The sequence below is a fragment of the Arthrobacter sp. 10L430 genome (genome assembly GCF_056395245.1).
The window spans coordinates 1-82,647 of record NZ_JBFTJD010000021.1; the positions used below are offsets into that span (position 1 = coordinate 1).

Annotated in this window: 71 protein-coding genes and 2 pseudogenes; 31 read left to right on the plus strand and 42 right to left on the minus strand. The window is 66.6% G+C overall.

All coding sequences use genetic code 11. From position 1 onward, the window contains the following. The 8 genes and pseudogenes from AC1DDG_RS16345 to AC1DDG_RS16380 form a co-directional block, all read right to left on the minus strand. Nucleotides 1–689, minus strand: a 689-nt coding sequence (locus AC1DDG_RS16345; RefSeq protein ID WP_476876911.1) for an ABC transporter substrate-binding protein, incomplete at its 3' end; no start/stop codon positions are given. 166 nt (nt 690–855) lie between these two features. Continuing rightward, a pseudogene (locus tag AC1DDG_RS16350) lies at nt 856–2,178 on the minus strand (aminotransferase class III-fold pyridoxal phosphate-dependent enzyme); the annotation flags it as partial. Between the two features lie 88 nt (nt 2,179–2,266). Further along, nucleotides 2,267–3,433 (minus strand): RtcB family protein, encoded by a 1,167-nt coding sequence (locus AC1DDG_RS16355; RefSeq protein ID WP_476876850.1) that lies wholly within the window; start codon nt 3,431–3,433, stop codon nt 2,267–2,269. 221 nt (nt 3,434–3,654) lie between these two features. Beyond that, nucleotides 3,655–5,076, minus strand: a complete 1,422-nt coding sequence (locus AC1DDG_RS16360; protein ID WP_476876851.1) for a sulfate adenylyltransferase subunit 1 — start codon at nt 5,074–5,076, stop codon at nt 3,655–3,657. Further along, nucleotides 5,076–6,023 (minus strand): sulfate adenylyltransferase subunit CysD, encoded by a 948-nt coding sequence (gene cysD / locus AC1DDG_RS16365; protein WP_476876852.1) that lies wholly within the window; start codon nt 6,021–6,023, stop codon nt 5,076–5,078. The genes AC1DDG_RS16360 and cysD overlap by 1 nt, the downstream gene beginning before the upstream one ends. Beyond that, complete coding sequence (locus AC1DDG_RS16370) at nt 6,020–6,730, minus strand: phosphoadenylyl-sulfate reductase (RefSeq protein ID WP_476876853.1); 711 nt, start codon at nt 6,728–6,730, stop codon at nt 6,020–6,022. The genes cysD and AC1DDG_RS16370 overlap by 4 nt, the downstream gene beginning before the upstream one ends. Continuing rightward, the gene (locus AC1DDG_RS16375) at nt 6,727–8,466 is read right to left on the minus strand and encodes a nitrite/sulfite reductase (RefSeq protein ID WP_476876854.1); all 1,740 of its coding nucleotides are present in this window, start codon (nt 8,464–8,466) and stop codon (nt 6,727–6,729) included. Before AC1DDG_RS16375 ends, AC1DDG_RS16370 begins: the two co-directional genes overlap by 4 nt. Before the next feature lie 192 nt (nt 8,467–8,658). Continuing rightward, the gene (locus AC1DDG_RS16380) at nt 8,659–9,423 is read right to left on the minus strand and encodes a sirohydrochlorin chelatase (RefSeq protein ID WP_476876855.1); all 765 of its coding nucleotides are present in this window, start codon (nt 9,421–9,423) and stop codon (nt 8,659–8,661) included. Nucleotides 9,424–9,483: 60 nt separating this feature from the next. On the opposite strand from AC1DDG_RS16380, the gene AC1DDG_RS16385 reads away from it, so the two are divergent. Together AC1DDG_RS16385 and AC1DDG_RS16390 are read left to right on the plus strand one after the other, a co-directional pair. Further along, nucleotides 9,484–10,155, plus strand: coding sequence for a trimeric intracellular cation channel family protein (locus AC1DDG_RS16385; protein ID WP_230121221.1), 672 nt, complete (start codon nt 9,484–9,486; stop codon nt 10,153–10,155). Nucleotides 10,156–10,169: 14 nt separating this feature from the next. After that, a complete protein-coding gene (locus AC1DDG_RS16390; RefSeq protein ID WP_230121220.1) occupies nt 10,170–10,592 on the plus strand; it encodes a hypothetical protein in 423 nt (140 codons plus the stop codon). A gap of 167 nt (nt 10,593–10,759) precedes the next feature. Here the strand turns inward: AC1DDG_RS16390 and AC1DDG_RS16395 are convergent, their stop codons facing one another. From AC1DDG_RS16395 to AC1DDG_RS16415, 5 genes and pseudogenes are all read right to left on the minus strand, one after another. Continuing rightward, entirely contained in the window at nt 10,760–11,107 is a 348-nt protein-coding gene (locus tag AC1DDG_RS16395) for an endonuclease domain-containing protein (protein ID WP_476876856.1), read from the minus strand. 410 nt (nt 11,108–11,517) lie between these two features. Beyond that, nucleotides 11,518–11,601 (minus strand): annotated as a pseudogene (locus AC1DDG_RS16400) (hypothetical protein); the annotation flags it as partial. A gap of 383 nt (nt 11,602–11,984) precedes the next feature. Beyond that, nucleotides 11,985–13,085 (minus strand): polyprenyl synthetase family protein, encoded by a 1,101-nt coding sequence (locus AC1DDG_RS16405; protein WP_476876857.1) that lies wholly within the window; start codon nt 13,083–13,085, stop codon nt 11,985–11,987. A 9-nt stretch (nt 13,086–13,094) separates the two neighbouring features. Further along, complete coding sequence (locus AC1DDG_RS16410; RefSeq protein ID WP_476876858.1) at nt 13,095–14,441, minus strand: geranylgeranyl reductase family protein; 1,347 nt, start codon at nt 14,439–14,441, stop codon at nt 13,095–13,097. 4 nt (nt 14,442–14,445) lie between these two features. Continuing rightward, a complete protein-coding gene (locus AC1DDG_RS16415; protein WP_476876859.1) occupies nt 14,446–15,222 on the minus strand; it encodes a demethylmenaquinone methyltransferase in 777 nt (258 codons plus the stop codon). Between the two features lie 91 nt (nt 15,223–15,313). Here AC1DDG_RS16415 and AC1DDG_RS16420 point away from each other — a divergent pair, with 91 nt between their 5' ends. The 4 genes from AC1DDG_RS16420 (at nt 15,314) to AC1DDG_RS16435 (ending at nt 19,455) form a co-directional block, all read left to right on the plus strand. Further along, on the plus strand, nt 15,314–16,714 hold the full coding sequence (locus AC1DDG_RS16420; RefSeq protein ID WP_476876860.1) for an isochorismate synthase: 1,401 nt from the start codon (nt 15,314–15,316) through the stop codon (nt 16,712–16,714). Between the two features lie 222 nt (nt 16,715–16,936). After that, nucleotides 16,937–17,746 carry an ABC transporter substrate-binding protein gene (locus tag AC1DDG_RS16425; RefSeq protein WP_476876861.1) on the plus strand — a complete coding sequence of 270 codons (810 nt, stop codon included), beginning with the start codon at nt 16,937–16,939 and terminating at the stop codon, nt 17,744–17,746. A gap of 102 nt (nt 17,747–17,848) precedes the next feature. After that, nucleotides 17,849–18,640: an amino acid ABC transporter permease gene (locus tag AC1DDG_RS16430; protein ID WP_230121213.1), complete on the plus strand. Its 792-nt coding sequence runs from the start codon at nt 17,849–17,851 to the stop codon at nt 18,638–18,640. Between the two features lie 11 nt (nt 18,641–18,651). Beyond that, nucleotides 18,652–19,455, plus strand: coding sequence for an amino acid ABC transporter ATP-binding protein (locus tag AC1DDG_RS16435; protein ID WP_230121212.1), 804 nt, complete (start codon nt 18,652–18,654; stop codon nt 19,453–19,455). Nucleotides 19,456–19,538: 83 nt separating this feature from the next. Here the strand turns inward: AC1DDG_RS16435 and AC1DDG_RS16440 are convergent, their stop codons facing one another. The 8 genes from AC1DDG_RS16440 to AC1DDG_RS16475 all read right to left on the minus strand — a co-directional run bounded on the left by AC1DDG_RS16440 (nt 19,539) and on the right by AC1DDG_RS16475 (nt 32,495). Next, a complete protein-coding gene (locus tag AC1DDG_RS16440) occupies nt 19,539–20,507 on the minus strand; it encodes a hypothetical protein (protein WP_476876862.1) in 969 nt (322 codons plus the stop codon). A gap of 170 nt (nt 20,508–20,677) precedes the next feature. Beyond that, the gene (menD, locus tag AC1DDG_RS16445; protein ID WP_476876912.1) at nt 20,678–22,357 is read right to left on the minus strand and encodes a 2-succinyl-5-enolpyruvyl-6-hydroxy-3-cyclohexene-1-carboxylic-acid synthase; all 1,680 of its coding nucleotides are present in this window, start codon (nt 22,355–22,357) and stop codon (nt 20,678–20,680) included. A gap of 444 nt (nt 22,358–22,801) precedes the next feature. Beyond that, nucleotides 22,802–24,895, minus strand: coding sequence for a PhoX family protein (locus tag AC1DDG_RS16450; protein ID WP_476876863.1), 2,094 nt, complete (start codon nt 24,893–24,895; stop codon nt 22,802–22,804). Between the two features lie 153 nt (nt 24,896–25,048). Next, complete coding sequence (locus tag AC1DDG_RS16455) at nt 25,049–27,160, minus strand: copper-translocating P-type ATPase (RefSeq protein WP_476876864.1); 2,112 nt, start codon at nt 27,158–27,160, stop codon at nt 25,049–25,051. A 146-nt stretch (nt 27,161–27,306) separates the two neighbouring features. After that, nucleotides 27,307–28,284 carry an o-succinylbenzoate synthase gene (locus AC1DDG_RS16460; RefSeq protein WP_476876913.1) on the minus strand — a complete coding sequence of 326 codons (978 nt, stop codon included), beginning with the start codon at nt 28,282–28,284 and terminating at the stop codon, nt 27,307–27,309. A 158-nt stretch (nt 28,285–28,442) separates the two neighbouring features. Then, nucleotides 28,443–29,099 (minus strand): class I SAM-dependent methyltransferase, encoded by a 657-nt coding sequence (locus tag AC1DDG_RS16465; protein ID WP_476876865.1) that lies wholly within the window; start codon nt 29,097–29,099, stop codon nt 28,443–28,445. A 398-nt stretch (nt 29,100–29,497) separates the two neighbouring features. After that, nucleotides 29,498–30,922, minus strand: a complete 1,425-nt coding sequence (locus AC1DDG_RS16470) for a sensor histidine kinase (RefSeq protein ID WP_476876866.1) — start codon at nt 30,920–30,922, stop codon at nt 29,498–29,500. Continuing rightward, nucleotides 30,915–32,495, minus strand: coding sequence for a BTAD domain-containing putative transcriptional regulator (locus AC1DDG_RS16475; RefSeq protein ID WP_476876867.1), 1,581 nt, complete (start codon nt 32,493–32,495; stop codon nt 30,915–30,917). Before AC1DDG_RS16475 ends, AC1DDG_RS16470 begins: the two co-directional genes overlap by 8 nt. A 536-nt stretch (nt 32,496–33,031) precedes the next feature. On the opposite strand from AC1DDG_RS16475, the gene AC1DDG_RS16480 reads away from it, so the two are divergent. The 4 genes from AC1DDG_RS16480 to AC1DDG_RS16495 all read left to right on the plus strand — a co-directional run bounded on the left by AC1DDG_RS16480 (nt 33,032) and on the right by AC1DDG_RS16495 (nt 36,473). Continuing rightward, the gene (locus tag AC1DDG_RS16480; protein WP_476876868.1) at nt 33,032–34,732 is read left to right on the plus strand and encodes a sensor histidine kinase; all 1,701 of its coding nucleotides are present in this window, start codon (nt 33,032–33,034) and stop codon (nt 34,730–34,732) included. After that, nucleotides 34,729–35,553, plus strand: a complete 825-nt coding sequence (locus AC1DDG_RS16485; RefSeq protein ID WP_476876869.1) for a response regulator transcription factor — start codon at nt 34,729–34,731, stop codon at nt 35,551–35,553. The genes AC1DDG_RS16480 and AC1DDG_RS16485 overlap by 4 nt, the downstream gene beginning before the upstream one ends. A 106-nt stretch (nt 35,554–35,659) precedes the next feature. Beyond that, nucleotides 35,660–36,103: a hypothetical protein gene (locus AC1DDG_RS16490; protein WP_476876870.1), complete on the plus strand. Its 444-nt coding sequence runs from the start codon at nt 35,660–35,662 to the stop codon at nt 36,101–36,103. A gap of 109 nt (nt 36,104–36,212) precedes the next feature. Then, nucleotides 36,213–36,473 carry a hypothetical protein gene (locus AC1DDG_RS16495; RefSeq protein ID WP_476876871.1) on the plus strand — a complete coding sequence of 87 codons (261 nt, stop codon included), beginning with the start codon at nt 36,213–36,215 and terminating at the stop codon, nt 36,471–36,473. Between the two features lie 158 nt (nt 36,474–36,631). On the opposite strand, the gene AC1DDG_RS16500 is transcribed toward AC1DDG_RS16495, so the two are convergent. Then, nucleotides 36,632–37,027, minus strand: coding sequence for a hypothetical protein (locus tag AC1DDG_RS16500; RefSeq protein WP_230118965.1), 396 nt, complete (start codon nt 37,025–37,027; stop codon nt 36,632–36,634). A 103-nt stretch (nt 37,028–37,130) separates the two neighbouring features. Here AC1DDG_RS16500 and AC1DDG_RS16505 point away from each other — a divergent pair, with 103 nt between their 5' ends. Continuing rightward, a complete protein-coding gene (locus tag AC1DDG_RS16505) occupies nt 37,131–38,054 on the plus strand; it encodes a phosphatase PAP2 family protein (protein ID WP_476876872.1) in 924 nt (307 codons plus the stop codon). A gap of 91 nt (nt 38,055–38,145) precedes the next feature. Here AC1DDG_RS16505 and AC1DDG_RS16510 read toward each other — a convergent pair whose 3' ends face one another. Continuing rightward, nucleotides 38,146–38,688 (minus strand): DoxX family membrane protein, encoded by a 543-nt coding sequence (locus AC1DDG_RS16510; RefSeq protein WP_476876873.1) that lies wholly within the window; start codon nt 38,686–38,688, stop codon nt 38,146–38,148. Nucleotides 38,689–39,136: 448 nt separating this feature from the next. Here AC1DDG_RS16510 and AC1DDG_RS16515 point away from each other — a divergent pair, with 448 nt between their 5' ends. From AC1DDG_RS16515 to AC1DDG_RS16530, 4 genes are all read left to right on the plus strand, one after another. Beyond that, on the plus strand, nt 39,137–39,943 hold the full coding sequence (locus AC1DDG_RS16515; RefSeq protein WP_476876874.1) for a D-glucuronyl C5-epimerase family protein: 807 nt from the start codon (nt 39,137–39,139) through the stop codon (nt 39,941–39,943). A gap of 172 nt (nt 39,944–40,115) precedes the next feature. After that, nucleotides 40,116–40,979 carry a class I SAM-dependent methyltransferase gene (locus AC1DDG_RS16520; RefSeq protein WP_476876875.1) on the plus strand — a complete coding sequence of 288 codons (864 nt, stop codon included), beginning with the start codon at nt 40,116–40,118 and terminating at the stop codon, nt 40,977–40,979. Continuing rightward, nucleotides 40,976–42,169: an aminotransferase class I/II-fold pyridoxal phosphate-dependent enzyme gene (locus AC1DDG_RS16525; protein WP_476876876.1), complete on the plus strand. Its 1,194-nt coding sequence runs from the start codon at nt 40,976–40,978 to the stop codon at nt 42,167–42,169. Before AC1DDG_RS16520 ends, AC1DDG_RS16525 begins: the two co-directional genes overlap by 4 nt. A 7-nt stretch (nt 42,170–42,176) precedes the next feature. Further along, nucleotides 42,177–42,803: a dihydrofolate reductase family protein gene (locus AC1DDG_RS16530; protein ID WP_476876877.1), complete on the plus strand. Its 627-nt coding sequence runs from the start codon at nt 42,177–42,179 to the stop codon at nt 42,801–42,803. 30 nt (nt 42,804–42,833) lie between these two features. Here AC1DDG_RS16530 and AC1DDG_RS16535 read toward each other — a convergent pair whose 3' ends face one another. Then, nucleotides 42,834–44,048 (minus strand): MFS transporter, encoded by a 1,215-nt coding sequence (locus AC1DDG_RS16535; RefSeq protein WP_476876878.1) that lies wholly within the window; start codon nt 44,046–44,048, stop codon nt 42,834–42,836. 198 nt (nt 44,049–44,246) lie between these two features. Here AC1DDG_RS16535 and glgX point away from each other — a divergent pair, with 198 nt between their 5' ends. From glgX to AC1DDG_RS16555, 4 genes are all read left to right on the plus strand, one after another. Beyond that, entirely contained in the window at nt 44,247–46,499 is a 2,253-nt protein-coding gene (gene glgX / locus AC1DDG_RS16540) for a glycogen debranching protein GlgX (protein WP_476876879.1), read from the plus strand. Between the two features lie 185 nt (nt 46,500–46,684). Next, on the plus strand, nt 46,685–46,918 hold the full coding sequence (locus tag AC1DDG_RS16545; protein ID WP_476876880.1) for a hypothetical protein: 234 nt from the start codon (nt 46,685–46,687) through the stop codon (nt 46,916–46,918). 276 nt (nt 46,919–47,194) lie between these two features. Then, nucleotides 47,195–48,088 carry a hypothetical protein gene (locus AC1DDG_RS16550; protein ID WP_476876881.1) on the plus strand — a complete coding sequence of 298 codons (894 nt, stop codon included), beginning with the start codon at nt 47,195–47,197 and terminating at the stop codon, nt 48,086–48,088. A gap of 21 nt (nt 48,089–48,109) precedes the next feature. Continuing rightward, complete coding sequence (locus tag AC1DDG_RS16555) at nt 48,110–48,796, plus strand: class F sortase (RefSeq protein ID WP_476876882.1); 687 nt, start codon at nt 48,110–48,112, stop codon at nt 48,794–48,796. A 183-nt stretch (nt 48,797–48,979) separates the two neighbouring features. Here AC1DDG_RS16555 and AC1DDG_RS16560 read toward each other — a convergent pair whose 3' ends face one another. From AC1DDG_RS16560 to AC1DDG_RS16575, 4 genes are all read right to left on the minus strand, one after another. Then, a complete protein-coding gene (locus AC1DDG_RS16560) occupies nt 48,980–50,176 on the minus strand; it encodes a type II toxin-antitoxin system HipA family toxin (RefSeq protein ID WP_476876883.1) in 1,197 nt (398 codons plus the stop codon). After that, the gene (locus tag AC1DDG_RS16565) at nt 50,176–50,373 is read right to left on the minus strand and encodes a helix-turn-helix transcriptional regulator (protein ID WP_476876884.1); all 198 of its coding nucleotides are present in this window, start codon (nt 50,371–50,373) and stop codon (nt 50,176–50,178) included. The genes AC1DDG_RS16560 and AC1DDG_RS16565 overlap by 1 nt, the downstream gene beginning before the upstream one ends. 523 nt (nt 50,374–50,896) lie before the next feature. After that, entirely contained in the window at nt 50,897–51,745 is an 849-nt protein-coding gene (locus tag AC1DDG_RS16570; RefSeq protein ID WP_476876885.1) for a phosphatidylinositol-specific phospholipase C/glycerophosphodiester phosphodiesterase family protein, read from the minus strand. A gap of 309 nt (nt 51,746–52,054) precedes the next feature. Beyond that, on the minus strand, nt 52,055–54,037 hold the full coding sequence (locus AC1DDG_RS16575; RefSeq protein ID WP_476876886.1) for an APC family permease: 1,983 nt from the start codon (nt 54,035–54,037) through the stop codon (nt 52,055–52,057). A 354-nt stretch (nt 54,038–54,391) separates the two neighbouring features. Here AC1DDG_RS16575 and AC1DDG_RS16580 point away from each other — a divergent pair, with 354 nt between their 5' ends. Both AC1DDG_RS16580 and AC1DDG_RS16585 read left to right on the plus strand, forming a co-directional pair. After that, nucleotides 54,392–55,822, plus strand: a complete 1,431-nt coding sequence (locus tag AC1DDG_RS16580; RefSeq protein ID WP_476876887.1) for a TrkH family potassium uptake protein — start codon at nt 54,392–54,394, stop codon at nt 55,820–55,822. After that, complete coding sequence (locus tag AC1DDG_RS16585; protein WP_230118951.1) at nt 55,815–56,507, plus strand: potassium channel family protein; 693 nt, start codon at nt 55,815–55,817, stop codon at nt 56,505–56,507. Before AC1DDG_RS16580 ends, AC1DDG_RS16585 begins: the two co-directional genes overlap by 8 nt. Nucleotides 56,508–56,513: 6 nt before the next feature. Here AC1DDG_RS16585 and AC1DDG_RS16590 read toward each other — a convergent pair whose 3' ends face one another. After that, entirely contained in the window at nt 56,514–56,906 is a 393-nt protein-coding gene (locus tag AC1DDG_RS16590) for a hypothetical protein (protein WP_476876888.1), read from the minus strand. Nucleotides 56,907–57,256: 350 nt separating this feature from the next. Further along, on the minus strand, nt 57,257–59,155 hold the full coding sequence (locus AC1DDG_RS16595) for an O-antigen ligase family protein (protein WP_476876889.1): 1,899 nt from the start codon (nt 59,153–59,155) through the stop codon (nt 57,257–57,259). A 234-nt stretch (nt 59,156–59,389) separates the two neighbouring features. On the opposite strand from AC1DDG_RS16595, the gene AC1DDG_RS16600 reads away from it, so the two are divergent. The 5 genes from AC1DDG_RS16600 (at nt 59,390) to AC1DDG_RS16620 (ending at nt 67,048) form a co-directional block, all read left to right on the plus strand. Then, nucleotides 59,390–64,087 carry a beta strand repeat-containing protein gene (locus AC1DDG_RS16600; protein ID WP_476876890.1) on the plus strand — a complete coding sequence of 1,566 codons (4,698 nt, stop codon included), beginning with the start codon at nt 59,390–59,392 and terminating at the stop codon, nt 64,085–64,087. Between the two features lie 233 nt (nt 64,088–64,320). Continuing rightward, nucleotides 64,321–64,497 carry a CsbD family protein gene (locus tag AC1DDG_RS16605; RefSeq protein ID WP_476876891.1) on the plus strand — a complete coding sequence of 59 codons (177 nt, stop codon included), beginning with the start codon at nt 64,321–64,323 and terminating at the stop codon, nt 64,495–64,497. A gap of 223 nt (nt 64,498–64,720) precedes the next feature. Then, nucleotides 64,721–65,530, plus strand: coding sequence for a hypothetical protein (locus AC1DDG_RS16610; protein ID WP_476876892.1), 810 nt, complete (start codon nt 64,721–64,723; stop codon nt 65,528–65,530). A 144-nt stretch (nt 65,531–65,674) separates the two neighbouring features. Continuing rightward, a complete protein-coding gene (locus AC1DDG_RS16615; protein ID WP_476876893.1) occupies nt 65,675–66,313 on the plus strand; it encodes a hypothetical protein in 639 nt (212 codons plus the stop codon). A 3-nt stretch (nt 66,314–66,316) separates the two neighbouring features. Beyond that, nucleotides 66,317–67,048 (plus strand): sortase domain-containing protein, encoded by a 732-nt coding sequence (locus AC1DDG_RS16620; protein ID WP_476876894.1) that lies wholly within the window; start codon nt 66,317–66,319, stop codon nt 67,046–67,048. A 36-nt stretch (nt 67,049–67,084) separates the two neighbouring features. Here AC1DDG_RS16620 and AC1DDG_RS16625 read toward each other — a convergent pair whose 3' ends face one another. After that, entirely contained in the window at nt 67,085–67,906 is an 822-nt protein-coding gene (locus AC1DDG_RS16625; protein WP_476876895.1) for a sulfurtransferase, read from the minus strand. Between the two features lie 213 nt (nt 67,907–68,119). On the opposite strand from AC1DDG_RS16625, the gene AC1DDG_RS16630 reads away from it, so the two are divergent. Beyond that, nucleotides 68,120–69,346 carry a glycoside hydrolase family 3 N-terminal domain-containing protein gene (locus AC1DDG_RS16630; protein WP_476876896.1) on the plus strand — a complete coding sequence of 409 codons (1,227 nt, stop codon included), beginning with the start codon at nt 68,120–68,122 and terminating at the stop codon, nt 69,344–69,346. On the opposite strand, the gene AC1DDG_RS16635 is transcribed toward AC1DDG_RS16630, so the two are convergent. Continuing rightward, nucleotides 69,300–69,749 (minus strand): Hpt domain-containing protein, encoded by a 450-nt coding sequence (locus AC1DDG_RS16635; protein ID WP_476876897.1) that lies wholly within the window; start codon nt 69,747–69,749, stop codon nt 69,300–69,302. The two genes, AC1DDG_RS16630 and AC1DDG_RS16635, sit on opposite strands and share 47 nt — an antisense overlap. A 291-nt stretch (nt 69,750–70,040) precedes the next feature. Between AC1DDG_RS16635 and AC1DDG_RS16640 the strand changes: the two genes are divergently transcribed. Then, complete coding sequence (locus AC1DDG_RS16640) at nt 70,041–70,415, plus strand: response regulator transcription factor (protein WP_476876898.1); 375 nt, start codon at nt 70,041–70,043, stop codon at nt 70,413–70,415. Nucleotides 70,416–70,494: 79 nt separating this feature from the next. Here AC1DDG_RS16640 and AC1DDG_RS16645 read toward each other — a convergent pair whose 3' ends face one another. The 6 genes from AC1DDG_RS16645 to AC1DDG_RS16670 form a co-directional block, all read right to left on the minus strand. Beyond that, nucleotides 70,495–71,169, minus strand: coding sequence for a DUF1345 domain-containing protein (locus AC1DDG_RS16645; protein WP_476876899.1), 675 nt, complete (start codon nt 71,167–71,169; stop codon nt 70,495–70,497). 7 nt (nt 71,170–71,176) lie between these two features. Then, nucleotides 71,177–72,097, minus strand: coding sequence for a cytochrome c oxidase assembly protein (locus AC1DDG_RS16650; RefSeq protein WP_476876900.1), 921 nt, complete (start codon nt 72,095–72,097; stop codon nt 71,177–71,179). Between the two features lie 2 nt (nt 72,098–72,099). Beyond that, nucleotides 72,100–72,984 carry a COG4705 family protein gene (locus tag AC1DDG_RS16655; RefSeq protein WP_476876901.1) on the minus strand — a complete coding sequence of 295 codons (885 nt, stop codon included), beginning with the start codon at nt 72,982–72,984 and terminating at the stop codon, nt 72,100–72,102. After that, entirely contained in the window at nt 72,981–73,685 is a 705-nt protein-coding gene (locus tag AC1DDG_RS16660) for a DedA family protein (protein ID WP_476876902.1), read from the minus strand. The genes AC1DDG_RS16655 and AC1DDG_RS16660 overlap by 4 nt, the downstream gene beginning before the upstream one ends. A gap of 99 nt (nt 73,686–73,784) precedes the next feature. After that, entirely contained in the window at nt 73,785–73,991 is a 207-nt protein-coding gene (locus tag AC1DDG_RS16665; protein ID WP_230118937.1) for a hypothetical protein, read from the minus strand. Between the two features lie 179 nt (nt 73,992–74,170). Further along, nucleotides 74,171–76,396 carry a S8 family serine peptidase gene (locus AC1DDG_RS16670; RefSeq protein WP_476876903.1) on the minus strand — a complete coding sequence of 742 codons (2,226 nt, stop codon included), beginning with the start codon at nt 76,394–76,396 and terminating at the stop codon, nt 74,171–74,173. A gap of 274 nt (nt 76,397–76,670) precedes the next feature. On the opposite strand from AC1DDG_RS16670, the gene AC1DDG_RS16675 reads away from it, so the two are divergent. After that, nucleotides 76,671–77,180: a GNAT family N-acetyltransferase gene (locus AC1DDG_RS16675; protein WP_476876904.1), complete on the plus strand. Its 510-nt coding sequence runs from the start codon at nt 76,671–76,673 to the stop codon at nt 77,178–77,180. Nucleotides 77,181–77,231: 51 nt separating this feature from the next. Here AC1DDG_RS16675 and AC1DDG_RS16680 read toward each other — a convergent pair whose 3' ends face one another. After that, nucleotides 77,232–78,605: a S1C family serine protease gene (locus AC1DDG_RS16680; protein WP_476876905.1), complete on the minus strand. Its 1,374-nt coding sequence runs from the start codon at nt 78,603–78,605 to the stop codon at nt 77,232–77,234. Nucleotides 78,606–78,746: 141 nt separating this feature from the next. On the opposite strand from AC1DDG_RS16680, the gene AC1DDG_RS16685 reads away from it, so the two are divergent. Both AC1DDG_RS16685 and AC1DDG_RS16690 read left to right on the plus strand, forming a co-directional pair. Beyond that, the gene (locus tag AC1DDG_RS16685) at nt 78,747–79,274 is read left to right on the plus strand and encodes an AAA family ATPase (RefSeq protein WP_476876906.1); all 528 of its coding nucleotides are present in this window, start codon (nt 78,747–78,749) and stop codon (nt 79,272–79,274) included. A 44-nt stretch (nt 79,275–79,318) separates the two neighbouring features. Beyond that, on the plus strand, nt 79,319–79,771 hold the full coding sequence (locus AC1DDG_RS16690; RefSeq protein ID WP_476876907.1) for a hypothetical protein: 453 nt from the start codon (nt 79,319–79,321) through the stop codon (nt 79,769–79,771). 20 nt (nt 79,772–79,791) lie between these two features. On the opposite strand, the gene AC1DDG_RS16695 is transcribed toward AC1DDG_RS16690, so the two are convergent. From AC1DDG_RS16695 to AC1DDG_RS16705, 3 genes are all read right to left on the minus strand, one after another. Then, nucleotides 79,792–80,424, minus strand: a complete 633-nt coding sequence (locus AC1DDG_RS16695; RefSeq protein WP_476876908.1) for a signal peptidase I — start codon at nt 80,422–80,424, stop codon at nt 79,792–79,794. A gap of 142 nt (nt 80,425–80,566) precedes the next feature. Next, nucleotides 80,567–81,103, minus strand: a complete 537-nt coding sequence (locus AC1DDG_RS16700; RefSeq protein ID WP_476876909.1) for a hypothetical protein — start codon at nt 81,101–81,103, stop codon at nt 80,567–80,569. Nucleotides 81,104–81,120: 17 nt separating this feature from the next. Continuing rightward, on the minus strand, nt 81,121–82,158 hold the full coding sequence (locus AC1DDG_RS16705; protein ID WP_476876910.1) for an alkaline phosphatase family protein: 1,038 nt from the start codon (nt 82,156–82,158) through the stop codon (nt 81,121–81,123). Nucleotides 82,159–82,647: the final 489 nt, after the last annotated feature.

An 82,647-nucleotide genomic window follows, 5' to 3' on the forward strand; every position in this document is an offset into this window, starting at 1 on the left:
TGGAGCACCAGGCGGGAGGCCCACGGCTCCGGCAGCCACGCGCCGTCGAGCTTTCCGTCCTGGAACAGCTTCAGCGTCTGGGCGTTCTCGGTGGGATTGATTTTGACGTCCCCGCCGCCGTCGGTGTTGGTCTTGAAACCCTGCTTGCCGAGCCAGGCGCGCAGCGCCACGTCCTGGGTGCCGCCCAGCTGCGGCGATGCCAGCGTCTTTCCCTTCAGGTCAGCGGGCGTCTTGATCCCGGGCTTGACCACCAGCTGCGCGCCGCCGGAGGCTGCCCCGGCGATGATGCTGATGGATTCGCCCTTGCTCTTGACGAACGAGTTGATGGCCGGGTTCGGGCCGATGTAGGTCGCGTCGATGGCACCGGCGTTGAGCGCCTCGATGGCCGCGGGGCCGGCGTTGAACACCTGCGTGGACAGCTTGGTGCTGCCCAGGTTGTCCTTGATAAAGCCCTCATTGACGCCCACCAGGGCCGCGGCGTGCGTGATGTTGCCGAAGTAACCGAGCTTGAGCTCACGGGCGGGCCCACTGGGGGCCGCTGACGCAGCCGACGCGTTGGAATCCCGCGATACGGCAGAGGCAACAATGGCGCCCACACTGATCAGCAGGACCAAACCAAGGGCCAGGGCAATCTCCAGGGCACGCCTGCGCTGGGGCCCCTGGCTCTCGCCGGCCTCAATGCGGGTCATGCCCGGCCTGGAACTAGTCATGAATTCACCATAGGGAGTGTCATAAACAGGGTTCAATGGGCCGGAAACGGGGGGTCACGCGCGTTCATCTAGCGTCACATTCGGACGGGGGCCAGCCTTCGCACCTGACCACCCTCCGGTGCCCGTCCTTTCGGTGGACCCAGGCTTAAGACAGATAGCTGTCGGCCGCAGCCAGAGCGTCGTCCAGGATGGCGAGGCCCGCGGCGGCGTCGGAGTCGTTCACGTTAAGGGGAGGAGCGACATTGACGCGGCTGCCCATAGTCAGCGGCAACAGACCCCGATCCAGGCACGCCTTGACGAAGGAGACCATCGGCGCGTTCGCCGCGCCAGTGGCTCCTGTCGGCACGAGCGGCTCTTTGGTCAGCCGGTCGCGGACGAGTTCGACGGTCCAGAGGCCGCCGATGCCGCGAACATCCCCGACAGACTCATGCTTCGCCGCAAGCTCACGGAGTCCTGGCCCAAGGACGTCCGCGCCGAGGCGTGCTGCTGCAGCGATGGTGCCCTCCTCGTGCATCGCGTTGATGGCGCCGACGGCTGCTGCGCAGGCGAGTAGGTGGCCGCTGTACGTCATGCCCGCGGGGTAGGGGCGTTTGGTGAACATCTCGTAGATCGCGTCGCCGACCAGCACGCCGCCCAGCGGCACGTACCCGGAGTTCACTCCCTTCGCGAACGCCATCAGGTCGGGTGCCACGCCATCGTGGTCGACGCCGAACCAGGCTCCCGTGCGGCCGAAGCCGACCATCACCTCGTCCGCGATGTAGACGATGCCGTGGCGGTCGCACAGGTTGCGGACCCCACGCAGGTAACCGGTTGGCGGCACGATGACGCCCGAGCTGCCGATCACAGATTCCAGGACCAGCCCGGCGATCGTCGAGGGGCCCTCCAGGAGGATCAGCTGCTCGAGATGGGCGAGCGCCCGCTCGGACTCTTCCTCCGGGGTCCTCGACCCGAACGCCGACCGGTACAGGAAAGGACCGAAGAAGTGGACGGCACCCGCCGCCCCGGTGTCCGAGGCCCAGCGGCGCGGGTCGCCGGTGAGGTGGATCGATGCAGCCGTTGAGCCATGGTAGGAGCGGTAGGCGGCGAGCACCTTCGGTCGTCCCGTGTAAAGGCGCGCCATTCGAACCGCATGCTCGATGGCCTCTGTTCCGCCGGTGGTGAACAGCACGTGCCCGAGGCCCTCCGGCGCGACCTCCACAATCAGCCGCGCCGCTTCGCTCCGGACGTCGGACGCGTGGCTGGGTGCAAGCGTGCACAGACGGTCGGCTTGCTCCTTGATCGCAGCGACGATTCGCGGATGTTGGTGACCGAGGTTGGTGAACACCAGTTGCGAGCTGAAATCCAGGTAGCGCCGTCCATTGGCGTCGACGACGTAGCTCCCGGAGCCACCGACAAACGTAGGCACGGCGCGCGGCCCCTGCACCGCCCAGGGGTGGAAGACCAGTTCGTCGAGATTCATGACATCCTCCGTTGCTTCAGTGCCGGAATGTTCACCCCTACTGCTTCACCTTGGCACCGCCTTGAAGCAGCGTCCAGAGCACCCCGACGGTGCAGGTTCAGTCCCCCTTGACGTTGACCAACTGCCGCAGCTTGTGCCTTACCTTGACGAGATCCGCGGAGTCGCGCATGACCTGGTCTATCGGCTTGTAGGCCGCCGGGATCTCGTCGATAAATGCCTCGGTGGCGCGGAATTCAATCCCGTGCATGGCCTCCTTCAGTTCCGCCAGGGTGAAGGTCTTGCGCGCCGCATTCCGGGAGTATTCGCGGCCGGCGCCGTGCGGCGAGGAATTCAGCGACACGGGGTTGCCCAGGCCTTCCACGACATAGGAGGCAGTACCCATGGAGCCCGGGATCAGGCCCGGGTCCCCCGCCTCCGCCTTGATGGCCCCTTTGCGCGACACCCAGACGGACTTGCCGTAATGGGTTTCCTGCGCCGTGAAGTTGTGGTGGCAGTTGATCCGTTCGCTTTCATGCACCCTGCCGCCCACCCAGGTGCCGAACTGCGTGATCACCCGGTCCATCATTTCCTCACGGTTCAGCAGGGCGAAGTGCTGGGCCCACCGCAGTTCCTTGATGTACCGGGTGAACTCGGGGGTGCCCTCCTCCAGGGAAGCCAGGTCCGGGTCCGGCAGCGTGATCCGCTTCTCTCTGCTGAACCGCTGCGCCACCCCAATATGATGCTGCGCGATCTTGTTGCCAACGCCGCGCGAGCCCGAATGCAGGAACAGCCAGACGGCGTCTGCCTCATCCACGCACACCTCGATGAAGTGGTTGCCCGAACCCAGCGAGCCGAGCTGCAACTCCCACTTGGCCACATACTGGCCGGGATCAAAACCCGCCTTGGCCGCCAGACTCCCCAGCTCAGCGACACGGGGTTCGGCAGTGGCCAGGACTTTCCGGTTGTTGTGGCCTGCGGACAGTGGAATGACACGCTCAATGTCCTCGCGCAGCCGCCTCCGGTCCCGGGGCAGTTCCTTCAGCGAGTACTGCGTCCTGACCGCGATCATGCCGCAGCCGATGTCCACTCCCACGGCAGCCGGCATGATCGCGCCCAGTGTAGGAATGACGGACCCCACCGTGGCGCCCTTGCCGAGGTGCGCGTCCGGCATCAGAGCCAAGTGCGGGTAGATGAACGGCAGCCGGGACGTGGCGAGGGCCTGCTCACGCGTCTTGTCATCCAGGATCGAGGCCCAGTTGATGAGCCTGCTATTGATAGTTTCCACGGCTTCCCCTCCGCTGGATGAAACAGGCCGGCTGCGGCCAGGATCCGGCAGGATTCGGAGAAACTATCGCCGACGGACGAGGCTGAGTCAAGGGATTCCTGCGCGCGGCCCACGTTGACCGGCCCTCGCCCGCATGAGCGGTCCTGGGGGCGGGCACGCGGGGCGGGCACAGAGAAGCCCCGGTCCGGATAATTCCGGGCCGGGGCCTCAGCCAACGCGAATCAGATGCTGTAGCGCTCGTCCTCGTGGTCTCCCGGGTGGTCGTTGACCAGTCCGGCAGCCAATGTGTTGCCGTCCAGCGGGTCGATCACCAGGAACGCACCGGTGCGGCGGTGGTGCAGGTAGTTCTCCAGCGGCAGCGGGGCGGCGAGCCGGAGCTGCGCGTGGCCGATGTCGTTGAGCTCCAGGCTGGACGCGCCCTCAAGCTTGAAGGTGGCGAGGTCCAGCTTGCCGCTGACGCTGCGGACCAGGGCCTGCACGGTTCGCGTGCCGTGCTTGACCAGCACCTTGGCACCCTCGCGGAGCGGCTTCGGGGACAGCCAGCAGAGCGCGGCGTACAGGTCAGCCGAGCTTACGCGGACGGTGCCTGCGGCGGCGATCGTGTCACCGCGGGCGACGTCGAACTCGTCGGCCAGGCGGATCGCCACGGACTGCGGCGCGACGGCTTCGTCCAGTTCGGCACCGGCGAAGTCGATGCCCGTCACCGTGGTGGTGCGGGGGTCCTGGCCGGGGGTCAGCACGCTGACCTTGTCCCCCACCCTGACCGAGCCCTCGGTGATCTGCCCGGCGTACGCGCGGTAGTCGCGGTACTTCTCCACGTCGAGTCCGCCGGCAACCGCGTCGGGTGCCAGCGCACCCTGCGGCCGGACCACCAGCTGCACCGGGAAGCGGAAACTTTCCAGGTGGCTTTCCAGCTCGTCGGCGGCGGGCAGGGTTTCGAGCACCTCGAGCAGTGCCGGGCCGGTGTACCAGGGGGTGCGCTCCGAGCGCTCCACCACGTTGTCGCCGTCGAGCGCGGAAACCGGAACCACCAGCAGGTCGGTGATGCCGTCAGCGCCGAGGCCGAGCTCGCGGCCCACCTTCTGCACGTCGGCTTCGATCTCGCGGAACACGCTTTCGCTGAAGTCCACCAGGTCGATCTTGTTCACGGCCACGATCACGTGGGCAACACGCAGCAGCTGCAGCACGGACAGGTGGCGGCGGGTCTGCTCCAGGACACCCTTGCGGGCGTCAATAAGTACGACGACGGCGTCGGCGGTGGACGCGCCGGTCACCGTGTTCTTGGTGTACTGCACGTGCCCGGGGCAGTCCGCGAGGATGAAGCTGCGGCGGTCCGTGGCGAAGTAGCGGTAGGCGACGTCGATGGTGATGCCCTGCTCGCGCTCGGCACGCAGGCCGTCGGTCAGGAGTGCCAGGTCAATGCCGCCGGCCGAGCCGCCAAAGCCACGGTCCGCGGAGGTGCGGGCAACGGCGTCGAGCTGGTCGGCGAGGATCGCCTTGGAGTCGTGGAGGAGGCGGCCCACCAGGGTGGACTTGCCGTCGTCGACCGATCCAGCGGTGGCGAAGCGGAACAGCGAGGCGTGGGCGAGGGGTGCCTCGTCAAGAAGGGCAGCCGCGCGGGCTGTATCGATTTCGGTGCTCATTAGAAATAGCCATCCTTCTTGCGGTCTTCCATGGCGGCCTCGGAGATGCGGTCATCTGCACGGGTGGCGCCACGTTCGGTGATGGTGGAGGCGGCAACTTCGATGACGACGTCGCGCACCGTGGCGGCAGCCGACTCAACGGCGCCGGTGCAGGACATGTCGCCCACGGTCCGGTAGCGGACGGTCTTGGTGATGACATCCTCATCGGGGCGGGGCTGGGACACTTCGCCCACTGCGCGCCACATGCCGTCGCGGGCAAAGACCTCGCGGTCGTGGGCGTAGTACAGGCCGGGCAGCTCGATGTTTTCGCGCTCGATGTAGCGCCACACGTCCAGCTCGGTCCAGTTGCTGATGGGGAACGCGCGGACGTGCTGGCCCACGGTGTGCCGGCCGTTGTAGAGGTTCCACAGCTCGGGGCGCTGGTTGCGGGGGTCCCACTGGCCGAATTCGTCGCGGAGGCTCAGGATGCGCTCCTTGGCGCGGGCCTTGTCCTCGTCGCGGCGGCCGCCACCGAAGACGGCGTCGAACTTGTTGGACTGGATGGCGTCCAGCAGCGGGACGGTCTGCAGCGGGTTGCGGGTGCCGTCGGCACGCTCGGCCAGTTCGCCGCGGTCGATGAACTCCTGGACGGAGCCGACAACCAGCTTCAGGCCCAGCCGCTCAACGGTGCGGTCGCGGAAGTCGATGACCTCGGGGAAGTTGTGGCCGGTGTCGACGTGCAGGACCGGGAAGGGAACTTTGCCGGGCCAGAAGGCCTTGGTGGCGAGGTGCAGCATCACCACGGAGTCCTTGCCGCCGGAGAACAGGAGCGCAGGCTTCTCGAACTCGGCGACGACTTCGCGGATGATATGGATTGCCTCGGACTCGAGGGTGTCCAGGCTGGAGAGGCGCGTGGAGGCTGCGACGTCAGTCACCTGGGTGGGCTCCTCAGTTAGGAAAGTGCTCATACGTGTAGTCCGCATTCTGTCTTGTTGGTTCCTGCCCAGCGGCCGGCGCGGGGGTCATCGCCGGGTGCCACCTTGCGGGTGCAGGGCTGGCAGCCAATCGACGGGTAGCCCTGGGAGAGGAGCGGGTTGACGGGAAGGAGGTTGTCATCGGAGTACTGGACCAGCTGGTCGAACGTCCAGGCCGCAACCGGGTTGACCTTGACCAGGCCATTGGCTTCGTCCCACGTCACCAGCGGGGTGTTGGTGCGGGTGGGGGCTTCGTCGCGGCGGACGCCGGTGAACCAGAGTTCGTAGCCGGCGAGGGTGCGGCGCAGCGGTGCGACCTTGCGCAGTGCGCAGCACTGGGCGGCGTCGCGGGCGAAGAGGTCCTTGCCCAGGAGCCGGTCCTGCTGCTCCACGGTGTTCTCCGGGAGCACGTCCACCACGTTGACGCGGAGGTTGGCGGCCACCTCGTCACGCGTGGCATAGGTTTCCGGGAAGTGGTAGCCGGTCTCGAGGAAAAGAACGTCGACGCCGGGAAGCTGGTCCGCGACAAGCGCCGGCAGAACGGCGTCGGCCATGGAGCAGGCCACGGCCACGGCGGGCAAGTCGAAGTTGCGCTCAACCCAGGCGATCACGTCGCGGGCCGGGGCGTCCCAGCCGAGCTCGGCGGCGCCGGCCTCGGCCAGAGCCTTGAGCTCCTCGTGGGTGCGGAGTGCGGTTGTCATTGCAGGTCCTCCTCGTCTGCTGCGTGGGCCCACTCGGCGAAGGTCTGGCCTTCGGCGCGCTCGGCCACGAACTTACGGACAACCCGCTCCACGTAGTCCGGCAGGTCCGCGACGTAGACCTTCAGGCCGCGGACGGTACGTCCGAGGCCGGCCTCTTCGCGGTCCGACGAAGCCAGCCCGCCGCCCAGGTGGACCTGGAAACCCGGGGAGGGGTCGCCGTCGGGCGTGGGGAGCATCATGCCCTTGAGCCCGATGTCCGCGGTCTGGATGCGGGCGCAGGAGTTGGGGCAGCCGTTGATGTGCAGGGACAAGGCATTCGGCAGCTGTCCGCTGTCTGCAAGGTCCGCGAGGCGGCGTTCCAGCTCGGCGATCGCAGTGGCTGCGGTGATCTTCGTTTCCACGATGGCCAGCTTGCAGTACTCGATGCCGGTGCAGGCAATGGTGCCGCGGCGGAAAACGGACGGCCGGGCGGAGAGGCCCAGGGCGTCGAGCTCGGCGACCAGCGGTTCCACCTCGTCCTTGGGCACGTCCAGCACAACCAGCTTCTGGTGCGGCGTGGTGCGCAGGCGGTAGGAGCCGCGGGCCTCGAGGGTGTCCGCGAGCTTCACCAGCTGCGCGCCGGAGAGGCGGCCTGCAATAGGGGTGGCGCCGATGAAGAACTTGCCGTCCTTCTGCTCGTGCACGCCCACGTGGTCGCCCGGTGTGGCCGGCTTGGGCGCGGCGGGGCCGTCGGCGAGCTTATAGCCGAGGTATTCATCCTCAAGGATCTGGCGGAACTTCTCGGGTCCCCAGTCGGCCATGAGGAACTTCAGGCGGGCCTTGGTGCGCATGCGGCGGTAGCCGTAGTCGCGGAAGATGCTGGTGACGCCGAGCCATACGTCGGCAGCCTGCTCGGGAGTGACGAACGCGCCGAGACGCTTGCCGAGCATGGGGTTGGTGGACAGTGCGCCGCCGGCCCAGAGGTCGTAGCCGATGCCGAGTTCGGGGTGCTTGACGCCCACCAGGGCGAAGTCATTGATCTCGTGCACCACGTCCTGGCTGGGGTGGCCCGTGATGGCGGTCTTGTACTTGCGCGGCAGGTTGGACAGGATCGGGTTGCCGATGAACCGCTCGCTCAGCTCGGCGATAAGCGGGGTGGGGTCGATGATCTCGTCCTTGGCGATGCCGGCCACCGGCGAACCCAGAATGACGCGGGGGACGTCGCCGCAGGCTTCCGTAGTGGACAGGCCGACGCCTTCGAGCCGGTTCCAGATCTCAGGGATGTCCTCGACCCGGATCCAGTGCAGCTGGATGTTCTGGCGGTCGGTGAGGTCCGCGGAATCGCGGGCGAACTCGACCGAGATGTTGCCGATCACGCGCAGCTGCTCGGTGGTGAGCGCGCCGCCGTCGATCCTTACGCGGAGCATGAAGTACTTGTCTTCGAGCTCGTGCGGCTCAAGCGTGGCGGTCTTGCCGCCGTCGATCCCGGGCTTGCGCTGGGTGTACAGGCCCCACCAGCGGAAGCGGCCGTGCAGGTCCTGGCCCGGGATGGAGTCGAAGCCGTCCTTGGAATAGATGGACTCGATACGCTCGCGGACGTTGAGGCCGTCGTCTTCCTGCTTCCAGGTTTCGTTGGCGTTCAGCGGCGTGGTTCCGTCAACCTTCCACTGGCCGTGAGGCTTTGCGGCGGGGCGGGAGGCACGGGCTGGGCGCGCGGGCTTGTCCGTGGCCGCTCCGGCTAGAGCTGTATCAGTCATGCATCGACTGTAGGGCCGCCCGGAAACCCGTCACAAAGGCCCCGGAAACGCTAAGTCACCTAGGGAAATATTTCGTCATGAATCGCCGAAGGGCCTTGAACAGCCCTCCCGCCTGTGCTTCGGGCTCGCGCCGGAACCAGCCCTGCGAAACCAGCCCTGCGGTCCTCAGGCCGGAACGTCAGTGCCGGGGCGTCAGGCCGGGGCGTGCTGCGCCGCAAGCGCCGCGTCGTAACGCTCCAGCGCGATCTCGGCGAGCACAGGCGACGGCAGCAGCGGCTCCGTCACCAGGTCCGCCCCGGCCTTGGCGAGCTGGTCATGGAAGAAGCCCGGCGCCAGGAGGTACGACGCAATGACCACGCGGCCACCCAGATCCACTGCCCCGGCGGACTCCCCCGCCCCGGCACCGCCCGAGGCCTCCTCGCGGAGCATGGCGACGGCGTCGGGGACTGACGGCTTGGCGGAGGCGCCGTACGCGGGCAGGATCCGGTTGGAGCGTAGCGCGCGGAGCTGGGCTGCGAGCTCCTCAACGCTGAGCGCGGCGTTGGGGTTCGAGGAGCCTGCGGCGGCGAGGACGATCGCGTCGTTCTCGGTGACGCCGGCCTCGCGGAGGCGCTGGTCCAGCAGCGCTGCCAGTCGCGGGTCCGGGCCCAGGGGCGCTGCCGCGATGCTGCCGGGCCGGCTCTTGACGGCCCGCGCGATGTCCACCTTCACGTGATAGCCCACGCTGAGCAGGAGCGGGACCACCACAGCGGAGGGGCCGGCCGATCCGCCGTCGGGGTCCTCAGGAAGTCCGGCCACCACGTCCACAAGATCGGGCTGCTGGACGTCTACATAGGCCTCACGGACGTCGAGTCCCGGGCGGAGCGCCGCGATGCCGCCGCGGAGGGCGTCGACCTCGGCGGCTCCCTGCGCGTTGGACGTCCCGTGGGCACAGGCGATCATGATCGGGCTATTCATAGGGGCTAGCGTAACGTTGGAGCCGCACTGTCCGCCCCTTGAAATAAGCCGGGACGCTCCATGACATTCCCTTTTGACATCGCCCTGGTATGGCTGGACCTGGCCGGCATCTTCTTCTTCGCCGTCTCCGGATCGCTGCTTGCGGCGCGGAAACAGTTCGACATCATCGGTTCCCTCCTCCTCGCGTCCATTGTTTCGCTCGGTGGCGGCGTGATCCGCGACATCATCCTCAACACCGGGCCGCCGGCTGCCTTCACCAACCCGGCCTACCTGGCGCCTCCTGTGCTGGCCACGGTGCTGGTGTATTTCCTGTTCTCCAGCGTCCAGCGCTTCACCTCCCTCCTGATCCTGTTCGACGCCGGCGGCCTGGCCCTGTTCTGCATCACCGGCACGCTCAAGGCACTGTCCTCCGGGATGAATCCGGTTGCGGCCGTCCTCCTCGGCGTTACGACGGCGGTGGGCGGGGGCCTGCTGCGCGACATCACCGCCAATGAGGTGCCCCAGTTGTTCGACCCCAAGGACATCTATGCCCTCCCGGCCTTCACCGGCGCCGCTCTGACCACCGTGCTCTGGGTTTCGGGGGCCTTCAATGCAGTGACCGCGTGTGCCGTGGCGGCCGTGGTGTTTGCCTTCCGCGTGGCTGCCTGGCGCCGTTCGTGGCACGCTCCGCTAGCCGTCCGGGGATGGCACCGGCTGGGGCTGGACTCGGGAAATTCTAGGGGCCGGGATTAGCTAGGATAAGAGCCATGACTGACATGTTCCTCGAGAAGTTCCGCGCGCTTGTTCCGAAGTATCTCGAAGACGAATGGCAGGAAGAGGACGGGCTTCCCGACGCGGAGCTCGACGCGGAGCTCGCCGAACATCAGTTCACCATCCCGCTGGTGCTGCGCGAGTTTTACCTGGCCCTCGGCGGGTGCGAGGACCTCATGGAGGCCTACCACTACTTCTGGGACCCCGAGGAACTCGAGGTTGACGACGAAGGCTTCCTCATGTTCCTCGAGGACGAGGAGGAAAACTTCACCTGGGGCTTCCGCATCGGCGACCTCAGTGTCCCGGATCCCATCGTGTACCGCCGCAACAACGCCCGCGGCCAGTGGAAGAGCGAGGAAGGCACCTTCTCGGAGTTCGTCTTCGACATGTTCGACTGGGCGTTCAACGACGAGGACTGAGCCTCCGCCTCCCGCGCTTCCTTCCTGAACCGCCGCCCTCCTGACCTCGAATGACGGTCTGGTGGCAACAACATGCCGTGGTACCTGCGTGTCTCCAAGGACAGACCGGCAAAGAAGGTCACGACGGCGGCACCCACTAGGGCGCGGCTGGTCACCAGCCGGGCGGGTCACCAGCCAGGGGCGAACCGGCCCAGGGCTCGGAGCCGGAGCACCGCCTGGACCTGCTCCACCATGGCCGCGGGGTGGTGCACCACATCGTCGTAGTAGTAGCGCAGGGTGAGGTGGCCGCCAAGCATTCCCACATTGTTCCTGCGATGGTCCTTCTTGACCTGCCGCGGCTCAAAATGCGAGGAGCCGTCCAGCTCCACCACGACACATTCCTCCACCAGGCAGTCCACCTCGCCCACGCCTGGCAGGCTGACATGCATCCGGACGTTGAGGCCCGCCCGGACGAAATGGGTGTGGGCCAGGATTTCCAGCACCGAATCTGCCCTCGAAATGAGCAGGTCCAACACGGCGCGGGCCCGCCCGTTCTGTTTCCGGCAAGCTTTTTCCTGAGGAAGGCTGCCGAGATCTGGCCGCTGCCAGTGGCGGACTGCACCAGCACCAGTGCATCCAGCTCCGGCAGGCATCTCAGCGCGTGGAGAAGCACGTCGGCCAGGCCGGCCACAGGATAGGCCGGATGCGGGGCATGAGCGCAGGGCGCGTGGTCAACGACGCCCGCCTTGGGAACCCCGTTCCCGCAGCTCAGGTGGAATGCTGCCGCCGGACGCAACGTCCACAGGTTGTAGAAGCGCGCTGCCGAGATGCACGTCAGCCGGGCGTTGGCGCGAAAGGCGGCCAGGACGCCGTCGTCCGCGTTGCTCGTCGCGTAAACGCCGCGAAATGGACGGTACAGCTGGCCGGCGCGGACCGCACTGTCGAGCTGGAGACGCCGGAAGCCGGCCTGCAGGAGATCACTGCGCTTGACCGCCCCGCCCCGGTGCCGGACAAATCCGAGAAGCTCCATGGAGCCATCGTGGACGAGGTCCGCGGCGCCGGCTACCGACCGGCGGCCCTATGTGGACAATCCGTGGCCGCCGCTCCCGACCTGCTTTCACGCCCGATCGACCAAGGCGCGCCACCTCGCCGGCGTGTCCCGGGCCCCCACCGTCCGAACAGGGTCACGACGGGAGCAGCAAGACCGTGACAGGCGGGTTAACAGCGGATTTGAAGTTTGTGACAAAGCTGTCATAGACTCGTTCACGGATCCACTAAATGCCTCCGGTGGATCTGATGCGAACGGAGAAACGGTCCCGGTTCCTGGCAGTGTGGCGCTGCAGGGAACCGGGGCCGTTCCGTTTAAGCCTGTGTGGCCAAGCCCTTGTAGCCAAGCCTGTGGCCGGGACTGAGCTAGCTCGCGCGGTCCACCACGGCCCGGGCGAAGCTGGTCAGCGAGTCCTTCACCACGCCCTCAGGCAGAGGGGTCAGGGCAGCAATCGCTTCGTCCGCCCAAGCCCGGGCAACAACCCACGACTCGGCGGTCACGGGGTGCTCGCGGAGGCCGGCAACAGCTTCGGCGAGTGCCTCGTCCGAGGTGAGGTCGCCGTCGATCAGGTTGAGAAGTTCGACGGCGGACTGGTCGCCGTTCGTCGCCGCGCTGCGCAGCAGCAGCACCGGGAGGGTGGGAACGCCTTCGCGCAGGTCCGTTCCCGGGGACTTGCCGGACTTCACCTTGATGCCCGTGACGTCGATGACGTCGTCGGCCAGCTGGAAGGCCACGCCCACCTTTTCGCCATACTCCACCAGGAGGTCCTCGTAGGCTTCGTCGGCACCTGCGAAGATCGCGCCGAGCTGACCGGAGGCAGCCACGAGCGAGCCGGTCTTGTCCGCAATGACCGAGAGGTAGTGCTCCACCGGGTCCTCGTCCGGGCGGGGGCCCACCGTTTCGTGCAGCTGGCCCAAGCACAGCCGTTCGAAGGTGCGGGCCTGGATTCCCAGTGCGCGCGAGCCCAGCTCGGACACCAGGATCGAGGCGCGAGCGAAGATGAGGTCGCCGGTCAGGACAGCCACCGAGTTGCCCCAGACCTCGTGTGCCGTGGGGGCGCCGCGGCGGAACGGTGCCGAGTCCATGACGTCGTCGTGGTACAGCGTGGCCAGGTGCGTCAGTTCCACCACCACCGCGGCCTGCACCACGGCTGGCAGCGAGGCGTCACCAAGGTGGGCGCAGAGCAGGGTCAGCAGGGGGCGGATGCGCTTGCCGCCGGCTTCCACGAGGTGGCGCGACGTTGCGTCAGCCAGCGGATCCGAGTTGGCGATGGCCTCGCGGAGTTTCTTCTCCACGCGCGCCAGGTTGTTGGTGATCGCAGGCCCGAGTTCGGGGTCCCCCGCAATGGCCGCGAAGCCTGCCGGCAGCTGCAGTCCGGTGGCGATGGCGGTGGTGTTGAGGCTGGGTTCGGACGTCGGCAGGCCATGCCCGGCGTGCGTCCAGCTGTGGTTCGCGGAGTTGGTCACGGGTTAACCCTAACTTTTTGTTGCGGAAACCGCTGATTTGAGGCCGGACGGCGGCTGGACAGACGAATTGGACGTGGCCGGGACCAGCAGCTCCAGTACCCGGATCACCCGGTCCTCGAAGCCCTTGGCGGACGGGTCGGTCAGGTTGGCCAGCAGCCGGACCACAAAGCGCATCAGCACGGGCAAGGGCATCCCGGTCCGCAGGGCGAGCTTCATCACCGCGGGCTTGCCGATCAGCGCGGCAAATGCGCGCCCCAGCGTGAAGTGCGATCCCCACTTTTCCCGCACATAGTCCGCATACCCCGCGAGGCGGGCATCGGCGTCGGACGCGTTCCAGCCGCCGGAAGCGGGCCGGCTGGAAGCCAACCGAGACGCGTCGATGATGAACTCGGCCGCGAAGCGGGCGGACTCCATGGCGTAGGAGATGCCCTCGCCGTTGAACGGGGACACCATGCCGCCGGCGTCGCCGAGCAGCAGCAGGCCGGGCGAGTAGTGCGGCGTGCGGTTAAAGCCCATGGGCAGCGCGGCGCCGCGGATCTCGCCCACCTGGTTTTCAGGCGTGAAGCCCCACTCGGCGGGCATGCCGGCAGTCCACTCGCGGAGCACCTGCTTGTAATCGAGCTTGCCGAATTCCTTGGACGAGTTGAGGATGCCGAGGCCCACGTTGGAGGTGCCGTCCCCCACGCCGAACACCCAGCCATAGCCGGGCAGGAGCTTGCCGTCGCGGCTGGGAAGCTCCAGCCAGCCCTCCATCCAGTCGTCGTCGTGGCGCGGCGAAGTGAAGTAGGTGCGCACCGCGACTCCGAGCGGGCGGTCGTCGCGCTTTTGGATGCCGAGCGACACGGCGGTGCGGGTGGAGTTGCCGTCCGCGGCGAGGACGACGTCGGCGGTAAAGTCGCGCGTCTCCCCCGTCTTGCGCCCGGACTCGTCCAAGAGCGCTGCGCGGACGCCGCTGACGCGGCCTTCCTCGCTGCGGAGCGCTTCGGTGACGCTGTGGCGTTCGAGCACGACGGCGCCCGCGGCCTGCGCGTGCCGGGCCAGTTCCTCGTCGAAACCGAGGCGGGTGCGGATCAGGCCATACTGCGGAAAGTCGGACACCTCGGGCCAGGGAAGTTCGATGGAGCGGCCGCCGGCGAGGAGGCGCAGGCCCTTGTTGCGGCGCCAGCCGTCCTCTTCTGGGTGCGGCAGGCCGAGCTTCTGGATCTCCCGGACGGCCCGCGGTGTGAGGCCATCGCCACACACCTTTTCCCGCGGGAAGCTGGTTTTTTCGAGGACCGTGACATCCACGCCGGCCTTGGCGAGGTAATACGCAGCGGTGGATCCGGCCGGGCCTGCGCCGACAATCAGTACGTTCACGGTGTCAACGGGCGCCGCGCGGGATGTTGCGGCGCAGCTTGGCCACCGGCCCGGTGTGGGCGGCGATTGCGGCAGCCCCGCCGTCGGCCAGCGGCTTGTGCGCGCGGTGCACGGCCACGATTCCGCCGCTGAGGTTGCGGTAGGTCACGTCTTCCCAACCGGATTCCTGCAGCCACGCGGCGAGGTGGTCCTGGTCCGGCCAGGCGCGGATGGATTCAGCGAGGTACACGTAGGCATCCGGGTTGGAGGAGACCTTGACAGCGATGGCAGGCAGCGCACGCATGAGGTATTCGGTGTACATCGTGCGCCACAGCGGCACCACCGGCTGGGAGAACTCGGCGATGACCACCTTGCCGCCGGGCTTGGTCACCCGGAGCATCTCGGCCAGGGCCTTCTTAGGCTCGTTGACGTTGCGCAGGCCGAAGGAGATGGTGCTGGCGTCGAAGGTGTTGTCCGCGAACGGCAGGTTGGTAGCGTCACCGGCGATGAAATCGATGTCCGGGCGGCGGCGCTTGCCCACCTTGAGCATCCCGAGGGAGAAATCGCAGGCCACCACATCTATGCCTGCATCGGCATATGGCTCGCTGGACGTGCCTGTTCCGGCGGCCAGGTCCAGCACGCGCTGGCCTGCCCTCACATCCATGGCTTCCACCACGACCTTGCGCCAGCGGCGGGTCTGCCCCATCGAGAGGACATCGTTGACGACGTCGTACTTAGGTGCGACGTCGTCAAACATCGTGGCTACTTCGTCCGGACGCTTATCCAAGGATGCTCGGTTCACCCTGACAATCTACCTGAATCTACCGTTTTGTATTTGCCGCCACGGGTAGGAACAGGCAGCTTCAAGTACCGGAGAGTACTGTTGATCCATCATGACCAGAACGCTCCGCACCTTGACAGTCCCTTTGGATGGAGAATCGACTCCCGGGGGGCTGCCGTCGTATCTGGTGCGGGACGATGTCCTCTGCTGGACCCGCCGCGAAGCCGGCCTCGTGGGCTTCGGCGAGGTGGCACGGTTCACGGCCACCGGCCCGGAGCGCTTCCTGGAGGCTGACATCTGGTGGCGGCACCTCGTCATCGAGGCGGACATCACCGACCACGTCGAATGCCCGGGCACCGGCCCGGTGGCCTTCGGCTCGTTCGCGTTCTCCAAGGTTTCTGCCCATGAGTCGCGGCTGATCGTGCCGGAGATCGTGGTGGGCCTCCGTGACGGCCGCACCTGGCTCACCCAGATAAGGGCCGACGACGGCGAACTCACCGAAGAGGGCGCCCTCGCCGCATTGAACGGGTGGCTGGAGGCGTCCGAGCCCGCCGCCCCTGGTTCCGCCGCTCCTGGTTCGGCTGCTCAGACTCCCTCCCGAGGTACCCCCGCCGCCTCCCGCGGCGACGTGCCCGCGGAGGCAGGGACCGCCGTCGGGCTTTCAGAGACTGCCACCCTGCAGACCGGTTCGCTGAGCGAAGCGGACTGGATGACCGCGGTGGCCGCCGGGGTGGCCGAAATCCGCACCGGCCGGCTGGAGAAACTGGTCCTTGCCCGGGACGTCGTCGCCACAGTCCCGGACGGCGTTAACGCCGCGGAAGTGCTCCGCCAGCTCGCCGTGCGGTACCGCGAATGCTGGACCTACGGTGTGGACGGACTGGTGGGTGCCACGCCCGAAATGCTGATCCAGGTGGAAGGCCGCACAGCGCAGGCCCGCGTCCTGGCGGGAACCTTGGACCGCCGCGACGCTGTCGGCGAGGCCGGGCTCCCGCTGGACTATGCCGAGCGCGTGCTGGCTGGCTCCGAAAAGCAGCGGCACGAGCACGAGATCGCGATCCAGTCACTGACCACGCAGCTGGCGCCATTCTCGGAAGCGATGAACGCGCACAGCGAACCGTTCATCCTGGAGCTCCCGAACGTCTGGCATCTGGCGTCGGACGTCAAGGCGGAGCTCACCGAGGTGGAGGGGCACGTCCCCACGTGCCTCGCCCTGATCAACGCGCTTCACCCCACGGCGGCGGTGTGCGGCACGCCAACGCAGGTGGCCGGTGCCCTGATCCGCAAACTCGAACACCTGGACCGCGGGCCCTACGCCGGGCCTGTGGGGTGGCTCGATGCCGCGGGGAACGGCGAATGGGGCATCGCCCTGCGCGGAGCCGTCATCGAATCGCCGAACACCGTCCGGTTATATGCCGGCTGCGGAATAGTCGAGGGATCGCATCCCGAGGCCGAGCTGGCGGAGACGTGGGCGAAGTTCCGTCCGATGCTGGAATCGCTGGGCATCAGCAGCTAGGGCTACCGGCAACGCCAGGGTGGGGCTGGGCTATACGGGCGGGGTGGCGTAGATTGACAGAGTCCGGGATTCCAGACACATGACCGTGCGAGGGTCTTGAAATCCGGTGTGGTTTAGTTGTCCAATGGTGAAACTAAGTTTTCTGTGATGCACATCTCTTATTCAGAGATACACTATGAACCGCTTTAGACCCGCATACTCCTGCAACAAAAGGTAAGAAACATGCAGCTCAAGTCCCTTGCCACGGCCAAGCTCAGCGCCAAGGCCGCCGCAATCCTCGCTGTCGGGGCCCTGAGCCTCACCGCATGCGGCGGGGGCGGCTCGACTCCCGCGGCAAGCAGCAGCACTGGCAGCGTTCAGCTCATCAACGCCGGCAAGCTCACTGTCTGCTCGGACATTCCCTACGAGCCGTTCGAATTCCAGAAGGACGGCAAGAACGTCGGCTTCGACATGGACATCGCGGCCGAGCTCGCCACGGATATGAAGGCCGAGCTCAACGTGGTGGACAGCTCCTTCGAGGCTATCGAAACCGGGACGGCCCTGACCCAGTGCGACGTCTCGATCTCCTCCATCTCCATCACGGAGACCCGCAAGTCCGTCATGGACTTCTCCAACCCGTACCTGAACGATGACCTGACCCTGGTTGCCACCGAGGCCTCCGGCATCACCAACATCGACAGCGCCAAGGGCAAGAAGGTGGGCGTCCAGCAGGCCACCACCGGTGCGCAGTACGCCAAGGACAAGGGCCTCGACGCGCAGCAGTTCGAGGACACCGGACTCCTGGTCCAGGCCCTCAAGGCAGGCACCATCGACGCCGCGCTCGGCAACCAGTCGGTTCTCGGCTATGCCATCAAGGACGATGCCAAGATCAAGCGCGTCGAAAACTACGCCACCGGTGAGAAGCTCGGCATCGCCATCAAGAAGGGCAACACCGCCATGGCTGATCAGGTCAACTCGACCCTCAAGCGCCTGACCGACGGCGGCTCCTTGAAGAAGTACGAGACCACCTGGTTCGGCGAAGCAGCCAAGTAAGCCAGCGCTTCGGCCTGAGACCTACGCAGCCGGGGCCCCGTTCAGGATCTGCTCAGCAGTCCGTGCGGGGCCTCAACTGCGCAAAACGAATGTGAGCACACCATGGCAATGACCGCACGTCAACGAGCCAAAGTCAGTCTGTACATCCAAGCCGGAATCTTCGTCGTGGCTGTGGCCGCACTGATTCTGGCAACGGACTGGAAGACCGTCGGCAACAGCGTCTTCAACTTCGGCAAGATCGGCCCGATGTTCCCCGGAATCATCCTCGTCGGCCTGAAGAACACCCTGATCTACACCGCGCTGGCGTTTGTCGTCGGCCTGTCCGGCGGCCTCCTGCTGGCACTCATGAAGCTGTCCACCTTCCCGCTGTACCGCTGGATTGCCACCGGCTACATCGAATTCTTCCGCGGCGTGCCGGCGCTGCTGGTGTTCATTGCGTTCGGCTACGGCGTGCCACTGGCCTTCGGCGTTTCATGGGATGTCAACATCGTGGTGATGGTTTCCCTCGGCATGGTGGCCTCCGCCTACATCGCCGAGACCCTGCGCGCCGGCCTGCAGGCCGTTCCGAAGGGACAGATGGAAGCCGCACGGTCGCTCGGCATGCCGATGTGGCGGGCCATGGTCACCATCGTGATCCCGCAGGCCTTCCGGATTGTGCTGCCGCCGCTGACCAACGAGGTCATCCTGCTGACCAAGGACTCCTCGCTGATCTACGTGCTGGGCCTGACCGCATCGCAGTACGAGCTCACCAAGTTCGGCCGTGACGGCATCTCCAGCCTCGGCGCGGGCCTCACGCCACTTCTGGTGGCCGGTGCGTTCTACCTGGTGATCACCATCCCGCTGAGCCTCCTGGCCCGAAAGTTCGAAAGCCGCTCCGCGCGGACTAAGCGATAGGCAGAGAAGTCATGAACGACGTCGTAATTCCCTCCCGCAACCACACCGGGTCTGTCCATGCCGCGGGGGTCTCCATCAAGGACCTGCGCAAGTCCTACGGCTCCAACGAGGTCCTCAAGGGCATCAGCCTGGACGTTGCCCCGGGCGAGGTTGTCTGCCTGATCGGCCCGTCCGGCTCGGGCAAGTCCACGCTGCTGCGCTGTGTCAACCTTCTGGAGCAGCCGAACGAGGGCACCATCCACGTGGGCGGCTTCGAGGCCACCGACCTGGACGTGGACATCGACAAGATGCGCCGCAAAGTGGGCATGGTGTTCCAGCAGTTCAACCTGTTCCCGCACCTGAATGCGCTGCGCAACTGCACCGTGGCGCAGACCAAGGTGCTCAAGCGCTCCCAGGCCGAGGCCGACAACGTGGCCCAGGCCAACCTTGACCGCGTGGGGTTGGGGCACCTCGCCGACCGCTTCCCGGACCAGCTGTCCGGCGGCCAGCAGCAGCGCGTGGCCATTGCCCGGGCGCTGAGCATGGACCCCGAGCTGATGCTTTTCGATGAACCCACCTCCGCTCTGGACCCCGAGACCGTGGGCGATGTCCTCTCTGTCATGCGGAATTTGGCCAAGGAAGGCATGACGATGCTCGTGGTCACGCACGAGATGGGATTCGCCCGGGAAGTCGCCGACCGCGTGGTCTTCATGGACGGCGGCGTGGTGGTGGAGGAAGGCGTGGCCGAGCACGTCATCAGCTCGCCCACGCAGGGCCGCACCAAGGAATTCCTCAAGCGTGTGCTGGACCCGACGCACATCGAGATCGCAGAGTAGGCTTCGCCGCTGCGCTTCTCGCTTGACGCTGCGCAAATGCCCTGACGCTACTGGAATTCCGGTAGCGCCGGGGCATTTGCGTGTCACGGGGGAATTTGCGCATCCGCTGAACGGGCACGACGACGGGGCACGCCGGCCGTCGCCAGCTTCCGTTCCAGTCGCGCGGCGGTCATTAGGTCCGACCAGATCCACCGGACCACGGCACGACCGGTCGCCCGGATCCGGTCCTCCCTGTACTTTTCAGCGACCACGGCTTGGGACGGGCTCCGGCCTTGGAGGTACTCCGGCTTCAGGTACTTGTCGACGCCGTCGAACTCGCCGGCAACCCGGACGCCGCGCCAGTAGTAATCTGCGTAACCAACGAGTCCATCCGCATCACGGACCTCGTACTGCAGGACCGGTGGCTCAAAGCCCTTAACGCTCATGAGGGCACGGCTGTACGACTCTCCCGCTGAACCAGAAAGCGGATCCGCAAAATCAACGGCCGTCGCGATCCTGCGGGCGGCCGCGGACGTGTAGTTTCCAGCGATACCAGCCAAAAGCGCTTCCTTGGACAGAGCCGGTAGCCCCTTCCCCCTGTCCGGCCTGAGCACGTGGTCCAGCGGAACGATGGCCTCGGCAAAGGACGTGAACGCCGCGAGATCCAGCACGGTGCGCACCCGTCCGGTGACCAACAGTCCCTCGCGCCGGACCGCCGTCAGGCCAGCCGGATCCGCGTAGTGCCGGCGGACACCGGCACGGGACCGGCCGCCGTCGTTCTGGAGAGTCAGGGCATGCACCACTTCCTGGCGGCCAACCGTGGGGATGCCCCAGACGCTGGCTGCGGAATGGCGGGCAAACACCGTGGGTGAACCGCAGGTTTCCGCGGCGGCACTCACCCGTAGCCGGTATTGCTCCCAGGGTTTGAGGGCATGCCAGGCGACCCCATCCACGTACACGCCGTGCCGGATTCTGACCAGCGTACCGGCACTGGAGCGCCGCGCGAGGTCCTTGGGTGTCAGCCCCTGCTGTATGTGATCGCGGGCGAGAATCAGCCGCGGTAGTTCGGTCATGGATGGAACAATCGCAGCTTTGGGCAGCGCCGAACAGCGGCAGTCGGGGCTATGTGGAAATCCGGCCGACGCCCTTTGACGACGCGCACCTTGCTCCGCGACGCGCACATTGCCCCGCGCCCATGGAATTCCCGTAGCGTCAGGTATTTTCCGCGTCGAGAGGCGGAAAGCTAGTCCGCGAGCACGCCCGCCACGGCCGCGCTCACTGCCGCCTTGATCCGTGCGTGCAGGGCCCGGAGGTCGTGCCGGTCAGTGCGCACCTCAATAATGGTGCGCCCGGCGAAGGGTGCGGCAAGCGCTTCGGCGAGTCCCGCCGTCGTACTCACCGCGCAGTGCCCGACGCCGTACGCTGCGGCGAGTGCCGCAATGTCCACTGAGTGGGGGGTGCCGAAGAGGCGTTCGACGGCGTCTCCGTAGCCGCCTGCCTCGGCCACCGCGCCGTGCTCCAGGAGGCTGAAGATGGCGCCGCCGGAGTCGTTGAGCACCACGATGCGCAGGTCGGGCTGAGCTTCGCCGGCGCCGAGGAGGAGTCCGCCGGCGTCGTGCAGGAAGGTGACGTCGCCCAGCAGCAGGGTGGTTTCCTGGTGGCCGCCGAGCGCGATGCCGGTGGCGGTGGAGATGGTGCCGTCGATTCCGGCGAGGCCGCGGTTGGCGAAGACGGTGGCCGATGGTCCGGGGGCGGGCTGGCCGGCGAGGTCGACGTCGCGGATGCCGTTGGACGAGCCGAGGACCAGTTGGCCCCGCGAGTGCTGCCAGACGAGGGCGCCGACGGACGGCCCGGTCGCCGCTTCGGCGTCGGCGAGTATGCCGTCTATGGCATGCTGGGCAGCGGCCCCCGCAAGCAGCCAGGCGTCGAGCCACGCCGAGGAACCGCGGCCCGCGAACTCCGCCAGTTCGGTCAGGCTTGTGATCGGGGTTTCGCGGCGGCGGCCCGGCTCGTGCCAGGCCACCGGGACGGGCTCGTACAGGGCGGCGGGGATGTCTGCCCGGGCCAGCAGTGCCGAGACGGGCCTGGAAAGTGTGGGACGTCCGAACACCACCGCGCGTTCGACCGGCTGCGCCGCCTCGGGGCCGAAGTGCTCCAGCAGCAGCCGGTACGGGCCCACAGCGTTCGGTCCGAACCGCGAGTTGGAGGACGGCTCGGCCAGCAGAGGAAGGCCGTGCGCGCGGGCGAACGCCTCGGCGACCGGCCCGGCGTCGTGCCCTGCGAGCACTACGGTGCGGCACTCGGGCAGATCTGACGTTGTATGCGTCAGGGTCATGGTGAGCGGCTCGGTGCCGATCCGGAACGTGCCGTGTCCGCGCTGTTCGGGCAGCCGCTCCCCCGCCTCCGGGACCAGCGGATCGCGGAACGCAAGGTTGAGCTGCACGGGCCCGGGCGGCGAGTCCTCGAAGGCCCCCGTGGCGGCGGCGAGGGCTGTGTCCACGGCGCGCTGGGGGCTGTCGCCGGCTGGGACGTCGACGGCGAAGCGCACGTGCTCGCCGAAAAGGTCCAGTTGGACGGTGGTCTGGTTTGCGCCGGTGCCGCGCAGCTCCTCCGGCCTGTCGGCCGAGAGCACGACGAGCGGCACAGCGGCGTGGTTGGCTTCCATGACCGCAGGCAGGAGATTCCCGACGGCGGTCCCTGAGGTGGTCAGGACAGCCACCGGAGCGCCGGTGGCCAGGGCAAGGCCCAGGGCGGTGAAGCCGGCGGAACGCTCGTCGATCCGGACCAGCAGGTCCACCTTGCCCGCCGCCGACGCTTCCGCCAGCGCGTACGCCATGGGGGCCGACCGCGAACCCGGTGCGACCACCACGTACCTGACACCGCCGTCGAGCAGCGCGGCGACCGTGATTCTGGCCGCGGCCATCGATGTCAGACGGCTTTGGGGTCCGGCCAGCGGGGTGGAGTGCGTCTCGCTGCCCGGGCCGGCGGGCGGGGTGGAGTGCGCTGGAATGCTGACGCTGCCCGCACGGGCCTGCCTCGTAGGTGCCGGGCTGCCGGCGACGGGCCCTGTGGGCCTGGAGATAGCGGGCGCGGAAGGCTCGGTTTGGTCCTCGGAAGTCACCGAACCAGTCTGCCACCATCCCAACCCTCCCGCAGATCCCGCCCTCCCCACCCACAGGACCTGCGAGAGCGTCGGCCAGAAACCGGCAGGACCTGCGAGAGCGTCGGCCAGAAACCCACAGGACCTGCGAGAGCGTCGGGAGGAAACCCACAGGACCTGCGAGAGGGTCGGCCAGAAACCCACAGAACCTGCGAGAGCGTCGGTCAGAACCCTGCAGGATGTGCGAGAGGGTCGGGAGCGTAGCCCCTACGCGCTCTTGCGGAAGACCTGGATCACGGACGGCCGCGGGGCGCGGACCTGGCCGCGCTTCGGTGTGGCACCGGCAGGCACGTAGTCCGGGAAGTACGAGTGCGGCGCCTCGAAGGTGCCTTCCTCGCCCGGGTGCTGCACGGAAACGAAAACAGTGCGTTCGTCGTCGTGGACGATGGGGCCGCACGTTTCGGCGTCGCGCGGGACGGCGAGGAACTGCTCCACGCGGCCGCGCTCGGCGCCTTCCAGCGTGACCTTGAAAAGCCCGTCCGCCTTGCCGATCCCGGAGGGGGCGCCGTCGGTGGAGATCCAAAGGTTGCCCACGGAGTCGAAGGCCAGGTTGTCCGGGCAGGAGATCGCCGAGACCTGGTCTGCCGGGAAGCCGGAGAAGTAGGTGACGTCGCCGGTGGAGGGGTCGCCACAGACCATCAGCAGGTTCCACGTGAACTTCGTTGAGGTCTGGTCGCCGGTCTCGGTGATCTCGACGATGTGGCCGTCCCGGTTTTCGGTGCGCGGGTTGACCTCCGTGGCGCCTTCCTTGCCCACCTTGCCGCGGTCGGAGTTGTTGGTGCAGGCCACGTAAACCTTGCCGGTGTGCAGGCTCGGCTGGACGTCCTCGCAGCGGTCCATCTTCGTGGGGCCCACCTTGTCCGCGGCCAGTCGCGTGTAGACGAGCACTTGCTCCACAGACATTCCGGCGACCTTGGACTTCCCTCCCACCACGAGGGGCAGCCATTCGCCGGTGCCGTCGAAGGAACCGTCCGCCGGAACCGAACCGGAGCCGTCGATCTGGGACGCCGGTGCGTCGCCGGTGAACTTGGCCACGTAAAGGTCGCCCTCGGAGAGCAGCGTCATGTTGTGACGGCGGTTCCCGTCGATGACCTTGTTCTTTGAGACGAACTTGTACAGGTAGTCGAAGCGCTCGTCGTCGCCCATGTAGGCCACCACGTGCCCGGACCTGGCCACGATCACGTTGGCGCCTTCGTGCTTGAAGCGGCCCAGGGAGGAGTGCTTCTTCGGGGTGGAGGTGGGATCGAACGGGTCAACTTCCACGATCCAGCCGAAGCGGTTGGTTTCGTTCTCGTAGCCGGGGTTGTTGGCGTCGAAGCGCGGGTCATCAAGTTCCCACTGGCGGGCCGTGGGCTTGTTGGTGAGGCCGTAGCGCCTATCGGCGGCGGACGTGCCCGGGGCGACGAAGTAGCCGTTGAAGTTCTCCTCGCCGGACAGGACGGTGCCCCACGGCGTGGTGCCGCCGGAGCAGTTGCCCAGCGTGCCGTTGATCCAGCGTCCGGCCGGATCGGCCGTAGTTTTGACGAGGGCGGAGCCGGCAACGGGCCCCGTCAGCTCGTAGCGGGTGCTGTTAATGTACCGCCGGTTCAGGCCGGCGCCCTTCACGTAGCTCCACGGCTGGTTCTTGTTCTTACGCTCCAGCTCCACCACGGTCAGCCCGTGGGCGGCGGCACCGACGGCCCGCATCTCGGCGGCCGGCATGGTGGCCGGGAACATGATGTTCTCGTTGGTGTACTCATGGTTGGCGAAGAGCAGCGCGCGGCGGCCCTTGCTGCCCGGTATCTCCAGGATGTCCGAGTAGTCGTTGTTGTAGCCGAACTGCCGCGCCTGTGCAGCGGCGGTCTGGTTCGTGAGATCGAACGCGGGGGCGTCGTTGAAGATCGGGTCACCCCAGCGGATGACCGGCTGCCAGGTGAAGCCGGCCGGAACCGTCACGGCGTCGACGTCGGTGCCGATGGAGGGAATGGCGGTGAACTGAAGCTTGGACTTGCCGGCACGGCCGTAACCGTTCGTCGCGGCAGCCGACAGGCCGGTCCCGCCGTCGGCAACGGCAGTTTCGGCAGAAGTCAGGGAGCCGCCGAGTACGACGGCGAGAGCACCGGCGGCGCCGAAGCCCAGGGCGGCGCGGCGGGACAGGGTGGTGGACGCGATGTCACGGAAGTAGCTGTTGGAGCTGGTGTTGCAGACGTCGCCCGAGCAGGCGTTGTCGCACTTCAGCGCACAGGTGACGGGGCTGCGCTTGCCTTTGGTGTGGCCGAGCATAGGCAGCAGGGCAAACTTGCGCCCGGGGATTTCAGACATGGAGAGACCTTCCAAGGGGTGAGATGCGGTCCCGGCCACCCTTCCAGCGAGAACTAAATGTGAGAGGACGCTCTGGTTAAGATCCGGTGAACTTACATACCTGTAAGTTCATGTTCGCAGCGCAGGAAGAAGCAACTGCCGGGCGCCGGCGGGTCAGCTGATCCGGGCCGGGTTGAGCTTCAGCCGGCGCAGCAGCTGGGCGTTGAGTGCAACGACGATCGTGGACAGGGACATCAGCACCGCGCCGGCGGCCGGTGAGAGCACCACTCCCGCGAAGGCCAGCACACCGGCGGCCAGCGGGACGGAAATGATGTTGTAGCCGGTGGCCCACACCAGGTTCTGCCACATCTTGCGGTAGCTTGCCCTGGACAGATCCACCATGGACAGCACAGACCGGGGATCGTTGCCGGCCAGGATGACGCCCGCTGACTCGACGGCCACGTCCGTGCCGGCGCCGATCGCGATGCCTACTTCCGCCCTGGCCAGCGCCGGCGAATCGTTGACGCCGTCCCCCACCATGGCCACCTTCAGGCCGCGGCCCTGCAGCTCGGCCACCTTCTTGTCTTTGTCCGCAGGGAGCACCTCGGCGAATACCTCGTCGATGCCCAGCTCGGCGGCCACGGCGTGTGCCACCTGCCGGGCGTCGCCGGTGATCATGGCCACCCGGATTCCCCGGTTCTGCAATGCGGCGACGGCCCGCCTGGATTCGCCGCGGACGGCGTCCTCGAGGCCTACGGCTCCGAGGATCCTGTCGCCCTCCACCACGTGCAACACCGCCGCCCCGCGGCCCTTCCAGCCGCTGGTGGCTTCAGCCAATTCTCCGGTTTCCGCAATGCCTAGCTCCCGGAGCAGCGCAGGGCCGCCCACCTGAACGAGGCGGCCGTCCACGGCGGCCCGCACACCCCTGCCCGTCAGTGACGTGAAGTCAGTGGCCAGGGGAATACGCAGTCCCTGCTCCCGTGCTGCCCGCACAATCGCCCGGGCCACGGGGTGCTCGCTGTCCGCCTCAACCGCGGCGGCGAGACCCAGCAGCTCTTCCCTGCCCACGCCGTCCGCGCTGGCCGCATCCTTGAGTTCCGGCTCGCCCCTGGTCAGCGTGCCGGTTTTGTCGAACAGCACGACGTCGATGGTCCGCATGCTTTCCAGGGCCATCCGGTCCTTGATCAGCACGCCGACGCGGGCGGCCTGCTCGGTGGAGATGGCGATGACCAGCGGGATGGCCAGGCCGAGGGCATGCGGGCAGGCGATGACCAGCACGGTGACCGTGCGGGTAACGGCGTCCGGAACGCTGCCGAGCAGGGTCCAGACAATGAACGTGATGACGCCTGCGCCTGCTGCGAAGTAGAACAGGAAGGCCGCGGCCCTGTCGGCCAAAGCCTGCGCTTTCGACGACGACGCCTGCGCCTCCGCGACCAGCCGCTGGATGCCGGCCAGCGCCGTGTCGTCGCCGACGGCCGTGATCCGGACGCGGACGGAACTGTCCGTAGCCACAGTCCCGGCGACCACGGGGTCGCCCACACCACGGGGAACAGTCCGGGACTCGCCGGTGATCATGGATTCGTCGAATTCAGCCTGGCCACCGATGACCGTGCCGTCCGCCGGCATCCTGGCTCCGGAACGGACCAGCACGGTGTCGCCGGCCCGGAGCTCCAGGACGCTGACGGTTTCGGTGCCGTCGCCGGCGATTCGTTCGGCCTCATCCGGCAGCAGTGCCGCAAGCGCGTCGAGCGCCCCCTGGGCGGAACCGAGGGCGCGCATTTCGATCCAGTGGCCCAGCAGCATGATGGCCACGAGCAGTGCCAGCTCCCACCAGAAATCGAGGTCAAATCCGCCGATGCCCAGGCTCGTGGCCCAGGAGGCAGCGAAGGCGACACTGATGGCCATGCCGATCAGCAGCATCATGCCGGGGCGCCGGGCCTTGAGTTCGGACAGGCCACCTATGAGGAAGGGCTGGCCGCCGTAGAAGAAGATCACTGTACCCAGCACTGGCGGAATCCATGTGGATCCTGGGAATTCGGGCGGCATGTAGCCGAGCAAGTCCCCAAACATGGGGCTGAAGTAGACGACGGGAAAGGACAGGGCAAGGCTGAGCCAGAACCTGTTCTTGAACATGGCAGTGCTGTGCCCGGCATGCTGGCCATGCGTGTGCACCTCATGATCGCCGTCCGGCCGCGTGGCATTCATCGCGTGGTCCGGGTGGCCTTCGGTGAGGCCGTTGGTTCCGCGCCCTAAATGCGCGTGAGTAGTTGCGTCTGATCCAGGCATTTCAGTTCGTTCCTTCACGGAAAGAGGTGATGAGGATGCTGGGGTTGAACGGCTGTAACGGCCCGTGACGGGAGGCCTGGACAAACCACTTCACTGACAACACGATTAACATACCCCTGGGGGGTATATTCGTCAAGGACCGCCGGTCACTCGATCTCCGCGTAGGCGCGGCGGAGCCGGGCTAGCCACCATTCCCTCCTCTCCGAGGAGGCGGCGTACTGCTCCAGCAGCCCCTCGTCGGCGACGGCCTCACGGAGCCGGATGGCGCCGTCGTCAGCCACCAGCGGATCAGCGGTGACGTCCCCGGCCAGGAGTGACACAGTCCCCAGGCCGCACGCATAGGGCAGCTCCGGCAGGGCGGCAGCGAGCGCAAGGCCCGCACGGATTCCTACGGACGTGTCCAGCGCGGAACTCACAACGGCGGGCATCCCGGCCTGCGCGACGATGCTGAGCGCACGCCGCACTCCCCCCAGCGGCGCCACCTTGACCACGATCAGATCGGCGGCACCGGCGCGGGCCACTTTGAGGGGATCGTCTTCCTTGCGAACGCTTTCGTCGGCCGCGATCAGCACCGGAATACCCGCCGAGCGCAGACGGCGGCGGACCTCGGCAAGGCCCTCGATGTCCGGCACCGGCTGTTCCGCGTATTCCAATCCGACCCCAGCCAGCCTGGTCAGTGCTTCCACGGCCTCCGGAACGTTCCAGCCTCCGTTGGCATCCACACGGATGGCGGCGTCCGGCAGTGCGGCGCGGACCGCGGCCACCCGGGCGGCGTCGTCGTCGAGGGTCTGCCCGCGCTCGGCGACCTTGATCTTGACGGCGTCCACGCGGCCGAACCGGGCCAGGACTTCCGGCACACGCGCGGCGGGGACTGCCGGCACCGTGGCATTGACGGGGATGCTGGTCCGGAGTGGTTCCGGGAAACCATGCCAGCCGGCCTCAATGGCGGCGGCGAGCCATCGGGAGGCTTCGGCGTCGCCGTATTCCGGGAAGGCGCCGAACTCGCCCCAGCCCACGGGTCCCTCTAGCAGGAGCGTTTCGCGTTCGAGGATGCCGCGGAACTTGACCCGCATGGGCAGCACCACCACGTGGGCAGCGCCGATCAGCTCCTCAACAGGGGGCATGTCGCCCAGAGAACGCAACGCCGGCGCGGAAGGCGACGGAAAATGGGAAGGCCCGGGAGGCCGTTCGGCAGGCATGGCTTCACTGTACCGGTGCCCCAAGCCGCCGCCTCAGCAGGAATCACGCTATGTGGACAACCCTCCCGAACGCTCCGCGTCCATCACTCCGGTCGGCTGGCGTGCCCCAGAATGTGGGCCACCGGCGGGGCGAGCGGATGACCGGAGAAACCGAAACGCTCGTTGTCCTTCACCTGAAATCCTGCGGCACTGATGGCCTCCAGCGTGTCCCTGTTGGGGTGGCAGCCGCCGGCCATCCGCTGCCAGCCGGGCGCCAGCACGTCCTCCACCGCAGCGAGGATCCGGCGGCTGGAGCGCACATGCTCGTAAAAGGCCAGCGTTCCACCCGGGCGCAGCACCCGAAAGACTTCCGCCAGGACGCTTGCTTGGTCCGCAACGCTGCAGAGGACCAGGCTGCAGACCACCGCATCCGCGCCGGCATCCGGCGCCGGGATGTGTTCGGCCGATCCCGCAACCAGTACAACGGGAACCGGGGCCGAAGCCGCCCGCCGGTCGGCCAGTCCGCGCAGATAGTCGTCCGGCTCAATGGCCAGGACGTCCGTTACTGTCTCCGGGTACAGCGCAAACGATGACCCCTCGCCGGCCCCGATTTCTATCACGCTTCCTTGCAAACCGGACAACAGACGCCGGCGGTGGCCGGCGCCTCCTCTGCGGTTCATCCCGACGACGGCCCGTGCGTACGCGCGGGCAAAGCGGGGGTGCTGCAGTCCAGCGGGACCTTCCGGGCTCTGCGATGTCATTTGACTGGGCTTTCTTTGAACGACGCCGGCCCCCACGTCGTTGGAGGGACCGGCGGCTTTTGGGGCGGCACTCTGTTGACGAGGGAGCCGCGATTGAGACCTAGCAAATTATGGTGCAGAAATGTTGTGCAGAAATCTGGTGTAGAAATCAGAGCGGAGAACGAGAAACGGCCTTTTGGCCTGCAAATGGGGCTTGCCGTTATGGCCTGGGAGGTCCGGGCCGGATCGCGGCCCCCAAGACCGTAATCCAGCCGACGGGCAATTCCACGACAGCAGGACAAGGTGCTGCGCCCCAACACAGCAAGCCCAAACCTTCAAAAACGGCGGCACACCCGCTGCACTCAGGACCCCCAGAGATCCCAGAATCCCCCAAGGATCCTAGGAACCCCCCAGGGATCCTAAGGAACCGGCTGCGGCACCCCAGGGACGTCCCCCGGGACGTCGTCGTCGATGTCGTCGTAGACGTCGGCGGCCAGATCCGACTCGACGCCGACGCCGAACCGGGCAATCACGGTGGTCCCCCGTCCGGGAGCCGACATCACCTGCAGGGTCCCGCCGGCCTCGCCGATGGTGTCCCGCATGATCCGCAGTCCGAAGTGGCCCTCGGGTGATCCCAGGCTCTGGTCAAAACCGCAGCCGTCGTCGTGGATCCGGATTTCGGAGCGTTTCCCGTCCTGCCTGAGCCGGAGCTCGGCGTTGGCCGCTTTGGAGTGCTTGGCCGTGTTGGCCAGCGCCTCCCGCGCCACTCGGTAGAACAGGGCGGCACGGTCCCGGTCCAGCTCGCACTTGGCCGGAAGCTCGAGTGCGAGGCTGATTCCGCGTTCCTCGAGGGGATCACCCAGTCTGGCAAGGGCGCCTGGCAGGCCCAGCCGGTTGAGGTCCGGCGGGTAGAGCTCGCTGGTCATCGCGCGCAGGCTCCGGACGTTGTCCTGCAGGATGCGCCGGGCATCAGCGAAAAGCTGGCGCTGGCCCACCGGACCGTGCAGCTCCTCGGATTCCAGCACGTAGGACAGGCCCGAGAGGTCCTGGATCACTTCGTCGTGCAGGTCACGCGCAATCCGCTGGCGTTCCAGTTCCGAGGCTTCAATGGCTCGGTGCAGGAGGCGGCTGCGGGCGGCCTCATAGGCCTGGATACGCTTTGCGAGCCTGACGGCCGGGAAAAGTTGCGCCAGTTGCAGCACACCCAATGCAAGGAGGAAGGGCGGCGCCATGCCGAACAGCACCGCAGCCTGCTCCAGGCGGACAGCACCGACGTCGTAGTAGGCCTCGAACACGAGCAGCTCGCCGTTGGGTGCAGTGACGGGAACGTAGACCTCAACCAATTCCTCGGTGGAGGCTCCTGGCGTATTGACCTCGTCCTTCTGCATTTCCAGGTTGGCCGGCACATCCTCGCCGTTCAGCACCTCGGCGGCCTCCCCGGGCAGCTCGAACTTCTGCCCGATCAGCTTGGGGTCCTCCGAGTAGACGATGCGCCCGTTCTTGTTCCAGAGCCTGATTTCAAAGACAGACCGGTCATCCATCCAGGGACGAAGCCGCGCATCGAGGCGCGCCACCGCGGCTGGGTTTCCGGACAGCACTGATTTGTCCAGGAGCGGCCCCACCACGTTCTGCGCCAGTTGCTCGGTGGAGTGCTCCGAATTCTGCAGGGCGTGTCTCTCGGCCTCGGACCAGATCCAGAAGGCCACAGGCGTGATCACCACAACCAGGGCCACCAGACCCATGAGCAGGAAACGACGGACGGCCTTGAAGACTTCGGAACGCTCGGATGCCGGCGATTCCAGCGGACGGAACAGTACAGGCCTCCGGAGGGATGGCCTAGCCATTGGACGGCTGCTCGAGCATGCCGCGCCGTGAAGCTTCCATAACCGATTCGAGCTGAGAATGGGTTCCCAGCTTGGCGAAGATTGCCTTCACGTAGCCCCGGCAGGTGTTGAGCGAGATGTCCAGCTTACTCGCCACTTCCTTTGAACCGTGACCGCCTGCCATCAGCCTGAGCACGTCCAGCTCGCGCGGCGTCAGCACCGGACCGCCCGGCTCAACTTCGCGGACAGCCGCGGCGGGCTTCGGAGTGCTCATGCCCAGCTGTGCCACCAGTGAGGGGTGAACCACCATGTTGCCGGCCCGTGCGTACCGGAGCGTGTCAAGGAGCGTGGACAGCGAGCCACCCTTGGGAAGGAAGGCGCAGATGCCCATCGAGGCGGCTGTGCGCAGCGCATCCGGAGTCGGGTCGCCGGTCAGCATCACGATCCGCGTCTGCGGAGCATCCGCCAGGATGCGGGCAGCGGCGGTGAGGCCGTCACCGTCGGGCAGGTGGTAGTCCATGATCACGACGTCGGGCTTGAGCGCCATGCTCTGCTCGACGCCGCTCTTGGCGGTGGTGGCCGAGGCCACGCTGCGCAGGTCCGGCTCGCGGTCCAGGGCGGCGGTGAGCAGCTCGGTAAACGTGCTGTGGTCGTCGATGGTCAGGATGCTGATCTCCCGCATACGCTGAGAAGAAAGCGGGGGAAGCGGTGAATCCCCTTCGGCCAGGTCAGCAGCTTCATCATCGCTCACCGCGGTTGCCTGGAGCAGCCGGGCATGCGCATCGCGCAGTGCCCGGCCGGGCAGGCAGCCGATCTCCTGGTCCATGACCCGGCGGCAGCGTCCGTACGCCCGAAGGGCTTCCATGTACTGTCCGGATTCCTCGAGGCCCAGCACCAGTGCGGTCCAGGCCCTTTCGTTGATGGGGTCATCCAGGAGCAGTTCGCTGGCAAGGGCCACAGCGCGCTCCGGCTGGCCCACGGTGACGGCGGCTTCGGCGGCCCGGGCCTTGATGCTGGCCACGCGGGCTGCGTGGAGCGCCCGTTCCTCTTCGGCCCAGCCTGCCAGGAGCTCATCGCCGAGCAGCGGCACCGAAGCGATCTCCAGTGCCTTCTCAAGCATCTTGTAGGACTCCGCCGGGGCGGCGTGTCCGGCCTGCTTCAGGAGATCGTCGAACCGGTCAAGGTCCAGGTCCACCGCGGCGCGGTCAATCATGTAACCGCCGGTCACAGTCCGGAGCGCTCCGCCCTTGCCGGAACCCGGCTGCAGGTGGCGCCGCAGGACGCTGACATAGCTTTCGAGGGTGGACAGGGCCTCGGCAGGAGGCTGGCCGTTCCACAGGACGTCGATCAGGTGGTTCTTGGAAACCGGCGTTCCGAGCTTGAGCAACAGGATCTCAAGGACCTGCCGCGGTTTCGGGCCGCCCAGCTCGTGGGATCCGATGACCACGTTTCCGCGGCGGACCTTGAGCGGACCCAGGATGCTGATCGAGAGCCGCGCCGGCGCTCCACCCTCCCCCTCCAAGGCTGCCGGAAAGTGCTCGTCGTCGTGCACCCTCCTTGACCAGCGAGTGTCCTCTGCAACTGTCTGAACCATCTTGCACCTACTATCCCCATGACCGCATTCCCCATGAATGGCTTGGACTCATACTTGTCAATCAGGCAAGCCCGGGCACGAGTAGCGGGTACTCGAATTTTAGGAAAAGGACTACTTGGTTGCTTCCGCAGCCGAGGGGTGACCACTTGGCTTGGCCCCTGCAGACATCCCCTTAAACCTTGGGGATGGGGCGTCCGGGCTTACAAAAGTGCCAAGTTTTTCCCAAGAACTCAGGCGTAGTTTGGTATTACCGCAGTTCCCAGCGGCGTTCATGCGATCCTCACCCCCGGAGGACCGCCAGATATGCATGAAATGGGTGACCTCATGACGCTGACCGTGGCCGTACCCAGTACAACCAAGTACTCCGAGTACCCGGCAATGCGTGGTGTTTTCGGCGGCCCCTGGACTCAAAAAAAATCTTCGGCCCGAGAGAAAATGCGTGCACCGTTACGCGGACAAGTCTGTAAGCACGTGCGTAAAGAGCTGTACGGGCCGCGCCTCCACCGGCCGTCGCCGCAGATAGAAGAGGCACAACGGTGAAGGCCGACGGCGAGCATCGGTCATGGCTGCGGTTTGCCCGGCGGCCAGGCCTGCGGCCGGCTCAGCGCCACGGCCCGCGGCCGGAAAAGCGGCCAGAAAAGCGGTCAGACGTCCGGGCCGAGCTGCGCGCCGAATTCCATTCCGTCCGCTTCCGGGTGCTGGCCACGCTTCTGGTCTTCATGGGAGTGGGCCTTTTCGGCTCGGGGGCTTTCACGCACGCCGCCCAGCTCAGTGCCCTCAACAACAGGGTCAACGCGGAGCTGCGCCAGCCCGCAGCACAACTCGACGCGCTGGCAAAGAAAGGCGTGCCGGGTTCCGGGGGCGCTTCCTATGGCAGCCTGGATGACCTTTTCACCACGTTCCTGCGGAGCGGCACACCGGGCGGGTACGAATCGGTCATGACCACGATCCGGGGCGGGAACACCATCCTTCCGTCCGTGCCGCAGGGTACCAACCTGAGCTCCGGGCCCCTGATCCAAAGGATCTGGAACATGCGCGCTCCCGGCCGGACAGTTCTTCGGGACACGACCATCGACGGCAGGACGGTCCGGCTGGCAATCACGTCGGTGTCTTTGGAAGGCACGCAGGACGAAGGGCTGCTGGTTGCAGCCAACGAGATCGGCAAGCAGCGCCACCTGGTGTTCGTGTCGATGTGGAATTATGCCCTGGCCTCGGCCGCCACGCTGTTGTTTGCCGGAGTTGTCGGGTGGATGGTCATCGGGCGGCTGCTCAGTCCCGTCCGGCGCCTGCGGGAGGCCACGCAGGCCACAACGTTCGAAGACCTGACCAAACGGGTCGAGGTCCCCGCCAGCACGGATGACGTTGCCCAGCTGGCCAAGAATTTCAACCATATGCTGGAGCGGCTGGAGTCCGGCTTCGAGAACCAGAGCCGCTTCGTGCACGATGCCAGCCACGAGCTCCGGACGCCCATGACGATCATCCGCGGCTACCTGGAACTCCTCAACGCCGGCGATCCCGAGGACGTCGGCCAGACCCGCGACCTGCTCCTGGATGAGCTGGACCGGATGCAGTCGCTCGTGGACGAGCTGCTGATCCTCGCCCGTAGCGGCCGTCCGGATTTTGTCTCCCCGGACTGGATCGAAGCCGACGATTTCCTGGATGACATCCTGAACCGGATCAAGGTTCTGGGCCCGCGGCACTGGCAGCTGGACGCCAAGCCCGGCGGCCTCATCCATGCGGACCGCCGCCGGCTCACCCAAGCGCTGGAACAGCTCGCGGCGAACGCAGTGAAACACACATCGGAGGCGGACCGGATTTCGGTAGGGGCGGCCTGGGAAGAGAACGACGGCGGCATGGCTTACGGCGCGCGGGCCGGCGCGGCTAAGGACTTCGAAATCTGGGTGGCGGACACCGGCACCGGCATTCCGGCGGACGAGCACGAGCACATCTTTGAACGCTTCGGGAAGGGCCACAATTCTGCCGGCACCGAGGGCTCGGGGCTGGGCCTCTCGATCGTCAAAGCCATTGTTGAGGCGCACGGCGGAACGGTTCGGCTGGAATCGGCCGTGGGCGAGGGAAGCCGCTTCGTGCTGAGTATTCCATCCGGGGGCGGCGACGGCACCGAAGAAGAAATCAGCGATGCTGAGACAATCACAGCGGCCCCCGCCGCCAAACCGCGGCTGGCTGGACCGGCGTCGGGCCCTGCGGTGGTGGCCAGCACGGCAGGCACTCAGTGACCCGGATTCTGATCGCCGATGACGAGCCCCGCATCGCAGCGTTCCTCGCAAAGGGGCTCACCGCGGCGGGTTACACCACCACCCAGGTAGCTGACGGCGTGAAGGCCCTGGACTATGCCACGTCCGGCGAGTTCGACCTCCTGATCCTGGACATCGGTATGCCAAGGATGGACGGCCTCGCCGTTCTCAGGAATCTCCGGGCCATGCACTCCACGGTTCCGGTGATCGTGCTGACGGCTGCGGACAGCCTGGAATACACCGTTGCCGCGCTTGAGGGCGGGGCGGACGACTACATGACCAAGCCCTTCCGGTTCGAGGAGCTGCTGTCCCGCGTGAAGCTGCGGCTCCGGGGCACGGCGACCGCTGCGCCCACTCCGGCGCTTGTTTACGGGGATCTGACCCTGGACATCAACCTCCGCACGGCAGGAATTGGCGGACGCGTGATCGACCTGTCCGCCCGGGAATTCGTCATGGCGCGGACCTTCATGGAGAACGCCGGCCGCGTGCTGAGCCGCGAACAACTCCTGAGCCGTGTGTGGGGCTATCACTTCGAGGGGTCGTCCAACGTGGTGGACGTCTACGTGCGGTATCTGCGGCACAAGCTCGGTCAGGAGCGCATCCAGACGGTCAGGGGTGTGGGTTACCGGCTCATGCGTCTGCCAGGCGAGCCGGAGTCCCTCCCGCCCGACGGCACCAGCCCCACGGAGGCCGAGGTCGACGGGAGCGCCCCGGAGGGTCCCGGCGGGGAAAACGCCGACGGCGGCACATCAGGAACGCGGCGCAACGGTGAGCCAAATGGCCAGGAGTCTGCGCCGGTCTAGCCATTGCATGAGAGGACTCTCATGCAGGTCTCATCCGCGCTTCACCTTCGCATCGCAGAGTGGAATCAACAGCAAGGAAGGCGGACCGGTGAGGGAAGGCGGAGCGATGAAGAAATGGTCGTTGCTGAGCATTCCGCTGGTTGCGCTTGCCGGCATTTCGGTGTGGAGTCAGGCAGTCGTCGGGGCACCTGACGAAAAGTATTCCGGAGTTGTGGTGCGCGAACCAGATCCGCGCTCTGCTGTCCATGGTGACGGCCTCACCAGGCATCCCGGCGTGGCTCCGCTCGGCAAACCGTCCGCGTCCGCCCGGCCCAATTCGCCGAACCTCAAGTCCGCGCCGCTCAATCCCGCATCCTCGACGCCGATCCCCACGGCGACCAGGCTGGCCGAGCCGGCGCAGCCGCAGGAAAGCAGCCCTGCCACCGATCCGGATTCCGGCATTGTTCAGCGCGTTGACCCGACCCAGATCACGTCCCCAGCCGTGGCCCCTACCGACGACCCCACTTCCCATGTCCCCTTCGACGACAGCGGGGCAGGCCATGACTACTAGCCAGCGGCGGCACCCCGGATCAGCTTCCCCTCAGCTGAAGGAGCCCGGGATGCACAGGGAAGTTCGGGATCTGCACGAGCCAATCCCGCAGGAGCGTTGGGGATATACCGTGGGAGTACCGAACAGCCAGCCTTCGACTGTCACGATCGACGATTCGGAACTGCACCAGCAGGTCCTGGACATTATTCAAGGCGTGCTGGCCACCGCCGATCCCCGCTCCGAAGTCCGGCGCCGGCTGCTGCGGCATCTGGCAGAGAATCCGGGGCATCCCGAGCAGGCGCTGCTGGACCATCTCCGGGACAGGAACCGGCGCGGCGGGAACTCGCCGGGCCCGGCCGGGCACGGCGCACGGCTCGATTCGCACACTTAATAACGACGTGCGGCCGGTGCGGCCCGGCCGCACGGCGCGGCCCCTGCAGGCCGGCGCCGTCCACTGGCAGGCCCTCGGCGCGGCCAGGGAGTTACGCGACCTCCGCCGGGCTGCACCGCCATTCGGCCGGCCCGGCAGGAACTGGACAACACCAGATCCTAGAAGAGCAGCAGCAGGAATCCTCCGACTGTGCTCAGGATGCCGACGCCGGTGAGGATCCAGCCCAGGATCAGGACAGTGTTGTCGTGCTTGGGCGGTCCGAGGCCCCAGCGGGATGGGTGGCAGACGTCGTAGTGGAGTTTCACTGCGTTTCCTGCCACCCTTCCTTCCGCCACGTCGGCATCCACGAGCGTCTGCCGTGAAACGTTGTCATGGTCGGTCCAGCGGAATCCGGTGAATCCTCCGGCCGTGTATACCTCGGCCGTCGTGCTGGTCCAGACACATCGCCGCCGGCTGATGACCAGGCCCCACACGAGCAGCGGCACCCCAGGAACGAACCCCACCCACGTCATCATTTCCAGGATGGGGCCCAGTGCATCCACGAATCCGGCCATGCCCAAACTCTATCCGTCGGCCGGGCTCCCCAGCGCTGCAAGTCGTACTTTTGCGGCGGCGGCAGACAGGCGACTCCCAGCAAACTGTGACACCCTTGTTACGATGACTTTCCAGCTCAGGAACCCCAGACGCCAGCAGCCCGCGGGCCGGATGCGCCTCGCCAGGGGCACCGGCTTCCTCTTTGCAGTGGCCACCCTGGCCTGCATGACCGGGCTCGCGGCCACATATTACTACTTTGTCCGCACCACCACCGGGCAGTTCATCGACGAGTCCGCCCTGGTGGAGGCGGTGGCCATCCACGGGCCGGCGGGCAAGGTCACCACCCAGTTCCTGGACTGGCTGCCCACCATCTCTCTGGTGATGGCCGCCGTCGTCGTTCTTCTGGTCACGGTGATACACCGACGCTGGCGGGCCGCGAGCATTGCGGTGGTGGCGTGCGTCGGCGCGAACATCGCCACGCAGGTGCTCAAGGACCTGCTGCCGGCGCGGCCGTACCGGGGCGTGGAGACGCTCGAGCTGAACTCGCTGCCGTCCGGACACACCACTCTGGCGGCGTCGGCGGCGGCGGCGGTGTTCCTAATGGCGTCACCGCGCTGGCGGCCGCTGGCGGGGTTCGTGGGCGGGAGTTTCGCGATTGCGTCGGGGATGTCCACGCTGGTGAACCAGTGGCACCGGCCCGCCGATGTGGTGGCCGCGTTCCTGCTGGTGGGCTGTTTCATGATTCCGGCGGGCTGGCTGATTATCCGCACGGGCAGCCACGAATGGAATGTCTGGGACGGGTTCAACGGGCACTGGGCGTCCGCGCGGTTGTGGATCGGGCTTCCCGTGGTGCTGGGGCTGGTGTCGGCCGCTGTGGCTATGTATTCGCTGGTCAAGATCGCGCCGCTGCCGGGCCAGGAGGGCAGCACTACCAACTACTTCTGGGCCGGGATTTCACTGATCGTGATCGCCGGCTACCTGGCCACCGTGGCTACGACGTCGCTGTTCGCCTACGCGGCACGACGGCGGGAACCGGCAGGACGGTAGCCGCACGTCCCGCCGTGCCCGGTAAGTGGCAGTCCGGTTAAGTGGCAGCTCGCGCCGTTCTCGCCGCTGAAAACGGCGCGTGCTGCCACTGTCAGCTAGGCGCGGGGACGGTCTCAGGGGAAGAGCCGGCCCGGCCCGTATGGGCGAGAAGAACCAGGGCCGCCGAGATAAGAACCGCATTCTTCATCACGAACTCGCCGCTGGCGGTCAGCATCAGGGGGTCGCCCTGGCTGAACATGGCGTCGGGGACCATGACAAAGGTCGCGAACGTTCCGGCCAGGTGCAGGGCCATGACCAGCAGTGTCAGGCGAATGAAGACTCCGGCCATGAGCATGGCTCCGAGCAGCGCCTCCCCTGTTCCCAGCACGCTCACAACCAACTGGTCGTTTCCGAACGGCAGAGTTTTGGCGACCAGTCCGGCCACCGGTGAGTTGCCGGTGACCTTCAGTGCGCCGAACCAGATGAAGACCACGCCGAGCACTACCCGCAGGAGCCGCAGCGCCACCGGTCTGAGTGCCTGGCAAGCCGCCGTCTCCCACTTGTGTGCCTTGGCCGCGAGTCCCGGGCCGCGTGGTGCCGCTATGCCGCCGGGCTGTATTTCCGAGCGGCGTCTGGTGCTGCTTTCATAAAACATCGGAGCTCCTTCCTCACTCAGCCGGACGCGGTGCCCGGCAGTCCCCAGCGAAGTGTGTTTGAAGTGTGCGGGCGCCCGCTTGGGGAAAACTTGGGCGGTCAGCCGGCCGGTGAGGCCCCCCGCCGTGCTGGCAACGGGTAACCGTACGCTTCCGGCAAGCCCGACGGCGGGACTCGCCGCCGTCGGAAAAGCATCGCGTACGCGTCCCGGGAAGCAGTTGCTAAATTGCGGAATAACCTTGCTAGCATTGGCGCATCTTGACTTGAATAATGGGGGAAATTCATTGCGCTTCCGTGGTGTTTCACGTTCCTTAACGGCTCTTATTGCGGTGGCAGCAATTCTCCTGGCAGCCGGGGTGTCATCCCAGGCGGCGCCGGTCAAGCTCACTCATGCAAATGCCGGCTACACCATAAACACGGCACTCGGATCGCCGTACATTGGCAGCTCCGTGGTCCCTTTAACCGCCACAACGTGGGGCACGGTGAATAGCCAGGGCGTGGTGCAGGTCAAGATCAACAACGTGGTGGTATATCACCCGGTCAACAGCGCCTGGTTCATCAATCAGATGCTCTCTTCGTACCGCGTGACCAAGAACCGGGAGTATCTCCGGCGTGCCGAGGCCACCACCCGGTACATCCTGTCGGGCTCGTTCTCGGATGCAAGCGGGGCCACGTGGTTTCCCTACAACTTCCGGCACACCCCGGGAAACAAGATCGACATGGGCCGTCCGTGGTACTCGGGAATGGCCCAGGGAATGATGCTCTCAACGCTCGTAAATCTTTATGAGACCACCGGAAACACCTATTGGAAAACGAACGCCGACCGCGTTTTCAAGTCTTATCAGGTGCCGAAACGGAACGGCCAGCCGTGGTTCCAGGACCAGGTCCTTGAGGGCAGCAAAATATACATGTGGTTCGAGGAATATGTAGGCAAGGACATTCCCTCCTCACACGTGGTCAATGGACACATTTACGCGGCCTGGGGAGCCTACGACTATTACCGGCTCACGAAGAATCCCACCGCCCAGTTCATGTTCAACACCGCAGCAACAGCCATCCGGGACCACTTCAATGTCTACCGGCGCCCCGGCAGCATCTCGTGGTACGCGGCCAGCGCCTTCGGCCAGTACGTGTGGCGGACTCCCGCGTCCTACCACAAGGGTGTGATCAGCCAGCTGGCCATCCTTGGCCGCCAGACCGGCGACTCCATCTTTGCGAACCAGTCAGCCCTGCTGAAAGCGGACTACGCGGGGTAAGCGGCCACCGCTGGGCAGCCCTCCCACCGGCCCGCCCCACCCAACTTGGGCGGCCCGGTTGCGAATTCAGCTTTACAACCCCTGCCCCGAAGCCCACAATATAGCCCACCACAGCCTCCACTGGCTCTCCAGCGCGCTGCCACCGATCCTGCACCAGCAGAGGGGCGCCGACATGACGAAGCACCACGTTTCGGCCGGGGCTGACCGCGCCCTGAAGGAGAAGCGCCGGGCCATGTGGGCCCAGGGCGACTATCCCGCCCTTGCCACCGAGCTCATCCCGGACCTCGGCGCCATCCTGGTGGAGGCGTGCGGGGTCAAGCCCCGCCAGCGGGTCCTGGACGTCGGGGCCGGCGCCGGCAATGCGGCCATTCCCGCTGCCGTGATGGGTGCCGTGGTGGTGGCCATCGACCTCACGCCGGAGATGTTCGACGCCGGCCGGCGCCAGGCTGCCGATCGCGGCGTGGAGCTGGAGTGGGTGGAAGGGGACGCCGAGGCCCTCCCGTTTCCGGACGGCGAGTTCGACGTCGTGATGTCCTGCCTAGGCGTCATGTTCGCCCCGCACCACCAGGCGGGCGCCGACGAGCTGGTGCGGGTGTGCAGGCCGGGCGGCACGATTGGGCTGCTGAGCTGGACGCCCGAGGGGTTCATCGGGCAGATGATTGCCGCCATGAAGCCCTTCGCTCCGCCGCCTCCGCGCGGCGCCCAGCCGCCCCCGCTGTGGGGCAGCGAGGAGCATGTGCGGGAGCTGCTCGGTGACCGCGTCATCGACATCCAGGCCCGTCGGCAGCACGTCACCATCGCCAGCTTCCACCAGCCCGAGGACTTCCTGCACTACTTCAAGTCCCACTACGGCCCCACCATCTCGGTGTACAAATCCCTTGCCGGGGACGAAGGCAAGGTGAAGGCCCTGGACGAGGCACTCACGCAGCTCGCCGAGAACTTCAGCGACGCCCACGCCGATGCGGCCTACGAGATGGACTGGGAGTACCTGCTGTTCACCGCCAGGAAGAAGACGGCGAGGGAGGCCGGGCAATGACCGGTCTGCCAGCTTCCCGCCGGGCGCAGGCCTTGGCGTCCATCCCGTCGCTTCAACGGATCCAGTCCTTCATGGGCAACTCCACCTACTCCCGGCGACAGCACGTCCCCGGCATCTGCGACTTCACGCTGGGCAACCCGCACCAGATGCCCCAGGACGCCTACGTGGACGCCTTGCGGGATGCGCTGACGCCCCGCAACGACCAGTGGTTTGCCTACAAAGCCAACGGGGAGGAAGCACGGGCGGCCGCCGCGGAATCGCTTCACCGTTTGCTGGACGTGCCCTTTGATCCGCGGGACCTGTATCTCACCACCGGCGGGTTCACCGCTATCGCCCTGGCGCTGAAGGCCGTGGCGGACCCCGGCGACGAGGTGATCTACAGCCTGCCGCCGTGGTTTCTTTACGAGCCGCTCGTGGTTGAAGCCGGGCTGGTTCCCGTGAAGGTCCGGATCAACCTGGAGACATTCGACCTTGATCTGGAAGCCATCGCGGCTGCCGTCACGCCCCGCACCCGGGTGGTCATCATCAATTCGCCGAACAACCCCACCGGCCGGATCTACCCGCCGGAGCTTCTGCAGCGCCTGGCCGGCTTGCTGGAGGACGCCTCGGCCCGCAACGGCAGGCGGATCTATCTGATCTCGGACGAGCCGTACAACCGGATCGTCTTCGACGACGCCCGGTTCCACAGCCCCACGGAGTTTTATCCGCACACACTGCTGGCCTATTCGTACGGCAAGACGCATCTGGCTCCGGGCGAACGGATCGGCTACCTGGCCCTGCCGCCCACCATGCCCGAGCGCAAGGAGCTCCGGGAAGAGATCAGCGCCCTGCAGCTGGCCATGGGCTGGATCTACCCCAACGCCGTCCTCCAGTACGCACTCCCCCGGCTGGAACAGTTCTCCATCGACGTCGGGCAGCTGCAGCGGAAGCGGGACAGGCTGGTTGAGGCGCTCGGCAGCATGGGCTACCGGCTGCGCCCGGCGGAGGGCACGTTCTACCTGTTCGTCCACTCGCCCATCGCGGATGATGAGGCCTTCACCGAGTCGCTGAGCCGGCACGACGTCTTCGTGCTCCCCGGCGTCCTGTTCGAGACGCCCGGGTTTTTCCGGATGTCCCTTACCTCCAGCGAGGACATGGTGGAGCACAGCCTCCCGGTCTTCGCGGCCGCCATCGAGCGAGAAGGGGTGTGACCACCATATGAGGTTGACGACGACGACCAACGTCTCGGTGGACGGCGTGATGCAAGGGCTGGGCGGACCTGACGAGGATCGCAGCGGCGGCTTCGTCCGCGGCGGATGGGCCATTCCGCTTCTCGATCCCGAAGCCGGGGACTATCTCAACGAGGTCTACGGCGGCGCGGCAGCGTTCCTCTTCGGCCGGCGGACCTACGAGATCTTCGCCGGCTACTGGGGAGCGATGGTCGATCCGAGCACCAACCCGATCGCCGCCGCGCTGAACAGCCGGCCCAAGTACGTGGTATCGACTACCCTCACGGATCCGCAATGGGCGGGCACGAGTGTCCTGGCCGGCGACGTCGCCGCGGCCGTCGGTGATCTGAAGGCGCAGCAAGACGGCGAACTGCTGGTGCCCGGCAGCGGTGCCCTCGTCCGGTGGCTGCTCGCCAACGACCTGGTGGACCAGCTTGACATGCTCACCTATCCCGTCGTCGTCGGCCAGGGCACACGGCTGTTCCCCGATACCGGTCCGGACATGGCGCTCGAACTGGTCACCTCGCGGATCACTTCCCGGGGGATCACCATCCAGACCTATCGGCCTGCCGGGCGCCCGGACTACGCAACGTCCACGGCCGACCCGAACACGTGACATGCTGCGTCGGTCCCCCCAACGAACTAACTAGTAGTTCCGCCGGTGCTTAAGTTTGGGGAGTACGACGGCGAATACACCTGCCGCTGCGAACCCCAGTACGCCGGTGGCCGTCACGCCGGCACCGAGGGAGGCCACGGCCGTCACGGCTGACAGGAGCACCGGACCGCCTGTGGATCCGGCGTCGGCGATGAACCGCCACAGGCCCAGGAACTGCCCGCGGCCACGGTCGGGCGAGAAGTCGGCGCCCAGCGTCATCACCAGCCCGGAGCTGATCCCGTTGCCGAAGCCGATCAGCAGCGCCACCAGGAGCAGTCCGACAAAGCCCGCGGTCATCGGAATCAGCATCAGCGCCGTGCCCATGATCAGCGTGGACGGGACCGCCACCCAGAGGCGGCCGCGCCGGTCCATGACCTTGCCCGCCGGATAGAACACCAGCATGTCGATCGCCCCGGACAGCCCGTACACGAGGGAAGCCTGCGACGCGTCGAGGCCCAGGTGGTCCGCCCACAGCGGGATCACCACCTGCCGGGAGGCCCGCAGGGCTGACAGCAGCAGGATGCCGGCTCCGGCCGTCAGGAAAACGCCGGCGTGCGAGACGGCCACCCCGCGCAGCGTTGGCGCCGGGCCGGCAGGACCGGACGTCCCTGCGTGAGCCACCAGGTCGCGGACGGTCACGGCGAGCACGGCGGCCGCCGCCATGCCGGCCACGCCCACCCAGTACGCCCCGCTGATGCCGGCGAACTGCATCACGGCCGCTCCCACGAACGGCCCGATGAAAACGCCGATCCGGCTCACGCCGCCCAGCGTGGACAGCGCCCGGGCCCGGAATTCCAGCGGCACCGCCTCGGTGAGATACTTCTGCCGGGCCAGGCTGAAAACGCTGGCGGACATCCCGACGACGGCCATCGCCGCTGCGAGCAGCCAGAGTCCGTCGTCAATCACCAGCGACAGCCCCGCGGCGAGCAGCGCCAGCGCCCCGGCGGCTGCTGCGGCCACGATGGACCAGCGTTCGCCGAACTTCAGGGTGATGACGGACGCGGGCAGGTTGAAGAACCAGGAGCCCAGCCCCATCAGCGTCACGATCAGCGCGGCCACGGCCACGGAGGCACCCAGTTCACGGGCGGACAGCGCCACCACCGGCAGGATCGCACCCTGGCCAACACTGAACAGGAGCGCCGGGCCGAACGCCGGGACAGCGATGCTGCGGAGGCTGAAGGGCGGCGGGCTGTCAGGCGGAGTCATCCCCTTCATCCTAGGCAAGCCGGCAGGCGGAGAAGGGGCTGCAGGGCCCCGGTGTGACGAATCAGGCATCACCTTTCCGGATTCGTCATAATAGGACAGTCCTTGGCGAGCGTACTAAGTCTGCTTAGCATTAGCCTACGACGGTGGCCAAGGGCGGCCCCCGAACAACTGAACAACTGAACAGCCGCAGGAGTGATCATGGAAGTCTGGCCGGGCAACGCGTATCCGCTGGGTGCAACCTTCGACGGGGCGGGAACCAATTTCGCGGTGTTCAGCGAGGCGGCCACGGCCGTCCAGCTGTGCCTGATCGCCAGCGACGGCACCGAGACGCGCGTGGACCTCATCGAAGTGGACGGATTCGTCTGGCACTGTTACCTCCCCCAGATCCAGCCCGGTCAGAAGTACGGCTACCGCGTGCACGGTCCCTACGATCCGGCCATGGGCAAGCGGTGCAACCCGAACAAGCTGCTCCTGGACCCGTACGCCAAGGCCATCGCCGGGCAGGTCGACTGGCACCAGTCGATGTTCTCCTACAACTTCGGCGCCCCTTCCTCCCGTAACGATGAGGACTCCGCCGGGCACACCATGCTGGGCGTGGTGATCAACCCGTTCTTCGACTGGGCAGGTGACCGCGCGCCCAAGATCCCGTACCACCGCTCGGTGATCTACGAGGCCCACGTCAAGGGGCTCACGCAGCTCCACCCGGAGGTGCCCAAAGAGCAGCGCGGCACCTTTGCCGCCGTCGCGCATCCCGCCGTCATTGCGCACCTGCAGCGGCTGGGCGTGACGGCGATCGAGCTGATGCCGTGCCACCAGTTCGTCAACGACGGCACGCTGCAGGAGAAGGGCCTGGGCAATTACTGGGGCTACAACACCATCGGGTTCTTCGCGCCGCAGAACACGTACAGCTCGATCGGTGAGATGGGCCAGCAGGTCCAGGACTTCAAGGCGATGGTCCGCTCACTGCACCGTGCGGGGATCGAGGTGATTCTCGACGTCGTCTATAACCACACGGCGGAAGGGAACCATCTGGGGCCCACCCTGAGCTTCAAGGGCATCGACAACGCGGCGTATTACCGGCTGGTGGACAACGACCAGCAGCACTACATGGACTACACCGGCACCGGCAACACCCTGAACGTGCGGCACCCGCATTCGCTGCAGCTGCTCATGGATTCGCTGCGGTACTGGGTCACGGAGATGCACGTGGACGGGTTCCGCTTCGACCTCGCCTCGGCGCTGGCCCGGGAATTCTACGACGTCGACCGGCTCTCCACGTTCTTCGAACTGGTGCAGCAGGATCCCATCGTGTCGCAGGTCAAGCTGATCGCCGAGCCGTGGGATGTGGGGCCCGGCGGGTACCAAGTGGGGAACTTCCCGCCGCAGTGGACGGAGTGGAACGGCAAGTACCGGGACATGGTGCGGGACTTCTGGCGGGGCGAGCCGGCCACGCTGGGCGAGTTCGCGTCGCGCCTGACGGGGTCGGCGGACCTGTATGAGCGGTCCGGGCGGCGGCCGGTGGCGTCCATCAACTTCGTCACCGCGCACGACGGCTTTACCCTCCGGGACCTCGTCTCCTACAACGGGAAGCACAACGAGGCCAACGGGGAGGGCAACCGGGACGGCGAATCGCACAACCGGTCCTGGAACTGCGGGGCGGAGGGCCCCACGAACGATCCGGAGATCCTGAAGCTGCGCGCCCGCCAGCAGCGGAACTTCGTGGCCACCATGCTGCTCTCGCAGGGCGTGCCGATGATCCTGCACGGCGACGAGCTCGGCCGCACGCAGCAGGGCAACAACAACGTGTACTGCCAGGATTCGGAGGTCAGCTGGATCGACTGGGACGCCGTGGACCAGCCGCTCATGGACTTCACGGCGGCAGTGAACCGGCTGCGAGCCGAGCATCCCACGTTCCGGCGCAGCACCTTCTTCGACGGCCGGCCGGCGCTCCGCGGCGAGGACGAGAAGCTGCCGGACATCGTGTGGCTGAATGAGGACGGCACGGAAATGGTGCCGGAGGACTGGGGCAGGGGGTTCGGCCGCACCATCGGCGTGTTCCTCAACGGCGATGGGATCCAGGGCCGGGACGACCGCGGCCGGCGGATCACTGACGTGAACTTCCTGCTCTATTTCAACGCGCACGACGACGACATCAAGTTCACGCTCCCGGCAGGAGAGTTCGCCACATCCTGGGACATGGTGATCAACACCGCCGGAACCGGAGTGGACCGCGGACCCATCGACGCCGGCTCAGTGCTGAAGGTGGGCGCGAAATCCATGACGGTGCTCCGCGCCCGCGCCCTGAGCCAGCCCGAGCCGAACCTGTCCATCGCGCCGTCGCTGGCCGTGCTGTCGCAGAACCACAACCCGGAGGCCCCGGCGGCGACGGCCCCGGCGGCTCTGCAGGCGGGGGCCGGGGCGGGGGCCGGGGCGGTTGCTGGCACGGTGTAGGCGGCGCTCCTGTTCATACCCGTGGCGTACGTGAAAGTAGGTCACGGAGAAATGACCTGGCCGAAACGCAGCCGCAACGTGGCGGCTCCATCCTGAAGGTGCGCCGACAGGCGTAGGCCGGTTCGGCGTAGACCCCCGGGCTGAAAGGTCGAGGCGCCAGCGTCGCCAAGGGGATGGAGCCCGTCATGAACGAATCAACAATGCCCAGGGTCATCAGCTGCCGTGAACTGTCCCCCGGCGACCTCATTGAGGCCCGCTACAACGGCCACATGTATTACCACGGCAAGGTGACCGAAACGGTGCCAGTCCTGGGCATGTTCTGGATTCTCGAGTCTCGCACCGGGACCCGAAAGCTGCTGGATCCGCTGGCGTTCGAGGTGGTCAGGTTGCCGCCGGCGTCCGCAGATTCCGGGGCCTAGGGCAGCCCGATGACGGCGCGCGAAGAAAGGACCGCCGTCATGATTGCCACATCCCCGTTTGCTCTGTATTTTTAGCTTTCACAGCGATCTTTCGGACGGCTTTCAGGTAACTCTGAGGTCTCGCCGTCTTACACCGGATGATCAGCAGTACGAGCGTCTCACCTGCTTGGATAGTCCGGTGCCTTCGGAGGAAACCACAAGGGCCGTTCTACCGCGCGCTGAACACCGCTGGGGCCGTCCTTGCGGCCGCTTCGTGTTTCAGGAGACGCACAACCTATGACCGCTGTATCGAAATGGGTCGCCGCTGGTTCGTCAGCAGCAGTTCTTGCCGGGGGGCTCCTCCTCGGTGCACCGATGGCCGCCGCCGCGCCGGGGGACGCCGCATGCCTGCAGGCATCAACCCAGTTCGAAGCCGCGCTCGGTGCCGCGGGGATCACCGAAGCATCTGTGGCACGGATCGACGCCACCTCACAGGCCGCGGGAACCGCGCAGGCAGCCTACGCTGCGCTCGTGGAAGCCGCCGGTGCTGACGAGAGCGCCGCCGTCGGTGCCGCCATCGACCGCCTCGAAGCTGCCCACGCAGCCGCAGACGCCGCCGAGGAAGCTGCGGAAAACGCCGAGGATTCCGGCGACCCGGCCGCCATCGCAGCGACAACAGCCGCCGCCGACGAAGCAGAAGCCGCGGTGGACGCTGCGGAGCAGGACCTGCAGGATCTTCAGGACGCGTACAACGCCGCGATTGACTCCCCGGAGATCCGTGAAGCGCAGGGTGCGTTGGAGGCCGCAGTGCGAGACTTCGAAACGGCGCTGGCCGCCGTCTCGCTCGACGAGGGCTCCGCCGCCGGCCTCACGGGACTCTTCGAGGCCTTCCTGGCTGCCTGCGGTCCGGATGGCATCGGCGTGGACCCGGTGGTCACCCCGCCGGTCACCACACCGGGAAGCACGACGCCGGTAGTCACCAATCCGGTCCTCGCAGCTCCCGCCGGGGCCCGCACCGCCAATACGGCCGTCGTGGCCACGAACAAGGGCCTGAACGTGCAGACCGCCGCCAAGGCTGAACCCGGAGCCCACCCGGAGCCGGCGCTGCTGGCCGGGCTGCTCGCGGCCGGCATTGCAGTTCCCGTGGCCGTGGCGTTGAGGATGCGCCGGCTGGAGCGCGGCCGCAGCTAGTCGGGCATGGAGTCACAGAGTATGGACCCGCAAGGTCTGGAGCCACAGAACACCTCCACCGCCCGGCCGCGCATCGGCAGGCGCTGGCTTGCCTTGCCCGCCGTGGCCGCGGCCGGGCTGGCGGTTGCGCTGTTCCTGTTCCCGCCAAATGCCGGCGGCAGCTCCGCCGTCGTTCCTTCCGTTGCTCCCGCATCGGCGAGCGCAGCGGCCACCCCAAGCGGGCCCGCTGTTGCTGCCCGTCCCGCGGCCAAGACTGCCGGACCGGCGGCCGCGGCGCCTACCCGGCTGTCCATCGCGGCAGCGAACATCGACGTGCGCATCCTGCCGCTGACGCCGAGCGCGGACGAGCTGTCCTCGCAGTCCCTGGTCCCGCCCCTCACTCTGGACGCCTACTGGCTGACCTCCTTCGGCGTGCCCGGCGCAGGCTCCACGAATACGACCTATATCGCCGGGCACAGCTGGGACGGAAGGGAGGCGCCGTTCAACAGGCTTAGCGACAAGTCCCTGGTGGGCAAGGCCGTCACGGTGGCCACGGCCAAGGGAACGCTGAAGTACGTGGTGGATTCCGTCACCACACATCGCAAGGACACCCTCAAGGACAGCGACATCTGGAACGTCGTGCCCAACAGGATCGTCCTGATCAGCTGCTACACCGAGGATCCTTGGGGCAAGAACGTAGTGGTCACAGCCTCCCCCGCCGCCCGCTGACCCCCCAACGCTCTCTCACTTCCTGTCGCCAAACCCCCAACGCTCTCTCACTTCCTACCGCCAATCCCCCGACGCTCTCTCGCTTCCCGCCGCCAATCCCCCAACCCTCTCTCACGTCCCGTCGCCAATCCCCCAACCCTCTCTCACGTCCCGTCGCCAAACCCCCAACCCTCTCTCAGTCACCTAACCGGTCAGTTCAGCCCGCCTGAACCGCAATTCACGTTGGCTTCCGCGCAGAACGGATCCGCTGAACGGCAGGACGTCGAGGTCCATGGCGCTGGCCGCCGCCAGAGCGATGGCGTTGGCCGAGGCGGCAGCCCGAGCAGGCAGGCCGACACTGTCCGCGAACTCGGCCCAGTGCCGTGACCGGAGGTTCTTGGTCTTTCCAGCAAGAGGCAGGGCCGTCGTGTCGTCTCCGTACAAGAGGGTGCACGGGACGTCGTAGATCGGGGCGACGGAAAATCCCTTGGTTCGACTTCCCAGCACGGCGACATTTTTCGCGTGGAGATCACCGTTGCCCGTCAGCCAAGCGAACAGGAACTGCAGATAGAGATTGCGCACGGCTACGAGTGGTGCTTTGCAATGGCCCGCCAAGGCCAGGACCACGTCTTCCGAATTAATCGCGTACTTGGAGGCTGGCGGCAGGCCCAGGACCTGGGTTCCGTCCTCCAGAGGCAAACGCAGCCAGGTGCCGTCCTGGGCCTGGGCCCGGTCGAAGCGTTCGACGAGCAGTCCGGGCAGACCGTTCCTGTCGGTAATGACAGAACTTGCCGCCACGGGAATCTTCAGCGCCTTCGCCGCAGCAAGGTGGACCGCCTCGTTCTCCACCAAGTGCGGATGCTCTGGCGGATCGAGCTTCAGCAGATACCTGCGACCCCGCATAGTCATCGGCGTGGTCATCATCGAGGCGCTTGCCTTCGTCTGGAGGCCAGGCAAGCTGTGCTGATCCACGGCGGTGGCCAATGCTGAAAAATCCAACTCATCCGGGTCCGATGGGTCGGCGAGCGCAGGAGTATCGTCCGGAGTTTCCCCGGCCGGAACCACTTGGACGTCGCCTGGCACGTCGGAGCCGACCGCCAAAAGCAGCGTCATTTCATCGCTGAAGCTGGTTTTGACCGCGTTCTTCAAGAGCGTCAGCCTGTGGCCTTCGGGAAGCAGCCCTGCGAAAAAGGCGGGCAACGCACCGGCAGGTGATTCCACGGCAGTCTCGGACAAGGGCAGGGAAAAGGCCACCGGTGCGCGGCCGCCGGCCAGGTACCCCGGCGTGTATTCGAAGGCCACGCCTCCAGTGTCCGTCCGCTTCAAGTGACCGGCCAGAGCACTGTCCTTGTACACGTCCGCCGCCTTGATGAACCTAAGCCGCTGCAGGTCCGAGGGCATCAGCGCACTGCCACGTGAAGTCCGAGGACGTTGGCCGCCGCCACTACCGCTTTCAGTGAGGGGTTGCCGGTGCCGGTTTCGATCGCCCTGATGGTGCGCTGTGACGTCCCGGCCAGGTGCGCAAGGTCCTCCTGCGATAGTCCCGTGTCTTTGCGGGCGCTCCGGATGCCAGCACCTATTGAGGAAAAGTCGTCCACCGAGCTCCTTCCGGCAATATTCTGCCGTTTATGGCAGTTCCTCAACCAAGGATCGCCGAAAGATCTCCCTTAGGCAATATCCTGCCGCTTTTCGACATTGGGAAGCGGCAACTAACGGTCAGGAGGCAGATCGGCAGCATATCGCCGGTCTGGTACCTGCCGGCGTGCCCCGGGGCTTCGGGTTTCGGGGCTGTACGACGTCGTGAAGCTCCCCACGAGATGAGCGCCGCAGCCGTGAAGCAGGCCCGGACGGCCAGTCGGCGCCAAACGGGCTGACCGTCCACTAACCCTCTCGCAATTCCTGCATACAATCCCCAAACCCTCTCGCACATCCTGCAACCAATCGCCAAACCCTCTCGCACATCCTGCGACCAAATCCGCCCACCCCTCTCGCAAGGTAATACGCGGGAGGGTTCGATCAGTTAGTCGGGAAAGTGCAGGACCCCTCGGCCAGCGCCATAGAAAAATGTTCCGGAGGGTTGAGCCGTCCCGTGCGAAGTGAACGAGGCGTCCGAGAGCGTGCCTACTGCCCCTGTGCCCCGAGGAATATGTCCAACGCGGCGAGGTCGTCAGTGTTGATGTTGTCCACGCCGGCGTTGTGCAGCTCAGTCCATACGGCGTCGCGGGCCTGTCCCGGCTGGTCCGGTGTGGCCCAAAAGCGCACCTTGTAGCCCTTGGAGTGGGCGGTGTTCACGTAGGCACGCAGCTTGGCCCGCTCGATCTCCGGCATCGGACCTACGCCCTGCCAGCTGAACAGCTTGGTCCAGTTGTCGCTGACCAGCGGCATCAGCTCGGCCGGCATGCCAGAGGCGAGGTCGGTGGAGCGGCCGTCGTAGAACCCGACGCGCTTGTCCGCCGCCGTCATGGTGGCCAAGGGACGGTTCCCGCTGATGACGGCGGTGACCGGACCTGTCATGACCTTGCCCTTGGCGTAACAGGTCGTGAGCCCAGGATGTTGAGAAAGTTCCTTCTCCACCGCCGCGTAGGTGGCTTCGCCCTCACTCTTGATGTCGATCAGCAACTGCAGGCTGCCATCCCAGCCGGGGTAGACGCTGTGGCCTTCCTGCCGAACAACTTCGTCCAGCGGATCCAGGTACAGGCTCTCGAGCGTCACGCCGGCGCGGGCGTCCGCCAGGTCGTGGGCAACACGCAGTTCGCCGTCCACAAGCCAGACGTCAGCTTCCACGCTGGTGAAGCCGTGTTCGAGCGCGTCGAACAGCGGGCGGCTGTGCTCGTAGTCATTGTGCGCGTGGGCCGCGGCGTGCGGCTGCCCCGAAACGACGCCGGGCGGCGGCGCAGCCGACGACGGGGCGGCGATGCCTGCCACGGCCGTAAGGGCAACAAGAGCGGTGAGGATGCTTTTGAGCAGCACAGGGTTCTCCTTCAGTGCGGGATGGGTCCGCCGGCCGCCTCCCGGATAGGGAAAGTCCGACGGCGTGCCCCACCACCCTGCCGCCCGTCAGGAAACGTCCCGCCACCTGATGTTGTCGCCGCGGTGAACAGGACGTGTCGTCAGCCCATGTGGTGCCGGGCCGATCCCCAGCGCTGCCGCACATCCCGCGAGAGCGTCCCCAAAAACCCGACAGGACCCGCGAGAGCGTCCCCAAAAACCCGACAGGAACTGCGAGAGCGTTGGAAGAACGGCGACGGGAACTGCGAGAGCGTCCCCAAAAAACGGGCGTCAGCCGACGTGGATGCCCGGGCGGCGTTCGGGGTCGGGCTCGTTCTCGCGGATGATCTCGCGGACCACGGGTGCGGTGTCGCCCCGGCCCAGCAGCAGGTACCTCATGAGGTGCGCCAGCGGATTGCCCTCGGCCCACTCGAAGTACGCGTGCGGCCTGACTCCTGTGGCATCCCGCAGGGCGAGGAGGATGGCGGCAATGGCGTTGGGCGCGGCCGGGCTTTCCGCGCGGAGAACCCGGTGCCCGCCCACTTCGACGCCGCGCACCTCGAGGACCTCGCTGAATCCGGAGGGGTCGGTCACTTCGATTTCCAGGAAGATCACGTCGTTGGAACCGGGCACGGGGTTGGTTTTCCGCTGGGCGGCTTCCTTGTCGGAGTATTCTGCCGCGTCCCGGGCCTCGGGCCTGTTGGCAACGAGGTCCAGCTGCCCGTCGTAGTCCAGCGAGTCCTTGATGAACCGGCGCGCAGCGTCGTCGAACTCGATCCGGTCCACGCGCAACTCGGTGGTCCGGGTGACCCGCGAAACCAGCGACACCACGACGATTCCCAGGATGAATAAACCGGAGATGGCGATGCCGTCCGGTTTTTTGATCACGTTCTCCACGAGCGCGTAGAGCAGGACCAGGGTCAGAATCGAAAAGCCGACGGCGGCCAGACGGCGTTTGCGGCGCAAGGCCGAGATGCTGACCGCCACGGCCCCGGAGACCATCATGGCCAGGATCCCGGTGGCGTAGGCTCCGGCCTGGGCGTTGACGTCGGCCCGGAAGGCGATGGTGATCAGGACGCTGATGACCGTGTAGACCAGGACCACAGGCCGCACCGCCCGGGTCCAGTCCGGGGCCATGCCGTAGGAGGGCAGGTACCGCGGAACGATGTTGATCAGCCCGGCCATGGCGGAGGCGCCGGCGAACCACAGGATGAGGACGCTGCTGATGTCGTAGACGGAGCCGAAGCCGTTGCCGAGCAGTTCGTGCGCCAGGTATGCCAGGGCGCGGCCGTTGGCTTCGCCGCCCTCCTGGAATGCGTCGGCAGGGATCAGCACGGTGGTGACGAAGCTGCTGCCGATCAGGTACACGCTCATGATCAGCGCCGCCGTGGTCAGCAGCTTGCGGGTGTTCCGGATCCGGTCCTGCAGCATGTCCTCAGGTGTGGCCCCCGAGGCCGCAACCAGGGGCATCATGCTGACGCCGGTCTCGAAACCGGAGAGCCCCAGGACCAGCAGCGGGAACGCCAGAATGGCGGGCCCTGCGATGTTGCCCAGGCCAGTGCCGCCCGACGTGATTGCGGCGGTCCAGTCGGACAGGGCACCCGGCTGCGTCACGGCGTCGAACAGTCCCACCGCGATGATCACGGCGTTCAGCAGCAGGAAGACCCCCACCAGCGGAATCGCCACCGCCACCGCCTCGGAGAAGCCCAGCAGGAACACCCCGCCGAGGATCAGCAGCATCACCACAGTGATGGACACGGCCTGGCCGTGCAGGAACGGCGGAAGGTACGGGTTCTCCAGCATGTGCACCGTGGCGTCGGCGGCGGACAGGGTGATGGTGATGATCCAGGACGTCGCCACGAACCCGAGCAGGACCAGCACGAAGATTTTGCCCCGCCAGAACGGCAGCAGGTTCTCCAGCATTGCCACCGAACCCTGGCCGTGCGGGCTTTCGTGCGCCACCCGCCGGTACATCGGCAGCATGCCCAGCAGGGTCAGGGCCACAATCAGCAGCGTGGCCAAGGGAGACAGCGCACCGGCGGCGAGGGCCGCGATGCCGGGAAGATACGACAGCGTGGAGAAGTAGTCCACACCCGTCAGGCACATGACCTTCCACCAGGGCTGCTGGTGCGCCCCGGCCTCGGCCGATTCGGGTCCCACCGGCTGGTGCACCTTGTGCTCCAGCAGCCACCTGACCAGCGGGCTGCCAGGCTTGGATGCCGGCTCCGGGTTCGGCACGCTCGCGGGAATCGAATACTGGTCGGCTGCGGTCATGATGTCTTTCTGGAGTTCGGGGGCTGCGGTTCAGTTCCGGCGTTAAGGCCGACGGCGGGGGCTACTTAGTTGCCTTGATAAACCGGTAGATCATGTAGCCGGTGACACCACAGCCGAGGATCAGCAGGAGCAGGGGGAAGCTCTCGGTCAGCATGGCCGGACACAGCTTTGCGCGCTTCGGGTGGCCACGGGTTCCTTCGATTCAATTAGAAGTTTGCTGATGAACCATGGGAGCGTAGCACCGACACCTTCCCGGCGCGGGCCGGAACCCGGGATCTTAACGCTTTCTTAACGCCTGCTTCAGGGCGTCCCCCAGCGGCCCCCTGCGGATTCTCCGGTGGTAGCGTGACGCGTATGCACGACGTTCGCGGTTCCAAGGCCCGGCCTGCCGCTTCCGGCGGGGCCAAGCGTGGCCGCCGGTACGGGGGATCGAAGGTTTTCCCCCGCATTCTGGACGTTTTCGCACCCCAGCATCCGGCCCAGGTGATCGTCCTCGGATTCGCGGCGGCGGTGGCGGTGGGGACTCTCCTGCTGATGCTCCCCATGTCCAGGAACGGCACCGAGCCTGCGCCCTTCCTGGATGCCCTGTTCACGTCCACGTCGTCGGTCTGTCTGACCGGGCTCATCACCGTTGACACCCCGGTGTACTGGACCGGCTTCGGCAAGGTGGTCATCCTGGCCCTGGTCCAGGCGGGCGGGTTCAGCGTGATGTCCTTCGGCACCCTCCTGGGCGTGCTCATGGCCCGCAGGCTGGGCTTTCGTTCGCGCCTCTCAGCGGCCGCCGAAACGAAAACCACCGGCTTCGGCGATGTCCGCCGGGTGCTGCTCGGCGTCCTGGCGATCAGCCTGACAGTGGAGGTCCTGCTCGCCGGGATCCTGGCGGCCCGGTTCGTGACCGGCTACGGCTACGCCCCCGCCCGCGCGCTCTGGCACGGCGTCTTCCACTCCGTGTCCGCGTTCAACAACGCCGGATTCGCCCTATACACGGATAAGCTCATCGGGTTTGCCGGTGACCCTTGGATCTGCCTGCCCGTCGCCGCGGCGGTGATCATCGGCGGACTCGGCTTCCCGGTGCTGTTCGAACTCCGCCGGCAGTACCGCCGGCCCATCCACTGGAGCATGAACACCAAGCTGGTCCTGGTGGGCACGGCCGTCCTGCTGGTCGCCGGCACCGTCTTCGTCACCGCCGTCGAATGGTCCAATCCGGCAACGCTGGGCGGACTCCAGCCCGGCGAGCGCGTCCTGGCCGGGTTCTTCCAGTCGGTCATGACGCGCACGGCGGGGTTCAACAGCATCGACATCGGCCAGATGCAGCCGGTGTCCTGGCTAGGGATGGACATCCTGATGCTCATCGGCGGCGGCCCGGCCGGAACCGCCGGCGGCCTGAAAATCACCACGTTCGGCGTGCTGTTCTTCATCCTCGCCACCGAACTGCGGGGCGGAACCACCGTCAATATCTTCGGCAAGCGCCTTTCCCGCGCCGTGCACCGCCAGGCCATCACGCTGGTGCTGCTGGCCATGGCACTGGTGGTGGGCTCCACCGTGTTCCTCATGCTCATCACGGAGTTCGGGCAGGAACGGATCCTGTTCGAGGTTATCTCGGCGTTCGCCACGGTTGGGCTCACCACCGGGATCACGGCGGCCATGCCGCCCGCCGGCCAGCTCGTCCTGATCCTGCTGATGTTCGTCGGACGCCTCGGCCCGGTCACCCTCGGCGCCGCGCTGGCGCTGCGCGAACGCCCGCCGCTCTACGAGTACCCCAAGGAAAGGCCCCTCATTGGCTAAGAACATCTTCTCCCGCTCCGCCAACAGTGTTGCCCAGGCGGACTCCGTGGTGGTGATCGGCCTGGGCCGCTTCGGCGGTTCGCTGGCCCTGGAACTGGAGGCGCAGGGCACCGAGGTGCTCGGCATCGACTCCAACGAGGAGACCGTCCAGTCCTACAACGGGCGGCTGACGCACGTGGTCCGTGCGGACTCCACCAGGGAAGAAGTGCTGCGCCAGCTCTCGGTCCACGAGTTCGACCGCGCCGTGGTGGGGATCGGCAGCGACATCGAGGCCAGCATCCTGACCACGTCGCGCCTGCTCACCTTCAAGAAGCCGCAGATCTGGGCCAAGGCCATCAGCGAGCCCCACGCCGAGATCCTGAACCAGCTCGGCGTTGACCACGTGATCCGGCCGGAGCACGACATGGGCAAGCGCGTGGCCCACCTGGTCCGCGGCTCCCTGCTGGACTACGTCGAATTCGAGGACGACTTCGTGATGATCCGCACCAGCCCGCCGACCGAGGCACGCGACCGCCCGCTTGGTGTGCTGGGCCTGCGGGACAAGTACGGAATCACCATCGTGGCGGTCAAGCGCCCCGGCGGAATCTGGGGCCACACCACTGCGCAGACCGTCCTCTACGAGGAGGACCAGGTCATAGTTCAGGGCAGCAAGACCCAGGCCGAGCGGTTCAGCAACCTCACCTGACGGACGTCACCCCGCCTCGATGAAGGCGACCTGCCTCAGGCTGGCGGCAGGCTTCGGTTTCGGGGCGGCTGACGGCTTCCGTTTTGCGGCGGCGGCCGGCTTGAGATTCCCGACGGCGGGCGGCTGGCCGGCGGCGGACTTCTCCGCGGCCGCCGGCTTGAGACTCCCGACGGCGGCGGCTGGCTTTCCCATCGGAATCCGCCTGACGCTGAGCTGCTCGAGATCCAGCAGCCGGCGCGCACCGGTCCGGGCATCGATGATCCAGATCAGGCCGATCTCTTCGAGCGTGCTGGCCACTGTCCCCCGGTGTGCCAGTCGTCCGCGGTGCCAGGCCTCGATCTCCTCCCCCGCCGAAAGCTCCGCGCACGAACGCACCTCAAGGTCCTCATCCGTCATCATCACTGGCTCCTTTCACCGATCCGGTTCTGCATGTCCAGCCTGCACCACGAAGTTTTCTGCAGGGTTTCGAAATGGTGCTCCTTCTGTGTCCGCGCTGTTTCCTGGCGGGGCATCAAACCGCACCACTCTTTTGCCAACCCGACGCAGGTTTCGCGGGCCGGACAATAGCACCGGAAGATCAAATTAAGGATCATTTTCCAAAAACTGCGCTTTTCTTGATCCAATCCTGCGTCGTTCTTAGCTTAAGAACTACTCGCTCCGAAATGTTTATAGTGAGTTCAATTTACGGACCATTAATTTCCCCCTGGACAGAGAAATATGTACCGCAGATCGACGGCTGGTAATTATGCCTAGCGGCCGGACAACGTATCTGCATGCTGACTGGCGGCCTGCGCGGCTTCGGCGTTGCCCATCCGCACATAGATGTTGGCGAGGATGCGCCAGGGCGTGTCCAGCCCAGGATCGAGGGCTGCCGCGTGCTCCAGATCCGCTATCCCCCCGGCCGTCTGCCCCAGGCCGAACTGTGCCACGCCGCGGTGAACGTAGAGCCCGGTGGAGTATGGGGCCTCCCGGACCAGGCCGTCCAGCAGATTCTTGGCCGCGCCAAGATCCCCGCTGTAGAGGTATCCGATTGCCAGGGCCGTTCCTGCCTCCTGCGAGCGCGGCGTACGTTCCCGCGCGAGGCTCCCCCATTCGACGGCGTACCGGGCCGCCCGCTGGTCTCCCGCCGTCGCCGGGCCGGCAAACGCCTGGGCGGCGAGCAGTGCGGTGTCGCTGTCCCACGGCCTGAGTTGATGCGCCTGCTGGAACTCCTGCTCGGCGAGGGCAACGTCGCCTGCCGCGGCAGCCTTGGCGCCAGCGCCCATAGGCCATTCTGCAAGAGTGGCGGGGACGGCAATGGCCAGGGCCGCCGCGGCGAGAACCAGGCCGGCCGCCGTCGAGGCCGCGGGCCGGAACATGCCCGCTGCCATTGCCGTCAGCTTGGCCGGAATCTCGCTGGCCATCGCCCGCGAACCGAAGACAGAGAAGTCTGGTCCATCGCGCCCCACCAGCCCGCCGCACAGGAAGGCCACCAGAGCCGTGGTGCCGATCGACATAAAGTGCGTCAGCAGCGCCAGACCGTATGCGGCCACGGTCACCACCACCACAGCAAGGTAGCGGCGGTCTGTACCGCACGGGGCTTTCTTCATGCGCCGGGCGACGGCCAGCAAGGCAACCGCCCCGAGAACAAGGACCAACAACAGCAACGGAACGCCGCCGGCGGCCAATGCCTGCAGCGGCCAGCTGTGGGGCGAATCGGCAGGGAAACTGTCGCCCACGGACCGTGCCCACTCCTCGTTCAGATACGCCGGCAGCGCATCAACGAAGCCGCTGGGGCCGACGCCAAAGACCGGATCGGCGCCGATCAGGCCAAGGGTCCGGTCCCACAGCAGCCAGCGCCCGTCCACGGTTCCTGCGGACAGCAGGCGGTCACGCGCGGCGGGGATCAGCAGGACTCCGATGACCACTCCCGCGGCAGCCAGCACGGCACCGGCCGCGATCCTTGGCCACGACCAGGACCGGCTCCGCATCCACATATAGGTCCCAAACAACGCCACGATCAGGAGCCCCGCGAGGGCGGCCCTGGAGCCAGAAAGGACCGCCACCCCCGCAGCGGCAAACAGACCTGCCCGCCGCAGCCAAAGCTGCCAGCCCTGCTCGAAGCCAGCAGCGGCGGACAGCACTCCCGCGATGACGAACCCGACCAGGCCCTGGTCCGTGGCGTTTCCCAACGTGGCGCCCGGCCGCACGTCGGCCGCCCCGCCCAGCGGCCGCAAACCAGCGTTTTCCAGTACAGCGATAAGCAGCAGAACCAAGGCGACGGCGGCAAGGGACAGACTGAGAAGCTTGCGTCTCTGGACAGCCGACTCACCGCCCAGGACTTTCGCGCCCACCGCGAAGACTGCCACATAGACGCCAAGCGTCAACAGTCCCTCATAACGCGGCCAGCGTCCGGCCATGCTGGCCAGCGGCGTATCAGACAAGAGCATAGCGACGCCGATCCATACCACGCACGCGGCCGTCGCCGCCTGCACTGCCAGGGGAATCCGGGCCCGCAGCGGAGACAGCAGGCCTGCGAGGACGGCGATGATCACCACGAGCAGCTTGATCCAGACGAACCTGAAGAGCCCCCCGGGCTGGAACACCAGGATTGATCCTGCCATCACGATGATGCAGAGGCCGGGCAGCCGGGTCATCGCTTGCTTCATGCTCGGGTGGCGACCTTTCAGGGAGATTACTCCAATATAACGGGCGTCTCCTGACGCAGGGCTATTTAAGCCCGGCCGGAAGACAAGATTACTAACTCGATTGGACATATAGCGGCGACTTTGGGAACCGCTGCTTTGAATTTCATTTAGGGCGGTTACACTGAAGCGTTCTTTGACAATTAAATGATGCGGCCCAGCCGCTGCATGACCCATGGGGGGGTAAAAATGCTCGCTTTGAGCAGGCGATTCCGTTTTCGGATCGCCGTCTTATTATCGGTTCTGTCAGCGCTGGTGCTGCTCGGCATCACGCCGGCCAACGCCGCCGACCTGTCGGATGCGTCCATCAGCGGAAAGGTCACGGCACCGGCAGGGGTCGAGCTCACCTCTGTCGGCGTTTCGGTCAATAGCACCGGCACCGACTGGTATTCCGCTTACGGCCAGGTCGCGGAGGACGGCAGCTACACTGTCAGCGGCCTTCCGGCAGGCTCCTACAAGGTCCAATTCGGTGGCGACTCCGGTGCAATGGCCCAATGGTACTCAGGCGCAACGTCCTTCGAGTCAGCCACACCCGTCACCCTCACGGCCGGCCAAAGCCTGCCCGGCATCAACGCAGCCCTCGTCAAGGGCGCCTCCATCAGCGGCCGCGTCACGGTCCCCGCAGGCATCGACCCCAGCTCGGTCGGCGTCTCGGTCAGCAGCACTGGCACCGACTGGTACTCCGGCTACGGACAGGTTGGCCAGGACGGCAGCTACACGGTCCGCGGCATACCGGCCGGCAGCTACAAAATCCAGTTCTTCGGAAACAACTCGGGCGTCATTACCCAGTGGCATTCGGGAGCGTCGTCGTCCGAGACCGCCACGCCGGTGGCGCTCACGACAGGCCAGGATCTTAGCGGAATCAACGCGACGCTCGTCAGGGGCGCCTCCATCAGCGGCAAAGTTACAATTCCTGCCGGTGTGGAAGCTGGCTCCTTGCAGGCCGACGTCACCTCGGCAAGCGGAAGCTACGCGGGATCCTCCCAGGTCAACGACGACGGCACGTACAAGGTAAACGGCCTGCCGGCGGGCAGCTACAAGGTCCGGTTCTCCGGGTACAACAGCAGCCTTCTGCAGCAGTGGTACGCCGGCGCCTCCTCCGAAGCGACGGCCACGCCCGTGACACTCGCCGCGGGCCAGGACCGTACCGGGATCGACGCGACCCTGGTCATGGGCGCGTCCGTCAGCGGAACAGTCACCGCCCCTGCCGGCGTCGACGTCAGCTCAATTCAGGCCACGGTCTACCAGGCCGGCGGAACGAACCCCAACTACGTGGCTTCCTCCTCGGTCAACGACGACGGCACGTACAAGGTGGCCGGTCTCCCGTCAGGCAGCTATAAAGTGCAGTTCGCCGGCTACAACACCGCCACGCTGCAGCAGTGGTATGCGGGAGCGTCAACCTTCGAAACCGCAACCCCCCTCACTCTCACAGAGGGCCAGGACCATGGCGGCATCAATGCCACTCTGGTCAAGGGCGCGTCAATTTCCGGCAAGGTCACGGCCCCTGCCGGCGTCAACCTGTCCGCAGTGCAGGCCTATCTCTTCACGTCGGACAGCTACTCCTACGCGGGATCCGTGCAGGTCACGGCCGACGGCTCCTACAACTTCGCCGGCCTTGCAGCCGGGTCCTACAGGGTCCAGTTCAGCGCAGGAACCTCGGGGGCACTCGAGCAGTGGTACGGCGGCGCATTGACGTTCACCGAGTCGACGCCCGTCCCCGTCACGGCCAGCCAGCAACTGGCTCTCGATGACACGGTCCTTATCAAGGGCGCATCAATCAGCGGCAAGGTCACAGCTCCTGCCGGAGTCGATCTGGCCCGGGTAGAAGCCTCCGTCTACAACGCTGACAACTTCAGGGCGTATCCGATCAGTGTCCAGGTGCAGGCCGACGGCGGATTCAAGGTCACCGGCCTCCGCGCCGGAAACTACAAGGTCCAGTTTTCGGGGTATGACTCCGGGGCCCTGAACCAGTGGTACGCGAACGGCACCACCATCGATACGGCCACGGCACTGCCCGTCACGGCCGGCCAGGATCTCACGGGCATCAACGCCACCCTGATCAAGGGCGCGTCCATCAGCGGCAAGCTCACGTCTCCTGCCGGCGTCGACCTGTCGATGGTCAACGTGTCGGCCACCGCTGAGGGAAGCGCCTACGGCAGCTACGGGCGCGTAAACGCAGACGGTACTTTCGCCGTCAAGGGACTTCTCGCGGGAACCTACAAAGTCAACTTCTCAAACTACAACTCCGGGGCCCTGGACGAGTGGTACAACAACGTCCAGACCCAGGCGGAGGCCACGCCGATCACGCTCACCGCGGGCCAGGACCGCGCGGCAATTGACGCCACCCTTGCCAAGGGTGCCACCATCAGCGGCAAAGTCACGCTGCCGGCAGCCGACTACTCCTCGAACGTCTCCGTCACTGCCTTCAACACCAGCGACAACGCCATGGCCGGCTCCACCTACTCGAATTTCGACGGCACGTACTCCATCCGCGGGCTGAGGCCGGGCAGCTACAAAATCCAGTTCAGCTCCTACGGCTCCGGAACGCTGCCGCAGTGGTACAACAAGGCGTCCAGCATGGCCGCGGCAACGCCCGTAACAGTGACCGAGGGCCAGACCCTGGCGGTGGCCGACACCACTTTGGTCAAGGGCGGCGTGATCAGCGGCAAGATCACCGCTCCGGCGGGAACGAACCTCAACGCGGCGCAGGTATACGCCACCAAGACGGGCGTCATCGACGGATCCTCCAGCCCCGGCTACGTGAGTCCGGACGGCACATACTCCGTTATCGGACTGGATGCCGGCACCTACAAGCTGCATTTTTCCGGCGGCCAAAGCGGGGCTGAAGACCTTTGGTACGGCGGCACCAGCGCCGCCACCGCGAAGGCGCTGACTATCGCCGTCGAGCAGACCATGCCGGGCGTCGATATGACGGTGACAACCGGCGCGTCCATCAAGGGCAAGATCACCGGCACCGGCACGAATGGCTACCCGCTCTCCGTGCTCGACCCTGCCGGCAAGACCGTCAAGAACGGCTACACGGACGCCACGGGCAACTACAGCGTGGTCGGCCTCGCGGCCGGTTCCTACAAGGTGGCCTTTAACCGCTCCAGCGGCTATTCACAGGAAGAAGCGCAGTTCTACCAGAACAAGCCCGAGTCGGCCGGCGCTTCTCAGGCCCAAGCCATCCCGGTGACCACGGGCCAGGCCGTGCAGAACATCGATGCCGCCCTGACAGCAGGCGGGTCCGTCACCGGAACCGTCCTGGACAAGGCCGGGCAGCCAGTGGTCAACGCGTTCGTCCAGGCCTACACACCGGACGGCTCGCTGGTGACCCGGGACGGCAGCACCACAGCAGCGGGAAAGTACAGCATCAGCGGTCTCACGACAGGCAAGTACGTTATCCGCGTGCATGGCGGCCTGGCTGCCGGTGACCTCTACTCGGGCAACGCGACCACCGAAGCAACGGCCACTCCCGTAGCCGTTGTCGGTGGCAGCGCCACCACGCACGACCTGTCGTACGCGGCCGCGAACCAGCCGCTGACCGCACCGGTGCCCACCGTCACGGGCACAGCAAAGGCCGGGTCCACCCTGACCGCGGCCCCCGGCTCGTGGGGACCGTCACCGGTCGCGCTGACCTACCAGTGGAAAGCCAACGGGACTGCCAGCGGGCTCGCCATCGCCGGCGCCACCGCCAGCACCTACAAACTCACGACGGCGGATGTTGGCAAGACCATCACTGTCACCGTCACGGGGACCAAGACCGGGTACACCACCGCGGCCAAGACCTCAGTGGCAACAGGTACTGTCATGGCCCTCAACCCGGTCCTGACCGCACCGGTCCCGAAGGTCACCGGCACGGCCAAGGTGGGCTCCACCCTGACCGCAACCCCGGGCACCTGGGGTCCCGCACCGGTCACGCTGAAGTACCAGTGGAAGGCAAACGGCGTCACCATCACCGGCGCCACCGCAGGCACCTACAAGCCCACGGCAACGGACCTGGGCAAGACCGTCACCGTTACCGTCACCGGGTCCAAGGCCGGCTACACCACCGCGGCCAAAGCGAGCACGGCAACGGCCAAGGTCGCGGCCGGGACGCTGACCGTGCCCGCACCGAAGATCACGGGCACCGCCAAGGTCGGGTCCACCCTGACCGCAACGGGCGTGTGGGGTCCGGCACCGGTCACGCTGAAGTACCAGTGGAAGGCCAACGGCATCGCCATCACCGGCGCCACCGCCAGTACCTACAAGCCGGCAACAACCGTGCTAGGCAAGACCCTGACCGTCACCGTCACCGGCGCCAAGGCCGGCTACACCGCGGTGGCCAAGACCTCGGCGATCACAGCAAAGGTCGCCGCCGGAACGCTGACCGCGCCCCTACCGGTCATCACCGGCGCGGCCAAGGTCGGCTCCACCCTCACCGCAACAGGCACCTGGGGACCGGCACCGGTCACCTTGAAGTACCAGTGGAAGGCCAACGGCATCGCCATCACCGGCGCCACCGCCGGCACCTACAAACCGGCAACCACCGTGCTGGGCAAGACCCTGACCGTCACCGTCACCGGCTCCAAGGCCGGCTACACCGCGGCGGCCAAGACCTCCGCGATCACGGCAAAGGTGGCACCGGGAACCCTGACCGCACCGGTGCCCACGATCACAGGCACGGCCAAGGTCGGGTCCATCCTGACGGCAACGCCCGGCGTATGGGGTCCCGCGCCGGTCACGTTGAAATACCAGTGGAATGCGAACGGGGTCGCGATCACTGGCGCCACCGGCAGCACCTACAAACCGGTATTGGCCGTCAGCGGCAAGACCCTGACCGTCACGGTCACCGGTGCCAAGACCGGCTACACGACGGCGGCCAAAACCTCCGCGGCCACGGCCGCGGTGAGCTAGGCAAACCGCACACCCGGGCACAGATAAAGGCCACGGCCGTCGCAGCACCTGAACACACCAGGCGTTGCGGCGGCCGTGGCCGCTTAAACAGGGAATCCGGCCGTGGCGTGGAACCGCCTTCCCCAGGAAAGCTGGCGCCCCGCGCAGGATCTTTCTGGGTAGTCCGCCCGTAAAATATAGACGTGGCCTACGCGCCAGTAGGGTCGCACTGGCCACTCGAGAAGGAGGTCACGATGGGTTTGGGAGACAAGATCCACAATGCCGCCGAGAAACTCCACGGCAGAAGCAAGGAAGCAGCCGGACGCACCACCGGTAACGAACGGCTTAGGGCTGAAGGCCGAGGGCACCATCTCCGCGCCGACCTCAAGCAGGCGGGCGAAAAGATCAAGGACGCCTTCAGGCGGCACTAGGTCCCAGCTTGAGACGTGAGGCCCCATTCAGCCGATCCTGGACGGGGTCTCATTGTGTGCCGGGACGGCGAACCTCGCCACAGGCGCGCCTCGCGACGGCGTTCCCCACCACATAAGTGCACCGGATCACCTTTCCACCCATCCGGCTCCACCATCGCTCCGAACTGCATGTGTCCCTGTCAGGGGAGAACCACCACCACTTGCACGAGGAGAATGCTTTCCGATGAACAAGACACTTCGCTTCATGGCAGTTCCCACGCTTGCCCTGGGTGCACTCGCCCTCTCCGGCGCTCCAGCCATGGCCCATGAAGCCCCGGCTCAAACCGGCACCACGCACTCCTACCAGGCCACGCTCGGCCAGCTCAACGGCAGCTCCGCGTCTGGCACCGTCACCGTCGACGTCACCGGCAACCAGGCCCACGCCGTGCTGAACGTCTCCGGCCTCGCCCCTACCTTCATGGACGCGCCATACCCGCACGTCCAGCACATCCACGTCGGCGCCGCGGGCCAGTGCCCCGGCCCGGCCGCGGATGCCAATGGCGACGGCGTCATCTCCACCACCGAAGGCGCACCGTCCTACGGCAAGATCGGCACCACGCTCTCCACCAAGGGCGACACCAGCCCGGCCGCAGGCCTGGACCTCAAGGTCGCCGGCCAGGGCGGCAGCTACACCATTGACCGCACCTTCGACCTGAACGCCGAAACCAAGGCTGCGCTCGATTCCGGCACCGCCGTGGTGGTAGTCCACGGCCTGGACCCCGCCACGCTGAGCGCGGCCGGCCAGGCAGCCAAGAGCGACCTCGTCCCGTCCCTGCCGCTCGCCGCGACGTCGCCGGCACTGTGCGGCACGCTGGCCATGGGCCAGATGAACATGCCGGTCGGAGGCGCTGACACCGGCGTCGCCCAGCAGACCGCCGGTACCGCAGCCGGTACCGACGCCGGGACCCTCGCCCTGGGCGGCGGCCTCGTTCTCGCCGCCGCGGCCGGCGGCACCTACGTGATCCGTCGCCGCAAGGCCGCACAGGCAGCCTAAGCCAGGACTGACCACGCCGGCATCAACACGGGCATGAGTGCCGGCTGCTGCGGAGCTCTACGTTTCCCGGCAACCGGCACTCTGCCCGTGCCACCGGCTCCTGCAGGTCCCCTTGCAGGACACATTGCGAAGGACAGGGCCACCATGAGCAAGACAAACAGAAACCGTAAGCACCTGCTGGGATCACTGGCGGTGGCGTCGCTGCTGCTGTCCGGATGCGCGGCGGCGGCCGGAGCACCCGGATCAGCATCCACGGCACCGGCCTCGGAGTCGCCGGCAGCGAAGCACTCCGGCGACCACTCCGCAGCCACGGCGCCCTCCACGGCACCCGCCACCGAGTCCCAGGACAGCCCGTCCGAGGCCGCCAAAATGGTCTGCGGGCCGGATACCCAGGACAACGTCTCCGAGATATTGCAGCTGAAGGCCGCACCGCACAGCGTCTCCACTTGGGCCGACACGACCTTTACCTGCACCTACCACCTCGCCGAAGGGCCCCTGGTGATCTCCGTCAAGGAATCAGCAGACCCGGCCTCCGCGCGGAAGTACTTCGACGCCCTGGCCGGCAAGATCGGCGGTACAGCACCCATCAAGGGCCTCGCCAACCTGGGTTTCCCCGCCTACCAGACGGACGGCGGTTCGGTCGTCTTCCTCAAGGACAACAACACCCTGTACGTCGACGCCACCAAGCTGCCGGCCGCCGTCGGCCCCCACGGCGCAACCCCCACCGCGTTCGCCTACCAGGTGTCCACCACCATCCTGGCGTGCTGGAAGGAACACCACTAAGCCATGGCACTCCCATCGATGCGGCCACACAAAGGCATCCCGCGCAGAGGCACCCTCCCGTCCGCCGCGGTCTCCCTCCTGGTCCTTTGCGGACTGGCCCTGGGCGGCTGCGGGGCAGCCGGTCAAGCGGCCGCCCCATCGGTAACCGGCGGACCGCAGACCGGAGCCGCAGCGTCGGGTGCCGCATCGCCGTCGGCCGTTCCGTCCAATAAGGCGCCGCAGATTAAAAGCCCGACGGCGGCAGCGGCCAAGGCGGCCAAGGTCCCCTCCCCTGCCCGGCCGGCTCCGGCACCCGTGGCGCTGAGTGTTCCGGCCATCGGCGTGCAGTCGCCGCTCGTGAAGCTGGCGCTCCGGGCCAACAAGTCGCTGGAGGTGCCGCCGGATGGCCCTGGCGCACCCGCGGGCTGGTACAGCGGCTCCCCCGCGCCGGGCGACACCGGTCCGGCCGTGTTCCTGGGCCACGTCAACTCGACAAGCGGCGGCCCCGGGGTCTTCGCGAACCTCCGCAGCCTGAAGCCCGGCGACGAGATCGCGGTGCGCCGGGCCGACCACAGCACGGTGGCCTTCACGGTTGCAAAAGCTGCCGCCTACAGCAAGAACAGCTTCCCCACACTGCAGGTGTACGGCAACACCAAGGGGCCCGAGGTGCGGCTCATCACCTGCGACGGGTACGACCCCGCAACCGGCCTGTTCAACGACAACTACGTGGTGTACGCCAAGCTCAAGGCCAAGTAGGCCGGCCAAACCAACCCGCTGCGCGGTTCCAATCGCTCAGACGGTCCCGACGGGCAGCTCCGACGCACGCGAATACTGCGACCAGCCGCCGACGAACAGCTTGCCCCGACCCATGCCGAGGTACTCCAGCACCAGCAGGTTGTGGCAGGCTGTCACCCCGGAGCCGCAATAGTTGACCGTGTCATGAGCAGAGCTAATCCCGGCCCGGCTGAAATTCTCCAGCAACTGGGACCGCGGGACCAGCCTTCCCGAAGGCCCCAGATTCTCCCGGCACGGCACGTTCACCGCACCGGGAATGTGCCCGGGACGGGGATCGACGGGGTCCTGCAGCCCAAGGTAGCGGTCACGGTTCCGGGCGTCGACGACTGTGGCTGCGGCTGAGGCTTCCGTGATGTCGGCCAGCAGTCCGGTCGGCCAGGGACGGGCGGTGAAGTCCCCGGGCACGGCTGCCGGAACCGCGGTCTCCAGCGCGCCGGCATAGGACGCCATGCCGCCGTCCAGGACAGCGGCATCGTGTCCGGTGACCCGCAGCATCCAAACCAGACGGGCAGCAATGACGCCGCCGGCATCGTCGTAGGCCACCACCATATCCGAGCCGTTGATACCGCTCTGCCGCATGCCTTCGGCGAAAACCTCCGGATCAGGCAGCGGATTGCGTCCGGATTCCTTCGTCGCCGGCGCGGAAAGCCAGCGGTCCAGGTCGACGAACACGGCGCCGGGGAGGTGGCCGCGGTTGTAGGCGTCCCGCCCGGACGATCCGTCCAGGTACCAGCGCGAGTCCGCGACGACGACCCGCCGTCCCTGGCCTGCGCACCATCGGAGGTCCACGAAGGGCTGAATATGTCTTGCTTCCGGCATGGCTCCAGCGTAATCCTCCGTCTCGGATTGCGAGATGACTATATCAACATGCGGACTCTGCGCGGCTGACGCATTCGCTGCCCGCGACGTCGAGGGGCCACGGCGGACCCTGCCCGTCCGGCCGGACGGGCGGGACCCCCAAATAGCCAACGGACAGAGCGGAACCGGCGTACGCTGGTGGATATATGAGTGCCCCAGCCAAGCCGTGTGACCATGCGTGAACTAAGAAAAATTTCGGTCCTGGGAGTCTCCCTCCTGCTCGCCTTGGCGTCGTGCGCCCCGCCGCCGTCGCCTCCACCCGGCAAGCAGGCGAGCCGGGCCGCCGGCACCCACGTTGCGGCTCCCGCCCACATCACCACCGCTGCGCCGGCGGCGCCGGCACCCCGTGCGCTGGCAGCGGCGGCGCTGACCCCGGCGCAGCAGCTGGCCAGGCTCACCCTGGCGCAGCGTGTGGGCCAGCTCTTCATGATTGCTTCTGCGGCCACCGGCGCCGACATCAACACCATGTCCGATATCACCAAATACCACGTAGGCAGTGTGTACCTGGCGGGGCGCAGCCGCGCTGGCACCGGTGCCACGGCCGCCGTCGTCCGCCGGATGACGGCAACCGTATCGACGGCCACCACCGGGGGCATCCGACTCGCTGTGGCGACCGACCAGGAAGGCGGCTTCGTGCAAGTCCTCAGCGGCCCGGGCTTCTCAGTGATTCCGACGGCGGTGGCCCAGGGCAGGCAGGCGCCGGCGGTGCTGCAGGCCAATGCGCGCGTCTGGGGGAACCAACTGCGCGCCGCCGGGCTTAGCCTGAATCTGGCGCCGGTTCTGGACACCGTCCCGAATGCGCAGTTCGCTCCGCACAACGCGCCCATCGGCTTCTTCGGCCGCGAATACGGGTTCACGCCGCAGACAGTCTCCAGCCACGGCTGGGCGTTTGCCGCCGGCATGCGCCAGGCTGGCGTCGCGCCTGTGGTCAAGCATTTCCCTGGCCTTGGCCGCGTCACCCTCAACACGGACGTCAGCCGCAACGTCCATGACACCGTCACCACGCGCACCGACCCCTACCTGCTGCCGTTCCGGACGGCCATCCAGGCGGGAGCGCGCTGGGTCATGGTGTCCAGCGCCTACTACAACCGCATCGACGCCGGCCACATCGCCCCGCTCTCGCCGGTGATCATGCGCACCATGCTGCGGGGGGACCTGCACTTCACCGGGGTCATCCTGTCCGATGACCTTTGCAATGCCGCGCAGCTGGCTCCGTGGGCAAAGGGCGCCCGGGCCACCGGCTTCATCCACGCCGGCGGAACCATGCTGCTGTGCGCAAACCCGCGGGACATTCCGGTCATGACCGCCGCCGTGCTGCAGCTCGCGCAGCACAACCCCGCCTTCGCGGCCGAGGTCAATGCCGCGGCCCTGAAAGTGCTGACGGTGAAGGCCGGGCACTAGGGGCGCCCCTCAGGAGGCCGGTGACGCGCTGGTTGCGGGCCTCGGAAACGATGCGGGCCAGCTCCTTGGAAAGAACGGAACTGGCAGCCTCTGAACTTGGCCAGTGACCGATCTGCAACCGACGTTCCAGTGCACGGGCGCAGTCCTCCATCTGCAGGGCCCCAACCATTGCGGATGTGACTTTGAGGCTCACTACGGCGTCCAACGTCCTTTCCAAGTCCTCGGCCGCGACACCCGCAACGATGTTGGCCGAGCGTGCCGGCAACAAATCCAAGTACTCGCTAAAGAATCTGTCCGCCACGCTCTGTCCGGCCTGCTCCGCAAGAATGCGTAGAGCAACGTCGTCAAGAACGGGCGGCCGTTGTCCTGCCCTTGTCCCCGCCGCCTGCTGACCTGTCCTCATGTGGGACTACGGGTCAGGCGCTGCCAGAGAACAGCCCCGGGACGGCTGCGCTGTTGAGAGATGTTCACACTCATTCCGATCCGTCATAGGCACCACGACGCCGCTGTACGGCGCACCGCTAAGTGTTCTCCAGAAGCCTCAAAGTCTATGCAGCCTATCCCCAAGATCGGCCCAGCTTTCCCCAAGTTACGGCCGGACCCGCACTGGCGCCTTCCCGGGACGACTCGTGGCTTTGTCTTGGTAGGGTTTCGTCAAGGGGGCAATACTGGGGCGGCCCTAAGGAGAATTTTGATGGCGGATAGCCGGACTGCTGTTGTGGTTGAAGACGACGCGGACGTCGGCGGTCTTATTCATGCAATCCTGGAAACGGCCGGTGTCACCGCCCGACTCGCAGAAACAGGCACCGCAGGTGTTGACGCCGTACGCATGCACTCCCCCGACATCGTGATCCTGGACTTCGGGCTGCCCGACATCACAGGCCTGGAAGTCATCCGCCGAATCAGGAGCTTCAGCCACGTCTACATCCTCATGCTCACGGGACACGAAGAGATGATGGACGCCCTGGTCTCGGCAGGAGCCAACGCCGTCATGTCTAAACCGTTCCGCGCACGTGCACTGAGAGCCCAAATCGACGAGGCGCTCGGGCTGCAACTCCCTCAACCTTAGGCGCCGCGGTGCTGGAGGTTGCCAGACAGAATGCATGTTCGCGGCTCTCAGCGGACTCTTCGCTCAGCGGACTCTTCGCTCAGCGGACCAGGCCGGAAACAAGATTGATGGTGGTGGCCAGAACGATGGCTCCCAGCAGGTACGAGAGCAGGGCGTGGCGCAGCACGGTGCCGCGGATGGCGTCGGATTTCAGGTCGGTGTCCGAGACCTGGAAACACATGCCGACGGTGAAGGACAGGTAAGCGAAGTCCAGGTACCGCGGCGGCCTGTCCTCGTTGAAGTCCACCCCGGCCTTGTCCCGGTAGTAAATCGAGGCGTAGCGCAAGGCAAAGAGCGTATGCACCAGGAACCAGGACAGCGCCACGCTTCCCAGCGCCAAACCGATGATGGCTGCCTTCCCTCCGCCTTCACTGGTGGAGGCGTCCAGCAGGATGAGGGCCACCCCGCCGAAGCTGGCTATCGTAGCGGCGAGCACCAGGGCATCCGAGGCGGCCCTGCCGGGATCGTCGCGCCGGGCATGCGCCGCCGTGGCTCCGGCCTCCAGTCCCCCGATGATGGTCCAGACCCAGATGAGATACGTGGCACATGCGGCCGCCCAGCCCAGCGCAGGTGCGTACGACCACGATTTCAGGAGCCCGACCGCAACGGCCGCGCCGATACCCACCACGGCCATCACCAGAAGGCGGAGCCGGGAATGATGGGCCGGCCTGTCGAATTCCGTGGCCCGGTGCCCTGCCCTGTCCGTTGTGCTCATGGTCTGATCATTCCAGTTCCACGGCGGGAAGCCGGGCGGCTGGCTGGCCGTGGCCGCTGAGATGTTGGCGGTTGAGGGCGTCCAGCTCGTCATCCGTGAGGTCGTCGAAAGTCCGGGCCTCGTGGCGGTCACTGCGGGCGAACCGGACGAACATCAGGATGATCAGCGGCAGATCGACGATTTCGGCGAGGAACCACAGCAGGTCTCCGGCCATCTGCTGGTCCCGGAGAGGACCCGGCTGCCAGCTGGGGTGTCCGGCCGCGATCCGCCCGGCCCCGTCCAGGATCCCGGGGCTCAGCCGCATCAGGATTCCGGGCACGGCATCGGCAAGGAGCTCGATAAAGACGTAGATGAACTCGACAATGATCAGCGAGTTGACGGCCTTGGCTGATCCGTCCTCGATGATGGGCACCGCCATCAGCATCCCGAGCAGCGGCACGAATACGGTCAGGACCACGTCCCACACCGGGCTGGTCCGCAGCGGAAAGAAGAGCGGGGTGAGGAAAAGGCTGAACATGCCCAGCCCCAGCAGCGCAGCAACCACTGTGTTGCTCAGGGAGCGCACCACGCCGTGGTTCAGGATTCCCTCGAGGCGGGAAGCGCCGGCAGCGCCCAGGGAGTTCCGGGCCAGGGTGAGCGGCTTTCCCGCCGCCACGAGCAACGGGACGACGAAGAGGTACGAGGTGACCTTCAGCGTGAAGACCCAGCGGAGATCGTGGCTGTAGACGCCCGTAAAGCCGAAGCTGAGCACGGCGAAGCTGCCCAGGCCCAGAACGTAAAACGTCGCCGTCCGCCACCACGGCCAGGTGATGCCGCGGTTTCCGGCCGCCCGGACGCCGCGGGCGTAGAAAGCAGCGGCCAGAAGCAGCAGCGCAAGGGCCGGCCAGTTAAGCGTCCACGACGTCCAGACGACATCCCACGGTGGCATGGTCAGTCCCTTCGTGCCGGGCTCTGCAGACGGCTGCCGGCGGCAACCTCCCCTGCCGCTGTTCCTGCGGGCCGCCGGCGTCGGGCAGTGCTGAAGCCGACCACGACGGCGATCAGCAGCGCCAGGCCCAGGCTCACCGGACCTGTCCCCCAGCCGAGCCCGCCACGGGCCGTGGACACCGCGGACCAATCGGCGAAGGATGCCCCGAGCGGCCGGGTGAGGATGTACGCGGACCAAAACGCAGGGATAGCGGGGAGCAGCGTGCGCCAATATGCAATGGCCGGCGCTGCGATGGCCAGGGCAAACATGGCACCGGATGCCAGGTAGCCCAGATTGAGGCTGTAGGCGGTCATGTCGCCGGCTGCCGTGCCGAGGGCGAACGTCGTCAGAACCGCCGTCCAATAAAAGGTTTCGCGGCGCCGCGTGAAGATGCTGTGGATCGACAAGGTCCCCTCGCTGCGATGCCAGAGGAAGAAGCAGGCTGCCAGGGCGGCCAGGAAGAACGCCGTAGTCGCCAGATAGGGGATGCCGAGCACCACGTGCACCGCGTCGGCGGACATGGTTCCGAAGACGCTGACCATCACCACGGCCAGCCAGTAGACCCAGGGAATGTAGCGGCCGACCCGGAACTGGAGGATCAGCGACGCGGCCAGGCCGGCACCGCCGAGGGCAAGCGCCACTTCCGGGGCAAGGGAATGGAGCATAAAGTCCGAGGTGGTCTCGCCCATCCCGGTGGTGAGCACTTTTGCTGCCCAGAACCAGGCCGTGATTTCCGGGACTTTGGACGCGATTCCGCGGACGGACTCCGGGGCACCGCCCGGAGGCTGAACGTCCAGAACTCCGGCTGCGGCGCCGTCGGCTGATGAGCGGGATTCGTGCTGCGTCATGCGCGTCGTTCCTCCGCGGCCACGTCGGCGTCAGCGCCGCCGTCGGCGTTCCTGCCCCGGCGGTGCTTGAGGTATTCGATGCCCCACGGCACCACGGAGACCAGGACCATGACCACGGCGATGACGTCGATGTTCTTGGCAACGATCTCAAAGTGTCCCAGCCAGGTGCCCAGCAGCGTCACGGACGTGGCCCATGCCAGGGCGCCCACGATGTTCCACAGCGAGAAGGACTTGTAGCCGTAGCGGGCGATCCCCGCGCTCAGCGGCGCATAGGTCCGCACGATCGGGACGAAGCGGGCCAGCACAATGGCCGGTCCGCCGTGGCGGCGGAAGAAGTCCTCGGTCTTGTCCAGATGGGAGGTCTTCAGGATTTTCGCATCGTCCTTGAACCACCGGCGGCCAAATTTCCGTCCGAGCATGTAGCCCACCTGGTCCCCGGCCACCGCCGCCGCCGTGATGACGCCGATCAGCACCGGCAGCGCCAGGTTCAGCTGCTGGTGAAGGAGTCCCGCCGTGAAGAGCAGGGAGTCACCGGGCAGGAACGGGAAAAGGACGCCGGATTCGATGAACACCATGAGTGCGATGACCGACAGTGTGGCCGGCCCCAGGCCCTGAAGCAGGGCGGCCGGGTCCAGCAGGGACGGGATCCCGGCAGACGACGCCACGGCAGGTGCCAGCGCTAAGGCATGAAGAGTATGCATGAAACCACTCTCGCCCGCGGTCTCAAAGAAAACCCTAAGAAAAACGGACGCCGGCCCGCCGTCGTGGACGGCGGGCTGGCGTTCCCGGTGCTGTGTGGACTATTCGGCCAGTTTTGCCACAGCCTGGGCCCACAGGAAGAACTTGTTGGTGCCCAGGTCTTTGATGGTCTTGATGCCGAGGGCCTCCTGGAGCTTCTGGGCGTCGGACTCGGACAGGCCCTGGAGTGCACCGACGGGTGCCTTGGCCAGTTCCTCGATGCTCTTGCTTTCGTATTCAGAATCGAACTTACTGCTGAGGCCAGCCACTGTGAAGCTCCTTTGCTCAAGTGAAGCCCGGTCGCATGCCGGGCGGGCGGTCCGCCCAAGGAACAGCAAAGCACGAGTAGGCGCCGGCGTCGAGACACCGGAGCGAAACGGGAAACGGCCGCCGCGTCAGCAGACGCAGCGGCCGTCTCAAAGTCCCAAGACTCTCCTGAGCGGGGGCGTCAGTTCCAGCCCGAGCCGGCAGCAGACCGCCCCAGGAAGCCGCCGCCCGCGCCGTTGCCCTTGTACAGCCAGAGTGCGCCGGCGGAATCCACGGCGAGGACGTCGTTCCTGGGGTCGCCGTTGAAGTCGCCGCGGGCGGCGATGGCCGTCATCGCGTTCCAGCCGATGCCGGCCTTCAGCCTTCCGGAGAAACCGCCGCGGCCGTTGCCCGTGTACAGCCACAGCGCACCGGCGGTGTCGCGGGCCAGCACGTCGGCCCTCCGGTCGCCGTTCATGTCACCGGGACCCACGACGGCGGTCATCGAGTTCCAGCCGGAGCCCACCTTGACGCGTGCGAGCCAGCCGCCCCGCCCGTTGCCCGGGTACAGCCAGAGCACGCCGGCAGTGTCGCGGGCCAGGACGTCCGATTTCGCATCACCGTTAATGTCGCCCGGACCGATGATGCTCGTGAAGGCGTTCCAGCCGGAGCCCACCTTCACCCGTGCGAGGAAGCCGCCCCGCCCGTTGCCGGGGAAGAGCCACAGCGCGCCGGAACTGTCGCGGGCCAGGACATCGGCCCTGCCGTCCCCGTTGAAGTCGCCGGGAGCGACAACGGCCGTCATGCCGTTCCAGCCCGTGCCGGACTTCACCCGTGCCAGCCAGCCGCCGCTGCCGTTGCCGGGGTAGAGCCACAGCGCCCCAGAGTTGTCCCGGGCCAGCACATCGGACTTCCGGTCACCGTTCAGATCGCCGGCGGCCACCACAACGTTGATGTGCAGAACCGCGCCGGCGGCGTCCACGAGGCCGGCCCCGCAGCCTGATGGGCAGCCGCCGGCAACTGGACGTGCTGTCCGCTTCAGGCGGGCCTCGACCGCGGCGGGCGTTGCGGTCGGCCCCATCTGCGCCATCAGCAGCGCGGCCACGCCGGCAACGTGCGGGGCGGCCGCGGACGTGCCCTCGGCAAAGTAGTAGGACGAGTCCGTCTGGGCGGTGGTCGCGCCGTCGTTGCGGATGGACAGGATGCCGCCTGAAACGCTGTCGTCCGGGTTCCCGCCGGGAGCCGGTGTCATGTCGCCGCCGGGGGCGGTGACGTCCACGTTGGGGCCGAAGTTTGAGTACGGGGCAAACGAACCGCTGGGACCGCTGGCGGCCACAGTGATGACGTTCTGGCAATTCGCGGGCTCCGAGGTCGCAGCGGACACACTCTCATTCCCGGCAGCAACCACCACAGCGGCACCCCGGCCGGTGGCGGTGTCAATGGCATCCTGCCAGGTCTGCGAACACGGTTCTGTGCCACCAAGGCTGAGGTTGATGACGCGCGCCGGGGTGGGATTAAGGGGCGCATCAGCCACGGGAGCTCCCGACGCCCAGATCACGGCGTCCGTGATGTCCGAGGTGAAGCCGCCACAGGGTCCCATGGCCCTGACCGGCAGGATTTTGGCCTTGGGAGCCACACCGGCGATGCCGTCGGCATTTCCGGTGACGGCACCAATGATGCCGGCCACAAAGGTGCCGTGCCAGGACGACTCGGTGGCGGCCGCATCGGCCGCGCAGAATCCGGGGTCGGTCCAGTCCCCTTCGTCGGTGGGGTCGGAGTCGCGGCCGTTGCCGTCGCGGGCTTCGTCCGGGTCGGTGATCATGTCGTAGCCCTGCAGCACATTGGCGTTGACGTCGTCGTGGCGGGTGATGCCGGTGTCCACCACGGCCACCACCTGGCCCGCGCCCTGGGTGACGTCCCAGGCCCGGGTCACCTTGATGCCGGCCGTTTGCTGGGACAGGTTCCACTGGAACGGGAAGTAGGGGTCGTTCGGGTCGGCGACCTTGGGGTGCATCAGGACGTCGGGCTCTGCATAGGCCACGGCGGGATCGGCACGCAGTGAGGCGAGGAGCTTTGCCGAATCGCCGGCGCCCAGTTTGTTGGCGGTCCGCAGCACGCGGGCGCCGCCGGACGTGGCGCGGAGGTCCTTCACGGTGGAGCCGAGTTTGACGGCGGCCCGCCCGTAGGTCTTTGCCCGCTCCGCGGGGACGGTAGCCGCCCCGTCCTTGAACTTCACAATGAACTGGTTGGTCGCCGCTGCTGCACCGGAGGAGGGCCGCGCAATCGAGGCTGCGGGCGGCACTGCCGGCAGCGGGGCCGGCACATCGTCCGCCGACGCCGGCGGCCCGATCAGCGCACCGGCGGCCAGCACCGCAACGCCGGCCGAGGCCAAGAGGGAGGAGAAATACGATCGGCGCGCGTGAGACATCGAGACCATTCCTGTTCGGCGCGTCAACCACAACTGGTCAGGGCGCGGAAGTTAGGATGCAACCCCCTAGCCGCATCCAAAATGAGTGTAGCTGTTGGGTAGGACTTTTTGTTGGGCCAGCCGAAACCTGACTGCCGGAAGAGAGCGACTTCCCCGAACCGCGTTGTTAAGGCTGCGGTTACCGGGGGTCCAGTCCCGCGTCTTCCCCCGGAGGCGGGAATGCCCCACACTGTGTGCAAGAGTCTTTTCCCCACTGGCCAAAGGCAGGTCATCCATGGTCCCTCTTATCTCCCTCGCGGCTCTCGTCGGGCCTCAGGAACACAAGCCCGATGCCCGTATTCCCCGGCCACTTGACGCCAGCGACTTGCCCGAACTAAAAGACCTTTATCTGCGCGCCTACGACCCGGAAAAGGAGCATTCAGATGGCTTTCATTCCGTCGACAGGATCGGCACAATTTTCGACGGCGCGCATGGCACCCCCATCCCCGAAGCCTCACTCCTGACGGTTGGCCCGGACGGCCGCATCACGGGGGCCATCATCATCACGGACCGGCACGTCGGAAGCTCCGGCCCGGGAACGGCTTTTATCGCCGAACTCTTCACCCACCCGGATCACCGCAGGCAGGGCCTCGCCGAAGACCTCCTGCGCCATGCCATGCACGTCCTGCACACCCTGGGACACAACATCCTTGCAGTCAGCGTCCACAGCGGTAACGCCGCTGCCATGGCCCTGTATCTTTCCCGGGACTTCCGCCGCCTGAACCAGCGGACCGGGGACGACTGACCAGTTTCTGCGGCGTCATCTGTCTTGGCGGCGTCACCTGTCTTTGCGGCGTCACCCGGCGGTGGCTGCTCCGAGTGTGACGTCGGCGGCCTGAGTCTGGCCTCCGCGCAGGAACGTGACCTTGACGGTGGTTCCGGCAGCCTGTTCCCGTGCGGCCGCCGTCAGCTCAGAGGCGTCAGTCACGGTCCGTCCGGCCAGTTCTGTGATCACATCACCGGCCTTCAGCCCGGCCTTGTCCGCCGCGGATCCTGCGGTTACGGCGGCCACTTCAGCCCCGGTCGTAAAGTCAGACGAGGTTCCGGAGGCCTTGTCCTGCACCGAAAGGCCCAGCTGGCCGTGCGTCGCGGCGCCTGTGGCGATGATTTCGTGGGCCACACGCTTGGCCACATTGATCGGGATCGAGAAACCGACGCCGATGTTGCCGGACTGGGCGGATGAGGAGGACGATCCGGCCGAGGCGATGGCCACGTTGACGCCGATGATCTCACCCTGCGTGTTGGTCAGGGCGCCGCCGGAATTTCCGGGGTTGATGGCCGCGTCAGTCTGGATGACGTTGATGCTGATGGAGCCCTGCCCCGACGTCGAGGAGTCGGTCTGCGAGGTGGCGGAGGAGTCCGTTTCAATCGTGCGGTTCACCGCCGAGACAATGCCGTCCGTCACCGTGCCGCTTAGTCCCAGCGGTGCCCCGATGGCGATGGCGGCGTCGCCGACCTTGACCGCGCCGGAGTCCCCCAGCGTCGCCGGAACCAGGCCCTGGGCGGTGATTTGAATGATGGCCAGATCCGAGAGCGGGTCCGTGCCCACGATTTTCGCCGTGTAAACCTTCCCGTCGCTGGTGCGGACTTCGATGGCTGCGTCCGCGGCCTGCCCGTCCAGGGTGACCACATGCGTGTTGGTCAGGATGTGGCCGTCCGTATCCAGAATGATGCCCGAGCCGGTGCCGCCGGAGCTGCCGGAACTTGCGCTGATGGTCACCACACTGGGCGAGGCCTTCTGGGCGGCAGCGGTCACCGCGTTGACGCTGGAGGTGTTGTTGACGATCACCGGCGTGATCTGGGCCTGCGCCGTGGTTGACCCCTGGGTTGGCGGGTTCAACAGAGCGGTAGTCCCGACGGCGGTACCTCCGCCCAGCAGACCTGCGGCCACCAGACAGGTGACGAAGACCGCAGGACCCACCCTTTTCCGTTCCCTCGGGCGGGTTGCCGTCATGCCTGCTGTGGTGGTCCCGGCCGCCCTCGACCCGGCCGCCCAGGCGGGGACTGTGCTCGCAGCCGCCGGGCCGGGAGCCGCTGGATTTGCCCCGGCGCCCTCGCCGGCGCCGCGCTCCATGTAGTCACCCTGCATGTAGTCACCCTGCATGTAGTCAACCTGCATGTAGTCAACCTGTGTGTCGTCATCCTGCGTGGGACGTTCATACTCGTTCATCGGTCATCCTGACTTCTCGAAGGCTATGACCTCATACTCGACGCCGGTCCTATCGACCGTCTGTCCGGCTCCTGTGACGAAGCTGTGAGCATTTCCCGGAAGACGGTCAACCTATTTGGGAGGCACGCCTAGACTCCTGTGATGGCCACTCTTACTGAGAGCGTTTTCCTCAACGGGACAGTTGGATCCGGAAAGACCACCACGGGCGAGGCCCTGCACCGGCTGCTCGTCGACGACGGAATCAGCAACGCCGTCATCGATCTGGATGGGCTGCGGCGGAGCTGGCCCGTGCCCGCAACTGATCGGTTTAACCATGAACTCGAGCTCCGGAACCTCCAGTCGCTGGCATTGAACTATCGCGAGGTTGGCGTTCGGCGGTTCATCCTTGCAGGGGTCGTTGAGCATTCTGCCGAGGTGGATCGCTACCGTACTGCCCTGGGCGGAGGAGACCTGACAGTGGTCCGGTTAGATCCGTCTCTCGAAACTATTCAGGACAGGCTCAGGAATCGGCACGAGCCCAACAGCCCGGAGCTGGCCTGGCACCTGGAACGCAGTGTGGAGCTGCATCGGATCCTGAATGAAGCCCGCCTGGACGCCCATGTGGTGGCAATCGGCAGCCAGAGCCCCCAAGAGGCTGCCCATGTCGTTCGCACGCTCGTTGGGTGGTAGCCTGCCAGGCAAAGCTGCCGGTTGTCGCATGGGAGAATCACTGCGTGGATACCGCCGAACCCGTGACCGTTGACTGGCCTTCACTTCTCTTGGCGCTTCTTATCGATTCGCTGCTCGTCTGGGCACCAGCGGCTTCGTTGTTCTTTCTTGCGCCCGGGCATCAGGTCCCTCTAGCCCTGGGCCTGGTGCTGACAGCCTTGGCAGCCAACTGTGCGCTCTATGCCGGTGGCACAACGATCGGCACATACCTTTGCGGCTTCCGGCTGAGGACGCGGCACCAGCAGCAGCCAGGGCTGAGCTATGGACTGATCCTCGCACTGCTTACCTTCGCGTCCGTGCCTGCGGTTGCGCTTTTGATCGCCGTCAGCTTGACTCCGGTTAACAGCGCTTCCGGTCCCTTGGGTCGGCCGGTTGGCTATCCCCTCGTCGGAGAACGAACCCACCGGCGGCGGGTCCTCCAGGCCGCCGACGACTACTGGGAACGCTGGTCGGATTAAAATGCAGTGGCCCGCGGACTTCAGCCGTACGTTCGCCCGGCGCGCCGCCTAGCCCCGCTGTGGCCTGCGGCCCGTCGACGGCGGACGGTCCGGAAGATCAGCAGCTCACCGACGCCGATAAGTCCGACGGCGGCCACGGTCATCCAGAGCTGGCGGTCGGCGTTGCCCAGGGCGTCGGCGGCGTAGCCGACAAAAGGCACCGCGTAGTAGAGCTTCCCCTTGACCTGGCGGGCCCGGACGGGCGTTGGGCTGCTGGCGCTGTTGTTGTCGCCTTTGGTGATCAGGGTTCGTTGGCCGTCCTGGGTGGCGCCGAATCCGACAATCCGCTGTGTCTCGACTTCAGGCCGTCCCGGACTGAGCTGAAAGGTGACGATGTCGCCGTATTTCAGCTCGCTGAACGCCGCCGGTTTCACCACCAGGAACGTTCCCGGGGAGTACTTCGGCGCCATGGAGTTGCTGGTCACAGTGTAGGTCTGGGAGCCGGTAGCCCATGGCACGAAGAACAGGGCAAGCACGGCGAAGCCCAGGACCATCAGCAGAATGCTGGCGAAGCTTCCGGGCCCGGTGGACGGGTCGCGACGAGTTTCGGAGGCCCAGGCGGACCGTCCTCCGCCGCGTCTACCGCCGGCGTCCATGCCAAACTGCGCCCGCATCCCTGGCCGTCCCTCTGGCAATGGGCTGCTCTTCATGACGGCGCCTCACGTTCTGTTCTGGCTGTTTACCTGCTGCACAGAACAATGCCGGGGCGCCCTCAGGACTGCATGCTGGAATCCGTCAAGGTTGCCTCAAGAATTTCTAAATACCCCCGCCCCGGCCGCGCCGGCCCAGAAAAGCGGACCCGGTATACCCCGCACCGAGGACAACCATGCTGCCCAGCCATCCGAGCGCCAGGAAGATCATCGTGGTCCGGTCCCTGTCCTCGTACGGAGCCAGCGACTGCCCTGCCACCACCACCCTTCCTGCCGATGACCGGGCCACAATGGCCATCCGCAGGCCTGGCTCCGGCTGCCACGTCACGGTGTCAACGCCGGAATCGCGTGCCGTCTGGAGCACGCCGGACGGCACCACCGGGAGGGATCCGTGAAGGGTCGCAGTCCCCGACTCGGGTTTGTCGTCGGACCCGTACACGACGACGAACAGTCCGCTTTCGGGGGTCAGCTCCACCCTCGGCCCTGGTTCAGTTCCGGCAGGAAGCTGCACCAAGGCCGCGGCGGCAGCCGCGGGAGCATCATTAGCCGACCGGCGGCCTACCTGCTGAAACGCGCCGTAGACGCTGCCGAAGATCAGCGTGACCACCACGGCCGCCGCCATCCATCCGAGAATTCTTCCCATCGGCTCAACCAACCACGTCAGCGCCGGGCATTGAAGACGTCGGGCCCGAAGCTGTTGACCCCTACGCCGCGGGCAATACCAAGACGGGGCAGCGAGAAGATGTCCTCGATGGTGGCCAGCAGGCTGTAGTGGTTGTAGAAGCGGTTAGAGGTGGTGCCGCCCCGGACGAAGGGTGAGAGCACCAGGGCACCCACGCGCCCGCCGGCCGTCCCGCCTGGTCTCCCCGGAGGGCCCACGGATCGCCCTTCGGCTTCGTCGAAGGTGATGATCAGGACCCCGTCGCGCTGGAACGCCGGGGAACGCAGGATGGGCGGCACCTGCCGCAGGAGCCAGGCGTTTGCGGTCACCAGACCGCCGGGTCGCCCGTCCACGCACGGGCTGTCGTGGCCGTCGTGGCACAGGTTGGGGGTGATGTAGGAAAGGTTGGGCGTCGTCGCGGCCGACCTCAGATCGCCGGCGAGCGCCCTGAAATCAACTACCCGCCGCCTGCAGTCCGGTGAGGACGTGATCGCCTCGAAGTACACGAAGGGGTTGTGCCGCGTCGCGTACTGGTCACCGCGCCTGGCACTCCGGCTCCCGTCGCTGGCGCCGGGCTGCGGATGCCGGCACGGAATGCGCATGTCCTCCATGTATCCCTTCCAGCTCTTCCTGGCCGCGGTCAGCTGCCCGGCAACTGTGGGAACGGACCTCGGGTAGAGGCAGCCGTTGCCACTGAAGACGCCGCGGTACGGAGGACCGGACGGCCTGAACCGCGAATAGGTCCCGCAGTCGGAACGGGTCATGGCGTTCGGTGGCTGCCCGGAAATCTGCGCCAGATAGTTAGGTTGGGAATTGTGCGCAATCGCGTAGTACTGCGACAGCAGGACACCGCGGGCGCGCAGAAATTTGGACAGATAAGGGGCTTTCGACGCCGGACCCCAGACCGTGCCATAGCCCCTGTTCTCAAGGTTGATCACAAAGACGTGGCCGGGCCTCGCGGCCCGGAGCACCGCAGATGCATCCGGCGCCGCCGCGGCGGCCGGTACCGGGACGGGCGCCGCAGTCGGCGCCGGCATCGACACTGCAGCTGGGACGCGCACCACCGTCGGGGCTGGGACCGCCGTCGAGGTTGGGACCGTCGTTGCAGCGGCGCTGACGGGAAGTGGCACATTTCGCGGGGACGGCGCCGGCTGGCTGGCCGCCCCCGACATGATGATGGCAACGGCAAGGGCCAGCCACTGTGCACCCCGCTGGGGACCTCTGCCCGGCCTCCGCCTGACCTTCCAGCCCATCGTGTCCTTCTCTCATGGACCTGCCCGGCAGCCGTCGGCAAACAACGCATCGGGAATCTTCGGAGTTCAGAGGCCCCGACGGCTGGCACCAGCATAGGCCTCCCCGAGCGTTGTTCCCAGCGTTCGCGTTGACTCATCGAAGATGCCCGCGTAGCGGTATTCGAAGAATCATTTGAGAATGCCCGCGTAGCGGCGTGTCCGCCGGGGTGGTGTCTGCCGCGTCGGCATTGTGAGCCATGGAGCTTTCGATGAGTGAACGCAGGGCTATCACGA

Excerpts from the sequence above, each read along its gene's own strand:
- cysD (WP_476876852.1), bottom strand. The coding sequence starts at position 6,023 with ATGAGCACTTTCCTAACTGAGGAGCCCACCCAGGTGACTGACGTCGCA.
- AC1DDG_RS16605 (WP_476876891.1), top strand. The coding sequence starts at position 64,321 with ATGGGTTTGGGAGACAAGATCCACAATGCCGCCGAGAAACTCCACGGC.
- AC1DDG_RS16610 (WP_476876892.1), top strand. The coding sequence starts at position 64,721 with ATGAACAAGACACTTCGCTTCATGGCAGTTCCCACGCTTGCCCTGGGT.
- AC1DDG_RS16635 (WP_476876897.1), bottom strand. The coding sequence starts at position 69,749 with ATGAGGACAGGTCAGCAGGCGGCGGGGACAAGGGCAGGACAACGGCCG.
- AC1DDG_RS16615 (WP_476876893.1), top strand. The coding sequence starts at position 65,675 with ATGAGCAAGACAAACAGAAACCGTAAGCACCTGCTGGGATCACTGGCG.
- AC1DDG_RS16545 (WP_476876880.1), top strand. The coding sequence starts at position 46,685 with ATGAACGAATCAACAATGCCCAGGGTCATCAGCTGCCGTGAACTGTCC.
- AC1DDG_RS16460 (WP_476876913.1), bottom strand. The coding sequence starts at position 28,284 with ATGCCCCCTGTTGAGGAGCTGATCGGCGCTGCCCACGTGGTGGTGCTG.
- AC1DDG_RS16470 (WP_476876866.1), bottom strand. The coding sequence starts at position 30,922 with ATGGCTAGGCCATCCCTCCGGAGGCCTGTACTGTTCCGTCCGCTGGAA.
- AC1DDG_RS16650 (WP_476876900.1), bottom strand. The coding sequence starts at position 72,097 with ATGCCACCGTGGGATGTCGTCTGGACGTCGTGGACGCTTAACTGGCCG.
- AC1DDG_RS16670 (WP_476876903.1), bottom strand. The coding sequence starts at position 76,396 with ATGTCTCACGCGCGCCGATCGTATTTCTCCTCCCTCTTGGCCTCGGCC.
- AC1DDG_RS16640 (WP_476876898.1), top strand. The coding sequence starts at position 70,041 with ATGGCGGATAGCCGGACTGCTGTTGTGGTTGAAGACGACGCGGACGTC.
- AC1DDG_RS16530 (WP_476876877.1), top strand. The coding sequence starts at position 42,177 with ATGAGGTTGACGACGACGACCAACGTCTCGGTGGACGGCGTGATGCAA.
- AC1DDG_RS16685 (WP_476876906.1), top strand. The coding sequence starts at position 78,747 with ATGGCCACTCTTACTGAGAGCGTTTTCCTCAACGGGACAGTTGGATCC.
- AC1DDG_RS16680 (WP_476876905.1), bottom strand. The coding sequence starts at position 78,605 with ATGAACGAGTATGAACGTCCCACGCAGGATGACGACACACAGGTTGAC.
- AC1DDG_RS16630 (WP_476876896.1), top strand. The coding sequence starts at position 68,120 with ATGCGTGAACTAAGAAAAATTTCGGTCCTGGGAGTCTCCCTCCTGCTC.
- menD (WP_476876912.1), bottom strand. The coding sequence starts at position 22,357 with ATGGCCGCGGCCAGAATCACGGTCGCCGCGCTGCTCGACGGCGGTGTC.
- AC1DDG_RS16580 (WP_476876887.1), top strand. The coding sequence starts at position 54,392 with ATGCACGACGTTCGCGGTTCCAAGGCCCGGCCTGCCGCTTCCGGCGGG.
- AC1DDG_RS16370 (WP_476876853.1), bottom strand. The coding sequence starts at position 6,730 with ATGACAACCGCACTCCGCACCCACGAGGAGCTCAAGGCTCTGGCCGAG.
- glgX (WP_476876879.1), top strand. The coding sequence starts at position 44,247 with ATGGAAGTCTGGCCGGGCAACGCGTATCCGCTGGGTGCAACCTTCGAC.
- AC1DDG_RS16465 (WP_476876865.1), bottom strand. The coding sequence starts at position 29,099 with ATGACATCGCAGAGCCCGGAAGGTCCCGCTGGACTGCAGCACCCCCGC.
- AC1DDG_RS16390 (WP_230121220.1), top strand. The coding sequence starts at position 10,170 with ATGACTGACATGTTCCTCGAGAAGTTCCGCGCGCTTGTTCCGAAGTAT.
- AC1DDG_RS16645 (WP_476876899.1), bottom strand. The coding sequence starts at position 71,169 with ATGAGCACAACGGACAGGGCAGGGCACCGGGCCACGGAATTCGACAGG.
- AC1DDG_RS16590 (WP_476876888.1), bottom strand. The coding sequence starts at position 56,906 with ATGATGACGGATGAGGACCTTGAGGTGCGTTCGTGCGCGGAGCTTTCG.
- AC1DDG_RS16660 (WP_476876902.1), bottom strand. The coding sequence starts at position 73,685 with ATGCATACTCTTCATGCCTTAGCGCTGGCACCTGCCGTGGCGTCGTCT.
- AC1DDG_RS16435 (WP_230121212.1), top strand. The coding sequence starts at position 18,652 with ATGAACGACGTCGTAATTCCCTCCCGCAACCACACCGGGTCTGTCCAT.
- AC1DDG_RS16560 (WP_476876883.1), bottom strand. The coding sequence starts at position 50,176 with ATGCCCTCGGACCTGCAGCGGCTTAGGTTCATCAAGGCGGCGGACGTG.
- AC1DDG_RS16525 (WP_476876876.1), top strand. The coding sequence starts at position 40,976 with ATGACCGGTCTGCCAGCTTCCCGCCGGGCGCAGGCCTTGGCGTCCATC.
- AC1DDG_RS16655 (WP_476876901.1), bottom strand. The coding sequence starts at position 72,984 with ATGACGCAGCACGAATCCCGCTCATCAGCCGACGGCGCCGCAGCCGGA.
- AC1DDG_RS16575 (WP_476876886.1), bottom strand. The coding sequence starts at position 54,037 with ATGACCGCAGCCGACCAGTATTCGATTCCCGCGAGCGTGCCGAACCCG.
- AC1DDG_RS16695 (WP_476876908.1), bottom strand. The coding sequence starts at position 80,424 with ATGCGGGCGCAGTTTGGCATGGACGCCGGCGGTAGACGCGGCGGAGGA.
- AC1DDG_RS16475 (WP_476876867.1), bottom strand. The coding sequence starts at position 32,495 with ATGGTTCAGACAGTTGCAGAGGACACTCGCTGGTCAAGGAGGGTGCAC.
- AC1DDG_RS16675 (WP_476876904.1), top strand. The coding sequence starts at position 76,671 with ATGGTCCCTCTTATCTCCCTCGCGGCTCTCGTCGGGCCTCAGGAACAC.
- AC1DDG_RS16510 (WP_476876873.1), bottom strand. The coding sequence starts at position 38,688 with ATGTTTTATGAAAGCAGCACCAGACGCCGCTCGGAAATACAGCCCGGC.
- AC1DDG_RS16535 (WP_476876878.1), bottom strand. The coding sequence starts at position 44,048 with ATGACTCCGCCTGACAGCCCGCCGCCCTTCAGCCTCCGCAGCATCGCT.
- AC1DDG_RS16375 (WP_476876854.1), bottom strand. The coding sequence starts at position 8,466 with ATGACTGATACAGCTCTAGCCGGAGCGGCCACGGACAAGCCCGCGCGC.
- AC1DDG_RS16500 (WP_230118965.1), bottom strand. The coding sequence starts at position 37,027 with ATGGCCGGATTCGTGGATGCACTGGGCCCCATCCTGGAAATGATGACG.
- AC1DDG_RS16595 (WP_476876889.1), bottom strand. The coding sequence starts at position 59,155 with ATGAAGCAAGCGATGACCCGGCTGCCCGGCCTCTGCATCATCGTGATG.
- AC1DDG_RS16505 (WP_476876872.1), top strand. The coding sequence starts at position 37,131 with ATGACTTTCCAGCTCAGGAACCCCAGACGCCAGCAGCCCGCGGGCCGG.
- AC1DDG_RS16385 (WP_230121221.1), top strand. The coding sequence starts at position 9,484 with ATGACATTCCCTTTTGACATCGCCCTGGTATGGCTGGACCTGGCCGGC.
- AC1DDG_RS16520 (WP_476876875.1), top strand. The coding sequence starts at position 40,116 with ATGACGAAGCACCACGTTTCGGCCGGGGCTGACCGCGCCCTGAAGGAG.
- AC1DDG_RS16620 (WP_476876894.1), top strand. The coding sequence starts at position 66,317 with ATGGCACTCCCATCGATGCGGCCACACAAAGGCATCCCGCGCAGAGGC.
- AC1DDG_RS16490 (WP_476876870.1), top strand. The coding sequence starts at position 35,660 with ATGAAGAAATGGTCGTTGCTGAGCATTCCGCTGGTTGCGCTTGCCGGC.
- AC1DDG_RS16455 (WP_476876864.1), bottom strand. The coding sequence starts at position 27,160 with ATGCCTGGATCAGACGCAACTACTCACGCGCATTTAGGGCGCGGAACC.
- AC1DDG_RS16380 (WP_476876855.1), bottom strand. The coding sequence starts at position 9,423 with ATGAATAGCCCGATCATGATCGCCTGTGCCCACGGGACGTCCAACGCG.
- AC1DDG_RS16625 (WP_476876895.1), bottom strand. The coding sequence starts at position 67,906 with ATGCCGGAAGCAAGACATATTCAGCCCTTCGTGGACCTCCGATGGTGC.
- AC1DDG_RS16420 (WP_476876860.1), top strand. The coding sequence starts at position 15,314 with ATGACCAGAACGCTCCGCACCTTGACAGTCCCTTTGGATGGAGAATCG.
- AC1DDG_RS16440 (WP_476876862.1), bottom strand. The coding sequence starts at position 20,507 with ATGACCGAACTACCGCGGCTGATTCTCGCCCGCGATCACATACAGCAG.
- AC1DDG_RS16700 (WP_476876909.1), bottom strand. The coding sequence starts at position 81,103 with ATGGGAAGAATTCTCGGATGGATGGCGGCGGCCGTGGTGGTCACGCTG.
- AC1DDG_RS16450 (WP_476876863.1), bottom strand. The coding sequence starts at position 24,895 with ATGTCTGAAATCCCCGGGCGCAAGTTTGCCCTGCTGCCTATGCTCGGC.
- AC1DDG_RS16360 (WP_476876851.1), bottom strand. The coding sequence starts at position 5,076 with ATGAGCACCGAAATCGATACAGCCCGCGCGGCTGCCCTTCTTGACGAG.
- AC1DDG_RS16425 (WP_476876861.1), top strand. The coding sequence starts at position 16,937 with ATGCAGCTCAAGTCCCTTGCCACGGCCAAGCTCAGCGCCAAGGCCGCC.
- AC1DDG_RS16705 (WP_476876910.1), bottom strand. The coding sequence starts at position 82,158 with ATGCCGGCGCCGACTGCGGCGCCCGTCCCGGTACCGGCCGCCGCGGCG.
- AC1DDG_RS16430 (WP_230121213.1), top strand. The coding sequence starts at position 17,849 with ATGGCAATGACCGCACGTCAACGAGCCAAAGTCAGTCTGTACATCCAA.
- AC1DDG_RS16555 (WP_476876882.1), top strand. The coding sequence starts at position 48,110 with ATGGACCCGCAAGGTCTGGAGCCACAGAACACCTCCACCGCCCGGCCG.
- AC1DDG_RS16550 (WP_476876881.1), top strand. The coding sequence starts at position 47,195 with ATGACCGCTGTATCGAAATGGGTCGCCGCTGGTTCGTCAGCAGCAGTT.